Here is an 86,754-nt window from a genome sequence, read left to right on the forward strand (position 1 = left end):
GAGACCAATCTGGCTTAATTCCCCAGATTGCCTCTTTCACCTCGTAGCCTGGTTTTGATCTGAGGAGTATAGGTGCTTTGCCACTTGGGAAGTTTTCTGTGCCTTGTAAGGTCTTAAAGAGAGAATCCAATTTTTCCAATTCAAATTCGGGAAGTTCTTGAACCAAGCGGATCCATTTTTGGGTTCCATCTTTTAATGTAATCAAAGTATAACCAAATCTACCGCACATTTTGTACTTTTTCCTGATTTTTATGTTTGTTTGTTTCGAATATTCTTTGCAATATTTGCCTTTTTTCAATCTGATTTGTGATCTGTTTTTGATTGGTTTCATCTAAATTCATCCGCAAAAGTAGATCTCTGTCTGCATGGTAGATATACTTTATTTTACCTAGAACCAATGCTCTTTGCCGATTCGAATTCCAGGTACTTTGCTGCAATGTTAATTCAAATTCTTGTGAGGCGAAACTTTGAAGATTGTCACCGGATAGGTAGGCTTGTATCCAATTTGAAAACTCTAATGAGGTGCCAAGCTTCGGTGTCCAGGTTTGGTCTGTCCACGGAAAGTAGACTTGAAAAGGAACGTCTGTTTGGTGGTTATAGACTGAGTAATTATGCCCCCAATCCCCTTGTTCACCAAAGGATTCACCATGATCAGAGGTGAGGATAAATAGAATGTCTTCTCCCTTTTCTTTTAGGAGCCATTGGGCTATCCTATCGATTGTTTCTATCGACTCTCTAATGGCTGCCTTATAGCGCATTTTTGGGTCATGTATTGTTTCATTTTTACTAAAATAAGGATGGTGTGTTTGGCTAAGCCCAATGAATATAAAAAATGGTGGAGTAAACTGATAGCTATTGTCTTGTAAATACTCCAAAATTACCTCGTCATCCATACCCCAACTAAAACTTTCAAATTTTCCCTCATAGAGTGAACGAAGGTTGTTTGCATCCACGACATTTGAAAAGGACCTACTTAAAAAGAAATCAAGACCTTCCAAGTGAGAATTTTGGCTATAGAGAAAGCTTGTCTTATAACCAAGAGACCGCAATCGAAGAGGTAGAATTTTCGTTTGGTCAATCTCATTTGTTATAACATTCGCAGAATTCAATTGGGATTCCGATGTTAAAAAGGAAACTATACTCTTTGCACTATGTGGAATCGGAATCCAAAAATGGCATCCTTGTAAGTCTCTGGTTTGAAAGTACTTACTTTGAAAAGAGAGGATTTCATTTCTTGATACACCTTCTAACATGAATATTACGATATTAGGGGTCTTGGAAGAACTTCTTATTGGATCGGCAGCTGATTTTGGATTTTTCCTATGGTCACTTCGAAAGGAAGTATCCAAAGGATTGCCTTCTGAAATCATTTGGCCCCCATTTTGAAAGGATAGGATGATAGAAAAAGCGTACATGGAAAATACAAAAAAGAATCCTAACCTTGGTAAAGAAGATCCTTGCCGTAGCCAGACCAATAAGATCGGAAAAGAAAGAACACCAAGGAGTAGAGACCAAAAGTATTTTACATACTCAAAGAGATTTGGAAAAAGAATCTTGCTATTGTTGATAAAATAAAGATACAAATCCCAGGAAATATTTGTTTGGAATCTATTTTGGTAAAGAAGTAAAAAGAACCAATGTAAGAGCAGTATACTAAAGGTAAGTTTGTAGGAGAAACTCTGGTGTGAGATTTTCAATGCGGAGAAGAAAAAAATAACAAGAAAACATGTTTGTATGGAAAAAAATCCATTCCGAAAAAAAAGAAAGGCTGGGAAATAGCTCCCCCAATCTCGGAAAGGAAAATCCAAAAAAAAATGAAACAATAGGATTCCCAAAAGAATTGATTTCGTATTTTGATGACGGTATTTCATTTAACAGTGATCACAACACGATCTAAAATCTTTTCCCCTGTGCGGATGCTCAATTGGTGATCCCCTCTCTCAATGGGAATTCTAAATTCTCCCGAGCTAGGAATTTGCTTCACAACTTTCTCATTCCAATATACATCTGTATCCGGGATTTTGCTCCAGTTTCTGATTTTAACTGGAATCATCTGAGTCATCATTGCATCGTTGGGGTGGTAAAGAAATGTTTGCCCGTCTTGCGGATAAATAAAATTCATATGTGTAATTTTAAAATTTTCTTTCCGATGCAATTTACAAATGTCAGGCTTTTTTTTTCGTTTTGAATACAATAAAGACATTTTGGGACAATCTTCACTTGCTAAAGCACCACTCTCCTTACAGAAATTTATAAGATCTGTAAATTTAGAAGGAATATTTTGGCTGGGTTTAATTTGCACCAAATAACGAAACACATTCTGTACAATTCGTCCCGCACCAAAAGACCCTGAAACTTGCATGGTTTTATCGCCAGAAAAATTACCAACCCATACTCCTACGACAAAAGATTCATTCCAAGCGATGGTCCAGGAATTGCGATAGTCTTTAGATGTACCTGTCTTTAAAGCAACTGGGAATGGAAAATCTAAATAACTTCTCCTACCAAATGCACGTGTCCTTAATTTTGCATTCGAAAGAACAGATTCGATTTCTTCTGCAGTATCTTCACCAAACATTCGTTTTGTTTCACCAAAATAGATTGGCTGACCATCAGCCTTTCCCAAAAAAACTTTCGGCAATACTCCCCTCATAGGAAAACTCGCATAAGCACGAGTGAGCTGAAATAAACTGGCACCTCCCGTACCCAAAGCAATACCTGGACCATAAAAATCGGGAGATTGCCGTAAATGAGTGAAACCGAATTCGCGAAGTGTGTTGAGAAAATTTTCCATCCCATATTGGTTCACTACTGAAACTGCTGGAATATTACGAGAGTTCGAAAGTGATTCAGCTAGGCTTAGCTCACCCCAATACTTTAAGTCTGAATTTCTGGGAACATAACTGGCACCTCCGCCTAAAGAAAATGTCATCTTCTCATCGGGCACGATTGTATGGATTTGCACTAAATTTCTTTCTATTGCAGAGGCATAGAGCAATGGTTTGATTGTACTACCGGCATCTCGATAGGATAGACTTCCATTCACCATTCCTTCGTTTTCATCCCAAAAATTTTTGGATCCAATCATTGCTTTTAATTGAACTATATTTTTTTCCTCTGGGGAAAGAGATAAGACGATTAGCGAAGCATTGGATACATTCCATCTTTTTAAAGTTTGTAATTCTGAATTTAAAATGGAAAGAAGGTGGCTTTGCATCTCCTTGGAAAGGCTTGATTCAAATGTTTCTGTCTGGTTTGGATATTGGTGTTTTATCCACTGAAGATAGTGTCCCTCCTCTTCAGAGAGCGCGTATATATTTTCACCTTTGGCTTTAAAGATTGCATCATAGATTTCTCTTAGCAAGGAATGGTCATAGAATGTTTGTTTTGTAAATGACTCGTATAACTTTATGTATCTTTTCGAAAAGGTTTCGTAACTTGGATTTGGGTTTCGCATGAGAATAATAAAGGCGACACTCTCTTCCATTGACAAAAACCGAATATTTTTCTTAAAATAACGAAGTGAGGCAAGGGGGAAACCTTTTGCATTTGAGTGAATCGGTACTAAGTTGATGTACGACTCGAGTATTTCTTCCTTATTCAACCAGAACTCTATTTGGATTGCGTTTGATATCTCCAATCCTTTGCGAATCAGGACAGGATATTTTTTCCATTCTGGGTGAAGGATACGAGAAAGCTGCATCGTGATTGTAGATGCTCCACCACGCCTACCATCGCTAAATAAATGTGATACCAAGGAGGAATATACAGCAAGGGGATCAAAACCAATATGATAATAGAAATTCCTGTCTTCTGCTTCTATAATCAATCTTGGCAATGGATCTGGGAATTCTTTTATATCAATCCAAATTGCCACCTGATCTGAGTTTGTCGGCATACGGCCGATTAGAGACCTTTCCTCGCTTGTAACAATTGTTGAATGAATATTTTTAATATCAGCTCTTCGTACAGGAAAAACTACCAGAGTTAATGCCAATACAAAGAGTAGATATACAAAAGGCATGGAATCAATCCTTCAAATGTGATTACTCACTTTTTAAGTTAATTGTTGAAGTATTTCCAAAAATATTTGGTCGATACATCATGAATGCCTTTGATGCTGGCATGCTAACATTTCCTTTGGCAACTGGCCGCAATAGGTATCTAAATTTAGTTTCTCCTTTCCGAAGATAATCTCTGGAAAACAGCACTCTATCATCTCTATACTCTTGGTTTCCACCATACCAACTATCTTCCGTGACATCAACTGCCTCGGCAACTTCCGCGCTTTCTGTAAGAAAGGAAGAATTGATGACTTCTGTAGAACTCGGTATAGGATCTGTGATCATCACAAAAGAACGGACCTCATCCGAATTGACTACAAGTTCCACGAGGTACATATTCCCTCTTGTAAATCCTTTTGCTTCTTCTAAAACCGGATTTCCATCGTCGTCTCTTCCTTTAATTTTATAAATAGTCTTTTGAATTTTAAGACCCTGTTCTTTTTTTTGTGTCTTATCTTTCAATGGAGTATAGAATACTCTTGTTTGGAAGTAGATCCTACCCAAATCTGAAGTTCTTTTGATTTGCAGTGGTTTTTGGCTACTAGTACCTTGGTTTGTTATTTTTTCAAATGGCAGGTCAAGTTTAAACAAACGATCTGAATTCGAAGAAAAACTTTCTTGGATGATTTTGTCTCCAGCTAATACAACTAATGCGGATGTCTGTGAATCTGTAGCTTCAAAACGATTTCTGTATTCAGACAACGCAATGGCTAAATTTGCTACACTGTGACTATCCATCCAATAGGCCTCCTGTTTTGACAAAAGAATATCTTTCACCAAATCAGGAATTTTTGGATTATTTGTATCTATTTGGATCAAAAGACGAAGGTAATATGCCAAAGTTGAAGCAGTGTTGTAATATGAATAATCATACAAATTCCTATCTTCTAAATTTAATTTTATCATATCTTTATCCCAAGTAAATTTAGAAGCGTATTCCTTGAATTTCCCTGCAAAGATGGCATCTGTTTCTTTGTTTTGCAAATTGTGGTTCTTTGCATAGCGAAGTAAAAAAATACCTTTGGATTTAAGGTTCAGATCTGTAAAATTGTCCAATAGAGTTTTTTCAATCAAAGTTACATTTTGTCCATCTCGACTTAATACTTCATAAATCAATGCCATAGTTTGCCAAGATGCCTTTTTTGTTTCGGTTGGATTTTTGATGTATTCATTGAGATACTTTAAGCCTGCCTGATAGGCCTCTTGGTTGATGCGTTTCCCTTTTTCTTTTCCGAGTAACATTCCATATAAGACGTAAGCAGTTAAATAAGGGTATCCCCGAGAGCCATATCCATCCTTCCAAAGTCGGAAACTGCCATCAGAAACCTGAAACTTTGTCATCTCGTCTAAAAATATCTTTTCGATTTGTTTAAAATCATAGTATTCTCCTGGAGGCACTTTATAATCAAATTCTCTCAGCAATTCACCAGCACTAATAGAAAGAAGATAAGCAGAAGTCCTCTGTTCCATACAAAAGTAAGGATTTGTTTCAAAAAAATCAAAAGCGTTTTTCAAACCAGTCAAGGCCGTCGCAGAAAGTCGAAAGGATATATTTCCATTGTAAAAGGATGTTACCTTTTCTGAAGGAAGAGGTACGTTCGCATTGTATTCTTGGTCGGTGTAGGATGCAGTTTGGTAACTGGTAACTGGCTCAAAATCTTTAACTGGGATAGTGACCTGCAAGGCATCGCTAAGATCTGATTTTTTTAAGTTTGGGAACACATCCATTTGATTTGGTTCCACATACATTGTGAAGCTAACGTTTACTTCACCACCATTGGCCATTTTTTTCCGTTTGGTGAATTCTTGCTCTGTGATAACAAATTTTCTTAGAACTTCCTTTGTCTCTCCACCATTTAATTTTAAGATTTGCCATTCAGATTTCTCTTGGAGAAAAGGAGATTCTATTTTATATTTGAAGGATGCATTGATTTTAGTATTGTTTGTGATGCTTCCACCTAATTCTAGCTCGTCTCCCACTCGGATGAACCTCGCTACTGTTTTCTGAAGCACTAAACTCTTCTTTACAATAAACTCTTCATTGCCCGCATTAAACTTACCTTGGTTTGCACTTACGACCATTACCCGAAAGGTAGTCAAATTATCGGGTAAGGTAAAACTCAATTCTGCCTTCCCAGACGAATTGGCTACAGCTGAAGGATTCCAATAAGCAGTGTCGCGAAAATCTTTTCGAGCACCTGATTCCGAATCCACGGAAAAACCACCACCGGATTCTTCACCATAATCCCCACCTGGGCTATCCCCTTTATTTTCATATAAATATTGGCGTATGACCATCGTACGAGATTCAAACGATTTTACCCAAGAATTCCAATATTGATAAAAGATTTGGATAGGATTGGAATAGGAATAGCCAACTAAATCTAGAACTCCTCTGTCAGCAACAGATACCGTAAGCTCAGCGTTAGGTTCGGTCTGTATCGAAAGTTTCACAACCTCACCAGGTTTGTATTCCTCCTTATCTGTTTTAATGCTCAATTCAGAGATTTTGGTTTTTAAATTTACCTTAAGAGTGATGGAGCCAGTTTTTGCTTTTGGGGCTCCTAAATCCTCGGACAGAAAGGTTTTCAGATCTTCTGCTGAGGCGTCCTTGGGAGCTGCCATCCTTCCGGAGAGCAAAAGTACATGCACTTTAACATTGGGCAGGTGAGCGTCTTCAATTTTGAGTTCTAATGGAACACTATTTCCTTTCATGGTAAGCGTCCTAGTTTCGAATACCTTTTCTCTTTCGATCGTTACGATTGCCCGAGCATTTTGTAAAGGGGATTTGATGAGAATCTTTGCTTGGTCTCCGATATCATATTCATTTTTGTCTGAGCGCAATTCGATTGAATCATCACTACGAAAATCCCAAGTGTAATAAGACTCTTTTTCGTAGGCATAAAAATCCATTCGGGAGTACATTTTGTCACCATTCACGACAAGTAGAGTATAAGAACCTGAATCCTCTGCTCGGTATTCGAAAGGTTTTGGCTGAAGCTCGGATTTTAATTTTATCGTTTTTACTATTTTCTTTTCTAGCTGGTTGCTTCGAAAAAAGAATTTGCCAATCCCTTTTGAGAGAACAGATGTCCAGTCATTGTAAATAATGTAGGCAGTTAAATCCTTCCCTGCCTGCAATTTTTTATCGCTTCCCACTGAAATCACTTTGAACTGGAATGGTTTGTCCATGGCTTGGTATCTATCTTTTGCAGACAATCCCACAAAATGCGAAGAAGGAGAATATGGGATTGAGGCAGATTTACTGACTGATTTGCCATCGACATCTTGCACCGATGACTCAACTAACAGAGTCAAAGGATTTAGGATTTGGATGTCTTCATCTTTTGTTGAAAATTTTTCTTCCAATCCTGTCAGAGGAATTTCAATCTCAGCATATCCTTTCTCACCCAGTTTCCCTTCAGAACCTGAAACGTAATCGGATCGAGAACTTCCGTATTCATCCTCGTAATCATAGTAGGACTGTGAAAATCGGAAGTCTGGATATTCGTCAAAGTAAACAGAACGATTCCTTCGGAGCAATGAATACGTATATTTGGCTCCGACCATAGGGGCTCCAAAAAGATAACGCCCTTCTACGATGGCATTGAGTTTTTTATCCTTAATACCTTCCTTAGGTAACTTGACATTTACAAGAAAGTTGACTGGTCTAAATTCTTCAACTTGAAAGGAATCAGATGTGATATATCCATCTTTATCGTTTAAGTTTATACTAACATTATAATGGCCTAATGAAGCATCAGTATCAATTTTATGCGAGAGATAGACTCCGCCTTGCGCACTTGTATTCAATGTTTGAGATGTGATTTCTCGTCCCTCTGAATCCCGGATAGCGATGATGGCCTTTTTGCCAGCGAAGGGCACCAATCCGTTGATCTTTCTCTCTGCTAAGATAGCTTTAATTTCTACCTGATCTCCCGGACGATACAACTTTCTGTCAAAAAATATCTTTCCCTTAACATTTGTAGTTTCATAGTCACCGTCATCATAATAGTAATCATCTGATTCCGTTTCATAAAAATGTAAAAACGCCTTATCTTTAGATGGCTCATGTTCCGCGATGATCACTGATTTTTCCAAAGACGATTTTTCATTTAAAGCTGGAAGGACACAGTGTCCCTGGTTGTCTGTTAGGCAAGTGCCACGATTTAAGCCATTTTCGTATAGAGTCATTTGTGCATTCTGTACGGGCTCGGCTTTGGATAGAGTGTGAACCCAAACATGGATGGCTTCTTGGTCGGACTTACTCGTTATCCCCAAATTGGTTGATTGTAAAAAAATGCTCTCTGTCTTGTACTCTTCTTGGTTTTTATCGCCGATGACATTTGCGCCTAAACTGAGTGCTATCCATCCTTTTCCTTGGTTTGCCTTGGGAAAATAAGGCTCCAATGGCATACCTTGGTTCGAGTAGAGATTGTATTTGAGATCGGGCTTCCATTTTGATTTTTTCCAATTGAGTCCGCTATTGGATTCATAGTACAATCGACCTTTACTACTAAGTGCCTCAAGGAGTGCTTGCGTACTTAGTTCGGCCGTTTTCACATTGAGTTCGTTTATATTGTTCACATAGACGGGTAGTATTTTGTTTTGATCGGATTCAAAAATGTTTTGCCTAGAGAGGGAAAAATGAGGCTTCACCTTAAGTGCAGGAATTGAATATTCGGAATCACTCGCATCTGCAGAGTGAAGGCAATCATTCTCCGAGAAAAACTTCCCCACCTTGATTTTGTATTCTACTCCCGGTGAAAGGTTCCAATAGGATAGGGAAAAACGAGTGGAGCTCCAATCCCGATTGGCTCCGCTTACTTGGGTGTTTGGCGTGAGCTGGACGGCATCGGCAAATTCAGTAAAGTTTGTCTCTTCAGAAATTTGGAACTCGTAGTCCCACAAATCTTCCATATACTCCAAACCACTCGTATCCAATTTGATATCTACCTGGCAGGAAGCAGGGAGTATGGAACGTTTGATGGTGCGTATAAAACCCTTAAAGTAGACCCCTGCATTACATGAAACCAAAAAGCTCGTGAGAAAAAGAACGGTGAAAAGACGAAACATAAACGCACTCCCTAAGAATTCGTTCCTGTTTACGTGAAAGAAACGAATGAGCAAGATACTTTTTTTTTGTGCTCAGAAAAAAGGACTTTGCAGTCTGATTTTTGTTCCGTGTCCTTTTTCTGTGAGCTCCTTTGTAGAAATCAAACCCTCTATTTTCAAGTCCAAGGAAATCTTCCTCTCGCTTCCCAGTCCTACTTCCATTCCTACTGGAACCTATCGTGTAGTTTGGATAGGTCCGAATTGGTTTGTTTCCCTAGCACGTTTTTCCTTAGCACTTGTATCTTTCCAAAATTGGTGGGGCAAAGATTTCTCTGGAAGTACACGGTCCATCAATTTGTTTTCCCAAAAAAATTCAGAGGCACTCCTCCAAAAATATCCTATGAATACCGCCATCACAAAATCTAAGCTAGATGGTCGTGATGCAATCCAACTTACTTACGGAAAAGATTCTCCTTTTCCTTGGTTTTGGTTTGTGGATGAGTTTAGAGAATTTTCACCAAGCATATTGTTAGGTGTAAGTTATCTCAAATGGCTGCCTGGCCTTGCCCTTCCATTTGCTGTCGAAAAAGGCACTTCGAGCTAAAAGAAATTTGATTTTTTTCTGGATGAAATGTTTCCCTCTTGTAAGATAGGGCTGTGAGTCGCAGTCTCCAAGCAAAAAAGCCAATCCGAAAGAGAGCCGTACTGGAACGGGATAAACTTTCGAAACGCTTAAGCATTATCCAGACAGCAGCAAATCTCCTTCTGACAAAAGACTACAATGAGTTGTCAATGGATGAGGTGGCCTTCACATCCAAAGTAGCAAAAGGCACTCTTTATCTGTATTTTCCCACAAAAGAAGATTTATATTTGCGAGTTCACATTCTAGATTACCAACATTGGTTTGATGACCTGAAGGTCTATTTGGAAGAGGCCAAAACAGTACAGGTTTCTTTCCCAGATTGGTTTGTAGGTTCCTTTGATCGCCATACCAGATTCTTAAATTCACTTCCGATTGTTTCAGCGATCTTGGAAAAAAATGCGAGTGTAGAAACCATTCGTGAGTTCAAATCTGCTCTCTTAACAGAAATCCATGAAATCTTACCTGAATTCACAAAAGCCTTAGGATTTCACTCTCAAGACGATGCCTTTACTTTCTTAATGCAGGCACATGCCTTTGCCATCGGCGCTTGGTCACATTGTTCTCCCTCAGAAAATGTCAAAGAGGTTTTGAAAGACAATCGTTTCCAAGCCTTCCAGATCGACTATAAAGCCTTTGTTAAAAAGTCGGTAGAGATTTTGCTGTCTGGTTATAGATAAATCCATAATCAGGAAGGGACCCGAACCAAACATAGTGGTATCCTGAGTAGACAGCCACAAGCATTCCAGAAAGGATCAAAAAGATCATTGTCTTTCGGAATCCTAAAAAATTTCCCATCTCCACAGTTACCTTCAGGACAAATTTTGTGAGTCGATCGATGATGCTGAAGAGAAATAAGACGAGTAGTAGTACAACCAACATTCCTGCCGCGGTTACAAGTGTTTTGTGGTAATTGGAATGCATAGAAAGTATCTTTGCATTGATAAGGCTAATGATCAAATCAACAGCCAAAATACAAATGATTCGAAAGTAAATGTTTAACAATCGGTGTAGCCAACTTGGTTTGGATGAACTCATGGGCTCAGAGTCAGATCTTTCTGTTTGGTTTGCAAGAAAAGAATGAAAAAACATTTCGTTTCTTGGCGATCCATCAAAGGATAGCCAAGAAACGTTTTTTGACTAAGCGGCATGGAGTAAGTGTTCGAAGGCGCTGATTGCGGCCTTTGCACCCTCACCCATAGCTATTACGATCTGTTTGTAAGGAGTCTGAGTGACATCTCCGCAAGCAAAGATCCCGTCCACAGAGGTACGGCATTTTTCATCTACGAGGATTTCACCAAATCGATTTGTTTGGACAAGATCCTTCACAAATCCACTATTGGGAACCAAACCGATCTGTACAAAGACCGCATCAGTCTCTAAAGAGATTTGTCTTCCATCTTTCCTATCTTGGTAAATTAGACCTGTAACTTTATCTCCCGAAGAAAGTATTTCCTTTGTCTCAGCCGAAACTACACTACGTATATTTTTGGTTTGCTCCATCTTTTCTACGAGGACCTTGTCCGCTTTGAGTTGGTCACCAAACTCTATCAAGGTGACAGATTTTACAATTCCACTCAAATCCAGTGCCGCTTCTACACCTGAATTGCCGCCTCCTACTACAACCACATCTTTGTTTTTGAAGAAAGGTCCATCACAATGTGGACAATAGGCCACACCTTTGCCGATATTTTCTCTTTCGCCAGGAACATTCAACTCTCGCCACTTTGCACCCGTCGAGATGATAATTGTTTTTGTTGAAATGACTTCAGTTGTATTGAGGTGTATTTTTTTGATCACACCAGGCTCGATCATAGTGACTCTTACGTTCTCTCGCTTTGCAACTTGGTTTGACTCCAATTGTTTAGCCAAGGTGCTGGAAAGCTCTTGCCCTGTTGTATACGGGACAGAGATGATATTTTCAATGCCTACCGTATCTTTCACCTGACCACCCATTCTTTCGGCTATGAGTAATACCTTCAGTCCTTTTCTTGCCGTATATACAGCAGAGGCAACGCCAGAAGGCCCTCCTCCAATGACTGTAACATCATATACTGTACTGTCCTCTTTTGTTTCTTTTGGAGCTAAATTTAGTTTTACAGATTCCAATAGTTTATCAAAAATTTTAGCGGTATCGGCCTGCCCAGAAAGAAATCTTTCTCCGTTCAAATAGACCGTGGGAACTCCTTGGATCTTTTTTTCGTTCACTCTGTCCGGAAACAGTGCACCATCAATCATAACATTTTTAATCTTAGGATTTACAAGGGAAAATGCATTTAAGGTTTGCACGACCTCTGGACAATTGTGACAATCCAAGGCCACATAGGTTTCAAATTGTAGATCATCTTGGATTTGTTGAATCGCCTCAACCAGGGAGGCATCCAATCGCAAAGGAGAACCTCCAGCTTGAAGTATCGCCAATACTAAAGAAGAAAATTCATGTCCTCCTGGAATCCCATCAAAGGCTACCGCTGTTTTACCGTTGTAAACATCAAAGTAGACACCTGATTTCTCAACATTTGGTTGAGTTAAAGATAGCCGATCGGAGAGAGAAACTAAATCGGTCAGAAATGAAACCAACTCTTCTCTCGATTCATGTTTCCCTGGATACAAACGAACCACGACATCACTTTTTAAATTTTTAAAGTACTCTTTTACTTGTTGCTTCAAATCTTCATCTAACATAGCTTTTCTCCTAATATCCGGGTGGTTCGCACCCGGATTTTTTCTGTTTTAGATTTTTCCTACTAAGTCAAGACCTGGTTTTAAGGTCTTCACACCTGGCTTCCATTTAGCAGGGCAAACTTCACCGTCGTTTTGGGCAACATACTGCGCAGCTTGTACCTTTCTTACTAACTCTTCAGCTGACCTTCCGATACCTAAGTCATGTATCTCTGCTGTTTTGATCAAACCTTCTGGATTCACCACGAAAGTTCCTCTAAGTGCCTGTCCCGCCTCTTCGATCATGACATCGAATCCTCGCGATAGTACACCAGCTGGGTCACCTAACATTGGAAAATTGATTTTTTTGATGGTGTCACTTGCCTCGTGCCAAGCTTTGTGAACAAAATGTGTGTCTGTTGATACAGAGTATACTTCGACACCCATTTTTTGAAGTTCATCGTAATGGTCAGCGACATCGCCAAGTTCTGTTGGGCATACAAAGGTAAAGTCTGCTGGGTAAAAAACAAAGACAGACCATTTGCCAAGTACGTCTTTTTTACTTACTTTTTTGAAAGCTCCCTGATGGAAGGCCTCCACTGTAAATTCTGGGATTTGTTGGTTGATTTTGGACATTCTAGATCTCCTTTCCTGTTGATTAGAATATAGCCCAGCTCACCTCATTTGTAAAATAAATAGTATAAATGACATGATTTATATTTTAAATGATCAACTTTCCAAAGAGATCCCAACCACCCGGAACTTATCTTTCTTTTGTAAATCCTTCGGGATTTCCTTACGAATGATTTCAGTGATTTTTTTCAAAATTTTGGATTTAAAAAATCCTGTTTTGTAAACAAAACTTACCTCCCGAGCAGGCTCCGGGCTTTCGAAGGGTACAATACGTTCAGAATGTTCGGAAATGGATAACTTAGGTAAAAGTGTGACACCTATGCCCATATCCACCATTCGTTTGAGCGTTTCCACACTTCCACTTTCAATCTTTGCAATGGCATTATGATTGCAAATTTTAAGAGATTGGTGACGGAAACAATGTTCTTCACCTAACACAAGTAATGGGTATTTCTCTATGTTTTTCATTGTCACAGTTTTACTTTTGTCCCGAGCACCTTCGGGATAATAAGCTAAAAATGGCTCATAATAAATAGGAATCTCCACTAAATTGGAAATCTTTAAAGGTGTAGCTAAGATGCCCAAATCCAATTGATCGGATTCTAGTTTTTCTATGATAGACGAGGTGGGAAGTTCAGAAATTTGGATTCTGACCTTTCCCAATTCTGTTTGGAGTTTTTGGTATACAAGTGGAATGAGATAATTCCCAACCGTTGGTATGATGCCAATGCTGATACTACCAGTGGGCTCGTCTTTAAATTGGCCTGCTATCTCGTACAGTTTGTCCGTTTCAGTTAACGTTAGTTTGGCTTGTTTGATTATCTCTGCCCCGATCTTTGTCGTAACCACTGGATTCTTTTTACGATCAAACAATTCAAAGCCCAGCTCTTGCTCCAACTTTTGGATTTGCAAACTCAGAGTAGGCTGAGCTACCAAACACTGTTCAGCTGCACGCGCAAAGCTCTTGTGCTGTTCGACAGCTACGATGTATTTCAATTGCGTGAGGGTCATACTCTTTAGATAGAGTCAGGGATGCGGAGCGGAAATCCATTACTTCTTTCCCATTTTGTTGGATTCCCTGAGTATCTGTGAAAATTTAGGTCAAAATGAAGGCAATTCGGATCAAAATCACTACAACATTGCCTCTGGTTCTTTGGCTTCTCAGCCTTATACCCATGGATCGGCTCACCGCTGAAACCGTTGTCGTCAATCCCTTCGATAAAATGCCTTTGTCAGAAGATTGGACCTTCTCCTTAGAAGGAAGCCACCACACAAAACCTGTGCAGATCGCCAAAGGTTTGGTGGAACAAGGCTATCCTCCACCAACAAATGGGCGCTACCGGATTCATTTTTTCTATCCAGAAGGAACTGTGTTTCCTGCCCAAGGCATTTATCTCAATCGCATACAAGAAGCAGACAAAATTTATTTGAATGGTGTACAAATTGGTGGGACTGGAAATTTTCCGCCCTACGGAGAATATTCACCTAATTGGTATTATAAGAGATTATATTATCTACCAGATGGATTGATCAAACGAGGTGCACAAAATACAATAGAGATCCATGTATTCTACCAAAATAAAACATTGCCAGGCGGTATCTTTCGCTCCGTCCCTGAAATCGGAAACCTAGAATTACTCAGGGGGAACATCCTCGTTGAAGATTTGAGAGACCTTTGTATTCTAATGTTATTCTTTGGTATTGGAGCATACCAAATCTTTGCAATCATACTTCGCAAGAAAGCATTTGCTCAAACCTATCTACTACTTTCCAGTATCTGCTTTGTTTTTTGGAGACTTCCACTTTTAAATATCACACACACATATAGTGGTCTGAGTTTTTTTACTCTTCTAAAAATCTTTTTTGTATCTCAAACTTTATTTCCAGCGGCACTACTTTTATTCAGCTACTCAATTTTCCGAGATCCCATCCGATTGAAGGAGTTTTTATTGTTAGCTTTGGTGTTTTGCATTGCAGCTATCAATCTTCTCCCCATCGGAATTGCTGACCGGATCATACTCTTACGGATCTGGGAAGTACTCTTACTTCCCTTGGTCTTTTTTGTCATCAGAGGAGTTTACCGTGCCTCAAGGATCTTCAAACGAGAGGCTCTGCTCTTAGGCCTGGGATTTCTCATTGTTTGTATTGCTGGGCTTATTGATATCCTCATTGATGTGACCAGCGGAAAAAACATATATCTCACCCAATACGGATTTCTTTTCCTTATGCTATTGTCTGCTGTTACTGTCAGTGCTAGGAATGCGATTAATGAACAAGAACTCTCAGAACTGACGAGAGATTTAGAAAAGCGCGTACAAATTCGTACGGAAGAAATTAACCAAAAGAATTATAAATTGCAAGAAGACTTGTTTTTTGCATCACAACTCCAAGGTCATCTATTGCCTAAGGATCCGCCCGACTTACATGGATTAAGACTTCACCCTACCTATTTGCCAATGGAACAAGTAGGCGGAGACTTTTATGATTGGGTTGTCATTGACCAAGATAGATTGCTTTTGTTTGTTGCTGACGTTGCTGGCCATGGTGTTCCTGCCGCACTTGTCTCTTCCATGGTCAAAGTTCAATTTCGGGAAATTGCAAAAGATACATTTCGCCCAGGTGCAGTGCTGTCTCGAATGAATGACTCTTTGATACACCTAGTGAGCAAATACTACATTACTGCATCCTGTGCGCTCATAGATTTGAAAACCCAGACAATCACTCTGAGCAGTGCAGGCCATCCAAATCCTTTTGTTTATAACGTAAATGTGCCGCAGTTTCAATTTTTTAAAGTAAGAGGTTCGATCCTTGGTTGGAGAGAGTCTTTCGTCTATCCAGAAGTCGAGGAATCACTGCATCCAGGCGATCGTATCATCTTTTATACCGATGGTGTCACGGAAGCAAGAACAGATGGTAAAATGTTTGGTGAATCTAGCTTGATTCGGATCGTACAATCAAGTCGCAATAAATCCATCCAAGAGTTGGCAGAAGCCATCCAAATTGAAATTTTGGACTTTTCCGATAGTGAACTGAAGGATGATATAACCTACGTTATACTAGAGATTGTTTAATTTTTTAATTTCTTTTTCTTCTAAGGATGCTTCCATTCTATCTTTAAGTTGAACACCTGAAATCTTTTTCAAAAGCATCTCTTCCACAAGATACGCGATCTTTTTTACAGCCATCGGCAATGCCATTCCCTCTGGTCTTATGTTTGAGATACAATTTCGGCTTTCGTCCGTATAACCAGGTTTTGGCTGAAAAGTGAGGTAAGCACCAAGACTATCGACTGAACTCAAACCCGGTCGTTCCCCAATGAGCATAATGAGAACAGATTTTTGCAATCTGGATGCAACCTCATCTCCTATGGCAACCCTTCCTCTTTCCACAAGCACTACAGGAGGAAGGAATTGGAAACGAGACTTCAGCTCTTGGCAAAGGAGCAACAGTAGAGGGATTAAATTTTGGTTGAGAGCAGTTGCAGAAAGTCCGTCTGATGCACAGATCAGAATCTTTGAAGGGTCCTCTATCAATGGACTCTGTTCTAAAAATCGTTCAGAGTCTTGGTCCAATTTTCTACCAAGATCTGGTCTGAGTAAATATTCCTGCTTAGTCTGGACTCGGCTCTTTACTTGAACAAGTTTGGTTATGTTTTTAATTTCTTCTAAGAGGAATGGCCAATCGCATTCCCCCCAAACTGCATCTCTTGCCTTTGCATGGTCTAAACGAAATCGCAACAAATCCTTTGTTCCTATGGAGCCACCTGATCTCCGTAGGCCAACTCTTGCGGCTGTAAACTGCCTCCAGGGTTCCCATGAAGATTCAAATTCTGATTCAGTCATAAAAAGCCTCAGAAAAACCAGCTAACAATTGTTTTTGTGAATTTGATACTGGTAAAAGATTTTCATTTATGATACCCCGAGATTCTAACCAATGTTCAAATTCTGGAGAAGGCCTTAGTCCTAGTGATTGACGTAGATAGAGAGTGTCATGGAATGAAGTGCTTTGGTAGGATAACATAACATCGTCTGAGCCAGGTATTCCCATGATGAAGTTAACTCCCGCAACAGCAAGTAAAGTCATCAACATATCCATGTCATCAGAGTCTGCATCAGCATGATTCGTATAACAGATATCTACACCCATAGGTAAGCCCATCAATTTACCACAGAAATGGTCTTCCAAACCTGCACGGATGATTTGTTTTCCATTGAATAGATATTCTGGACCAATGAATCCCACAACTGTATTGACTAACAATGGTGAGAATTCTCTAGCCACTGCATAGGCTCTTACTTCCATTGTCTGTTGGTCAATGCCATGGTGAGCATTTGCAGAGAGAGCACTTCCTTGTCCCGTTTCAAAGTACATAACATTTGGTTTAACCGTAAAACGTTTTAGCGATAAAGCTTGTTCGTAGGCTTCTTTTAAGATACCCAAATTAAATCCAAAACTTTCGTTTAGCTTTTGGCTTCCACCTATCGATTGAAATACGAGATCCACCGGTGCACCTGAGTTCATGAGCTCAATGGAATTTGTCACGTGGCATAGAACGCATGTCTGTGTAGGGATTTCATATTTTCTACGAATCGAATCGGTAAAATCGAGCAATTGCCTAGTGATCGCCAAACTGTCAGTCGCTGGATTGATACCGATTACCGCATCTCCAGATCCCAAAAGCAATCCATCCAAAATGCTAGCCGCGATTCCCTTTAGATCGTCTGTAGGATGGTTTGGTTGTAAACGGACAGATAAACGGCCCTTTTCACCAATGGTATTTCGAAAACCTGTCACCACTCTGCACTTTTGGGCACCTAAGATGAGATCTTGGATAGACATGAGTTTGGATACTGCGGCAACCATCTCGGGACGAAGCGCAAAACGGACTCGCTGCAAAGTTTCTGGGTCTGTTTTTTCTGACAAAATCCACTCTCGGAAGCCTCCCACCGTTAAATGGCTGATTTCAGAGAAGGCATTCGCATCAAATTGTTTTGCGATCAATCGTGATACTTCATCCACTTCAGATGGAATCAATTCCTCTTGTAAAAAATGGGAAAGGGGAAGGTCGGCCAAACAATATTGGGCAGCCACTCTCTCTTCCATAGTTTCCGCTGCCAATCCAGCCAAAACATCTCCCGAACGAAGAGGGCTTGCCTTGGCCAGGAGAGATTTCAAAGATTCAAAATGGTACGTTCGATTCCCGATAGACCAACGATGCATAGACAGTGTATGACTGATTTTTCAAAAAGAACAATAAAAAATTATGGTTTGATTGACTGGCTCAGTAGAAAGAATTCCTAAGTAGCATGCCAGAAGAAAGACAAATCCAAACTTTGGTTGTGGAGGATGAATACCCAGCACGGATGCTGATGATCGATTATATCCTAAACTGTCCCGAACTCAAACTGGCCGGGATCGCAGAAGATGGGAACAAGGCCATTGATCTTTTAAAAGAGAAACAGTTTGATTTGGTTTTTATTGACATCAATTTACCTGCCATAACTGGCATAGACATCATCAAACTGGCAAAGCAAGATGGAACTTCTTTTATCTTCACAACCGCCTATAGTGAATACGCAGTTGAAGCCTTCAATCTAGAAGCCGTGGATTACCTTTTGAAACCCTTTTCCTTTGATCGGTTTAGAAAGTCGGTAGAAAAGTTCCTGAAAATGATCAAAGAGAAAGGAAACGCCAGTCCAGAAAATCCACAAAGTGGTCGCCTGCACATCCAAAGCGAATCCGCTACACATATCCTCAATTTGTCCGAAATTCACTATGTATCTTCTCATAACAAAAGTTCCGTGATTCACACCGAAAACAAAGATTATGAAACACCCAAATTACTAAAGGAAATCGAAGAAAAACTTCCAAGTGAAACCTTTGTTCGAATTCACAAAGGTTATTTAGTCAACAAACTATTCATAGCTAACCTTCGTTATGATAAGGGCGGAGCCTATCTTCTACAGCTAAAAAACCTAGATGAAACTGTACTCCCAGTTGGAAGATCCTATGCCTTAGCCTTGAAAGAAATGTTAGGTTTGCGTTAAATTTTAAATAAACTCCTAAATACGTAGCGTTGACTCCCAATTCCGTAGAATGACCTAAGTTGGGAGATGGATTTCTTGACTAATTCTAGAATGGTTTACATTCGAGTTGTCGGAGAAATCTATGAAACATTTCAAACTCTTTACCGTATCTGCTTTGCTTCTATTCATATTCGGAAATTGTGCCTCTTCAACAGTGGGACTTGCGACAAGCAACAGACCGATTCCTAACACTACCTATGAAACGATTAAAACTGTAGATAAGGTTTTTACATGGTACTCGATCGACATCATCTTAATTGGGGCAAGTACAGACACTCCTCCGATTGATAAAATCTATTCTGATTTAGTGGGCACAGAGGAAGCAGATGCCATTGTGAATATTCGCTATTACAATGAAAAAGCAGTCTTCGGTCCTTTTCTCCGCCATAGATTTGGAATCAAGGGAGATTTGGTTCGTTTTACCAACGCAAACGCGAACACTACGACTACAAAGGGAAAGACAAGATAATGAAATTCCGAGCTCTGAATTTCAGCATACTGTCAATTGGGCTTTCCTTATGTTTCCTCAATTGCATTGGTATGAAGGTCAGAAATGAGATCCATTTGTATGATGCAGCCACTAATTTCTATTCCACCAATTATGTTGTCTTGGGCAAAGGAAAGGGTGAAGACACCGCATTTTTTTTGTTAGGTATGATTCCAGTAACAAAGGCTCCTAGCATTGATTTAGCGATGAGCCAAGTATTGGAAAAATTTCCGGAGGGGAGATCTCTTGTTAACATCCAAATCATTCGCGAGGATAGGCCTTATTTTCCTCTCGGCCTTGTGACAGCTGTCGTCGTAGTGGCTGATGTGATCGGTGAAAAGAAAATAGAAGAAGATACAATACAAACAAAGGAGAAAAAGAAATGAAATCAAAATTAATTTTTTTGCTCCTACCATTCTTCATTGCATGTGGCCAAGAAGCAGAAGTTGTAGATGTGAACGACGCTCAAAGTCAAATCTATGCCGCTGCAAAATTTGCCGCTGACCGATGTGGTTCTCAAATTCCGAACCCACCTCTAATTGTGGTAACAAAACCCATTAAGCGAAACTTAGATCTTTGTACAATTTCGATCACAAGAACAGGATGTCCTTTTGTAGGTTATCCTTTACCTTGTCTCCTCATTTACAGTCAAAACGAAACAGGCGATCTTCCTTGGTATGTGAACTTCAATGGCATCAGTAAAATTCAAATTAAATAATTATCTAATCGTTCTCTTCTTGCTGTTTTTCAGCCAACCCATGTTTGCCGTAACTCTGAAGTTACGTTTTTACAATGCTAAAACAGAGACAGGCGAGAAGAATCTAACCGTCATGGTCTTTGAGACAAAAAAGTTTTTCCAAACAGATGGTGAAGGAAATGTAAATATTGAATTTCCAAATGCCGGCGAATATACTTTGCGTCTACTCCGAGAAACAGGACCAACTGATATAAAAATCAGCGTCAGCGGGGATGAAACTAGAACTGTTTACACTGAGCGTAAAGCACCTCCCAAAGGTGGCATCACTGTGGAAGGTGAACGTGAGAAAACTGTCGCAGCAAGGACAAAGGTTCGCTATGAAGAAATCAAAAGGATGCCAGGAACTTTTGGGGAGGCATTGCGGGCTCTCGAGACTTTACCAGGTGTGATTCCCAACATCGGTTTTGGTGGTGGTGCGAATGGAATCATTGTCCGAGGTGCAGACCCTCAATCAAATACCTTTCTCTATGATGACCTCCCAATTCTTTATGCCTTTCACTTAGATGGACTCACTTCGGTCATCCACAACGACTTGATCAAAACGATTGATCTATACAGTGGAGCATACCCAGCAAACTTCAACAATGCGACCGGTGGTGTGATCGAGATAGAAACAGTAGATGCCGTACAAAAAACGAAAGGGGCATTCCAAGTTTCTCTTTGGAATACGACAGCCTATGCGGCAACCCCGTTTGCGAACGGCAAGGGATATGTAGCTGTCGGCGGAAAATATGGCTATTTGGATAGAACTCTCGGGCAATCTGGTTTATTGCCAGATGGCATTCGATTGCCAAGATATAACGACTCTCAGGTGAAGTTTGTATACAATTTTTCACAAGAACACCAAATCGCATTCTACAACCTGACCGCACAGGACAACTTTGCGATTGCAGCACCCAACAATGGTGCAAATGACCCAACAAAAGATGAGCTTTCAACTTTTGCAGGAGGTCGTTTCTCGGTAGGATTGAGTTTCCGTACAACTGCCCTCAGGCACACTTGGACACCAAGTGAAAAATTTCAAAATCGACTTACATTAATTAACTACGACCCTATCACGGAAAATAACATTTCTTTGGGTTCCATCCAAGGGAAACAATTTACACGTGCTCTCTATGTAGGGCTTAGGCAAGATGCCACATGGACGGCTACTAGCCAAATCAAGGTGGATTTTGGTACGGAATACCGTAAACTTTCGTTCAATGATTACGGAACCGAGATCCAGTTGCGCGATCCAACCAATCCATCACCAAACCCATACAATACGACCAATCCCGACTTCGTATCCAGACCTTTATCAGTTCGAGGAACTTCAGGATATTACAACGGATATACAACGATCAAAGCGAAGTTCGGAAATTTTGCTTTCGAACCAGGCGTGCGTTATGACCATTTAGAGATCACTCGGAATGGGGCACTTGGGCCTAGGGCCACCATTTCTTATACCTTCCCCGAAGTTTTAAATGGACTCACTATCTTTGGAAATGGTGGGGATATGGCGCGGTTTCCGCAGACTACTGTCTTCAACCGAGAAACAGGAAATCCAAATTTGGAATTTGAAAAGGTGAGAAAGACTGGTGGTGGTTTTAGCTTAAAGTTTGGCCAAGTCTACGAAGTCAAAATCGAAGCCTTCAAAAACCAATTCCGTGACACAATTGTGAATGATCCTTTTGCTTCTGTGCCCATCGGTTTGAACCCTGACAAAAGCCAATGGCTGAGTAACCCACTCGTCTCTAACCGTTCCTTAAACTATTCCAATAAGGGAACAGGATGGTCACATGGATACGAAGTTCTATTGCGAAAAAATTCCAAACAAGGATCTCGCGACTGGTTTGGTTGGGTTTCGTATACTTGGTCCCAAACTTTCTACAATTCCAATATCTACCGAGTGTATGATGGTGATACCTTCCAATACAGTGCTGTAGAAAGGCAAGTCATAGCCGAGTATTACAACAATTCGAAAGAACAGCTCGCAACATGGGACAGAACGCACGTTGCGAACGTAATTTACGGATGGAGAATCAACGAAGACTATCAGTTAGGTGGTAGATGGAGCTATCTTACCTCAGTTCCCTACCAAAGGGTGATTGGTGATGACGGTGGTCAGTTTTCAAACCCTGCCAACGGACAAACCTTTTGGAATGCACGATACTCCAATAACCCATACACAGCAGAGTTTGGAAATACAAAGAGAGGCGCCGATTATCATAGATTGGACATTCGCTTGGATAAATTTGAAAATTATTCATGGGGTTATATCAATTGGTACTTAGAGATCGTGAACGTTTACTTACGAAAGAATACAAACGGAGAAAGTTTTGATAACTCAAGGCCATTCTCAGGAACAAACCCAGTTCCTTCCCAAACGTTCGGTACTTTAGAACTGCCCAATCGAACAGTCATCCCGTTCTTCAACATTGGTATGGAGGCACATTTCTAATGAAAGTTTCTCTTCCACTTCTTTTGGCTTTTTTAGTCACGTCTTCACTCCTCTTTTGCAGGCCTCCAGAGGACAACCAGTTCGAAGAGCGTTTTCAAACCACTCTTTGGATTGCACTTGTCAATGCACCCAACGACCCAACGGGAGCTTGCGTAAATGCATCTAAAAAACGAAACGAATGTCTGTTTGCACCGCTTACCGCTTTGGGAGAGGCGGCACCCTCGGTCTCTGATGAGACATACACGAGCCAATGCAATACAATCCTTACAAGCTCTGCCTTTAACCAAATGTCACAGAGAGGCCAAACTTGTGTATTGAATTGCCAAAATACGGACTGGACTACCAAACTGGCTTCTGGAGAGTGTAGAGTTGCAACCACAACTGCTCTTTTCAATTCCAATGCTTCAAATCCAACTGTTAATTCCTGTATACGAGGTTGTTTCCAGGCGACAAACAGCAACATTACAAACGCCGATATTTCGCGATTATTGATCTATAACTATATTCAAAACGGAGAGTAAAATGCAAGATTTTGTAGAAATAGGGGAAAATTTAGTCTTTTTAGCCATGACCATTGCTAGTGTCATTGCTTTGGGTGTTTTTTTGGAAAGAATTTTATACTATCGAAAGTCGATGGGCAAATTGAATGACCAATTTCTAACAGAAGTTAGACATGCTTTGCATGAAAAACCAGAAGTTACATGGGAAGCACCGTTAACACATACTTCTTCTTATTGGAGATTCGTACACTTTGCACTTCGTCAAATTGGTATGAACAGAAAAGGATTAGATGAAAGCTTAGAAGGCCAAATCATTTCTGAAAAAATAGAATTTGAAAAGCGCCTGCCTATCCTCAACACTTTAGGAAATAACGCACCTTTCATTGGTCTTTTAGGGACTGTTTTAGGTGTGATCAAGGCTTTTTATGGTCTAGGTACACTCGGTGCTTCGGGAGCGGACGTAGTTATGCGATCCATTTCAACTGCGCTATTGGCTACCGCGGCAGGTCTTGGTGTTGCGATACCAGTTGTAATGGCAAATAACTATTTTTCAAGAAAGTCGAAGGTAATCCTTCAAAATCTTGAAATACTCAAAAAAGAATTCATCGCTTTCCAAATGAATAAAAACAAGGTGTAACAGATGGCACAGTCGAGCTCACAAGAGGAAGAAATCGGAAGTATAAATATCACTCCTATGGTGGATGTGATTCTGGTGTTGCTTGTGATTTTTATGGTCACTGCAAACTTTCTAAAAAAAGAAAGTATCAACATCAATTTACCAAAGGTGCAAGCTGCCGATCCAAACATTGCAGAATCCATTCAAGTGGCGATCACCAAAAATGGAGCTGTCCTTTTAGAAGGCAAAGATATTCAAATCCCAGCATTGATGCGAGATTTGGAACGTAAGGCAAAGTTAAAACCAAATATGCGCCTTACACTCTCTGCCGATGAATCCTTGCCTTATGGAAAAATCACTGAGCTAATGGGATTGATCCGCAAAGCAGGCGTTACAAAGATCGCATTAAGTGTAAAAAAATGAAAAAGTACCTCAAATATATTGCAAAGTTCTCACACTCAGTTCGCCAAAATCGGGAACGACTTTTCCATTTGTGTTTGGCACTTAGCTTTATATTACATACAGCTTCCTATGCTGCTTATCGAATCAGCCAAATGCAGGTCGATGAAGAAGTGAGCGAAAACACTGAGTTTGAAGATGTGGATATGAACTTCGATGATATTCCTCCAGAGCTCATTGGAGGCACATCTTCACCTGCACCTGTAGAAAAAAGCGAATGGATTGAAGGGAGCAACAAAAACAAAGAAGATGAGCCAGATAACTCAGACTTAAACCCAAACCAACTTTCTGGAAATGGTACTGACAAAGATGGTTATCTTTTCTCATTCAATGGAGATAAACCACCAACTCCTATCGTTGATTTTGATTTAAAAGATTATTTTCCAGCTCAGGCAAGGGCTGCCAATATCTCAGAAAAAACTGTGATTTTAATGGTGCAAGTCAACGAAGATGGGACTTTGGAATCTGCCAAAATTGTAAGTGGAAAAGCAGGTTATGGGTTTGACGAAGCTGCATTAAAAATTGCGAGTAGACTTCGCTTTAGCCCTGGTTACGTGCAAGGCCAACCCAGGAAAATGGCCCATAGGATGCCGATCAATTTCAATCTAGAGGACTAAGTCCAAAGGCTATGTGGGCAAAGATCCAAAAATCTCTCACATCGCCTTTTTTGGTTCTTAGTATTTTTACGGTTGTATTGATTCTTCTCCTTCATTATTTCGTAGTCTTACCTGTATTCTTCGGTGATTCGTTAAGGCGTCATTCCCATGTAAAGATTTTGGATTTGACGGAAGTTCACTACATCCTTGGCGATATTGAAAGATTTCCTGATGGTAGGTACAATTTTCCTTCTACGGATAGTTTCGATTGGCCTAAATCGACCACTTATTTAGATACCGATGCTTTGCTTAGGATCGCGGCAAGCGAAATCATTTGGTTTCGTACAGAAGAGATCAATACTAAAATCAATCCTGAAGATTATACTCTGATCACACACAATGGGACAAACTTTGAGATCTATGCAGAGGATGGAAATCTCCTCTATCAATACAAAAAAAATCCTCTGAGCGATGAGGTGCCCGAATATCATGAGTTAGACTATTCCTGGGTGCCCATTGGAAAATTTCCTTCAAAAAGATATTATATTAAATACTTTCATGGGAAAAATCTACTCTTTAATATTGATTTGGTTCAAAACATGGTTGGGCCAAAGGATGAAGTATTGGTCCATTTCGCGAAGTCAAATCTCACTTCTCTGTATACTCATTCTTTTTTTGTTGTGATTGGAATTTTTACCGCCCTTGTCTATTTAATCCAATTCAAACGAGGCTATCATGCCCTATTGGACTTTGCTTGTTTCACATTTTTAATTGGAATCATTGGTCTAACGAGCAATCAATTCATAGAGTTTATCTCATATGATAGAAATGCGATCTTCATTGTTTCAACCATTTGTGCCAATTTTGTATTTATTCCAATGCACTCAGGACTACGTCGCTTATTCCCAGATGATCGATATCACTTGCTCTCGATACTTATATTTACAAATCTTATCATTGGTCTCATCAATATATATGTACGATTACACTTCAACCAATCTCCTATCTTATTGGAATGGATCTTACGTTTGAGGATTTTTTATCTTATTTTTGCGATTCTAAATTTTCTCTGCCCGATTTACGTTGCATACAATGCATGGAAACGCGGAAGTGAGATCGGCCTAGGCCATGTAATCGGTTTTTCAATCACACTTGTTTTAGTCGCTATCGAGATTTACTTATCTTTCCAAGACCAGTCTCAACTTAGGAGTCTTGCGTATTGGGGAGTTCTATTTGGTGTGTTCGCGCAAGGATTAGCTCTGGAAAAACAAATTTTCTCTCATAGAACCAAGATGATTGAGTTTGAAGAATCTCTCCTGAGGGCAGAAAAAGCACTCAAAGAAGGACAATTAAAGGCACTTCAGACAAAACTCAGCCCGCACTATCTATTTAACTCATTAAATACAATACACGCTCTGCACCTAACAAAGCCGAATCTAGTAGGTGAGGCCATAATCAAACTTGCAAATAACTATCGATTTTTGTCTGACAAGGCAGAGATGGATTTAATATCTTTTGAAGAAGAATGGTCTTTTGTAGAAGACTTTTTGCATATGCAAAAAATCAGATTCTTTGACACAGTGAAAATTCACCTAACAAAGGAAGGTGATTTTTCGCAAGTATTGATCCCCCCGCTCACCTTACAACCGATCGTTGAAAATGCCTTTAAACATGGGTTTCGAAATTCTAGCTCACAAAATTGGCTAGTAGAAGTTTCGGCAAAATCGGATACAAAAGGAAATGTGCTCATTCGCATAGCCGACAGTGGCAATGGTCTAGACGCAAACTTGGAAGAAAACCAAGAAAAAATTTGGAGCAGATCTCTAGGCAACATCAAAGCAAGGCTAAATCATTTTTATCGTTTTGCTAAAATCAAAATTAGCGCAAACCAACCATCTGGTCTTGTGATCACTATCCATTTAGAAAACTTACAAGAGAACGCGCTAAGAACATAGATCTCATTACCAACTTCCGGAACTCCCTCCACCGCCAAAGCTTCCCCCTCCCCCACTGAAACCTCCGCTACTACGTCCTCCGAAACTAGACGAAGAACTTCTACTGGAACCAGATCCACTTGAGCCACTACCAATGCGGTCAAATGATTTCATTTTCTTTCTCCCCCAAGGAGTGAGAAGTAACACGAGTTTGATTAAGACAACACCAATGCTATAGCATAGAAACGTGATAACTCCTATATCAAATCCATGTATGACAATAGGAAAGATACTCCAAAAGGGGAAAAGAAAAAAATAGATAAACCAACCCATGTAAGGTGTTATGATCGCGGCATGAGTAAACACTCCCAATACAAATAATACAAACACGGTCACAAAAATTTTTATGGGTAAAGGCAATGCTTCATGCGAGCCAGCCAAGTCAGCCTCCCTTAGCGATTGAATGAAAGGATGATCATGTAAAGGACCTAAATAGGGATCAACAATACTTTTGGGAAGAGTATATGTACCGCCTATGCCACCAATGATCGAATTGATTCCAGTATCTATCCCCTTTTCAAAATCATCTTTCTTAAAGTAGGGTGTGATTTCACTTCTGATGATACGATTACAGAGAACATCCGTTAACTGACCTTCTAAGCCATACCCAACTTCAATCCTAAGTTTTCGATCAGATTTCGCAATTGTAAGCAATACCCCATTGTCATAATTTTTTTGTCCAATCTGATTCTTTTCAGCCATGCGAATAGAGAAGTCTTCAATGCTGTCGCCTTCCAGACTCTCAATCACCAAGACCACTATTTGATTTGTGGTTTGGCTCTCATACTTTGCTAATTTCTCTTCTAAATAGGAATGAAACTCTTTCGAAAGAGTGCCAGTTTCATCAGTCACTCTTTCCCTGAGTATGTATGCATCTTTCGCTTGTAAGGAAAGACAAAAGAGAAACAAAATGACCAAAACAAATCGATTCATACCAAAGAAAGCATAAACATTTTTAAAGAAATGCAAATCTTTCTTTCAGGAAATGTCTTTTGATTTGGAATTCACATTCATTTTTTTAAAGGCATTGGGATGAGAACCAGTTTGTTTTTTGAATTCCGAATAAAAAGCGGATCTGGATCCAAAGCCAGAATTTTTCCCAACTTCAGTAACATTCATATCGGGTTCAGAGATTAAAAGAGACTTTGCATGGGAAATTCTGTATTTGTTCAATAATGAAGGAAAATTTGATTTATAATGTGTATTAACCAAGTCACTCATCTGGTGGTATGTTATTCCCAAAAGTTGGGCCGCTTTTTCCTCTGAAAAATTTGGGTCTAAATAAACTCTTTCTTTTTCCAAAAGTTCGTTTAAGCGACTTGTGATTTGGACAAGATCCACATTTTGAAATAAATTTCGATTTTTCAAGGCCTGTAGGCCTTTTTCTTTTCCTCCCTTGTGCGCTAATAAAAGGCTATAAGCGATTTGAAAGGGAAGCCATACTACCGAAGAATATATTACGTAAACTTGGTACGGATAAAAATCTAAATGATACAAGACTCTAAAAAATATCAGCAATAAAAAGACCATCCAAGTGATCAGGTAAAGTCTTGGCCTTGTATTTTGTGTTTGGCCAACATGTGTTACATAAAGCCAATAAAATGCTAAGATAAAATTGATCAATGCAACAAAGATTCTGTATTCTCTGAATAGATCTGAATACGGAATGATAAGATACAGCAGACCAGAAATAGCAAACAGCCAAAAGATTCCCTTTTTGTACAACCGCTTCTGATTTGAAAAATCAAAACTAGCTAAATATAAGAAGAAGGCAAATTGTAAAAGTGCAAACCAGATGTAAAAAGAATGTGTTACTAAAAGATTTGATTCTCCAAAGATAGAAGCAGGCACTTTACCGTGCATACAGTACACAAGCAAATAAAACGATGCATAAAAAAATACGAGGGCAAGAAAGACCGGATTTCTATTTTTGAAAAACATTTGCAGACCCCAAGCCAAAAAGATGAGTCCCATGAAACTAAGACTTACAAATGCTAAAAACCTCACCATCAGTATGCCTCTGTATTGGTCCTCACTCAATAAGCGAATCGGATAGTTCAAATCATCGGTTGTCCTTACGCGCAAATAAAAAACCTTCCTCTCTTTTGGAGAGAGGGAAATTTGAAAATGAGGGAAAGGAGAAAGAACTCCAAGCCAAGACTCCCAATGGTATCCTGCGTATTGGTCTAGGATTTGGCCATCTGTTGACTCGGAGCACAACTCGAGATCAGGGATGTGGATCCACTGCAATAGGATAGAACCTTTCCAGGGGATCTCGTTTTCGTTTTCGAGGGCAAATCTGAGCCAAATCCTGGGCTCAATCACTGATATGCGCAGTGCCTCTTTGCTCCCATTTTTAGCCCATTCCTTTGCCTTCAGTGAGGCGAGTGAGGCATGGTTGCAGATAAACTGATTTTCCGTAGCATCCGACCTGCGGTATTCCACCCGACCACTCAAATTGACCCCACCAATTTCCTTGGGCCCAGGCTGGCAGGAGATGAATACGAGGAGAATGGCGAGGAAGAGAAAGATTCGGCGCATCTAATGGAAATCCTCCTACTCTGCTTTCGGAACGCAAGCCCGCTTTTCCTTGGATTTTGGAAAAATCCAGCCTTTTAATTTGTCCAATTTTATATTTCTGGACACTTTTTGGGCACAAACATTTCCTCGACTTAGGAGCATAAATCCCATGGACTACCAAGCAATGGCCAACAACCTTTTGAACCCACCGGTACTTTTTTTCTTTTTAGGTATGGGTGTGATTCTATTCAAATCAGATCTGAGATTGACGGACGGAGTGTCCAAATTTTTATCCTTATATCTTTTGTTTGCAATTGGCTTCAAAGGTGGACATGAACTATTTCACTCCCCCTTCCAAGAAGAGCATCTACTTACATTGATCTCCTGCATGTTTATGGCATTTTTCATTCCGATCTATTCCTTCTTTATCTTTAGATTGAAGCTGGATTACCATAACTCGGCAGCTCTTGCCGGAAGTTTTGGTTCGATTAGTGCGGTCACTTTTGTGACTGCCGGTGCTTTTTTGCACAACCTAGGTTACGAATACCAAGGATTTATCGTAGCTGGAATGGCTCTTATGGAATCTCCCGCTATTGTCATCGCTGTTATTTTGGATCGCTTGGCAGGACAGAAAGACAAAGGCGGTGAGTCAATCCAATGGAAAAAACTCCTTCACGAAGCTTTCTTTAGCTCTTCGGTTTACATTCTGATCGGCTCACTTATCGTAGGCTATCTTTCCGGTGAAAGTGGATGGAATACAACAAAACCATTTACTGAGGATATATTCAAAGGATTGCTGAGCTTCTTTCTTTTGGACAAAGGAATTGATGCGGCTAAGCAAATGAAGGATCTAAAAAATACAGGAGTCTTTCTCATTCTTTCTTCACTCGTGATAATGGTAATCAATGCTTTAATTGGCATCGCATTGGTGAAGATCATAAAGATGCCTCTAGGAGATTCCTTAATGTTCGTAGTCTTGTGTGCATCGGCTTCTTACATTGCTGTGCCTGCGGCAATGAAAGATTCCATACCAGAAGCAAACCCGAGTATGTACCTCACGGTTGCCTTATCCATTGTGTTTCCTATCAATATCATTTTCGGAATTCCACTTTATTTTCAAATTCTGAAAGAACTTGCTGGGGTGTAGCCTTGTTTGCAAAAGGCAGGCAAACCATTCAGTCGTATTTCTTTTCTGGGCTTCTTTTGTTTCTCCTTTGTATTTCTATTTCGATATTGGGAGAAACAAAAACGGAAGAAACGCAAAGCCCTGAAAAGTACAAATCTCCGATGGCCACAAAGGGGATAGAACCAGAATACGCAAGGCATATGTTTGTGGAGCCTGAGCTTGCCGCAAAGGTAAACAAACAAACTTCCTTCTGGGTTAACGATGTTCTTCGTATTGGATTCTACTTACGGCCTAGACAGGAATCTCGTTATAATTTGGATTTCAATCGCTCCAATGCTGCCTATGTGGACAGAACAATGCAGACTTCTTCCTTATTCTTACTATTTGAGCCAAATGAGTACGTAACGGGAAAGATCACCATTCAAGATGCAAGAGTATGGGGAGGAGACTCGCCGGCAAATGTTGGTGATATTCGAGCTGTTTTTTTTAACAATACACCTAGCATAAGTAGTTCAACACAGACAAATTCCGCAGCCCTAAACACTACTGGCATTCGGGAAGCATTTGTGATGGTAAAGAAACTACCTTTGCAAATGAAAATGCAAGTGGGACGACAAATCTGGGCCTATGGCGATCAACGTATGCTAGGTGGTGCCAATTGGACAATCAATGGATTGTCCTTTGATGGGATCAGATTGATGTATGATGAATCAAATCTAAGACTACATATATTTGCAGCAAGACCATACTGGACTCAAAGTGGCGTGAACGGAGTCGTATCTGCAAATGATCCTAAAGTAAATTCGAACGCCAAAGGATCCGATACGACAATCTTCGGAACCTACAATACCATTAAACTTTTTGATGCGGTTGCATTAGATCTGTATTCAATCAACGTCGTTAGAAAATGGATACCCAATACATTCAATACCGCAACAGGATTGCCAAATCCTTCTCCCCATGACCCATTGGCTCTCAACCGGGCAAAACAAAACCAAGAATTGTATACTGTAGGATTTCGGCTTACCAACCGAACAAATGGTAATTTCCTCCCAAAAGACAAGGCATGGGATTGGACTTGGGAGAGTGCCTGGCAAGGTGGCTATACTGGAAGAAGAGTCCAAGAAAGATTTTTGGGTTCTTATTTGACTGGAAGTTTTCAGAACGTACTCACAGAAAGGGAAAAGTATTCAGGACAGATGCATGTTTTTCAAACGGGCTATACTTTTTTCGAAAAACTGAGATTAGGTGCGCAATGGATTTACGCCTCAGGAGATAAGAATCGAACCGATGGAAGTTCTTCGTCCTTCCAAACACTTGCAAATCCAAGGTTTTCTACCATACCCTATTTTAATAATTTTGCAGGTATATCAGAGAACATAGATACAAAAAATATCATTTCAAGAAGTATATCTGTTTCCTACCAAACGGAATCTTACGGAACATTCCAAATTTCTTATTTTCAAAATGACAAAGCAGAAAAGCAAGATGCTTGGTATGCAATCAATGGAGCTGGCAATTCTACTGCTAATATTGGGCTAATGAATAGTTCTCCCGTTTCGCCTGACAAAGGAAGTACGGAGAACTTTGCGGACAATCCATATGCACAGCCTTATCGTCTTGGCAAAAGATTATATACAGAAGTTGACCTTACCTGGATGGGCTTGATCAATGACAATGTCTCCATTTGGATTGGAGTTGGGTATCTACGAGCAGGTGATGCGATCGCAAATTACCGCAATTCGCCCATAGTCTTCAATCCCATTACAGGTAATTTTGATTGGAATGCAGATGCTTTCCTAGGAAGGAATACCCTTGCAAGGAATGGCTCTATGGCCTATTTCCAAGTAAATGCTGCATTTTAAAAAAAGTTCGATTTTTTTTCCCTAAGGAATTTGATAGTTTCAGATTCCCCAAGGAAAGATGATTGAGCAAAGAAACGAAACAAAGACGAGTTCGCAATAGCCTTTCTCGCGAAGAGATTCGCAATGTTTCTCTCTTGATTCTCAAAGAAGAAGGCATTGATGCTCTTTCCATGCGTCGGATAGCTCACCGTTTGGGATGCAGTGTTGCCAGTCCTTATTCATATTACGAAAGTCAGATTGATTTGGTCAAAGACCTCATTAAACACGGCGAAGACGAACTTCTGGCTATGTTAAAAGATGCTGTGCCACCTGGAGAGAATGTTTCCACCTTTGATAAGTTAGCGGGCATCGCCCGTGCTTATTTTCGATTTGCAAGTATCAACAGAGAACTTCATAAAATCATGTTTGTAACAGATTATGGAGCCTTACACAGAAAAGCCTTTCCGCAACTTCCAAAAAGTTATCGATTCTTTTTGGAAACTTTACGGGAAGGTTTTGAGACAGGCGAAATCAAATACCCGATACAAGAATACACTGCCATTGCACGGCTTATGTGGAGTTGGATGTATGGCTTGCTTGTTTTGGATATGACTGGCATGCTGCGAAAACGCAAATCAAGCGAAAATCCAATTGAAGAGGGAATTTCTTATTTCCAGAAACTCCTCTCTTCAAATCCATAAAGCATCAAACGGATGTATGTTGGTTTTCTTCCTCAATTGATGTAAAGTCTCCTACATCAACTTGCTTCCGTTCTTTAAGTCGGATCATTTCATTTCTAACAATTTCAATGACTTGGTTTGCTTCCATAGGCTCCCAGATTGGATTGCCAACAGATATTCTAGATTTTTTGTTCATATTGTACGAATCAATATAGAATGTCACGATAGGCAAATTGTATCGTTTGCTTAGAACTGCCATTCCTCCATGCAACTTTCGATTCTTTCTGAACCCACGAAAATAAGTCCCCTCAGGAAAGATACCTAGTGCAAGATTGCCTTTGGCAATCCGCCTACGAATCTCTTGGATGGTACTCGGATCATTTTCGTTTCGATTCAAAGGGATTAAATCCATTGACTTAACGATCCCTTTGATCAACTGCTCTTTCCGAACCTGCCCTGGACGCAATTTTTTAGCACCTTTTACACGTTTACCGGCATCATAACTTGTCATCGCAGTCGCATATATACCATGCTGCTTCATAAAATGCCTTATCATAAAGGCATCGTAAGGCATCGAGATCAGTCTTAAAAATTTATTTCTAGGTTTGATGTGATTAGAAACAGCTATGAATGTCTTTCCCTTTAACTCTGTTAGAATATGCTGATTTTCATACTCACAGGGACGTAATCCATACACCAAACGCATTGGTTTTATGATCATCCACATTAAAATAAATCCGATTGTTCTACCTAAAATGTACACGTATCACCTACTCTCTTTCTGTATGAATCCAATAGTCCAAAGAGGTTGCAAAAAAAAACGTTACAAATTTGTTTCGATTCTCAGCTTGGAAATGGATGCCTCGCTTCGTTCGGATCATTTGTCTATTTTGTGTTTTTTTGTTTCCATTATTCTGCCAAAATACAGAAAAAAACCAGGAAACAGAGCGCGATTTCGTATTCATTAGCCTTGCGACGGCTGGCTACGATATTCTAGATGAAGCCAGAGCTAAGATCGGGATTTTCCCTCGTATTCCAAAGGGAGCCGAAAACGATACCCCCTCCCAAATCCAACTGGGGTCTCGTATCTTCCAAGATAAAACTTTATCACTGAACTCAGCACAGTCCTGTTCCACATGTCACTTGTTAAGCGGAAGAAACATAGGCACCGACGGACAATCCGTATCTAGAGGGACCTTTGGTCAATTGGGAAGGCGAAATGTGCTTAGTATCTTAAATGTAGGCCATTTGGAAACCTTATTCTGGGACGGTCGAATGGACAGTTTGGAATCGCAAGCCCTTCTACCATTTACAGATGCCAATGAAATGGCTTTACCTTCCCAAACAGAGCTTCTGAATCGATTCAATCAAGGGAGTGCATATAGTTCAGAATTTACAATAGCATTCCCTGAAAATCCAAACATTAACATTTCCAACATAGGGCGTGCAATCGCTGCTTTCGAAAGATCTTTGAATTCTAGAAGTCGTTTTGATGATTTTATGGATGGCAATGTCTTTGCCCTTTCTTCCGAAGAGAAAATAGGACTCAAATTGTTTTTAAATCTGAACTGTATCTCCTGCCATTCAGGACCTATGTTAGGTGGAAAAAAATTTGCTAAATTGGATTCTGTTTATAGCTACAATGCGACAGATTTGGGTAGATTTGAAGTGACTGGGAACTCAAATGATAGATTTTTCTTTCGAACCCCTTCCTTACGCAATGTTGCCTCTACGCAACCATACTTCCATGATGGTAGTGTATCCTCTCTTTCCGAAGCAGTTCGTAGAATGAATCACTACGAAGCACCGCGTCCGATTTCGGAACAAGAGGTACAAACGCTTGTTATATTTTTAAGATCTCTTTCTGATTCTACAAGACCGAGTCCTTAATTTTTTTACTTGACTCTCTGCTTACAATTTAAAGATTGGTGTTAACCTTCAGGGAGGAAACAGGTGAAATTCCTGTGCTGACCCGCAACTGTATGCTGAATGATAGCCAACAAGCAATCGTTTGGTGAGCCAGATCTTCCCCGCAAAGATGACCTCGTGGATTGGGGTCTTTGCACTATACGCCTAGTCGCGTAGGGGCCCCGAAGGAAACGGGGCAACCTTATGGACATTACTAGGTGAAACAGTATCCTTTCGTTCTGAAACAACATACATGCTCATCCTCGGAATTCCAGAAATGTTCCCCTAAATTCAATCAAATTTAGGAGATTCTGAATGAAAAAACCAATTCAACTCGTTTTAGCAATGTTGCTTTTAACATTTGCTATTCAATGTAGCCAAGATGACAACAAAGTCTCAAAGTCAACAAGCGATGGAAACTTACTTCTTGCTCTTGTTCAAGCGCAAGAAGTAAATCGTCTTCTTAACCGAGAATCCTCACAAATTGAAATTAGAGGAGCTTGGAATCAGTCAAGTTGCAGCTCTGGAACATGCGGCACGACTGTTTCAGCTAAAGTTTATATAGACACTGATCTCGGCAGCCAAACCGGATTCTTCTACCAGGAAAATCCACCGACTTGTTTTACAGGTGGTGGCTGTACGACGGCGAACGGGGCACAGTTCTCCAGCTTTTTCCCAGCGAATTATTCTATTGTCGAGTATGATAATACAGCGAGAGAATTATTTTATCAAAATAGATCCTCGAAAAAGTTCGCTGCATTTGTTTGGGTCATTCAAGATGGAGAAACATTAATTTGTGATGTTTTCAATGCTAAGGACACTTTAGCGGAAGCAAAAACTGATCTAAGGTCAAGACAATCAGCCAATACTGTTTCCACTTCCTCTCCGAAGTCAAGAGGTTGTAATGGAAACTTTGCTTTTAACATAATTCGAAAACAAGAGTAAATTCAGTTTGGATAGAAGTTGGTTTTTTAAACCAACTTCTATTCTAGTTATTTACGTTATAAATACTTCAATCGACGTAGTTTTTTTTCGATCGATAAAAATCATTTCCAAGTATTTTAGAAACGATTTTCCATCCATCATTAGGTAAGATTTATATGCTCTAGGAGAATAGATACAAAGGATTATGAACTTATTTTTTTGCTGATATCTCTGCTAATAGAACAGTTATATTGTCCTTCCCTCCGTTTGCATTGGCAGCATCTACCAGAGCTTCTACACAATCGAAACCATTGTATTGCAAGAGAATATTCTGAATTTCCTTATTGCCGATTAAACCGTGCAATCCGTCCGAACAGAGCAATATTTTATCCTTTGCTTGGATTTTGAACTTAAAATCAACCGGTTTTATCTGTCCTGATGGACTTAAAGCTTGGGAAACAACATTACGTTTGGGATGTGATTCTGCTTCTTTGGGAGTGATCTTCCCCAAGCGAACCAAGTTGGAAACAAATGTTTGGTCCTCGCTCATCTGGACAAGCTCTTGGTCTCGAAGTAAATACAGCCGACTATCTCCTACTTGGGCACAGTGTGCTGATCCACCGGAAAGATAACAACAGGTAACCACTGCTCCCATTTTTGCTAAATCATGATTGCCTTCGGCCAATCGTTTGAGATTTTGATTGGCACCTAGGAGAGCAGTTACAGGAATTTGGCTGGTTTTGCCTTCTTTGATTTCATGCCAATGTTCGGCGATGTGAGTTGCTATACTTTGGCTTGCAACTTGTCCACCTTGTAAACCGCCCATTCCATCAATGGCAGCTAAAAATATTCCTTCTGTTCTAAAGACTTGGTCTATCCAAGATAATTTTTTTTCTGCTTGGGCGTATTCAAATAACTTACCCTTCAGAATTAAGTAGTTATCCTCATTTATGAGTCTCACCTTTCCTACATCACATTTCGAATAGATAGATACTTTCATCTTTAACTTATTAGGCGAACTAATCCATCCTGGAATACTGATTTACATTTGCAAGGAATTAAACAGCAGTCCAACCACCATCAACGGGTAAGGCGACTCCAGTGATAAATGATGCTTCATCTGTAAGCAGAAAAATGCAAGACTTTGCTACTTCCAAAGGATTGGCCATTCGACCAATCGGATGCATCCCCTCAATTGCTTTTTTAGTTTCTTCTGGTTTTCCAAAAGCATTTAAAATAATATCGCTCATATCGGTTTCGATAACTCCAGGACAGATTGCATTGACCCTGATTTTTTTATTAGCGTATTCTAATGCAACACTCTTTGTCAATCCGATGAGTGCATGTTTTGTGGCGGAGTAAACTGCATTTCCTTTGTAACCGACCAAACTAGTAGCAGAGCCTATGTTTACAATTGCACCACCATTTGTCTTCATCAACTGTATCTCTTCTTTAAGGCAATACCAAGTGCCCTTAACATTCGTGTCGATGACTGCCATTGCCATATCTTCAGGATATTTATCAATCAATGCTATGGTTCCCAATAAACCGGCGTTATTTACCGCGATGTCCAATGATCCGAAGGATTCTTTGATCTTTTGAAACATCTGTTTGATTTGCTCAGGAGAAGAGAGATCACATTGCAAAAAACATGACTTAGGAGATACTTTTTGGATTTGTTGGACTGCTTCTTTGCCCTTCTCTTCCCTTCTCCCAGATACGATTACAGTGGCACCTTTTTCTGCGAGTTGTTTTGCGATTTCCAAACCCAAGCCAGATGTGCTACCGGTGACCAGTGCTATTTTGTTTTGAAATTGGCTCATTCAAGTCCTCTTGCTGCGATTTAGGTTTTGCGGTGCTTCTTTCACTTTTTTATAGTATACTTTCCATAACTCTTCGGCTCTCGTAAACAAAACATTCAAGTCAGTGTACTTTCCGTAGTTCAATTCTTCGGCCAAACTTAAGAAATAGCGGATTTCATTTAGGCAAGCTTTCACGATATCCAATGATTTAAGTTTTTCTTTTCTAAATGGAGACTTTCTCGCCTTTGCAGAAGCATTTACCGCTTTGACTGCATACTTTCGCAATCCATTTGCGATAAATTCTTGTTCTTTATCTGGCAAATCATTCGCTATTGAGTACACATTTTTTAGGATCTTGAGAGTAGAAATCCAAAGTGGAAACTTTTTATAAACATCGCCAAACTTCCTCATCTCCTCGGAAGTATTTTGTATGTCCAAATCTTTGGCTTGGATCAATTGCAAAAATTCCTGTGGAATAGGTACTACGCGCCTAGCTTCATAATCAAAAAACAAAACTGAAATACGAACTCGACTAACAGAGATGTTACCATGATCTTTCGTCAAATGAAAGAAGAGCTCAAATGACTTTTCTCTTAAATTTTCGATAGTGACTCTTGCTTCTACCAAGTCACCAAAAAGCAGTTCTGACTCATAGGTAACGGTTGCGTTACTAAAAATAATACTTCGTCCATAGATATCCAAAACGGAAAAACCAAGGTATTGGAAGAATTGTAAGTGAGCCTCCAAAACCAAATCCAAAACGGTTGCAAAGGAAACATGCAACTCCCCCCACAAGTCTGTCTTCCGAATGGGAATTTCCGTCTTAAAATGATAACGATTGGGAAGAGGGAGTTCTACTTTTGCCATGGATTATTTTTGGTATCGATTGCGAAATGCCTCTGGAACTGGCATTGTTTTCTTCTCTTTGTAGTCAAAAAAGATGAGAACAGTTTTTGAAAGCGCAGCTAATTCTCCATTTTCTTTTATAACGGCTGTAATAAGATCGAAGGATTTATTTCCAAAATTTGTAGGTTGGATTCTGAAGGTTAAGACTTCACCTGCCTTTACTTCACTTTTAAACTCCACTTCCATTTTGGGTACGATGATATTGGATCCTGCAAAATTCCATTTGGAATCTCCATTGGAGGCGAGGAAAAGATCAAATGCTTCGTTGATCAAAAGCACCATGTTCTCATATGTCACATGACTAACGTATGCACCTGTTGCCGTTATGGCGCTTCGTGCATCCGCGTGTCGAACAGGGAATTTTGTCTCATAAGCAAAGTCAGTTGGTAAATTAAATCCAGTTTCTCCCATATTCCCTCACATACACAATAAAACCTTGATCAGCTTAAATATCGACCTTTGCAATTACGATCTTTAAAAAAGCAAAAACTGAGTGGACAAGCAAATCAGTAGCACATAGATAGAATCTACCTTTTTGTATAGGAGAGTGCATGACCGAGAGAAGAAACCAAAGAGTTGTGATCACTGGCATCGGCGTAATCTTACCAAATGCACTTTCCGTCCAAGACTTTTGGGATCACATGAAAAAGGGAGAGTCGCAAGTTGATTTTTTAACTCGCTTCTCCACAGAAGATATTCGCGTTAAAACAGGCGCCGAATTACGCGAATTTGACTATAGCACCCATTTACCTGACCTTAGCCCCGCTCACGCTCGTTATTACAACCGCGAAACACTCGCCATTATGTCTGCATTAGGCGACGCACAAAAAGATGCTGGTTTAAACCGCAATTCTGTTGCCCCATCTAGGGTGGGATTCATCGACTCATCTTCTCGTGCCTCATTGGCCTGGTGGGAGCATGCTTGGCAAATTTATAATGATTCTAAAGATGACAAAATTTTTGATAAATATGCCGTTCTTACGTCCATGGCATCAAATCCAACAAACCTAACTGCGATTTATGCGAATATCCAGGGCTTTGTCACTACAGTGACTGCCGCTTGTGTAGGTGGTCACCATGCAGTTGCCCTTTGTTATCAGGCGATCCGAAAAAATCGAGCGGACGTAATGTACGCAGGTGGGCATGAGTTTCCTTTACTAAAACCATTGATCAAAATGTACTCTGATCCGAGTAGTTCGGTCATGTCCACAGAATCCAAAGATCCAAAAAAAGCAATGAGGCCCTATGATCGATCTCGAGAAGGTTTTGTCTTAGGAGAAGGTGCAATTTGCCTTTGCCTAGAATCCTATGACCATGCAGTCAAAAGAGGAGCTAGGATCTATGCAGAAATCAATGGTACACTTAGTTACAATGAAGCGAGCCATGCCATGAGAATGGATATGACAGGCAGTAAAGCGGCAAAAGGACTTTCCGATCTTCTGAGAATTGCCAGGCACCCACTGAAAGATATTGATTACTTTTGTGGTCACGGAACAGCGACGCACAACAACGACTTAGCAGAAAGCCGAGCGATCAAATTGCTCTATGATGGCGCCCCTGTAAGCACCTGGGCTCCCGTTGGTTCCATAAAACCCATCTATGGTCACACCTTCGGCGCCGCAGGCATCATCAACCTGGCAGCTTCCGCTTTAATGATCCACAACCAAACGCTAGTTCCAACAATCAATTTAAAAGATCCGGATGATGAGTGCGACCATGACCATATCGCCGAAGGTTATCGAGAACAAAAGGTCAAAAATATCATTTCTTTGGCATTTGCCATTGGTAGCCAATCCTCGTTTGTGAGTTTAGCAAAGGTCGAATAAACATTCATGCCTAGAAAGCCTCAAATTTTTAGCGATCCGGACACGATGATCCGAGAGCTGATCCCTCTGGGGGCCTACCTCCATTTGGCTGCCACCATGTCTCGTCCAAACGCTTTAATCTACGCTCTCGCCAGGCAATTTTTTGATAAAGATCCAAAATTCACCGTGAGTGTTGCCGGCTTACATTCAAGTGCACATGCTCTCACTATGAGTGGAGTCCTCTCCAAAATCATCACTGGATTTGCCGGAGACAATTACCCTCGGCCACAACCGAACGCTTTGTATTCTAACATTTTAAAGGGAGAACCTTTTGAAGCAGAACTTTGGTCTCTCTTGACCCTTGTCCAACGACTGCAAGCAGGTGCTATGCGTTTGCCAGGATTTGTGACAAATTCTTTGGTTCGAACAGACATGATCACCGACAAACTCGGAAAAACGGTCCATCTCTATCAGGCTCCCGACTCAACAGAAAAGGATCCAAATCGATTTGCTGTGATCCAACCCTTACATCCCGATTACACTTTAATCCATGCAGTTTTGGGAGATGAAGATGGCAATCTTGTTCTCACTCATCCTTCTGGGGAAGGAGTATGGGGAGCGATGGCCGCGACAAAAGGTGTTGTTGCCAGTTGCGAACGGATTGTTCCCAGTGGAAGTATACCAGCAGAACTAATCTCCATTCCTGGGACCAAGGTGATCGGCCTTTGTGAGGCAAATTTTGGTGCCCATCCACAATCCTTACGAGTGTTTCCTTTGCCTCACCTTTCCATTTTCAAAGACCTTTCCACCTATATGGATGACTATGAATTTCAGATTGAGGCAAACCAAGCTGCTGCAGGAGAGGAAAAGTTTCGCAAACGATGGATGGAGGAATGGGTCTACGCTCGAAAGACCCATGAAGAATACCTAGGGCATTTAGGAAGCCAAAGGCTAAGAAAACTCAAACAACTTCCGCAGCCACAAGATCTCATGCCTGCCCAGGACCCAGAGTCAGTCAATGACTCAGAACAGATGATCATTCTTGCGGCAAGAGCTATCATGGAACATGTGAAACGAAGAGGTTACACCACCCTCTTAGCAGGTATAGGAGCAGCACATATCGCCTGTTGGACGGCAGCTCGACTCCTTGAAAAGGAAGGGATACGAGTCCATGTGATGACGGAACTGGGATTTTATTCCATGACTCCCTCTATGGGAGATGTATTTTTATTTAGCCAATTGCATGCAAATGGCTCTCAAGGACTTTCAGACATCACTCAAATTTTAGGTATGCTTGTACCCGATAAGTGTTTGGGAGTCATGGGTGCTGCAGAAATTGATTGGTTTGGGAATGTGAATTCCATCGCAACTTCGAAAGGTAAATTTATTGTAGGTTCTGGTGGGGCCAATGATATCGCCTCCACCGCAGATTGTATCATTGTTGCTAAGGCAATCCGCCAGAGATATGTCAGAAAGGTAAACTTTATCACTACCAATGGAGATCGCGTCAAAGAGGCAGTCTGTCAATTTGGCCGTTTCCGTCGGGACAAGATGGAACATATCTTTGAATTCACCAATTGGATAGCTCCTCCTTCCGATCCTGAGATGGACAGTGAAGAAGCAGTACTCAAATTTACCAATTGGTTTGCGCCCGATGAAGTTCCACCCAAAGAAGAACCAAAACCAACTTCTGAGGAGCTTACGATCTTACGGTCGCTTGATCCAGAGCGCATTTATATAGAACAGTTTATGGTTTACAGAAGCCTTCCAGGAGAATGAAATGAGTCGCATGGGCAGCAAAGATTTGAAGTATTTGGGAGTGGAGTTCCGAGGTGTAGGTCACTACTTGCCGGAAAGGGTGATTTATAATGATGAGATCAAAAGTCGACTCAAATACCCAGAAATGCACCCTGCAGAAAAGGCGGTCATAGGAAATATTGGGGTCACAGAAAGACATAGAGTGAACGAAACAGAAACCGTTCCCTACATGGCAATGAAGGCCGCACAAGACGCGTTAGCCGACGCAAAGATGAAACCGGAAGAAATTGACCTTTTCATCTTAGCAAACTGGACAGATAGGTATTATCTTCCCGACTTGGCACCTCAAGCTAGCAAACTTACTGGCACAAAAAATGCTCTCGCCTTTGACATTTCCACCGCTTGCACAGGCTTTGTGCATGGTGTTCAAATGGCGGCCTGCTACTTACAATCGGGTCGTTGGAAAAATGCTCTGGTTGTTGGTTCTGAACGATTTTCAGTACGGACTCGTATGGGTGGCTATGGTGAGTTCACTGCTGGGGATGCAGCAGCTGGTGTAGTACTCTCCGCAAATCCCCAAACCGATACAGGCCTCATTGACTCGTTTCTAGTCGATGTAGCCGACCTTGCGGATATTATCGTGACGGGTCCTCCTCCTCAAAGTTATGTCAAGAGTTATCCAGAGTTAGTAACAAATGCTGCGGATTTGACTTTAAAAGCCTTTGATTTACTCATGGAGAAATACGGTCTCACAGAGAAAGATGTAGACTGGGTCATTCCACACCCGGGGACTGATGTAGTTGTTCAGGATGTTTTGAATCGTATCAAGTTTCCGAGAGAGAGAGTATTGGGCAATTTTGATCGAGTGGGAAATGCTTCTGCTGCTTCCATCCCAATCGTGATTTCTGAATATTATAAAAAGGGAATCATCAAAAAAGGACAACTCCTTCTCACGCCGGCAGTCGGTGGTGGGTTTTACTGGGGTGGTTTGTTGTTTCGTTTTTAGTTTTGAAGAGAGTTAGATTATGATTTCACTTTCCGGATACCAAATCCGCAAACGGATGAATGCAGAAGGTTCTCCTTCACAGGTGTATTTAGCCGTATCCAATGAAGAAAATAAAGAGGTTGTCGTAAAGTATGTTGGCATCTCTGACCCTTTACATGCAGCGATTGTAAACTTAAGAAATGAATTCGAAATCTTAACCTACCTGCACAAAGAAGGACTAGGCATAAAGCCTTTCGAGTTTCGAAGGTTGCCAGATGGGCACGCACTAGTCATGGACTACTTAAAAGGGCTCTTTTTGCCCGACATGGTAGAAAACAAAGATGCCCACATCATGCCACTTAACATGTTCTATGACGTTGCAATTACCTTGGCTGAAGACCTTGCAGAGTTGCACCGCCATAAAGTAATGCATAAGGACATCAAACCAGACAACGTCATTTACTTTCCAGATAGAAACAAAGCAAAATTGATCGACTTTGGAATTTCAACCAGACTCTCCAAAGAAGAAAGCGGCTTCTATGCACCCAACCAATTAGAAGGTTCCGTTCAGTACATTTCCCCTGAACAAACAGGTCGTATGAACCGATCGGTTGACTATCGCACGGACTTTTACTCTTTAGGTATCTTATACTATGAGCTTAGCACAGGACAATTGCCATTCAAAGGTTCAGACCTTATGGAGATTATCCACTCTCACATTGCGAAGCCACCTCGTCCACCCATAGAAGTCAACACCAACCTCCCTGCCTCTCTAAATGCGATCATTTTACGCCTGTTAGAAAAGAATGCAGAAAATCGATACCAAACTGCATACGGTCTTAAGGTAGATTTAGAAAAATCCCACAAACTATTTAAAGAGGGAAAACTAAATGAAACGTTTGCATTAGGCGCAAGAGACTTCTCAGAAGAATTCCGTATTCCCCAAAAACTTTATGGAAGAGAGGACGAACTCAAACAACTTCTTCAAACGTTCAATCGAGTTGGCTTAGAAGGAACGACCGAAGTAGTTCTCATCGGAGGTTATTCCGGAGTCGGTAAGTCTTCCCTAGTAAAAGAAGTCCAAAAACCGATCACTGCTCTCAGAGGATATTTTCTGAGTGGAAAATACGACCAGTACAACCGTAGCGAACCTTTCAGTGCCATTTTACAAGTATTCTCCTCTCTGGTTCGTATGATCTTAACAGAACCACCTGAATCCATTGCACGTTGGAAGGAAAGGATTATCTCTGCCCTAGGTAGCAATGGAAAGGTAATCACAGATATCTTACCTGATTTAGTTCATATCATCGGCGAACAAAAGTCAGTTGCAGAAATGGGTGCCAGCGAGAACGCAAACCGATTCTATGCGGTATTTTTGGATTTTATCCGAGTCTTCGCGGACCGAGAGCATCCTCTTGCCATCTTTTTAGATGACATGCAATGGGCAGATTCTGCTTCGCTACAATTGCTCCGTACACTTTTGGATGACCGTACGACTGGTTCTCTTTTTATCATGCTCGCATACAGAGACAATGAAACAGATGCAAACCATCCTTTTACAATTTTAATTGAAGATATCAAAAAAGAAAGTGGTAGCCTTCCCAACATCAATTTAAAACCGCTTAACATCGATCATATTGCCGAACTCTTAAGTGATTCTTTATACACAAGTAGAGAAAATGTTCGCGAGTTAGCTGAACTATTAGCTTCCAAAACAGGCGGAAACCCATTTTTTATCACGGAACTATTGAAACAATTGATCCGCCAAGATTTGATACGCTTTGACTCGACTGCTGGCGAGGAAGGACAAGGTGCTTGGGTTTGGGAACTCAGTAAAATTAAAGATGCCGCTATCTCTGATAATGTTGTCGAGTTGCTATTGGAGAGGATGCGTTCTCTTCCCAAAGAAAACCAAGATCTCCTTAGGACTGCTTCGAGCATCGGCAACCAATTTGACTTGTATACCCTTTCTCAAATCACCCATTACCATTATGATGAGATTATCAAATTGGTTTCTGGCACCGTGCGTGAAGAGCTTTTCATTCCCCTAGGTGAAGACTACCGCAAACTTGATTCCCTAGGTAAGGAAGATAACGAAGAGAACAAACAGACAGCTATGTCAATTCGACTTCGGTTTCAACACGACCGAGTCCAACAAGCTGGTTACGAACTTCTTTCCGAAAAAGAGAGACCAGAGCTGCATTATGCAATCGCTAAGGTCATACTGTCAAATACTTCAAAAGAACTTCTAGAAGAGAAGATCTTTGATATTGTCGGACATTGTAACAAAGCAATACCAGCCACGAACAATGCAGATGATTACAAAAAGTTTCTAGAGCTTAACCTCATCGCCGCCAAACGAGCTAGAAGTGCGGCAGCATATTCTCCTTGCCTTGACTATTTAAAACAAGCCGAGAGCCTACTCCATAATATTCACAAAAACGAAGACCAAATTTGGAATAGCGATTACCAACAAGCGTACGATTTGTACAGAGGACTTGCCGAAGCAGAATATTTGAATGGAAATTTCGAAGCTTCAGAGTCACTCATATTCCGAATTCTGAAACATGTAAAAACACCACTCGAAAAAGCAGAAACCTACAAGATCTTAATTGTCCAATACTCTTTAAAGGCTGCCTACAAAGAATCAGTAGATGCCGGATTGGACGCGCTTAGGCTTTTGGGTATTGATATTTCAAAAGAAAATGTGGACGAGGCTATTGGAAAAGAAGTAGCACGCATCAAAGAATTGTCGGAAGGCAAAGCAACTGAGACCCTTATCGATGCACCATTGATGGATAAACCAGAGATGAGAGTTGCTGTCACTCTACTTACTGATTTGATGAGCCCTTGCTGGAACTCTTATCCAAACATGTTTCCGCTCTTAGTATTCCGCACCGTAAATCTTTACCTAGAACACGGGATGAACCCAGTATCATACGGCTATTCTTGTTACGGAATTATTTTAGGAAGTGGATTTGGTCAATTTAAGGATGGAGATGATTATGCTACACTCGCCTATCGAATAGCAGAAAAATTCCAATCAAAAGCAGACTTAACCAAAGCTGCAAACGTACTTGCAAACTTTACAAGTCCGTGGGTGCGCCACGTCAAACATTCGGAAGAAGTCAATCGACAAGGTCTAGAAGCATCCTTAGAATCAGGCGAGTTCCAACATGGTTCCTTAGGTGCCATGAATACTCCAGTCTGTTTATTTTTCCAAGGGAAACAACTTTCTGAGTTTGCGCATGATATCAACAGACTTTTGTTATTCGGAAAAAAGGTAAAAAGTATCCTTGCAACAGAAACTGTCCTCGCATTTGACCTAATTGTAAACAACCTAAGAGGCTTAACTCCTTCTGCCATGGATTTTAGAAATGCTTCCATGTCGGAGGCAGAATACCTCAAAACATGTGAAGAACACAAAGGTTTGTATTCCATTACTCTTTACAATATTTTGAAAGCACAAGCTCTCTTTATCTATGAAGAGCCCGAGGAAGCGCTAAAACTTTTAGAAGAAGCAAACAAAAACATCGTTTTTCTTTTTGGTTTGGTGAGCAATGCAGAGCTTAATTTCTTTATCTCCTTATGTTTGGCAAGCTTGTACAAAATCCGCTCCACAAGTGAACGGAAAGAGATTGTACAAAAGATAAAAGTGAACCAAAAACAAATGAAAATCTGGGCACAATACAGCCCTGAAAATTTTTATCATAAATACCTTCTGATCGAAGCAGAACTCGCCAGATTAGAATACAAAAACTGGAAAGCTGCAAAGCTCTATGACCAAGCAGTCTCCGAAGCAAGGGCTGGAGAGTTTGTCCAAATGGAAGCAATCATTTCTGAAGTAGCTGCCCGTTTTTGGTTATCCAAGAAGAACGATAGAAATGTAGCCGAGTATTACACTGATGCGTACAAATTGTACGAGCAATGGGGAGCTCAAAGAAAGTGTCTTGAACTAAAAGAAAGATACTCGGATTACATCATTGAAAATCGTCAGTTCACTGCAGCAAAGAACTTTGCCCTTACGATTTCTGCAACTACGACCGACATGTTCTCTGGACAGTCCTTGGACCTTCAATCAGTCGTAAAAAGTTCTGTTGCAATCTCCGGAGAAATCCAATTCGAAAGTTTGATCTCAAAATTAATGTCCATCATGATGGAAAACGCGGGTGCTGAAAAAGGTGTTTTACTCCTTCGAGATGGAGAAGGTCTTTTTGTGGAAGCAGAGTATAGCGTTGGAAAGGGTGAGATGAAAACTTTGATGCATAGCCCGCTTGAGGCGTACCAAAACCTCCCAAGGTCTATCATTTACTTTACTGAGAGAACAAGGGAAATATTGGTACTCAATGCCGCTGTCCGCGATAATCGGTTTGCGATGGATAAATACATCCAAGAAAACCAAACCAAATCTGTTTTCTGCGTTCCCATTCTCAAGCAGGGAGCTCTTTCTGGAATCCTCTATTTGGAGAACAATTTGTCTGAGGGTACGTTTACTCCGGATAGATTGCAAACCATTAATTTATTGAGTTCTCAGGCTGCGATCTCACTCGACAATGCTTTGTTATACCAAAGTTTGGAAGAAAAGGTCAAAGACCGCACACAAGAATTAGCACATGCCAATGAAGAACTAGCTGATAAAAACAAACACATTACAGAATCGATCACCTACTCACTCAATATCCAAAGGGCGATGCTTCCTGCAACCGATGCTTTGAGCCAATCTTTCCGTGACTACTTTGTCTTATATTTACCCAAAGACATCGTATCAGGGGATTTTTTCTGGCACACAATTAAGGATGGCTCTGTTCTCTTCGCTGTTGCAGATTGTACGGGCCATGGGGTTCCTGGAGCTCTCATGTCGATGATTGGAATCAACTCCCTCAATGCAATTGTGAATGAAAAAGGAATTACTGACCCTGGAAAGATCCTAGAAGAATTGAACATCCGAGTGCGTACTGTGCTCCGCCAGGATGATATGGATGCCAATTCGATGGATGGTATGGACATCTGTCTTGTCCGTTACACGGGAAATTCCCTCCAATTTGCGGGCGCAAAACGACCGCTCTATCTCTTTGGTCCAGAGGGTTACCGAGAGATCAAAGGGGACAAGGCGTCCATTGGCGGAAGGCAGAAAGAACAGTTTAGAACATATACTTGCCACGAGGTTTCGTATACTCCTGGTAAAACGGTTGCTTATCTATCGACAGATGGATATACTGATCAATCGAACACAGAAAGGGTTAGGGTTTCTACGAAGAATTTCCTTAAAATTGCCGAGGAAAATTTGCAGCAACCTGGAGAAACCCAGAAGGATGCCTTCCTTTCCTTCCTCAGAGGCCACATGGGTACCGAGCAACAGAGGGATGACATTACCATAGCTGGGATTATGATTTAGCCTGAGAAATGCAGAGGAGTTAATTGGAAAACGTATGCAAAAACTAGATATTTTAAGTTACGAACAGTACAAAACCGTTTCAGACCACCGCCTTTTGATTCACTTTAAAGGTGCCCTTTACCAAGATATTTTAACAGAGTTAGGTAGCATCATCCAAACTTCAATGAAAGGCGAAACCAAATTGAAGAAAATTTTCGCCGTATTTGTAGAACTTGCCCAGAACATTCTTCATTATTCTCTTGAAAGGATAGTGAACCCTGACGAATCTACCTCAGGAGTAGGTATGATTGTCGTGACAGAGAGACCGGAAGGTTATTATGTCAGCTCAGGGAATTACATTTCTTCTTCAAAGATCGAATCTATGAAGGAAAAAATAGAGTTTATAAACGGATTATCCCCCGAAGATAAAAAAGCCTACTATACAAAACAATTGCGAGCCGATCGTCCCGACGACAGTAAAGGTGCTGGCGTGGGTCTAATAGATATCTCCAGAAAGTCCGACGGACCTTTGGTGTATTCGATCGAAGATGTTCCAGAAGGGAAATCCTTCTTTACATTGACCGCATTTTTTAAGAAGGAAGACTAAGAAATGGAAACAATCCGTATAACGAGCACAAAAAATTCTCCTGAAGTTGTCTTGGACTTTGACAACGGAATTGCGGAAGTTGTGGGAGAATCTTATCCGGAAAATGCCGTAAGCTTCTACAAACCTGTTTTCGATTGGCTCAACCAAACCATCTCGCAAAAAAAACCTTTCAAATTTGTCTTTAAATTGGATTACTTTAATACCTCTTCCTCTAAATGCATCATTGATATTCTAGACCTTTTGCAGATTTATCACTCCAATGGAGGAAAGATCAATGTAGAATGGTACTACCGCCAAGATGATGAAGATATGAAAGACACTGGAGAAGAATTTTTGGAGGATGTAGACCTCCCGCATGAATTGATTGCTTACAAATGAGTGGTGTTTTCGAAGAAGAACATGAAGCTTGGACCCAATTCCAAGTAGCCCTACAAAAGCAGGATTTAAACGCCGAAGAACTCAGGTCACTTGCAGATGCGATGACCTCACGTTTTGGCAATTTACTCAAACAAACAGAAAAGCTCACAAAGGTTGGAGATTCCGCTCAAAATAGATTGATGCGGATCCAAAACGAACTCCAAACCTCCAACTCAAAACTGGAAAAATCGATTCGAAACCTTCAGCTTCTCTCGGAGCTAGGAAAGGTAGTTACCTCTTCTCTTGATGCAAAAAAGATTCTTTCCGAACTATATGAACAATTAAAAGACGAATTAGATTTGGACATCATCTCAGTAGGTAGCTACGATAAAGAATCAGATAACGTTAAATATAAATTTTCCCTAAACCAAGGAAGTTACGTTCCGTCCATATTTTTGGAAAATCTCAACGAAGACAATTATTCCTCGATGTGCATACGAGGAAACCATGAGGTAATCGTAGAAGATATCTTACTTGAGTCAGAAGAGCGAAGAGCAGGTTTGAAGAAACAATGGGGCGAGGAAATTCGTTCCGTGGTGTTCATTCCATTGATGGTTGAAGACCGGGTTGTGGGTGTATTTACCATCCAAAGTCGTAAGCCAAATGCGTATAACAACCAACAATTGAATATGATTCGTTCCTTGGCCAGCTACCTTGGGATTGGATTGGATAATGCTGATGCTTATAGAAGTCTTTCCAAAAGAAACAAAGACTTGAAGTCTACATTAGAAAAAGTTAGATCCTTAAATGAAAACCTTGCCTTAGAAAGACAAAAGTCTGAAAATTTACTCCTAAACATTCTCCCTGGTCCTATCGCTGAGAGACTGAAAGGTGGAGAAGAGATCATCGCGGACTTTTTTCCTGACTCTTCCGTCTTATTTGCAGATATTGCTGGATTTACAGTCCTTAGCTCTAAGATGAATGATGCGGAAAAGTTAGTTTCTATCCTAAATGATATCTTTAGAGATTTTGATAATATCACACAAGAATTTGGCTTAGAAAAAATCAAAACGATCGGTGATTGTTATATGTTAGCGGGTGGAATTCCCAATTCTGTTCCGGACCATTTAGAAAGAATGGCCGAGGCTGCACTCAGATTTTGCACAGTATTCAATAAAATCAAAAGTGATTGGGGATATGATATCAATGTAAGGATAGGCATCCATGTGGGTGAAGTCGTTGCAGGTGTCATTGGTAAATATAAATTCGTTTATGATCTCTGGGGTGACACCGTTAATATTGCCTCCAGAATGGAATCACATGGGCAAGTTGGTCGCATACATGTATCCAAGGCAGTGTTCGAACGATTAAGAGATAAATATGCTTTTGAATCTAGAGGTGAAATCGAAGTCAAAGGAAAAGGAAAAATGGAGACCTGGTTCTTAACAGGACAAAAGGATTAAAGAGTTCTAATTCCATCAATCACCAATGTAAGTAAGAGCGACATCTGCATTTCAACTCTTTCTCGGACTGCCGGATCTTCGGACTTTATGTATCTCTCATTTAACACAGCAAATCCATGTACGGAACTCCAGACTGTCATAGCCATTGCATCAGTATTAATTTCTTTTTGAAAGACACCCTTCTCTTGTCCATACTGAACAACTCTGAACAATTCGTAGTATGCTTCCTCTCCATATTTTGCCAAATCAATGGGTATAGGACCTTCAGGAATTACTTCTCCACTAAACATAAGTTCGGTGCGTCTTGGATTTCTCCAGGCAAGGCGTATATAATTTTCACCAGATTTCTTTAATTTTTCACTGGGCTCCTCCGAAATCTCCCAGGCCTCTCGCAAAGTATCTCTCAATTCTTTAAAACCTAGAGCCGTGATCGCGAGAAGAAGGTCCATTTTTTTGGGAAAATGGCGATATGGTGCCGTATGGCTCACGCCAATTTCTGCCGCAATGTCTCTTAAACTCAGATTGTGGACTCCAAAAGACTCCAAAAACTCGCAAGATTTCTGCAAAACCAGATTTCGTAGGTCACCGTGGTGGTACTTTGCGGTCTCCTTCTTTAGTTTTCCAATGGGTTTTTTGGTACTTTTTTTTTGGTTTTGGCTCATAAATGTTTACAATGTCAATTTTTTATGTTGACAGTGTATACAAGTATGTTTACACTGTATATATGATTTAGACGTTTAAGTCTAAACAGTCAATCCAATTAAATCGGGGGATTTATGAATTTTAGAAAATCAGATCTCATGGCAGAGATCAAAACACCACTTTTAAGCTTAAGCATACTGATGCTAGTCGCAACACTTGTATTTTTTATCCTTCACCTCATTGATCCTATGTTGGTATCGGAATCACCAAGATGGATAAAACCAATCAAATTCACTTTGTCGATCGGAATCTATTCCATAACATTATATTGGATTCTAAGACAATTTCCCTTACAAAATAGGAAAGTGACTCTGATCGTTTGGGGAATCACTCTCTGTCTCTTCTTTGAAATCATTGCAATCGGAGGACAAGCCGCACGCGGAGTGAGTAGCCATTTCAATGTAAGCACTCCATTCAATGCGACAGTATTTTCATTAATGGGTCTTGGGATTGGAACCATGTGGTTTTTACACCTGATGATTACTTTATTTATATTCAAAGAGAATGTTTCGAATCGATTACTTAAAGAAACGATTCTTTGGGGAATGGGAATCTCTGCAATCGGAATGATTACAGGTTTTTTAATGACGATGCCAAAACCAGAACAGATAGAACTATTTGCAAAAGGAATCGTGCTTACCAGTGGAAGCCATAGCTTTGGAACACCCATTCCTGGACAAGAGATTCCCCTTTTAGGCTGGAGCAAATCAGCAGGAGATATGCGCGTCCCTCACTTCTTTGGAATCCATGCCTTTCAATTCTTTATCTTAGTTTATTTGATTCGATCAAACATTGCAAAAGAGAAACAAATTAGCAAATATACTCTGTTAGGCCTTAGGCTAATCGGTTTATCGTATCTATCGGTTACCATTCTTTTGGTATTGCAAACGTATATAGGTTTCAGCATATTCCAAACCAATATTTTCTTTTTAAGCATGTATCTGATCTTTGGGGTTTTAGCGATTCTCGGAATGATTCTTATGTGTAACAAAATAAAACAGCAACAACTAGTTTGGACGTAAGCAATGGATACAGAAGCAATTTTTCAAACAGCAAACTCGGTCGCGATGCTTTCTTGGATCGCTCTGGTATTCGTTCCTCGTTGGAAGTATACGAAAATCATATTCGGATTCTTAATTCCAGGTATATTACTAACGTTTCTTTACCTTGTAGTCATTTCTCTTTCTTTTGGGCAGGCGAGTGGTGGGTTCGGTAGTTTAATTTCGGTGAGAAAATTATTCCAAAATGATTTTGCCCTTTTAGCAGGTTGGGTTCACTACTTAGCCTTTGATTTATGGATCGGTGCTTGGATCGTTAACAATTCTGAAAGAACAAATATCCCTCATTGGATGGTCATACCTAGCCTAGTTTTGACATTTCTGTTTGGGCCTATTGGACTTTTACTTTATTTGGTGATACGAATGGTGAAATTGAAAGGTGGATCATCCTCCGTATACATCTAACAAAGATAATATGCGTTGGAAACGATTTTGGTTTTCGTCGTCGGCTTGTAATTTTGCGGTCTCAAGTTCTTCAAATGCGAGATCGCGACCTGTTTTACCATCTTCATTTAAAAGATTTGCTTTTGCACCAAATTCCAGCAATAAAGCAAGAACAGAAGAGTGTCCAAACTTACATGCTTCATGCAGAGCGGTATTGCCACGGAAATCTGGAATATTGACTTCCGCACCTGATTTTAAAAGTCGTTTTGCTAAAGATGGTTCTCCAAAAAGTGCACACCAATGTAGAGCCGTCATCCGCTGCTCAGAGCAGTGATTTACATTGATATCACGTTTGATTAAGTCATCTAACAGATCTAATTTATTTTGTAAGTGCATACTGTTATTTTGACAGAGCTTAAAGATTGGTGTTTCACCCAATGAATTGATAGAATTTGGGTTGGCTCCAGCATTTAACAGAAGTTTGGCACAGTGATAACTATTTCCGATCATAGACTCTTCCAATAATGAAAAACCCAATGGATTTGTATCTTCATCTTCTTTAACAAAATTTGGATCGAAACCAGACTCAATCAAATTCTGCAAACTTTCTGCATCGTCTCTAATGATCATCGCAATTGGATCTTTTGGTAAAACAATTTTATGAGAGAGATCTTTTTCAATGTTCTCCATTTGTTCGGAGAATTTCTTTCTAAGAATTTGGATCAAGGTCTGCTCTTTCCATTTGTGAGATCGCATCATCTTTCTCAATTGGATCCAAAACGACTCATTGGGCGAAACATCGTTTGTAAACAAATAAATAAATGCTTCGTTTAGCTTCCGGGTGTTTGTTGGAATTTCAAAAGAAACCGATTCTTCTATGAAATTTAAGATTTTTTCATCTAATTCTAAATCTGCGATTGTTAATATTTCATTTAATAATTTTGACTTCTGCTCATCATTCAACCTGGAAAAATTTTCGGGTACATTAAAGACATTGCCCGTAAGCAGATGAACCTTAGCAGTTAAGTAATGAGATAGATTTTGAGGCAAGTTGAGTTCACTTGAACCATCTTCAAGAAATTTTATTTGTTTGATTTTAAGCGCATGAAATGTACCAGCTAACCATGTATTATGTGAATCAGGTATTGCTAGATATAATCGACCGATGACTTGTTCAGGTAAATCATCTATTACTTGGAGAGAGAGTCGATAGGCTGTATGGATAGAAAAACCTTGGGAAGTACTGACCTCTCTCTGTACTTGTCCATGATCAGACGGAAAGATATCAAAAGAAAAACCTTTCCATTTTTTAGGATCGGAGACACCAGAAATTTGAATGAAGGAATGAGGAAGGAGAACATTACTCTCTAATTTTGGCAAAACCAGAAAACGATTCTCAAACCAGATAGTTTTTAACTCCTCTTCTTCTCGTCCCAAAAAATTGCCTTTTAATTCATGGTTTGGGATATGTCCCTTAAAGTGTAGGTCATATCCGATTTCTTGACTGTTGTCTTCTGCACTTGTTTCTTTAGGAAAGGAAAAAGGGTTGAGTGATCCGCACTTCATGCAACGAAACTTGCCAGCCTTACCGTATACTTTTTCATTCGAAATTGTATGTTTGGCGAAGCAATTTTGGCAGATAAGTTCTCGTTTCATCTTTGTGCTCTACTATACATGGGACAATGAATAAGACCCATAGAATCCCAATTTTGATAGCAATTCCACTGAATTTTTCTCGTTGGGATAAAAAGATATGTTTTTTAAAGGTAGGTCCTTGGACATTTGTCGGCCAATGCCCAAGGATCATTTGAATTTAACCTAGTTCAGATTTTGAGCGAAATAATGGGGCATAATGTGATCTGTGAGCATAGGCTATGAATGCATTGCTAAGAACCAACGCAATCGCGACGGGAAGAGTTTTGCGGTCCAAAAAGAGATGGATAAAAAAGATATTCACAATGATCGGCGAAATAATAACAGCCGCTAAAGGAACAAATCTACCTGACAAAAAAGCAATCCCTACGAGCAATTCAACTACCTTTGCTACTGTGATTAAATAACCAGAAGCTGCTAAACCTTCCATAAAGATTTTCATGTTGCCCGTGAGTTCGGGCTGGGGTACAAAATTCCCAAAATACGCTACAGCGCCAAACGCAAACAAAGCACCAACCAAAGTCCTAACGACGATTACGGCTATTTTCATAAATACTCCTATTCAGAAGGATGAGACTCCTACTTATAATTTGTTTGGAAATCCATATTTAGCCGTTTCACATTTTTTTTGGAGAGTCCAATCCCTGATCGTTAAGTCTTGCGATTCAAACAAAAGCACGCCAATCAAAAAGGTACATTCAATTACCATTATTTAACTAACTGGTTAAATAATACTTGCTTTAGAAATTACCTAAGCATATACTTACAAAAAGGATAAAATATGCTACAAGAGTTTGGAATCAAAATTAACCCAGAATTGGATCTATTTTTTGAGCGAAATGTTGAGGTTCCTCCCCAAAGAGTATGGGATGCTTGGACTCGCCCCGAGTTACTGGTCCAATGGTTTACGCCAGATCCTTGGAAAACAACACATTGTGAAATCGACCTTAAGCCAGGTGGAATCTTTCGAACTGTGATGAAATCTCCGGAAGGTATGGAGATGGACAACATCGGTAGCTTTCTCGAGGTAGTGCCTCAAAAGAAACTTGTATTTACAGATACACTTTTACCAGAATTTGTACCGAGTGAAAATCCGTTTTTTACAGCGATGGTTTTTCTAGAACCAACAGCAACTGGCACTCGTTATATTGCCTTGGCTAGGCACGGTAAAAAAGAAAATTGCAACCAACATAAGGAGATGGGGTTTTTTGCTGGATGGAACAAAGCCCTTGACCAAATGATTGCTATGATTCAAAATCAAAGATAAACTATTTTGATTCCAAAGGAAGCCATCTCAAAATGATCTTTTTGAAATCTTCCTTTACCACTGGTTTGCTGATGTAATCATTCATTCCTGCGGCGAAACATCGCTCTTTTTCTCCTACAACGATGCCCGCAGTCACGGCAACTATGGGTATATTGGTAAACTCTGAACCTAAATTGCGAATCTCTCTAGTTGCTTCATAACCATTCTTTTCTGGCATTTGGATATCCATAAAAACTATATCCGGCTTTTTTTCTTTACAGCGGGATACCGCCTCCACTCCGTTAAATGCTTCCATGATGTTACTATTTGGCAACAAACGCGATAAAATCCCTTTTGCCAATGCCATATTTACAGAATTGTCTTCAGCAACAAGAATGAGGTAGGATGGGGAATTGTCTATTTGCTCCCAAGGAATCTCATTCCTCTGCTTGAAATCTCGTCCATAGGATATAGTATTTGATGTCTCAATTGTAGGTAAAAGTAGATCAAAATAAAATGTACTTCCTTGCCTTACTTCACTCACCAATTCTAATTTACTATTCATCATTCCCAAAAGACGATTTGAAATTGTTAAGCCGAGACCTGTTCCGCCAAACTTTTTTGTAGTTGAAAAGTCAGCTTGTGAAAAGGCCTCGAAAATCTTTATTTTATTTTTTTCTTCAATACCGATGCCTGTGTCTTTTACAGAGAATCTTAACTTGGCTGGATTTTGTTTAGGACCAGATAACAACTCAATTTGAAAGTGAATGCTTCCTTCGAGAGTAAACTTGACAGCATTGCTAAAAAGGTTCATCAATACTTGTCGAATTCTGAGTGCGTCGCCTACTACGAGAGCTGGTAATCTTTCGTCAATATTCGAAACCAAACTGATATTTTTCAATTCAGCTTGGTAACGAAAGACTTCCATTGTCTTTTCGGAAAGCTCACGAAGGGCAAATGCCTCTTCATAGAGCTCAAATTTACCTGCCTCAATTTTTGAAAAATCCAGGATATCATTTACAATTTCCAAAAGGGATTTTGCAGAGAAGTTAACGTTCTTTAAATATTCAATCTGTGTTTCATTCAAATGCGACTTCAAAAGTAAATCTGAAAATCCAATGATACCATTCAAGGGAGTTCTGATTTCATGGCTCATGTTTGCTAAAAAATCGGATTTTGCATTGTTTGCTTTCTCAGCAATGTCCTTGGCTATTTCCAATTCTTCTCTCTGCATACAAAGTTCTGTTATATCTTGGGTATACATTAAGATACCACCGATCCTGGACTCGTCGATATACCACGGACGAAGCTCCCATCGAAGAAATTGATCATGGTTCCAACCTGGTGGTCGCCATCTATCTTCCTCTTTTCTTAAAACCATGCCCGATAAAGACAGTCGATGGTGCTCTTTCCATTCATCTGAAATATTGGTAAAGATATCATAATGATTTTTACCAATGATTGATTCGATTGTTTCTGTTAAACGGTATTCTTCTAACCATCGGCGACTAGCAGCGATATAGTTTAGATTTGAATCTAACATAGCCACTGCTGCTGGTGCGTATTCAACAAATGCTTTTAGCTTCGCTGTTTGTTTGCTCAAATTGAGCTCAACTTTTTTCTTTTCATCAATGTCTTGGATCACACCGAAAATTTTTGTCAATTCGCCAGCAGTATACTCAGGTCTCCCGATGAGACGAACCCATTTGGGGACGGATTTTGCTGTAAGAATATTGAGTTCGAGATCAAAGGAAATACCTTTCTCTAGGAGATCATGTAAGGCTTGTAAAAATCGAATCCTACTGTCTGGATCTACAATAAAAGAAATCGCATTGTCAGGATCTGGAATGAAGTCCTCATCGACTTCGAAAATGGTTCTGGTTATGTAAGTCCAATTGGCTAATTTTGACCGCAGATCGTAATCCCAACCACCAATCCTTGCGATCATACTTGTCTGTTCAAGGAAATGAGCCATATTGCGAAGTTTCTCTTCTTTGCTATATGAATCTGTAATATCAACGATTTGTGAGATATAATAGATCGGCTTATTCTGATTGTCTTTGACGGCTGAAACAGTTAACAAGACCCAAACGATATCTCCATTTTTATGAAGGTATCTTTTTTTCATACTATAGGATGGAATCTTTCCACTATTCAAATTCTCTAATAAATTCAAATCAGCTTGTAAATCTTCAGGATATGTAATATCTCGAAAAGTCATTTTATAGAGCTCCGAATTCGAATAGCCTAGCATAACACCGAGAGTCTCATTGACTAAGATCCATTTACCATCTAAACCGACGATTGCCATTCCGATCGCAGAAGCTTCGAATGCAGACTTGAAGGCATTTCTTGCCTCATTTTCATTTGAAATATCTCGGATTAAAACCGTGGCTCCAATTACTTGGTCATTTTTTTTGATAGGCGATGCAGTTAGACTAACATCTATAATTCGATTTTTTTTATTTTTCCGAATGCTAGTGAGTGGACCTACAGTCTCTCCTTTTTTAATCCGATCCAAGATTCCGCGCTCTTCTGCTTTTTTGGATTCTGGAATCAGTTCGAATATAGACTTACCTAATATTTCCTCCCTTTTATATAAGAAGAGTTCTTCTGCTCTGACATTCCAAGATGTGATGATTCCATTCAGGTCCTTACTAATCAGTGCTTCAGAACTTGAATTTACAATAGATTCATAATATCTTAAATTATCTGATATATTTTTTTTGTCAGTGATGTCACTTGTAAAGAGGACAACCTTGCTTTGGTCAGGTTCCAAAGGCAATGCAGTTACACTCACCCAAATCAGAGATTTATCCTCTAATTCTATCCCTATGATCTCATCGAAAACTGGTTTTCCTGAATTGATAACCCGAGCAGAAGGCAATTCATCCGTGTGGTACGTAGAAAAATCCTCTTTAATATATCTTCTTGCAAGTACAGCTGCAGCTCCCATTCTCTCTCTAGGCATTTGAATGACTTCTAGAAGTTTATCATTGTGCTTGAGTAAATTTCTTTTACTGTCAAGAATAGTGACACCGATTGGAAGTTTCAAAAGGGTATCCAATAGATAATTATTGAGATAATCGGTTGTCAATGACTGAGAATCAAAAGAGGTACAGGCAAAAAAAACCAAACCTTCCTCTTGAATATGCATTGTCAAAAAATGATAGTGTTCAAGCACAGATTTGGTTTGGAAAACCAAAGAGATGGTATTGGATTGGCGGGAGAGAGCTTGGAAGAAATCTCCTTGGGATTCGATAGTGAGATATTCCGCTATTCTAGTTTGGTTTTGTACAGCAGGTAATCCTAGAGCAGCACTCAGCCTAGAGTCTAAGGTAATACTCTCTCTAAAATTTGAATCCCAAATTAGATACCCTACCCTTGCATTTTCAAGGAGGAAAAGGCAAAGGTCTGGATTGGATTTAAGTGATTCAATATATTTCATAGATCACAAACGATTTATAATTTTGCTGTCATTTGAGAGACTATTTATACACGAGATTCTCTGTGCAAAAAAAAGCAAGAATTCGTTGGATATTTTTTGATTTATTGAATCTTTTAATTCCTAACAATCATTAAAGACGTTTGCTATGCCTCTCTTTAAGTAGGCTGGTATTTTAAGGTTGAATTTTTTTATTTCTTCTCGAAAATTCTCTAGTATGAAGAATATCTTTTTTTGTTTCTCATTCCTATTTCTAATCCAACCAGCCTTTGCAGACAACTGTGATAAGGTAAAGGAAGGCTTTGATGGTCTTTACTGCCTGCAGAAGGTCTTTTTTGCAGCCGACAAAGATCTCAATGATGCCTACAAAAAATTAAATACACTTCTTGATAAAAATGCAAAAAGTAAGCTTAAGGAAGGACAGCTCAAATGGATCAATGAAAGAAATACAGAATGTAGCTGGAAAGATGAAAGAGGTTCCTTCGTTAATATGGAATGTGCCACTACCAAAACTATTTCTCGAACCAACTTTTTGAATGATAGGATCCGCGAGTGTAAGAGTACTGGGTGTCAACCATCCGAATTAAAATAAATTATGTTTTGGTCGGGAAAACGGAATAGATATAGGTAGATGTTTTCCCGATTCCTTTTAAATCAACAGATGCAACTCTTTTCCAACCATCTTTGTGTTTGAGAAGATCATAGGTGCTTGTGGAAATTTGGATAGAACCGTTGGGTGCGTGAGCTTCCATCCTTTGGGCCATGTTTACTGTTTTCCCCCAGAGGTCATAACTATGTTTTTTCTTTCCAATCACACCCGCTATCACTGGTCCTGAATTGACCCCGACCCTTAAATTCAAATCATATTGATAGATCGCATTGATGTTTGAGATAACCTGAAACATTTGTTTTGCCATTTCGCAAACCGCATCTGCATGATCAGATAAAGTTTCAGGTACGCCAGCAACTGCCATGTATGCATCTCCAATTGTTTTTATTTTCTCGATGCCATATCGGTTTGCTAGAGTATCAAATTCGGAAAATAGATCATTGAGAAGAGAAACTAATGTCTCAGCTTTCAGTTTTGAAGAAAGTGACGTAAATCCAACCAAGTCTGCAAAGAGTACGCTTACCTGATTGGCCGAATCAGCAATAGTAACTTCACCAGAGATCAAGCGTTTTGCGATTGATTCAGGCAACGTATTAAATAACAACTCTTCCCTTGCTTTTTTTTCCTTTTCTAGATCAGAAGCAGTAATGCGCAAAAAATGAGATAAGATCCGCTTTTCTCTTTGGAGTTGCTCCCATTCTTTTCGTAAATCAAAATCAGGCTGTAAATCTGCTTCGGCATTGACGAGAGAAATGAGTTCTTCCTGAGAGAGATGATGGCTCATTTTTGTCTGGTTCGATTTCTGTTTAAATGTCAATGTTACTGCAGAAATGACCGTATTGTGAAAATTACAACCTTCACCTTGCGTATTTCCAATTTCACCCCAGGAGTTAAATCCGACCAATGGCGAGTTCCAAATTTTTTGCAAAATAGCAATCTCTTTATTTAAGTTTGGACCAAAAGCTCGAGAACGAACTGCACAATTAAAGAGTAAAATCCCATCAGGGCAATCAGAAATTCTTGCCTCTTTGAATTCAATCATTTGATTCAAAGTATTCATCATCGTATCTGTTAAATTAGGTGAGCAAAATCGAATATTTGCATATTGAGGAATATCTCCTCCATAATGAACTGTCTTTTCCTCCATATCAAATTTGATTGCAGCACGCACCACTCTACTCCCATCCGCTTTTGTTATCAAAATGGGATATTCACTAGCTGCAAGTAGATCTGGATTCAAATTATTGAATGCTTGCTTTTCTTTAGGAGGTGCAATGTTGAAATAGGAATAATAATATTCTGTAGCAGGTATCCCATCGATTTCATAAACAACATTTGCTGATGACTTTGTTATTTTTTTTTCGGTTCCTAATTCCGTCCATCCGCCAATCGTTATACCCTGTACATTTAAAAAAGTTTGGTCTATGATGAGGCATGCGATTCCTAAGGCGTACAAATTGTTTTGGTCAAAGATGGGTGGATTTCTGAGTACACCTAGAGAACTTGCTAAACCGCCGAATACTGGGATGGAATTGTCTTCTGAAAAAATACCTTCCAAGAGCTTTTCGGTTTTAATTTGCAGGTCACCAGGAGCAACCAAGAGAAGAAGTGCTGGCTCATCAAAAGTAACCTGTGCTAGCTTACGAAGTTCATTGCCATATATAAAAGAATCAATATCAATCTCATCCAAATTGGGATCTATGATGTGTATCTTAAAAAACTCTTTTGGAATCTCGATGAGTAAAGTAACTATATTTTTTTTGTAGACTCTATCTGTTTCTATCCCTTCTGAGCAACAGGCTCCCATTACCTGGATATTGTGTTTTTTAAATAGTTCACTGATCTTTGGTTCTATCATTCGATCGTTCACAAAACAGATACCAAGTGTAGGTTCGAAACCTACACTTTTTAAATCCAAGATCTGTTGGTTGAGTTGGTCGAGATTTTCGGAACACAAACTTTTGATGGACATACCAAAAGTAGAGTGTTTGTTTGATTTACTATTTTGACAATTTCATTCTACGTTTTTTTGGATGATGCCAGATTCTTTTTAAGGAAAGAACTTAGAATTTGATTAAATTCATCGGGCGACTCTGCAAATGGTATATGCCCAACTGGTAACTCAACGTATTCCGATTGTTTGACTCTTCCGTGTAACTCCTGGCCGAACTTTCTCTCAATGACAGGGTCATCTTTACCCCATATGATGAGAACTGGGACTTGGATTTTTGCGACATCCTCTCTTAGGTTATAGTCCTTCTCCAGAAAACTTGCCCAGATAGCAGAGTTGTTTTGGATGGAACCTTCTTTGTCCTTTGATCTTTCAATGCGTTTAAGAATATGATGAGTGTATTCATTCTCTTGTTTGATATAAAATCTAGGAAATTGATTCCAAACAAGCGAAGTAAACCACTCTTTGGATTTCAATTTTATGAAAGATGTAGAAAAAATATCCAATTCATTCATCCCTCCCGTATCTACAAGTATAAGAGCTTTTGTGAGATCGGGATTTTCGATGCTCAACTTCATGGCAGCATAACCACCCACTGAATTCCCCAAGATGATGGGATTTTGAATCTTTAACCTGCCACAAATCTCTTTCAGTATTTCTGGATATCCTATCGAAGAAATCTTTGCGTTTTCTTTCCACTCTGACTTTCCATGTCCAGGCCAATCGATTGATGTTACCGTATAACTCTTGCTTAGTTCATTACTGATCGAATCAAAATCATGGTGGTCATGACCTGCAGCATGCAATAGAATCATATGGGGCCCCTTGCCTTTTTGGTAGTAGGCAATTCGGGAGTTGGGTAGATCTAAAACAGAAGTTGGCGTATCATCTGTGAGTGGTATATCTTTTTCCGAAATGCTAACACAAGATACAAAAAGGAAAACCAATAGAGATCGAATCAGGTTTTGAATGTTCATGAAAAAAGCCTAATCCGATTTCGATTGGAAAGTCAAGGTGACAAACTTTTTCGTAAGGGAAACTCTCTTAACATAGGATAATTCATTTTTTAAAAAAGAGAAAAAAAGGAATCACTCCAAACCCATTGGATTTGGATAGGAGCGGTTTAGCTACTCTTTCATGCTCGGGAAAAATGCAATATATTCATTTTCGTTCGATGTAAACTTTCGATGTTTTCTACAATTCGATGGAAATATCTTCCGTCGGAAATGCAACACAGGAATGGATGTAGCCAAACTTTTTATCTGACTTTCTGATCTTCGCTTCAGAGGGAGAAAAAACAGTCCCCGAAACCAAGCGCACCCGGCAAAGGCTACACTCACCTGATCGACAAGCATTCTCAGTGGAAAATCCATTCCGTTCCAAACTATTGAGGAGAGGCTCACCTACCTCTGTTTGGAAGGAGTGACCTTTTCCAACTTTAACAGTGACTTTATTTCCTTTTGTTGCATGGCTAGGCCAACCAGGCATAGTCTCCGGATTTTTTGGCGGTCCATTTCCATCGATTAGGATACGCCCTGTCCGCACTCCTAAAGAAGTAAGAAGTTCTATAGCATTTTCGTTGAAGGGAGTAGGCCCACAAATATAATACATCTTTGACTCTGGTTTATCTAACAAAGCAGATAACTTATCTTTTGTTAGTCGTCCACGATTTCCCTGGTAAGTAGGGCCTGCTTCTCTTGACAAAAATTCAGTAAGGGTAAACCGTTTCTCCGACAGGGCAATCTTTCGAAGCTCTTCCATGAAAATGACATCATTTTCGTAACTATTGGAATAGATGATATGAAAGTGAAAGTCCTTTTGGCTTGCTCGAAATGTATTTAGCATACTCATCGCAGGTGCAATCCCCGATCCTCCCGCGAGGAAAACCAAATCATCCCCATGAAACAAGGGATTGTGATGAAATGAGCCCATAGGCCCACTGCTTTCGAATTCATCTCCTACTTTTACTTCATCTAGAAGATAGGGACTTACAAATCCACCTTCTGCGCGTTTGATGGTCAGCTCATAACGATCACGTAAAATAGGAGAAGAAGAAATCGAATATGGCCTAGCGGTGAAAACACCTTTTATATTTACAAATAAATTTATATACTGTCCTGCTTGGAAAGGTGGTAGATTTTGATTGTTTTTTTGGGAAAAAATCAAAGTACTTGTGGAAGGTGTTTCATAGCGGATTTCTTTTAAAACAAGTTGTAATCTCTTTGGATGCAATTTTTCAACTGTCTTTTTGACATTCCCTTTTTGAGAAGAAAAGTCTTGGCCTGTTTTTTCCAATGATTCTTTTTCAAGTAATGCATCTTTATATCCTATAACTTCATTTAATACTCGATCTTGTTTTTCTAATTCAATGGACATATTGTACCTCGTTTACTTTTGGTCAGAGCAATTATTTTTCTATTTTGCTTTTGAAATCAGAATTCTTCTGTTTTGAAGATTTTAGGATCTTCCTAGCAGTATAGTAGCCATTCAGGTATGTTGGTTGGAAACCACCCATGCTTGTCCAACTACTTGCAGAGTAGAGACCCTCGATGGCATCTAAAGACTCTCGCATTAAACTTCCATCTTGGACAGATTGACGAAATCCATAAATAGCTCCACCTGGAGTGTTCAAATATCGCATCATTGTTAAAGGAGTGGCAACCTCAGCTTTTTCAATGTGTTTGCGAATTTTTGGATAAGCATGTTCTATTAAGGAAATCAATTTGTCGCCAAATTCATATTTTGTGGCAATATAATCTTCTGCAGGAATATGTTTCCAAGCTTCGCCATACTGTAGAGCAACTAAAGTGACAACCGTTTTGCCTTTTGGAGCTAACTCTTCATCGATAAAATTATAGCAAGTTACCATTCCCCAATCGGGAGCATCTAAGGTATACATGCGGTCTTCTGTTACGTTTAGATCGGAGACAGACATGACAAAGGTCGATGCCGTTGTAAAACCTATTTCTTCTGGGGAAGCATCCAGACCTAAATATAGACAAACAGCCGATACACCCATTCTCCGAGACTTAAAGTCTTTTAAGACTGATTCCGGCACTTTCTCTTGGAGTAATTCATGGTAAGTGATCAATGGACTTGCGTTAGACACCACAAAATCGCATTCTACCACTTCGCCTGTTTCTAGTTGAACCGAGTGGACCCTTTGGTCTTTGGTAAATATTTTCTCTGCAGCGCAATTGAATTTCACTTCTCCACCTGCTTCCAAAAAGGAGTTGAGCAATGCATTGGACAGCATTTGAGACCCACCTTTTATATGCCAAGGTTTGTATTTGCAATAGAAGTATAACATACCTATAAATTCAGAGAAAACCAATTGAGATGTAGGGATTCCCACATAACTCCAGTATGGCGTAATAACATTGATCAATTTTTCATCTTTAAAATATTCAGCCAAAACCTCTCTCGTTGGCCTAAGTCCGTATTTTTTGAAATTTGGACATTTTGACTCAAGTTTGGAAGGGTCATTCGACAGTCGAACTCTTGGTAAAACATAATAGTACTCTTGTATCAAAGCCTCACTCATTGATAAAAAAGCTTCGATAGAATGCGCTTCTTCAGGATAGAGTTTGATCAGATGAGTTCTTAATTCATCCCAATCAGCGGGCAGGGTTTCATCTACATAACCGGGAATAATCACTCGGTATAAAGACTCATCTTGGACAAGTTCGATCTTATCCAATACTCCAAGCTCCTTAAAAATGCTACGCATGATAAAAGGTTCTGATTCTGTGCCAACTCCACTCAATTGGTGTAAAGCAACCTCAAATTCAAAATCTCCTCTTACAAAGGAGGTAGCACATCCACCGGGTATGTTATGGCGCTCTAAAAGTAAGGTTTTTTTGCCTTCTTTTTGAAGCCGAGTAGCCGCCATCAAACCTGCATTCCCTGCCCCAATCACTACACTGTCATACTTTTCCATGGGAACCTCTTTCTCACTTAGACACAATCAATCTTTACAATGTAAAGATAGCAAGACCAATTTTAATCTCTTTTCGTAAAAAATATCGATTTTAGATTTCCATAGAATCGGGGGGAAATATTCTGAATTTGAAATTGAGGAGTTTTAGGGGCAAAATCCCAATTCATCTATCTGCTTCATGACACAAAAGCGAACCAAAATCACAAAGGAAGACTCGAGCTATCACCACGGAGAGTTAAAAAAAGCCCTCGTGATTGCAGCAAGAAAGATCCTTAAAAAGCAAGGATTGGATGCACTCTCTTTGCGAAGTCTTGCACGAGAACTAGGTGTCAGCCAAATGGCACCCTATGCACACTTCAAAGATAAACAAGCATTGGTCCAAGCCATAGCTTCCTCTGGTTATGAAGAACTCGCCATCCGAATGATAGAAGCTCAGAAACAAAATGCAAATGCGAAAGGTCGTGGGCTCGCCTATATCTACGGAGTTGAGTACATATTGTACGCAATTGAAAATCCAGATTTATACCGATTGATGTTGAGTCAGATCAATCCAATCAAACAAAGCACACAAAAACAAAAAAATCGAGAAGTGTGGAATATTTCGCAAAGGCCTTTTTTACTCTTATTTTCTGCATTTGCAAATGATAAAATGAACAAAGAGACCGCTTATGCGAAAGCTCTTGGTTCCTGGTCGATCGTCCATGGAATCGCAACTCTTGCCATTGACGGACATCTAGACCTTCCAGAGGGAATGGATATCATACAATTGTTTCAAATGACTATAGAATCATAGCTAAGAATCCCGCAGGGCAAAATAAAGGTCGGTGACTATAGCATCTCTGGGTTCACGTTTCAAATAAACTTCGAAGGGGGCAAGGTTCGCCAAACGTCTGTGAAACTTCGGAAAAAATTCGTTGATGATAACTTCGTAAACTTTGGGCAAAGAATCATAAGGCAATCGAACACGTATCTGCACTCTGTCTCCTCCCTCTACTCTTTGTAAGCCCAATCCGTGCGGAACTTGGATTTTCGGTGAAACGGGAATGCCAATATCAAATCTGATTTTATCTGGCTCTGTGATGTCGGGATCGTCCTGGGAGATACCAATCCACTTCTGGTCATGAGCGGAGTGTTTTTGTTTAGAAAGCCATTCGTAAATGGCTGAGAGAAAAGTAGGATCCTCTGGAAATCCTGGCATCTCATGGTAGGGCCCGATACGGCGCCTGTAAAGCAAATGGAAGGAAGAAATCTTTTTTATACATATATCTGCACTAGAGATTCCGAATGGTTCTAGAGCTAGTAATCCACCGAAGTTCTTCGGATTGGTTTGGAATTTCTTTCGGTATGCGGCAGGAGTAATACCCAAAGTCTTCCGAAAGGCTTTGGTAAAGGCTTCTTGGCTCGTATAACCTGCTTCTAAGGCTATTTCTAAAATCGGAAAGGAAGTGGTTTTGATTTCAAAGGCGGCTTTTTCGAGACGCAAGCGCCTAACGTAGTCCTTGACATTCTCTGACTGGAATTGCGAAAACAATCTATGAAAATGCCAAGGAGAATAGGTAGAGAAAAAGGCTAGTTCGTTTAACGCGAATTCTTCGGAAAGATTAGATTCTAATTTTTCCCAAATCGGATATAAGAATGAGTCTTTCTTTGACCGCAAACATTAGTAAACTATTCTCTTTTCTGCACAAAGTCAAGACCGATTCCATTGGGATCTAACATCGTAAAGTGAACATCCCCCCACTCTTCTTTTGTCATCGGAAGGTCAATAGGCGCACCGGCTTCAGACATTCGTTTATAGAGAGCCTCGATGTCATCTGATTCGATGATGAGCCAGATTCCCTGGCCAGTGTAAGACTTTTGGAAATAGGATTTTCTGACGGCTACTTGGTTTGGCAACATAAAGGCAAGCTCTCTGTCCTTTACTTCCGGATGAGACAAAAGCAGGAACCATTCTGACTCAAACTTGACTTGCCATCCGAGCCATTTTTGGTAGAAGTCTTTGGTTTCTTTCAGCCTATCGGTGATAATTCCGGTTTGGATGATCCCTGCTGCTTTTGTCTTTGGGTTCCCATCGATCTCTTTCTCTTTTTGGCATTGGGTAAAGCTTAGGCAAAGCATGAGGATACTCATCGAGGTTCTTACATTTTGTACGATTGGATTCATGGTAATCTCCTTACAAATCCAATCGTATAAGATTTCTCAGCTTAGGTTTGGATCAATTTTGCGATTTTGATAGAAATACGTAAAGGCGGAAAGATAGAATGCTTATGTGTTTGCCAAAACGTTTTGTGAAGGAAGTGCAAAACGAACCATCTCTAAGGTAAAGGGCAAACGTTCCAGAGTCGATTCCAATTTAGAAATCACCCCGATGCCATTGTAGAGAGTGTACAAGTACTCGGCAATCTCACGGGCCTTCAAATCGGAACGTAACTCTCCGACTTGGATGCCCTCTTGGATTTTATCTGTAAATATTTGGATGATTTTGATTTTGTGTTCTTTCAAAAAGGATTGGATCTCAGCATCTGCAGGGGCCATTTCTGTGGAGGTATTAACCAAAAAACAACCTCGTCTCTTCGCATCTTGGTTGAGAGCACAAAAGGTATTTTCAAATAACTTTGCAAAGGCGACTCGCACGGAAGAAATCTCCGAAAATAGAGTCTGCAAAAGCTGAAAGTTCATATTTTGGTACTGGACCAATCCCTTTAAGAAGATATCTTTTTTACCACCAAAGGAATTGTAAATGCTCGAACGATTTAAAGAGAGGGTATTGGCCAGGTCATCCATAGACGTTGCATGGTAGCCCTTTTCCCAGAATAGATCCATTGCCTGGTGTAAACTTTCTTCGTACGAAAATGACTTTTCTCTACTCATACAGGTTCTGGCATTTCCCTGGCTCAATGCTCTCTCACTCGCCACAGAAAATCAATCAATTCCCAGAATTGATATGCCATCCCCCATCGATGGTGATATTGGCTCCATTGATATAAGCAGATTCATCGGATGCTAGAAACGTCACAAGTTTTGCAATCTCCTCTGGTTTTCCAAATCGTTTGAGTGGGTTTTTATTCGCAAGATGATCAGCCGTGCCTTGGATCTGTTCTTCGCTCATCCCTGTTTTGCCAAAGATGGGAGTCGAAACTGGTCCAGGGCTAACCACATTCACTCGGATTTTTTTGGGGGCAAATTCTGTCATGGCCACCCGGCTGTAGGCATTGAGGGCCGCCTTGGAAGCTGCATAGATCGCCGAATTGGCTACCCCGACTTCTTCTGCCATCGCTGTGGAAATGTTGATCACGCTGCCACCTTCCCGCAGAAGGGGCACAGTCTTCTCAATCGTGAACACAGCACCTTTGAAATTGGCACCTACCACTTGGTCAAAGAGTTGTTCTGAATTGTTACCAATTGGCGCGCCGAAGAAAACGCCAGCATTCACAGTCAAAACATCAATGCCCTTTTCTTGGGATTGGAGAGTGGCCACCATTCGGTCCAAAGAGGCAAGATCGGTTACATCAGCCGTAATCCCTTGTACTCCCAAATCCTCTGCAGCCTTCTTTACCTTTGCCTCATCTCTTCCAGTGATATAGACTTTGGCACCTGCTTCTTTCAGGGCCTTGGCAGTTGCGTACCCTATCCCGCTATTGCCTCCTGTCACGACCGCTACCTTACCGTTCAATTGTCCCATTGTGTTTCTCCTCATATTCTGAAACGATCATTTCAGAATTCTATGGCCTATTTTGAAACGATCGTTTCAAATGCAAGGAGAAATAAGAAAAATGCACCATCAAGGGCAGGAACTCACCTCTCGGATGAGCAGATCATCATTGTAGATAGTGCCTTGGGATAGGTTTGGCGAGGCATATAGCCCAAAATGGGCTTGTTCCAAAACGCCACAACCACCGGAAACCTTAGCCGTCGAAATGAGAACCTCATCTTGCCAAACCTTTGCCTCTCCTTGGTTCGGATCAAAATTGAGACAAGTTTTTAACTTCACCCATCTATTTTGTGGGAAGTTCACATTGGGATTCTGAAAGCTGAGATTACTCTGGTTGTGCAGAGGTACGTGCATCAGATAGGCTTTGTTCTTTGCGTCAGTATTGACGAGCACAACGCGACGCCAGCTATCAGAGGCATCTGCAGAAAATGTAGCGAAGCTAAACCAATCAGAATTTGTTAGGTTCATATCTAAATAAACAGATAGTTCAATCTGTACGGGAGTTTTAAATCCACCAGATGTAAGTTTATGGAGTTGTATGGTTGGATAGGCTCTGTGGTTGCAGTTTGTGGGAAAGGAACAACTGGGACCCTTAGCAGTAATCCTTGCCTTATGAGACAAATTACCCGTCACTTTCTGCTCGGAGGATAGTTCATGAGTGGCCGCAGATTGGTAATTGTTTGGTACGGAGTAAAAAAGAGAGAACTCAGATAACGATTCAAAACTCGTTTGGAAACTTTTGCCTGTTTGGACCTTTTGCAATTGGTCTTGGGTACAAACAATGGACGTTGCATTTTGATACGCTAGTGCAGTTAGACCTAGAAATCGTATCGCGTCTCCTTCACCACCGTCCTCTTTTTTGCAGGAAATGGCAAAGAGACAAGCAGAGAGAAGAAGGGTAACTTTGTAAGTTCTGATTTTTCCCTTCATCCAAGAAAGTATAAACGGATAGAAAGGCTCTGTCTTCTATTTTTCAGCTGGCTCTTGATTTTTGGTCGTAGCACATGAGAGGAGAGAAGTACCTTGCAGAGAAGATGCAGGTATCTCTTGAATTGATTTGGAGTACGATTGCTATCCTCCTCACAGTATGGGGGTATGCACCTTATTTGATTGGGATCTATAAAGGAACGATCCAACCCCATTACTTTTCTTGGCTCATTTGGGGACTCACAACCTGTATTGTTTTTTTTGCCCAATTTTTCGAAAACGGAGGTCTGGGTTCTTATCCCACGGGAGTCTCCGGCATCCTCACTTTAATGGCTGCCTATCTGTCCTGGCAAAAACGATCAGAGATACAGGTGTTGCTATTTGATTGGTATATCCTGGTCGCCACCCTCACCAGCCTTCCTATTTGGTATCTTTTTTCTGATCCTATGCTTTCAGTGATTCTTCTGACTGTGATGGATCTCTTGGGATTTCTCCCTAGTTTTCGTAAGGCAATGGTAAGTCCGTTCCAAGAAAGTACATCTTTTTATTTTCTCTTCTTTGTCAGAAATATCATCTCTATCTTTGCCCTTACCGTACAGAATGTCACAACAGTTTTTTTTCCTTTGCTTGTGGGTATTTTTTGTTTTATCTTTGTTGTATGGGTCTACTTCTTCCGCTGGAGATCAAAGAGAGCATTGAATGAGGGATGATTGGCGATGTGCCCTATGAATTGAGTGGACGATTCTCTAAGCAAACATAGATTTTGTAATTGTGAAAGTCTTCCTTATCCTTCTATTTTTATTCCTCATTCTTTTCCAACAAAGCTTGTTTCCCTGTGATGTGTATGAGCCCGTAACTTTAAAGCCAAGCGATGCGTCTAGAGAGGACAAAGATTTTTTTTCCTTTCGGCAAAAGTTAGATGAGGCAATTCGAAACAGGGATGTAAAATTTCTGGAAACGGCAGTGGATAGACATATATCTTTTGCCTTTGAACAAAATGGAACGGGCAAAAAGAACTTTTGGAAACATTGGGGCCTAGACAAAAAGCCAAAAGAATCGCCCATCTGGAAACAACTCAAAGAAACGACAGAGCTGGGATTCTCGTATCGGGACAATATCTGGGCCGCTCCCTTTTTATTCCAGCTAACGCCCGACTCGATCGATGTGTACACCTATTCCCTCGTAATAGGCACTTCCGTAAATGTACGATCAGAACCCTCCAAAAAAGGTAAGGTCTTAGCTCAACTGTCATGGGAGTTTGTCAAACTCAGCTATGAAGAGGGAAAAGCTCTGGGCAATGGCAATGCCGAGGGCAAAGATTCTTGTGAATGGCAACAAGTCTGCCTATCGGATGGCCGTATGGGTTATATCTGCAAGCAATACTTGAGAAGTCCCTTGGACCAACGTTTGGGAATCGAAAAGAAGGGCACTGATTGGAAGATCATCTTTTTTGTGGAAGGTGGAGATTGACAGATGCTTGGAGACATAGAGAGTTTTTGAGAAATTTGTTTCCTAAAACGACTGCTATTAATAAAAGGAACAATGGTCTCTAAGCATTCCCAAGAAAGCCGAAGTCTAGATTGGTCCCAACTCGGCCCCGTGTATGTAAATCGGGTGCGATTTGCATTGGCCTTTTTCTATATCCTCGCCACTTTAGGCTCCTACCAAACCTCCACCCGCTTACAAACCAGTGCCTACTTGGTTGGGATCAGTTGTATGTTTCTCTATGGGTTCATTCAAAGATCACTCCTACATCGTGGCAAACTGAACCAAATCCTAGCGAAAGGATTCATACTCCTAGACATCTGTGTTTTATTTGGAGTCACAGCTGCTGGCTTACTAGGCACAAAGGAAACGGCGGCAGATTTAGTGAAATCGCCGATCCTCTATGTACTTTACTATTTTTATATTACCTACTCTGCTTTTTTGTTTTCGGAAGGGTTTTTACTCATCTCTACCTACACATCTGCATTTTTTTTGGTATGCATTTTGCTCATCGCCAAGATGCAAGGGGTACAATTTTTAGAAGTACAAGGTGTACAGAGTATGCCTGGTAGTTTGGCAATTTCCAATGAAATCTTTAAAATATTTTTTCTTATTTGTTTTGGGTATTTGACTGCAAGAGTTCTGAAGCTAATGAACTCCATACGAGCAGAAGCAGAAAAAAAAGGAGAACTTGCCCTACAGGAAAAAGAAAATTCCGAACAACTCAATTCTGAATTGATCCACATAGGTTCGGAACTTTCCCAAACCTTACGTAAACTAAAAGAGATTCTAAATAAATTCCGAGGCGAGCTCCAAGACGAATCCAAAGCGATCGAAGATCTTAATGACTTTACGCAATCCTTCTCACAAAGTATCCAATCTTCGGTCGAAGATATTCTATTGCAACACCAAGAAGTGACTGGATTGGATGAAAAGTCTGGAAGTCTCAAAGAGAGTCTTGAGGATTTAGAAGCTGTGGTTGTCGCCTTACATGGGAAAATGGATGGATTTCAAATACAAAGTGAAGAATTGGTTAGCACCATCAAGAATCTGGATGATCGTTTATCTATGGTGAATGACTCCCAAAGAGAAGTCACCGAAGTCAATGAAATTATGGCAGAGATTGCAGATAGAACCAACTTACTCGCATTAAATGCTTCAATCGAAGCAGCCCGTGCAGGCGAACATGGTAGGGGTTTTGCCGTCGTTGCTTTTGAAGTCGCCAAACTTGCCGAAAATTCTAATGAGAATGCTTCCAAGATCAAAAAGATTATCCAAAAAGCTAACTCTGTCATTGCCGAAGGTACCAAACTTGCATTAGAATCTACCAAAAAATCAGAAGCCTTACAATCTGGTTATCAAGATTTACAATCCGCGATCCAAGAAGCGACAAACAAGATCAGATCTCAAAGAGAACTCAATACCTTTATGCTACACTCTATCATCAAAATCGGAAAGTTGTCAGTGGATCTCGAAAATGAATCCAAACTCCTCTCTGGAAACAAAGATAGGATGTTGGAAGTAGTCAAAAAAATGTACCAAGTCAATTTAGAGGTCACTGCACTTTCCGAGATGATCACTTTAGAGACAAACAATCTGGAACAACATTCGGTAAATCTAACGACAGCTAACTAGAGCGCTATTCATTTAGCCTTCTTTCAATGAACCGTTTGGCCGCAGCAAACAAAAGCGTTTTCCCTGGCTCTTCATAGGGAAAATGCCCTGCGCCAGTCAATTCGACAAATTCCTTTTTCCCGGGGAGTCGGTCATAGAAATCTTGGCTCAAGGGAAGGGGTGTCCATGGGTCTATGCCAGGGTGAGCCAAGAGGACAGGGCAAATGTGGAACTCTTCCGGTTCTAGCTCGGGTTGGTAAGTCAAAAAGCTCTTTAGAAAACCTAAACTCACTCGGGAACCGCCAGCATAGGGATCCCCAGCAAAGACATCAGAAAAGTCGGGGTCATTCGTAATCGATTCCATTTTGCTCAACCAACGTATGGGAAGGTAGATTCCGTTGGTAAAGAAAGCAAACCCTGAATTCAGAGGCATTCCCAAACGACTCAAAAAGAGATTAGAGGAGATGGCATCCCTGACCTTTGTTTGGCGAGGGTCTACTAGTGTGGTTGCTATCAGTCCATCTACCTTTAGATTGGAGGCGGCGGTATGGTAGGCTAACATTCCTCCGATGCTCAGACCAAAGAGAAATATCTTTTGATTAGGATTCCTTTCTCTTTCGATTAGTTCACTGAGTACCTTCACCCATTCTTCATACTTTACGTAGGATTTGGATTTAGGAATTTTACTTAGACCAAACCCTGGTAAGTCGGGAGAGATGATTTCGCAATTTATAGACCTAAGTCCCAAGGCCACGGCTCCCAAAAGTCTGCCATTCCCTCCTCCGCCATGGATCAATAGGATCTTACAAGGGGCCGCTGGCTTAGGATATCGATCTAGGTGAATCTGATACCCTTGGATGGAAATCATTTCTTCTTGGGGAAGGGACTCATGTTGGAACCTAAGGTCTTCGGGTAAAAATCTTTGGTAACGGTGCCAATATGTCGTTTGTAGATAGGTATCTGGACGATCTTGGATGGACTGACAAGAAAAAACCAAACCAAGGGTATAGAGAAATATTTTTTTACTCTTCATAGAAGTATTTGGTATTGTATCGTTGGAAAACTTTGCAAATCTTTCCTAATCTTCAGACGGAAACTGATTTTACACATGTACAATAAAAACGATCGAATTTCAGAAAATTATAACAAAATCATCGCAATCTTCCACCAACTCTTCTTAGTAAATCCATATGAATCCATTAGCATACAAAAGATTGCCGAAGAAGCCGGAATGACAAGGGTTAACTTTTACAATTATTTTGTAGATAAAGAAGACCTACTTTACAAAACATATATATACTTATATAGAGAGATGGAGTCCAATACCCCTCCTGTGGATCCAGTAACTTTATTGGCCGATGGTAAATCTCTCACTTACTATGCATTGGAAAATGTGAAACAAAACAAAATCTTCTATAAACAGATGTTTCAAGATACGATTCCTTCTTCCCTTACCTACCGAATCCTTGACTTTATCACCGATGAATCCTTTCGTACTCATGAAATGTTACGCAAGTTGTATATAGGTACAGAAGTACCGTACAAAATGATCAATCGCTACTTGGCAGGTGCACTATGGAATCTCATCCGAGAATTGGTTAACGAAAGCAATGATTGGGACTCAGAAACAATCTCTCATTTTTTCAAAAGACTTTCGACAGAGGGTTTACAAAGCTATTTGCAAAACAAAAAGGAATCATAAAAATACGATTTAGAAAACATCGCCTGACAGCCCACATTTTGCGAATCTCAGTCCAAATTAGTCTTTACATATTCATAAAAGACCAATATTTTTTAAACTATGAAACAGATTTCAATACGATTTTTATTCCTTTGTTTACTTGTTACTTTGGCTGTTTGCAATCGCCCACCTTTCACAAAATTGGATAATGATAAAGTTAGTGGAAAGGACGTGAAAACTGCCTTGGAAGCTTATCTTGTTCCCGGAAATCTTAATACAGCTTTCACCAACCGCATCATCTTACAAATTATCACGGGTGTCGAGGATTCTAAATACTATACAAGAGAAAGCCTTGATTCCTGCCGACAAAACTTAAATCTCTTGCGCATCCTTGGGAACGATCTGTTCGTACTTGCAACCTGCAATATCAAAGAAGCACCTGCTTTATAGAAAATGTTCCCAATATTGAATCCATTGCTGGCCGACCAATGAATTGCTCTCTGCAAGGAATGGAGTTCCAATCAAAATAAAAGGGTGTCAAGGATTCTAAATACTATACCAGAAACCGCCATAGGCATACCTAACAAAATCCATTGATTGCCTTCATTCCAAAAAGTACTTCAGAGCTTCCTGGAAATCATATCGACAACGAAAAAATCTCCTCTTACTGGCATTTGTGTTTATCCAGAAAATCATCTGTATATAAAGCTTTCACTTAGATGATCGATAAAAATTTTAATTGAAAATAATAATCTCACTGGCTTTTTGAATCTGTAAACTGGTTACTTCCGAAAAGCCTTAGGGACCTACCCTTAAATACATTGAGCACGATGCTAATAAACCATGATAGCGAAACATACTACATCAGCTGCTATGATAAGTAAGAACCCTAAGCTTACGCTTTTCTTAGCCTACTCACTTTCCATTGCACTTTCCTTTTTTGCACAAATAAAAAATGAAAATACATTTGTACAGGATGAACAGTACAAGTTTCTACAAATCGAAGAATTCATAGATCAAAATTTTACGAGATTTGATCGACCTGTGGATACCGATCGATATCCGAACACGGATGAATATTCCCAATTCCACCCACCTTTTGAGTATAAAATTGGTGATAGAAAATTTTTTACATTCCCTTTGTACTTTTCAGCCTTAGTTGCAATACCCTATAAGTTCATGGGCTTTTGGGGCATTTTTATTATTCCTGTTGCATTCGGATTATTATCCTTACTTATTTTTTATGAACTTGTTCTATTGATCTCAAAAGATAAAAAGATTAGTTTCTTATCTAGTCTGTTTTACCTCTTTGGGTCTTCCTTGTTGATATATTCAACTTGGCTGTACGAGGCAACTCTTACAAATTTTTTGTTCTTCTTGTCGCTTTATCTATATTTTAAATATGATCATTGGCTCTCAATTTTCCTAAATGGATTTGCTATTGGAATGCTTGCTTTTATAAGATTAGAAGTAGTTCTTTTCTTAGCCATTGTGTTATTTTACTTTTTTATATTCACGAGAACAAAGGTAAAGATAACACTTACATTTCTGGTATTTGCAATTTTTCTGGCAATCCAATTGTATTTAAATTATGTAATGACAGGTTTTGCCTTACCAATTCGTTTTTTCACAACAGTACTAAACCAATTTACAATATCTTTTAGATTGTTTCGAATTGTTGAATATTTCTTTATAAGCCAGTATTCCTTCTTATTTTATATTCCTGTTAGTTTTTTAACACTGAGCGTTTTATTCCAAAAAAAGTATTCGACTATTCAATATTTATTACTGGGTGTATTTTCGATTTGGATCATCTTTCCATTTTTTGGACCGAACCAGCAAGGCATGGACTTAAGTCCCAGATTTTTATTTCCTATTGTTCCAATCTTTGGATTCTTAACAATTCAGATTGTGTATCAGAATTTTAGAAAAAAGAAAACTCTCTTAATCATTTTGTTTTTTTTGATTCCTGTATTTCGAATGCTGATCATGCTCTTTATCTTAAGAGAAACGCAAAAAATTTATGATTACACCCATCATTTTTTCAAGCAAAATGTCAACAAACAAGTGCTCATATCATCTGAGCATGTGAATAATTTCATTTACAATTTAAAAAACATTCGTGTATATGACCCCAAAACGCAAGAGAATGCAGAGACTTTTATTACAATGCACAAAGGGAAAAATTTTTCTATCATTTGTTTAGAAGGCTCAGAGATCAACTGCCAACAATTATTGCAAAACATTGATCCCAAAGAAAGCTTTCGCCCGGTAGAAAAAGTTAAAAGTCTTTCTTTTTATAACTCAAAATAGATACTCTCCAATAAAGATCTCCCCGAAAACAAACAAAAGATACAGTTTACAAATCAGGAATTTCAGATAAAGGATCGTTAATTCCGAAGCGATGGGATTTAACTGATCAGAGAAATAATTTATTGATCATTTTTGTGAACACTGTTTACAAAAAATAAAGTAAACTCCGTTAACGGAAATAAAGAAAAATGGGATAGTATGCAATGAGGTTCATCCTCTCACTTTTTTGAAATACTTGACTATATCTAGTTTTAGTTCAGTTTTTGGCTGAAGAATGTTTTCAAATCTAGGCTAACTAGAGGAATTGAGACTCATGGCATATACCGTAAAATCATTCATTCACTCGAAAGCATTTTTATTGATTTTTCTATTCAGCACCAGCATTCCACTCGTGGGCTTCGCTATCCTCTACTCTCAGGGTTTTACTTGGCCCGATGAAATTTTCCAATCGATCGAATACGCTCATTATTTGGTAACAGGTAGAGGATTTGTAGCTTGGGAATTTGAGGAACAGGCTAGATCGACGCTTTATCCTCAATTACTTTCTGTTTGGTTGAGAATTGTTTATCAATTCACCCTTGACCCAAAGATACTCTTTTACTCTACCAGAATCCTTCTATCTTTATTTTTCATATATAGCATGATCTCAGTATCATTTTACTACTTTGCCGAAAGTAACAAACTTTCTACACAAGATCTTATTACACGGTATCTTTTATTTCTTTTTATTTATGTGTTATTTCCATTGCACTATTATTTTGGATTTAGAACTCTATCAGAGAGCCTCTCCACTTCCTTAGCACTGACTTCTATTTTCATTCTGCAATTAAAAATTGAAAGAAAAAATTTCAACCTATTCCCGGAAGCATTTATATTAGGATTATGCTATGGCATACGATTCCAAATGCTATTGTTTATCTCAATCTATGCTATCTGTGTATTTATTTTACTATCTAAAGATGGAGGTAAACAGGCCATTCTACAAATGTTACTTGGTTTACTTCTTGGATTTTGGGTCTATTTGCTCTCAGATCTGATTTCTTATGGCATGCCCTTTATCTCTTCTATCAATTATTACAAAGCCAATATGATAGACAATATAGGAACAAATTGGGGGAGTAGTCCATTTTCCTTTTACTTTTTGCAATACTCCAAGTATTTGAGTTTTCTATTGGTGTTTTTGTTTCCTGGTTTGGTTGCAAAGTGGAAGTCTCAGTATCCTATCATTATAGGGACGATCTTTTTTGTTGTACTTCACTCAATCATTGAGCACAAAGAATTGCGATTCATATATTTCACATTTCCTGTACTTCTTTATTATATTATTGAAGGTATTTTTGTTTTTTATATTTTTTTAAAAAAATATAAAAATATTTTTGCATTGAGTTTTGTCTGCTTACTGACAATCACAAGCTTATCAGTCAACTACAACAATGTTACAAAAAAAATCCCTTGGAACTTTTTAAATGAAATATTACAACTTTTTCTAAATGCAGAAGAGAATGGATTGAGTGGAAGCTCTCTCGTGACAATTAACGAGAACTATGCTTGTGGTGCTGGGTATGTTTATTTAGGTAGAAAGTATACTGATCAATTGTATTTTTTTAAAATGAGCAAGTATTCATTTGATTTTCAGAAACGCTTGATTGAAAAGAAAAAAATCAAAAATGTTTTGATTTGGAATACCGAAAGTGAGTATTATTGCAAAAATTTTAAATTTTGTGAGACCATATGGAGTATAGGAAATGTCTCTTGGAAAAAAAGAAGCCTCTAATTTGTCGAAAGTAGCATAATCCTAAATATCTTTGCGTAGAATCGTAATGATTAGCAATTAGTGAGAGTTTAGGTTCCATTTTTGGAGCCTTCTGTACAAAGTGTTACGACCGATACCCAATTTTTCTGCGGCTCGAGTCACATTTCCTTCCGTATCTTCCAAAGTTCTCAGAGTTAACTCCCTTTCCAAAGATTCAAAATCCTTGGGTAGAGGCAGAGAAACATTGATTTCCTTTCCTTTTGGACCATCACTTACGGTATCTGGTCCCTCTTGAAATTCTTCTAAGTGAAGCGAGTCTGGGAGGATTTCTCCTCCTTGAGAGAAGAAAGCGGCTTGCAACATTGTATTTTGCAACTCACGGATGTTACCTGGCCATGTATGCGCAAGGATTCTTTTCTGAGCATCCAAAGAAATAGTTAAATCGCCGAATCCTCCTTGTTTAAGAATATCTTTGGCAAGCCCAATCAAATCGGATCTCTCCCTAAGCGGAATCAACCTCACAACGATTCCTTTCAAGCGAAAGTATAGATCTTGGCGAAACCTTCCTTCCTGTACTTCTTTCCACAAATCTCTATGTGTAGCTGCGACGATGCGCGTGTTTGCAGGTAAGGTCTCTTTGCTTCCCAAAGGCAAAACTCTCTTTTCTTGAATGACCCGTAACAAGGCAGCCTGGGCCCGCAAAGGCATATCGCCAATCTCATCCAGAAATAAGGTTCCTTGGTGTGCCTGCGAAAACTTGCCAGGACTTCCTTCTTTATTTGCCCCAGTAAACGAACCTTTTGCATAGCCAAACAATTCACTTTCGATGAGTGACTCAGGAATCGCGCTACAGTTAATGGCGATAAACTTATGCTCCGCACGTTGAGAAGAACGATGGATACTTTGCGCAACTAGTTCCTTCCCAGTTCCACTTTCACCTAATAATAAGACTGGCATGTCAGTTGAGGCTGCTTTTTGTGCAAGCTGTATCACTTCCGTAACTTTGGGGCAGTTGGAATACAAATCTTGGAAAGAAAATTTTAAATCTTGAGAGATTTGTTTGGCATTGGGAAGATCTGATAAAGAAACCCACGTTCTACGTTCACTGCGGAAAATGGTTTTATGCTCCAAATTACTTGGGGTGAAAGAATTCCATTGTTTGCCAACAGAAAGATCTCCGCAAATCAGCTTTGCTTGTGAATTAAGAAAGATAATCTCACCGTCTCGGTTCAATGATACCAAACCCTTTTGTGATTGTGAACTAACTGCACGTATCTCTTCAATGATACCTGCTTGTTGTTTTTGGCTCTCTTGCCAAAGCAAACGATTTTCAATCGACTCGGCTGCCAATATTGCTAAAGCCAATGCTTGCTGAGTTTCTCGTTTGGCGGGAGCGGAAATATCCACCACACCTATAAACTCTCCTGAAGGAGAAAAAATAGGACATGCAGAACAAGTAAGAAACCCATGCAGTTGGAGATAATGCTCATCCCCATGAATACGAACTGGTTTTGCTAGTGCGAGAGCGGTTCCAATCGCATTCGTTCCACGTTTGTCCTCTCTCCAATTGGCTCCTGGTTGTAAACAGACACGATCGGTCTTTTTCATGAAATCAAGACTACCTGTCGTGTAGAGAATTGTGCCTTCTTTGTCAGCAAGAATGGCTATGGTTCCAGATGCATGTAGTGGAGATAAAATCTTTTCTAAGATAGGTCGAGCTGTATGGTAGAGTTCGTAGTTCTCATCTAATGTGTGTTTGAGTTCATAGGATAAAAGTTTCTCGCGAAACAAGGGAGTTTCTGGTGTTAGGCCAAATGATTTTGATCTTTGGTGGGCTTCTTGTACAACCAGTGAATTCACGACCATTCATCTTGCCAGAAAATACAAAGCAATCCACAACTTTTTTCCAAATCGGAACATTCCATTGTTCCATTTTGGAACATTGTCTCAGTAGTTTTATTCTGATTCTAAAATAAATGGCAAAAAAACAGCATGTATACCTTATTTTGCCTTGGTACACTTTTTGCTTTTAAGTTCTCGAATCAAAAGGAGAACCAAAATGACTGGAGTCAAAATATACGCAGCACCTAACACAGAAAAGAGCAAAGTCCAATTCAAAACACGCTATGAAAATTTCATAGGTGGCCAATGGGTAGCGCCTGTACGCGGACAGTACTTTGCTAATGTAAGTCCTGTGACTGGGAAAACATTCACACATGTTGCAAGATCAAGTGCCGAAGATATCGAATTGGCTTTGAATGCAGCTCATAGAGCGAAATCAACATGGGGAAAAACATCTGCTGCTGAAAGAGCTAAACTCTTAAACCAAATAGCAGATGTTATGGAAGCAAATTTAGAAACTTTGGCCTTAGTGGAAACTTGGGACAATGGAAAACCGATCCGTGAAACTTTGGCTGCAGATATTCCACTGGCAATCGACCACTTTCGTTACTTTGCCGGATGTATCAGATCCCAAGAAGGTAGTATAGCAGAAATTGACCACCAAACGATGGCATACCATTTTCATGAACCTCTTGGAGTGGTTGGGCAAATCATTCCTTGGAACTTCCCGATACTGATGGCGGCTTGGAAACTCGCTCCTGCCATTGCGGCGGGAAACTGTGTTGTGATCAAACCCGCAGAGCAAACTCCTACCAGTATCCTTTATTGGATGGAACTGATTGCCGGGATACTCCCCGAGGGAGTCATCAATGTGGTAAATGGATTTGGTTTGGAAGCGGGAAAGCCATTAGCGCAAAGCAAACGAATAGCAAAGATCGCCTTTACAGGAGAAACTTCGACTGGGCGATTGATTATGCAATATGCTTCCGAGAATTTGATTCCTGTCACTTTGGAGTTAGGTGGTAAATCACCGAACATTTTCTTTGAAGATATCTTTAACCATGGTGAAGAATATTTAGACAAATGTTTGGAAGGATTTGCAATGTTTGCACTCAACCAGGGTGAAGTTTGCACATGCCCTTCACGTGCACTGATCCAAGAATCAATTTATGATCGATTTATGGAACTAGCTGTGAAAAGAGTTCAGAACATTAAACAAGGAAGTCCTTTGGAACTCAGTACAATGATTGGAGCTCAATGTTCGACAGAACAAGTGGAAAAGATCATGTTCTACATTGAGATCGGTAAAAGTGAGGGGGCTAAACTACTAACAGGTGGTAAGAAAGCTCATTTACCAGAAGATCTTAGAGACGGTTATTACATTGAGCCAACTGTTTTTTCGGGTAACAATGATATGAGAATTTTCCAAGAGGAAATTTTTGGGCCTGTTGTGTCTGTGACTACTTTTAAAGACGAAGAAGAGGCTCTTGCGATCGCCAACGATAGCAAATACGGACTAGGAGCGGGTCTTTGGACTATGGATATGAACCGTTCTTATCGTATGGGCCGGGCCATCGAGGCAGGTCGTGTGTGGACAAATTGTTACCATGCCTATCCAGCACATGCCGCATTCGGAGGCTACAAACAATCCGGTATCGGTAGAGAAACACATAAAATGATGCTCGACCATTACCAACAAACAAAGAATATGCTAGTTAGCTACTCTCCAAATGCACTAGGGTTTTTCTGAGTTTACGAAACTCCTTCTTTGCTACTTCGCAGAGAAGGAGTTTTTGTTTGTACCCAAATCAATTCAATCGATCCCTGCCAAACTTGTTTTGCCATTTAGATTACAATTCTTTAGATACTTAAGAAGGAATCGAGAGCTTTTTTATCGCAAATTTTCCCAAGTCTAGATTTCAAAAGAGTTTATGAAATCTGCTAAAGTGTAATTGATGTAAGGGTGCAATAACCTGGTGAGCTGGTGATGAGTTGCCAGAGTTGGGATTTAAAAAATAGTTTAAAAAATCCTTCTCCTAAACCATTTTATAGACGCATTTCTCCGTTTTTATGGTTTACTATGGAAAACGGCAAAGGAAAGAGAAAACGAAACCATGAGTAGAATTGTTAAGTTGTTGTTTATATTTCTCTTTGCGCTGATGAGTTGCCGGAGTTGGTCTCCTTATTACATGGTAAGGGTCAATTACCACTACTTTGGATTAGGTGATAGATTCTATGATATGGCAAGGGACGCTGATGATGAATTAAGAAATAAATTGATTGCTAATCCTGACTTTCCTTTCGAATCCGCAACTTATGACCAAATTATAGATACATTTGGTCATACCTATAGTTCTAAATATACATTACGGATTCCAAAAGTTATCCGTTACAAAGGTGATAAATTTTACGTAGACCAATGGATTTATTACTTTTCTGTAGCTCCTGATCTTACGATAAAAAAGGTCGCGAATGCAAGAGATAGATCTCTCCTTGCTTTAGCTTTTTATTTGTACCAAGGGAAGGTTGTAAAGGTATTCCTGATAGACGAGACAAGACGAGAGGTAACGCCTAGAAATTCTATTTTTGACCATACTCTTTTCCATGGGCATTTCCACAGATTCCCAGAAAATCTAACTAAAGAAGAAAAGAGAACAAATTCATGTCTTGAATATTTCTATCACGTATTCTCTTTATGTACAACACGAGGTTCGGATAAAGTAGCGGGTTATGAAGTTGGCTGTGATTTTGATTATGATCCTGAGTATTGGAAGGATCCCATCTACCAACCTATCTGGAACCCAAAAATAATGGGCACCTTAGAGCAGTTAGGTATAAAAGAGGATCATTATCCTTAGGAAGGGATAGTCCTAGGACAAGACATAGCTAGAAAAACATAGGAAGATAAGAAAGAGATGGCCAACCTTGCAGTCCTTTAGTTTAACATTGAAATGACAGTGAAGAAAATGATGACCTATTTAACTCTAATCGCTTTATTCATTCCTGTAAGTGTAAAAACATACCAGTACTATATCATTCAGGAGGCAAACAAAAGATATTTTATTGAAAAAAGCAAGGCATACAACCGGAAAATAGAGTATGACTTTAGTAAGCTAGAGATTCCTGAATTTGAACAGTTGAAAGAATTATATGTAAATGGGGTTAAATGTGAAGAAATCGACAAAGGGTACAATGCAATTAGCGTAAGGCGAAAATTTCAATGTTCAGATGATCACAGTGATGTAAGGATTTTTGTCTATGAAGATCAAAGTAATTTATGCGAAGATTTTTATTCAAGTAATGATGAATCCTGTTATATTAAGGCAAATAAATCATTGAATACCTCTTTGGATGATTTATCTATAAGCGATTCACTACCTGAAACAATCAATAAAATTAATTTAATGAAAACGGATATTATTGGAAGATTTGATTACTTAATACTTACACACAGTACTGTAGGAAAAAATTTTTTGATCGCTTGCTTTTACCAACCACAGAATGAAATATATGGAGACTTTCCGAAAGATTGTCAGATTTATTTTAATAAAAGGTATCAATTGCGGATAATACCAGCGGATAAACGGATTTTTTCATTTAAAGAAAAACAAAAGTTCATCAATCTTTATGAAGTGATTCGTGATTTGAAGATCGATTATGAGTAGGAGTGAATGTCCCGCACCAGCGATAGCAGCGGAAATCCCTCCCATCAAATAGCCGATTGGTGGTGGGAGGATTGTAGCGTATAGCGCGGTCGAGCTGCGGAATGATTTGTTGACAACCAAATACATGCGAGGTGCCGAGACTCTTCCTGACTTACGATTATTGGCCTAGGTGGAGATACAACGAATGTAAGCGTATCCTTTTCTGAAGAAGGCAATACAACAGTACATGCATAGATAGATATGCAGAGAAATGGAAATGATAGGAAACGAACTGAGCAGGGGACACAACTTACTTTTTTATCGACAATAAACCAATCAACAAATGTTGGCCTTGCCTATAACCCAGACAATCAAGGACCAAGGCGTGGTTACAATTTTTCCGTAGACTACGATACGACATGCGGCGTACACGATTAAAGAGTCCAATTTCGGAAAGATGACCGATTCCCAGCGAAATGATTATTTAAGCGATATCACGAAAAGATATAAAAAGGAAGCTGAACTCGGAGATTTACAAAGTAAATATGGTAAAATAAATAAAAAGTTACCAAAAGCAGTCGAATTAAAAACTGAGATTGACGAGTTAAAATCTGAAATCACGAAAATCAATGAAACATGGAAGATAAAATGAGATGAAAACACCAAGTAAATATATAGTCGTCTTATTACTGATATACTATTGGAGTTTCCAATTGTTTCTCAAGCGCCGGAACAGGCAAATAGTTTTGAACTGAAAAGCAATGAATCCCTTCGGGATATTTTGAAAGAAAAATTAGGAGACTCAATTCCAGGAAGATTTATCTCATCCTATTCTAGTATTCCGTCAGGCGGTGTTGCCTGGTCATCCTCCTTTTTAGCAGAATATCCTGGACGACCAGTACCAAAGTTGAAACCAAAAGATCCATCAAAAGTTGTTGAATTGTATGAGGCTACGTGCAGGTGGACAGCCTATAACGTGCAGGATGGCCAACCTTTTACTCTTTGGTGTGAGGGAGTTGCTGGATCTGGTATTGGAGAGGTTGTGTTAGCTCCCATCTATTTAGAAATAGATCATTTTTATATCGTACCTGGGTTTTATTCGCCAAGAGTGTATGAAGAATATTCAAGAACCAAGAAGATAGTAGTACATTACCTTCAGCCAGCTAGAATCTTACCTATGGATTTCGGTGGTTTTGTCATGGAGGGAGTAATTTATAGCGATAAACAAGAAATTGAATTATCCGATGTTAGTGGCTCACAGAAAATTTCCATTTCCAATCACAAGAGGTTAGTAGAATTGGCAAAAGAAATCCGAGGAAAAGTAGATCGTCCTCTTTTTGGTTTGGTCGCTATCGAAATAGTCTCTGTAACGGAAGGTACAAAATATAAAGAACATACCTGTATTAGTGAAATAGGAAATCAATATGAAAATTCATATTATGTACGCGGCCCATTAAAGTAGGCGAGATTGAAAATTTCCTTAACAAAACTTTGCTTCCATCGGAAGGGTTGTTGAACCTCGCACTTCCAGGCCTGCGGTCGTTCTCGCTTAACGGAAATTAGGCATTTATTTTGCAAAACTTCCTACTCGAACTCTCTTGGAAAATCGTTCGAATCCCTCATCCCACATTCTTAGGTTACATTTAGATTTTACCCAATTTCCCAAACGAAATCGATTCTAGCCTAAAAAGAATACGGGCGACGAACAGCATACAGGACGTATGTCTGTGCGAGATCTGGACATGGA

At 39.8% G+C, this 86,754-nt stretch carries 74 protein-coding genes (1 of these 74 only partly in view); 41 read left to right on the forward strand and 33 right to left on the reverse strand.

Going from position 1 to position 86,754, the window contains the following annotated elements:
* The 4 genes in view from DI060_RS12180 to DI060_RS12195 are tightly spaced (at most 22 nt apart) and all read right to left on the reverse strand, a layout consistent with a single transcriptional unit that may run on beyond the window.
* On the reverse strand, positions 1–229 hold the start of the coding sequence (locus DI060_RS12180) for an SOS response-associated peptidase (protein ID WP_108976970.1). 440 nt of this gene lie to the left of the window's left edge; 229 of the gene's 669 nt are visible here — the first part of the coding sequence; its start codon is at positions 227–229; its stop codon lies beyond the left edge, outside the window.
* Complete coding sequence (locus DI060_RS12185) at positions 219–1,871, reverse strand: sulfatase-like hydrolase/transferase (protein ID WP_108976972.1); 1,653 nt, start codon at positions 1,869–1,871, stop codon at positions 219–221. Before DI060_RS12185 ends, DI060_RS12180 begins: the two co-directional genes overlap by 11 nt.
* On the reverse strand, positions 1,868–4,024 hold the full coding sequence (locus DI060_RS12190) for a transglycosylase domain-containing protein (RefSeq protein ID WP_108976974.1): 2,157 nt from the start codon (positions 4,022–4,024) through the stop codon (positions 1,868–1,870). Before DI060_RS12190 ends, DI060_RS12185 begins: the two co-directional genes overlap by 4 nt.
* Positions 4,025–4,046: 22 nt before the next feature.
* Positions 4,047–9,140, reverse strand: a complete 5,094-nt coding sequence (locus tag DI060_RS12195; protein ID WP_108976976.1) for an alpha-2-macroglobulin family protein — start codon at positions 9,138–9,140, stop codon at positions 4,047–4,049.
* 46 nt (positions 9,141–9,186) lie between these two features.
* Here DI060_RS12195 and DI060_RS12200 point away from each other — a divergent pair, with 46 nt between their 5' ends.
* Together DI060_RS12200 and DI060_RS12205 are read left to right on the forward strand one after the other, a co-directional pair.
* Complete coding sequence (locus DI060_RS12200) at positions 9,187–9,723, forward strand: hypothetical protein (protein ID WP_108976978.1); 537 nt, start codon at positions 9,187–9,189, stop codon at positions 9,721–9,723.
* A 53-nt stretch (positions 9,724–9,776) separates the two neighbouring features.
* On the forward strand, positions 9,777–10,439 hold the full coding sequence (locus DI060_RS12205; RefSeq protein ID WP_108976980.1) for a TetR/AcrR family transcriptional regulator: 663 nt from the start codon (positions 9,777–9,779) through the stop codon (positions 10,437–10,439).
* Here the strand turns inward: DI060_RS12205 and DI060_RS12210 are convergent.
* The 4 genes from DI060_RS12210 to DI060_RS12225 all read right to left on the reverse strand — a co-directional run bounded on the left by DI060_RS12210 (position 10,399) and on the right by DI060_RS12225 (position 14,064).
* Positions 10,399–10,851, reverse strand: coding sequence for a hypothetical protein (locus DI060_RS12210; protein WP_244594384.1), 453 nt, complete (start codon positions 10,849–10,851; stop codon positions 10,399–10,401). The genes DI060_RS12205 and DI060_RS12210 overlap by 41 nt on opposite strands.
* A 48-nt stretch (positions 10,852–10,899) precedes the next feature.
* Complete coding sequence (gene ahpF / locus DI060_RS12215) at positions 10,900–12,444, reverse strand: alkyl hydroperoxide reductase subunit F (protein WP_108976982.1); 1,545 nt, start codon at positions 12,442–12,444, stop codon at positions 10,900–10,902.
* A 48-nt stretch (positions 12,445–12,492) separates the two neighbouring features.
* A complete protein-coding gene (gene ahpC / locus DI060_RS12220; RefSeq protein ID WP_108976984.1) occupies positions 12,493–13,056 on the reverse strand; it encodes an alkyl hydroperoxide reductase subunit C in 564 nt (187 codons plus the stop codon).
* Positions 13,057–13,149: 93 nt separating this feature from the next.
* A complete protein-coding gene (locus DI060_RS12225) occupies positions 13,150–14,064 on the reverse strand; it encodes a hydrogen peroxide-inducible genes activator (protein ID WP_108976986.1) in 915 nt (304 codons plus the stop codon).
* A 95-nt stretch (positions 14,065–14,159) separates the two neighbouring features.
* Here DI060_RS12225 and DI060_RS12230 point away from each other — a divergent pair, with 95 nt between their 5' ends.
* Complete coding sequence (locus DI060_RS12230) at positions 14,160–16,124, forward strand: PP2C family protein-serine/threonine phosphatase (protein WP_108976988.1); 1,965 nt, start codon at positions 14,160–14,162, stop codon at positions 16,122–16,124.
* Here DI060_RS12230 and eutC read toward each other — a convergent pair.
* Together eutC and DI060_RS12240 are read right to left on the reverse strand one after the other, a co-directional pair.
* Entirely contained in the window at positions 16,110–16,895 is a 786-nt protein-coding gene (gene eutC / locus DI060_RS12235; RefSeq protein WP_108976990.1) for an ethanolamine ammonia-lyase subunit EutC, read from the reverse strand. The two genes, DI060_RS12230 and eutC, sit on opposite strands and share 15 nt — an antisense overlap.
* Positions 16,888–18,273, reverse strand: coding sequence for an ethanolamine ammonia-lyase subunit EutB (locus DI060_RS12240; RefSeq protein WP_108976992.1), 1,386 nt, complete (start codon positions 18,271–18,273; stop codon positions 16,888–16,890). The genes eutC and DI060_RS12240 overlap by 8 nt, the downstream gene beginning before the upstream one ends.
* An 86-nt stretch (positions 18,274–18,359) precedes the next feature.
* On the opposite strand from DI060_RS12240, the gene DI060_RS12245 reads away from it, so the two are divergent.
* From DI060_RS12245 to DI060_RS12265, 5 genes are all read left to right on the forward strand, one after another.
* On the forward strand, positions 18,360–19,100 hold the full coding sequence (locus DI060_RS12245; RefSeq protein ID WP_108976994.1) for a LytR/AlgR family response regulator transcription factor: 741 nt from the start codon (positions 18,360–18,362) through the stop codon (positions 19,098–19,100).
* 121 nt (positions 19,101–19,221) lie between these two features.
* Entirely contained in the window at positions 19,222–19,608 is a 387-nt protein-coding gene (locus DI060_RS12250) for an LIC20211 family lipoprotein (RefSeq protein WP_108976995.1), read from the forward strand.
* The gene (locus tag DI060_RS12255) at positions 19,608–20,012 is read left to right on the forward strand and encodes a hypothetical protein (protein WP_108976998.1); all 405 of its coding nucleotides are present in this window, start codon (positions 19,608–19,610) and stop codon (positions 20,010–20,012) included. Before DI060_RS12250 ends, DI060_RS12255 begins: the two co-directional genes overlap by 1 nt.
* Positions 20,009–20,344: a hypothetical protein gene (locus DI060_RS12260; RefSeq protein ID WP_108977161.1), complete on the forward strand. Its 336-nt coding sequence runs from the start codon at positions 20,009–20,011 to the stop codon at positions 20,342–20,344. Before DI060_RS12255 ends, DI060_RS12260 begins: the two co-directional genes overlap by 4 nt.
* Positions 20,316–22,823, forward strand: a complete 2,508-nt coding sequence (locus DI060_RS12265; protein WP_108977000.1) for a TonB-dependent receptor plug domain-containing protein — start codon at positions 20,316–20,318, stop codon at positions 22,821–22,823. The genes DI060_RS12260 and DI060_RS12265 overlap by 29 nt, the downstream gene beginning before the upstream one ends.
* Positions 22,824–22,917: 94 nt before the next feature.
* On the opposite strand, the gene DI060_RS18855 is transcribed toward DI060_RS12265, so the two are convergent.
* The gene (locus DI060_RS18855; RefSeq protein WP_135355049.1) at positions 22,918–23,286 is read right to left on the reverse strand and encodes a hypothetical protein; all 369 of its coding nucleotides are present in this window, start codon (positions 23,284–23,286) and stop codon (positions 22,918–22,920) included.
* Between the two features lie 59 nt (positions 23,287–23,345).
* On the opposite strand from DI060_RS18855, the gene DI060_RS12275 reads away from it, so the two are divergent.
* From DI060_RS12275 to DI060_RS12290, 4 genes are read left to right on the forward strand one after another with little or no spacing between them, the layout of a single operon-like run.
* The gene (locus tag DI060_RS12275; protein WP_108977005.1) at positions 23,346–23,960 is read left to right on the forward strand and encodes a MotA/TolQ/ExbB proton channel family protein; all 615 of its coding nucleotides are present in this window, start codon (positions 23,346–23,348) and stop codon (positions 23,958–23,960) included.
* 3 nt (positions 23,961–23,963) lie between these two features.
* Positions 23,964–24,362, forward strand: coding sequence for an ExbD/TolR family protein (locus tag DI060_RS12280; protein ID WP_108977007.1), 399 nt, complete (start codon positions 23,964–23,966; stop codon positions 24,360–24,362).
* Positions 24,359–25,015, forward strand: coding sequence for an energy transducer TonB (locus DI060_RS12285; RefSeq protein ID WP_108977009.1), 657 nt, complete (start codon positions 24,359–24,361; stop codon positions 25,013–25,015). The genes DI060_RS12280 and DI060_RS12285 overlap by 4 nt, the downstream gene beginning before the upstream one ends.
* Before the next feature lie 11 nt (positions 25,016–25,026).
* Positions 25,027–26,949 (forward strand): sensor histidine kinase, encoded by a 1,923-nt coding sequence (locus tag DI060_RS12290; RefSeq protein ID WP_108977011.1) that lies wholly within the window; start codon positions 25,027–25,029, stop codon positions 26,947–26,949.
* 6 nt (positions 26,950–26,955) lie between these two features.
* Here DI060_RS12290 and DI060_RS12295 read toward each other — a convergent pair whose 3' ends face one another.
* Together DI060_RS12295 and DI060_RS12300 are read right to left on the reverse strand one after the other, a co-directional pair.
* Positions 26,956–27,957, reverse strand: a complete 1,002-nt coding sequence (locus DI060_RS12295) for a TPM domain-containing protein (protein ID WP_244594385.1) — start codon at positions 27,955–27,957, stop codon at positions 26,956–26,958.
* A 9-nt stretch (positions 27,958–27,966) separates the two neighbouring features.
* A complete protein-coding gene (locus tag DI060_RS12300) occupies positions 27,967–29,529 on the reverse strand; it encodes a helix-turn-helix domain-containing protein (protein ID WP_108977013.1) in 1,563 nt (520 codons plus the stop codon).
* A gap of 148 nt (positions 29,530–29,677) precedes the next feature.
* Between DI060_RS12300 and DI060_RS12305 the strand changes: the two genes are divergently transcribed.
* The 3 genes from DI060_RS12305 (at position 29,678) to DI060_RS12315 (ending at position 33,179) form a co-directional block, all read left to right on the forward strand.
* Complete coding sequence (locus DI060_RS12305) at positions 29,678–30,655, forward strand: sodium-dependent bicarbonate transport family permease (RefSeq protein WP_108977015.1); 978 nt, start codon at positions 29,678–29,680, stop codon at positions 30,653–30,655.
* 2 nt (positions 30,656–30,657) lie between these two features.
* Entirely contained in the window at positions 30,658–32,499 is a 1,842-nt protein-coding gene (locus DI060_RS12310) for an alginate export family protein (protein WP_108977017.1), read from the forward strand.
* A 62-nt stretch (positions 32,500–32,561) separates the two neighbouring features.
* Complete coding sequence (locus DI060_RS12315; RefSeq protein WP_108977019.1) at positions 32,562–33,179, forward strand: TetR/AcrR family transcriptional regulator; 618 nt, start codon at positions 32,562–32,564, stop codon at positions 33,177–33,179.
* Positions 33,180–33,183: 4 nt separating this feature from the next.
* On the opposite strand, the gene DI060_RS12320 is transcribed toward DI060_RS12315, so the two are convergent.
* Positions 33,184–33,885 (reverse strand): lysophospholipid acyltransferase family protein, encoded by a 702-nt coding sequence (locus DI060_RS12320; protein ID WP_244594386.1) that lies wholly within the window; start codon positions 33,883–33,885, stop codon positions 33,184–33,186.
* Between the two features lie 104 nt (positions 33,886–33,989).
* Here DI060_RS12320 and DI060_RS12325 point away from each other — a divergent pair, with 104 nt between their 5' ends.
* The gene (locus DI060_RS12325) at positions 33,990–35,048 is read left to right on the forward strand and encodes a cytochrome-c peroxidase (protein ID WP_135355050.1); all 1,059 of its coding nucleotides are present in this window, start codon (positions 33,990–33,992) and stop codon (positions 35,046–35,048) included.
* Between the two features lie 333 nt (positions 35,049–35,381).
* Positions 35,382–36,011 carry a hypothetical protein gene (locus tag DI060_RS12330; RefSeq protein WP_108977023.1) on the forward strand — a complete coding sequence of 210 codons (630 nt, stop codon included), beginning with the start codon at positions 35,382–35,384 and terminating at the stop codon, positions 36,009–36,011.
* A 190-nt stretch (positions 36,012–36,201) separates the two neighbouring features.
* On the opposite strand, the gene DI060_RS12335 is transcribed toward DI060_RS12330, so the two are convergent.
* Genes DI060_RS12335 through DI060_RS12350 form a run of 4 tightly spaced genes read right to left on the reverse strand, consistent with a single transcriptional unit; the run spans position 36,202 to position 39,109 of the window.
* The gene (locus tag DI060_RS12335) at positions 36,202–36,990 is read right to left on the reverse strand and encodes a PP2C family protein-serine/threonine phosphatase (protein WP_108977025.1); all 789 of its coding nucleotides are present in this window, start codon (positions 36,988–36,990) and stop codon (positions 36,202–36,204) included.
* A 58-nt stretch (positions 36,991–37,048) separates the two neighbouring features.
* Positions 37,049–37,813: an SDR family NAD(P)-dependent oxidoreductase gene (locus DI060_RS12340; protein WP_108977027.1), complete on the reverse strand. Its 765-nt coding sequence runs from the start codon at positions 37,811–37,813 to the stop codon at positions 37,049–37,051.
* Positions 37,814–38,659, reverse strand: a complete 846-nt coding sequence (locus DI060_RS12345) for a four helix bundle protein (RefSeq protein WP_108977029.1) — start codon at positions 38,657–38,659, stop codon at positions 37,814–37,816.
* A 3-nt stretch (positions 38,660–38,662) separates the two neighbouring features.
* Positions 38,663–39,109 carry an acyl-CoA thioesterase gene (locus DI060_RS12350; RefSeq protein WP_108977031.1) on the reverse strand — a complete coding sequence of 149 codons (447 nt, stop codon included), beginning with the start codon at positions 39,107–39,109 and terminating at the stop codon, positions 38,663–38,665.
* A 140-nt stretch (positions 39,110–39,249) separates the two neighbouring features.
* On the opposite strand from DI060_RS12350, the gene DI060_RS12355 reads away from it, so the two are divergent.
* Genes DI060_RS12355 through DI060_RS12385 form a run of 7 tightly spaced genes read left to right on the forward strand, consistent with a single transcriptional unit; the run spans position 39,250 to position 51,047 of the window.
* Complete coding sequence (locus DI060_RS12355; protein WP_108977033.1) at positions 39,250–40,524, forward strand: beta-ketoacyl-[acyl-carrier-protein] synthase family protein; 1,275 nt, start codon at positions 39,250–39,252, stop codon at positions 40,522–40,524.
* 6 nt (positions 40,525–40,530) lie between these two features.
* Positions 40,531–42,282, forward strand: coding sequence for a CoA-transferase (locus DI060_RS12360; protein ID WP_108977035.1), 1,752 nt, complete (start codon positions 40,531–40,533; stop codon positions 42,280–42,282).
* A gap of 10 nt (positions 42,283–42,292) precedes the next feature.
* Positions 42,293–43,267 carry a ketoacyl-ACP synthase III gene (locus DI060_RS12365; protein WP_108977167.1) on the forward strand — a complete coding sequence of 325 codons (975 nt, stop codon included), beginning with the start codon at positions 42,293–42,295 and terminating at the stop codon, positions 43,265–43,267.
* Positions 43,268–43,286: 19 nt separating this feature from the next.
* Positions 43,287–48,641, forward strand: coding sequence for an AAA family ATPase (locus DI060_RS12370; RefSeq protein ID WP_108977037.1), 5,355 nt, complete (start codon positions 43,287–43,289; stop codon positions 48,639–48,641).
* 34 nt (positions 48,642–48,675) lie between these two features.
* Positions 48,676–49,227 carry a SiaB family protein kinase gene (locus tag DI060_RS12375; RefSeq protein ID WP_108977039.1) on the forward strand — a complete coding sequence of 184 codons (552 nt, stop codon included), beginning with the start codon at positions 48,676–48,678 and terminating at the stop codon, positions 49,225–49,227.
* Positions 49,228–49,230: 3 nt separating this feature from the next.
* A complete protein-coding gene (locus DI060_RS12380; RefSeq protein WP_108977041.1) occupies positions 49,231–49,605 on the forward strand; it encodes a DUF1987 domain-containing protein in 375 nt (124 codons plus the stop codon).
* Positions 49,602–51,047 (forward strand): adenylate/guanylate cyclase domain-containing protein, encoded by a 1,446-nt coding sequence (locus tag DI060_RS12385; RefSeq protein WP_108977043.1) that lies wholly within the window; start codon positions 49,602–49,604, stop codon positions 51,045–51,047. Before DI060_RS12380 ends, DI060_RS12385 begins: the two co-directional genes overlap by 4 nt.
* On the opposite strand, the gene DI060_RS12390 is transcribed toward DI060_RS12385, so the two are convergent.
* Positions 51,044–51,709 carry a TetR/AcrR family transcriptional regulator gene (locus DI060_RS12390; protein ID WP_108977045.1) on the reverse strand — a complete coding sequence of 222 codons (666 nt, stop codon included), beginning with the start codon at positions 51,707–51,709 and terminating at the stop codon, positions 51,044–51,046. The two genes, DI060_RS12385 and DI060_RS12390, sit on opposite strands and share 4 nt — an antisense overlap.
* Before the next feature lie 114 nt (positions 51,710–51,823).
* On the opposite strand from DI060_RS12390, the gene DI060_RS12395 reads away from it, so the two are divergent.
* Both DI060_RS12395 and DI060_RS12400 read left to right on the forward strand, forming a co-directional pair.
* On the forward strand, positions 51,824–52,771 hold the full coding sequence (locus DI060_RS12395; protein ID WP_108977047.1) for a hypothetical protein: 948 nt from the start codon (positions 51,824–51,826) through the stop codon (positions 52,769–52,771).
* 3 nt (positions 52,772–52,774) lie between these two features.
* A complete protein-coding gene (locus DI060_RS12400; RefSeq protein ID WP_108977049.1) occupies positions 52,775–53,212 on the forward strand; it encodes an ABA4-like family protein in 438 nt (145 codons plus the stop codon).
* Here DI060_RS12400 and DI060_RS12405 read toward each other — a convergent pair.
* Together DI060_RS12405 and DI060_RS12410 are read right to left on the reverse strand one after the other, a co-directional pair.
* Positions 53,192–54,847 (reverse strand): ankyrin repeat domain-containing protein, encoded by a 1,656-nt coding sequence (locus tag DI060_RS12405; protein ID WP_108977050.1) that lies wholly within the window; start codon positions 54,845–54,847, stop codon positions 53,192–53,194. The two genes, DI060_RS12400 and DI060_RS12405, sit on opposite strands and share 21 nt — an antisense overlap.
* Before the next feature lie 157 nt (positions 54,848–55,004).
* Entirely contained in the window at positions 55,005–55,394 is a 390-nt protein-coding gene (locus tag DI060_RS12410; protein ID WP_108977052.1) for a DoxX family protein, read from the reverse strand.
* A gap of 231 nt (positions 55,395–55,625) precedes the next feature.
* Between DI060_RS12410 and DI060_RS12415 the strand changes: the two genes are divergently transcribed.
* Positions 55,626–56,111 (forward strand): SRPBCC family protein, encoded by a 486-nt coding sequence (locus DI060_RS12415; protein WP_108977054.1) that lies wholly within the window; start codon positions 55,626–55,628, stop codon positions 56,109–56,111.
* A gap of 1 nt (position 56,112) precedes the next feature.
* Here the strand turns inward: DI060_RS12415 and DI060_RS12420 are convergent, their stop codons facing one another.
* On the reverse strand, positions 56,113–59,538 hold the full coding sequence (locus tag DI060_RS12420) for a PAS domain S-box protein (RefSeq protein WP_108977056.1): 3,426 nt from the start codon (positions 59,536–59,538) through the stop codon (positions 56,113–56,115).
* A gap of 214 nt (positions 59,539–59,752) precedes the next feature.
* On the opposite strand from DI060_RS12420, the gene DI060_RS12425 reads away from it, so the two are divergent.
* Complete coding sequence (locus DI060_RS12425; protein WP_108977058.1) at positions 59,753–60,127, forward strand: lysozyme inhibitor LprI family protein; 375 nt, start codon at positions 59,753–59,755, stop codon at positions 60,125–60,127.
* A 1-nt stretch (position 60,128) separates the two neighbouring features.
* On the opposite strand, the gene DI060_RS12430 is transcribed toward DI060_RS12425, so the two are convergent.
* The 4 genes from DI060_RS12430 to DI060_RS12445 all read right to left on the reverse strand — a co-directional run bounded on the left by DI060_RS12430 (position 60,129) and on the right by DI060_RS12445 (position 66,036).
* On the reverse strand, positions 60,129–62,117 hold the full coding sequence (locus DI060_RS12430) for an adenylate/guanylate cyclase domain-containing protein (protein ID WP_108977060.1): 1,989 nt from the start codon (positions 62,115–62,117) through the stop codon (positions 60,129–60,131).
* Positions 62,118–62,164: 47 nt separating this feature from the next.
* The gene (locus tag DI060_RS12435; protein WP_108977062.1) at positions 62,165–63,073 is read right to left on the reverse strand and encodes an alpha/beta fold hydrolase; all 909 of its coding nucleotides are present in this window, start codon (positions 63,071–63,073) and stop codon (positions 62,165–62,167) included.
* 217 nt (positions 63,074–63,290) lie between these two features.
* The gene (locus tag DI060_RS12440) at positions 63,291–64,472 is read right to left on the reverse strand and encodes an FAD-binding oxidoreductase (RefSeq protein WP_108977064.1); all 1,182 of its coding nucleotides are present in this window, start codon (positions 64,470–64,472) and stop codon (positions 63,291–63,293) included.
* A gap of 31 nt (positions 64,473–64,503) precedes the next feature.
* On the reverse strand, positions 64,504–66,036 hold the full coding sequence (locus DI060_RS12445; RefSeq protein WP_108977067.1) for a phytoene desaturase family protein: 1,533 nt from the start codon (positions 66,034–66,036) through the stop codon (positions 64,504–64,506).
* Positions 66,037–66,214: 178 nt separating this feature from the next.
* Here DI060_RS12445 and DI060_RS12450 point away from each other — a divergent pair, with 178 nt between their 5' ends.
* Entirely contained in the window at positions 66,215–66,829 is a 615-nt protein-coding gene (locus DI060_RS12450) for a TetR/AcrR family transcriptional regulator (protein WP_108977069.1), read from the forward strand.
* On the opposite strand, the gene DI060_RS12455 is transcribed toward DI060_RS12450, so the two are convergent.
* The 5 genes from DI060_RS12455 to DI060_RS12475 all read right to left on the reverse strand — a co-directional run bounded on the left by DI060_RS12455 (position 66,830) and on the right by DI060_RS12475 (position 70,678).
* Positions 66,830–67,693, reverse strand: coding sequence for an AraC family transcriptional regulator (locus DI060_RS12455; protein WP_108977071.1), 864 nt, complete (start codon positions 67,691–67,693; stop codon positions 66,830–66,832). It abuts the gene before it with no gap.
* A gap of 11 nt (positions 67,694–67,704) precedes the next feature.
* Positions 67,705–68,199, reverse strand: coding sequence for a VOC family protein (locus tag DI060_RS12460; RefSeq protein WP_244594387.1), 495 nt, complete (start codon positions 68,197–68,199; stop codon positions 67,705–67,707).
* Positions 68,200–68,301: 102 nt separating this feature from the next.
* Positions 68,302–68,907, reverse strand: coding sequence for a TetR/AcrR family transcriptional regulator (locus DI060_RS12465; RefSeq protein ID WP_108977073.1), 606 nt, complete (start codon positions 68,905–68,907; stop codon positions 68,302–68,304).
* Positions 68,908–68,962: 55 nt separating this feature from the next.
* Entirely contained in the window at positions 68,963–69,718 is a 756-nt protein-coding gene (locus tag DI060_RS12470) for an SDR family NAD(P)-dependent oxidoreductase (RefSeq protein ID WP_108977075.1), read from the reverse strand.
* 99 nt (positions 69,719–69,817) lie between these two features.
* A complete protein-coding gene (locus DI060_RS12475) occupies positions 69,818–70,678 on the reverse strand; it encodes a polysaccharide lyase (RefSeq protein WP_244594388.1) in 861 nt (286 codons plus the stop codon).
* A 104-nt stretch (positions 70,679–70,782) separates the two neighbouring features.
* On the opposite strand from DI060_RS12475, the gene DI060_RS12480 reads away from it, so the two are divergent.
* The 3 genes from DI060_RS12480 (at position 70,783) to DI060_RS12490 (ending at position 73,795) form a co-directional block, all read left to right on the forward strand.
* Complete coding sequence (locus DI060_RS12480) at positions 70,783–71,385, forward strand: hypothetical protein (protein ID WP_108977077.1); 603 nt, start codon at positions 70,783–70,785, stop codon at positions 71,383–71,385.
* A gap of 61 nt (positions 71,386–71,446) precedes the next feature.
* Complete coding sequence (locus DI060_RS12485; protein WP_108977079.1) at positions 71,447–72,145, forward strand: SH3 domain-containing protein; 699 nt, start codon at positions 71,447–71,449, stop codon at positions 72,143–72,145.
* A 72-nt stretch (positions 72,146–72,217) separates the two neighbouring features.
* Positions 72,218–73,795: a methyl-accepting chemotaxis protein gene (locus DI060_RS12490; protein ID WP_108977080.1), complete on the forward strand. Its 1,578-nt coding sequence runs from the start codon at positions 72,218–72,220 to the stop codon at positions 73,793–73,795.
* A gap of 4 nt (positions 73,796–73,799) precedes the next feature.
* Here the strand turns inward: DI060_RS12490 and DI060_RS12495 are convergent, their stop codons facing one another.
* A complete protein-coding gene (locus tag DI060_RS12495) occupies positions 73,800–74,807 on the reverse strand; it encodes an alpha/beta hydrolase (RefSeq protein WP_108977082.1) in 1,008 nt (335 codons plus the stop codon).
* Between the two features lie 75 nt (positions 74,808–74,882).
* On the opposite strand from DI060_RS12495, the gene DI060_RS12500 reads away from it, so the two are divergent.
* The 4 genes from DI060_RS12500 (at position 74,883) to DI060_RS12515 (ending at position 79,542) form a co-directional block, all read left to right on the forward strand.
* Entirely contained in the window at positions 74,883–75,476 is a 594-nt protein-coding gene (locus DI060_RS12500) for a TetR/AcrR family transcriptional regulator (RefSeq protein WP_108977084.1), read from the forward strand.
* A 99-nt stretch (positions 75,477–75,575) separates the two neighbouring features.
* Positions 75,576–75,905, forward strand: coding sequence for a TIGR04452 family lipoprotein (locus DI060_RS12505; RefSeq protein ID WP_108977086.1), 330 nt, complete (start codon positions 75,576–75,578; stop codon positions 75,903–75,905).
* Between the two features lie 393 nt (positions 75,906–76,298).
* Positions 76,299–77,768: an LA_3751/LA_3752 family putative glycosyltransferase gene (locus DI060_RS12510; protein WP_135355051.1), complete on the forward strand. Its 1,470-nt coding sequence runs from the start codon at positions 76,299–76,301 to the stop codon at positions 77,766–77,768.
* A gap of 313 nt (positions 77,769–78,081) precedes the next feature.
* Complete coding sequence (locus DI060_RS12515; RefSeq protein ID WP_108977090.1) at positions 78,082–79,542, forward strand: glycosyltransferase family protein; 1,461 nt, start codon at positions 78,082–78,084, stop codon at positions 79,540–79,542.
* Between the two features lie 57 nt (positions 79,543–79,599).
* On the opposite strand, the gene DI060_RS12520 is transcribed toward DI060_RS12515, so the two are convergent.
* Entirely contained in the window at positions 79,600–81,381 is a 1,782-nt protein-coding gene (locus tag DI060_RS12520) for a sigma-54-dependent Fis family transcriptional regulator (protein WP_167836998.1), read from the reverse strand.
* A gap of 199 nt (positions 81,382–81,580) precedes the next feature.
* Between DI060_RS12520 and adh the strand changes: the two genes are divergently transcribed.
* From adh to DI060_RS12545, 5 genes are all read left to right on the forward strand, one after another.
* Positions 81,581–83,113, forward strand: coding sequence for an aldehyde dehydrogenase (gene adh, locus DI060_RS12525; protein ID WP_108977094.1), 1,533 nt, complete (start codon positions 81,581–81,583; stop codon positions 83,111–83,113).
* A 364-nt stretch (positions 83,114–83,477) separates the two neighbouring features.
* Positions 83,478–84,221: a hypothetical protein gene (locus DI060_RS12530; protein WP_108977096.1), complete on the forward strand. Its 744-nt coding sequence runs from the start codon at positions 83,478–83,480 to the stop codon at positions 84,219–84,221.
* 108 nt (positions 84,222–84,329) lie between these two features.
* Positions 84,330–85,028 carry a hypothetical protein gene (locus tag DI060_RS12535; RefSeq protein WP_135355052.1) on the forward strand — a complete coding sequence of 233 codons (699 nt, stop codon included), beginning with the start codon at positions 84,330–84,332 and terminating at the stop codon, positions 85,026–85,028.
* Positions 85,029–85,464: 436 nt separating this feature from the next.
* Positions 85,465–85,659: a hypothetical protein gene (locus tag DI060_RS12540; RefSeq protein WP_108977100.1), complete on the forward strand. Its 195-nt coding sequence runs from the start codon at positions 85,465–85,467 to the stop codon at positions 85,657–85,659.
* Between the two features lie 48 nt (positions 85,660–85,707).
* Positions 85,708–86,469 carry an NADase-type glycan-binding domain-containing protein gene (locus DI060_RS12545; protein ID WP_108977102.1) on the forward strand — a complete coding sequence of 254 codons (762 nt, stop codon included), beginning with the start codon at positions 85,708–85,710 and terminating at the stop codon, positions 86,467–86,469.
* Positions 86,470–86,754 lie beyond the last annotated feature (285 nt).

Origin of the sequence: Leptospira ryugenii (genome assembly GCF_003114855.1) — a bacterium.
Taxonomy (GTDB): Bacteria; Spirochaetota; Leptospiria; order Leptospirales; family Leptospiraceae; genus Leptospira_A; species Leptospira_A ryugenii.

What these genes read in the sequence shown, in the direction of transcription:
- DI060_RS12345 (WP_108977029.1), bottom strand. Translation starts at nt 38,659, where the DNA reads ATGGCAAAAGTAGAACTCCCTCTTCCCAATCGTTATCATTTTAAGACG.
- DI060_RS12475 (WP_244594388.1), bottom strand. Translation starts at nt 70,678, where the DNA reads ATGAAGGGAAAAATCAGAACTTACAAAGTTACCCTTCTTCTCTCTGCT.
- ahpC (WP_108976984.1), bottom strand. Translation starts at nt 13,056, where the DNA reads ATGTCCAAAATCAACCAACAAATCCCAGAATTTACAGTGGAGGCCTTC.
- DI060_RS12350 (WP_108977031.1), bottom strand. Translation starts at nt 39,109, where the DNA reads ATGGGAGAAACTGGATTTAATTTACCAACTGACTTTGCTTATGAGACA.
- DI060_RS12495 (WP_108977082.1), bottom strand. Translation starts at nt 74,807, where the DNA reads ATGAAGAGTAAAAAAATATTTCTCTATACCCTTGGTTTGGTTTTTTCT.
- DI060_RS12410 (WP_108977052.1), bottom strand. Translation starts at nt 55,394, where the DNA reads ATGAAAATAGCCGTAATCGTCGTTAGGACTTTGGTTGGTGCTTTGTTT.
- DI060_RS12335 (WP_108977025.1), bottom strand. Translation starts at nt 36,990, where the DNA reads ATGAAAGTATCTATCTATTCGAAATGTGATGTAGGAAAGGTGAGACTC.
- eutC (WP_108976990.1), bottom strand. Translation starts at nt 16,895, where the DNA reads ATGACTGAATCAGAATTTGAATCTTCATGGGAACCCTGGAGGCAGTTT.
- DI060_RS12365 (WP_108977167.1), top strand. Translation starts at nt 42,293, where the DNA reads ATGGGCAGCAAAGATTTGAAGTATTTGGGAGTGGAGTTCCGAGGTGTA.
- DI060_RS12195 (WP_108976976.1), bottom strand. Translation starts at nt 9,140, where the DNA reads ATGTTTCGTCTTTTCACCGTTCTTTTTCTCACGAGCTTTTTGGTTTCA.
- DI060_RS12190 (WP_108976974.1), bottom strand. Translation starts at nt 4,024, where the DNA reads ATGCCTTTTGTATATCTACTCTTTGTATTGGCATTAACTCTGGTAGTT.
- DI060_RS12540 (WP_108977100.1), top strand. Translation starts at nt 85,465, where the DNA reads ATGACCGATTCCCAGCGAAATGATTATTTAAGCGATATCACGAAAAGA.
- DI060_RS12210 (WP_244594384.1), bottom strand. Translation starts at nt 10,851, where the DNA reads ATGTTTTTTCATTCTTTTCTTGCAAACCAAACAGAAAGATCTGACTCT.
- DI060_RS12500 (WP_108977084.1), top strand. Translation starts at nt 74,883, where the DNA reads ATGTACAATAAAAACGATCGAATTTCAGAAAATTATAACAAAATCATC.
- DI060_RS12360 (WP_108977035.1), top strand. Translation starts at nt 40,531, where the DNA reads ATGCCTAGAAAGCCTCAAATTTTTAGCGATCCGGACACGATGATCCGA.
- DI060_RS12260 (WP_108977161.1), top strand. Translation starts at nt 20,009, where the DNA reads ATGAAATCAAAATTAATTTTTTTGCTCCTACCATTCTTCATTGCATGT.
- DI060_RS12370 (WP_108977037.1), top strand. Translation starts at nt 43,287, where the DNA reads ATGATTTCACTTTCCGGATACCAAATCCGCAAACGGATGAATGCAGAA.
- DI060_RS12255 (WP_108976998.1), top strand. Translation starts at nt 19,608, where the DNA reads ATGAAATTCCGAGCTCTGAATTTCAGCATACTGTCAATTGGGCTTTCC.
- DI060_RS12185 (WP_108976972.1), bottom strand. Translation starts at nt 1,871, where the DNA reads ATGAAATACCGTCATCAAAATACGAAATCAATTCTTTTGGGAATCCTA.
- DI060_RS12510 (WP_135355051.1), top strand. Translation starts at nt 76,299, where the DNA reads ATGATAGCGAAACATACTACATCAGCTGCTATGATAAGTAAGAACCCT.
- DI060_RS12515 (WP_108977090.1), top strand. Translation starts at nt 78,082, where the DNA reads ATGGCATATACCGTAAAATCATTCATTCACTCGAAAGCATTTTTATTG.
- DI060_RS12535 (WP_135355052.1), top strand. Translation starts at nt 84,330, where the DNA reads ATGATGACCTATTTAACTCTAATCGCTTTATTCATTCCTGTAAGTGTA.
- DI060_RS12265 (WP_108977000.1), top strand. Translation starts at nt 20,316, where the DNA reads ATGGCATCAGTAAAATTCAAATTAAATAATTATCTAATCGTTCTCTTC.
- DI060_RS12245 (WP_108976994.1), top strand. Translation starts at nt 18,360, where the DNA reads ATGCCAGAAGAAAGACAAATCCAAACTTTGGTTGTGGAGGATGAATAC.
- DI060_RS12340 (WP_108977027.1), bottom strand. Translation starts at nt 37,813, where the DNA reads ATGAGCCAATTTCAAAACAAAATAGCACTGGTCACCGGTAGCACATCT.
- DI060_RS12225 (WP_108976986.1), bottom strand. Translation starts at nt 14,064, where the DNA reads ATGACCCTCACGCAATTGAAATACATCGTAGCTGTCGAACAGCACAAG.
- DI060_RS12470 (WP_108977075.1), bottom strand. Translation starts at nt 69,718, where the DNA reads ATGGGACAATTGAACGGTAAGGTAGCGGTCGTGACAGGAGGCAATAGC.
- DI060_RS12320 (WP_244594386.1), bottom strand. Translation starts at nt 33,885, where the DNA reads ATGTGGATGATCATAAAACCAATGCGTTTGGTGTATGGATTACGTCCC.
- DI060_RS12380 (WP_108977041.1), top strand. Translation starts at nt 49,231, where the DNA reads ATGGAAACAATCCGTATAACGAGCACAAAAAATTCTCCTGAAGTTGTC.
- DI060_RS12405 (WP_108977050.1), bottom strand. Translation starts at nt 54,847, where the DNA reads ATGAAACGAGAACTTATCTGCCAAAATTGCTTCGCCAAACATACAATT.
- DI060_RS12490 (WP_108977080.1), top strand. Translation starts at nt 72,218, where the DNA reads ATGGTCTCTAAGCATTCCCAAGAAAGCCGAAGTCTAGATTGGTCCCAA.
- DI060_RS12305 (WP_108977015.1), top strand. Translation starts at nt 29,678, where the DNA reads ATGGACTACCAAGCAATGGCCAACAACCTTTTGAACCCACCGGTACTT.
- DI060_RS12425 (WP_108977058.1), top strand. Translation starts at nt 59,753, where the DNA reads ATGAAGAATATCTTTTTTTGTTTCTCATTCCTATTTCTAATCCAACCA.
- adh (WP_108977094.1), top strand. Translation starts at nt 81,581, where the DNA reads ATGACTGGAGTCAAAATATACGCAGCACCTAACACAGAAAAGAGCAAA.
- DI060_RS12355 (WP_108977033.1), top strand. Translation starts at nt 39,250, where the DNA reads ATGACCGAGAGAAGAAACCAAAGAGTTGTGATCACTGGCATCGGCGTA.
- DI060_RS12285 (WP_108977009.1), top strand. Translation starts at nt 24,359, where the DNA reads ATGAAAAAGTACCTCAAATATATTGCAAAGTTCTCACACTCAGTTCGC.
- DI060_RS12400 (WP_108977049.1), top strand. Translation starts at nt 52,775, where the DNA reads ATGGATACAGAAGCAATTTTTCAAACAGCAAACTCGGTCGCGATGCTT.
- DI060_RS12240 (WP_108976992.1), bottom strand. Translation starts at nt 18,273, where the DNA reads ATGCATCGTTGGTCTATCGGGAATCGAACGTACCATTTTGAATCTTTG.
- DI060_RS12275 (WP_108977005.1), top strand. Translation starts at nt 23,346, where the DNA reads ATGCAAGATTTTGTAGAAATAGGGGAAAATTTAGTCTTTTTAGCCATG.
- DI060_RS12375 (WP_108977039.1), top strand. Translation starts at nt 48,676, where the DNA reads ATGCAAAAACTAGATATTTTAAGTTACGAACAGTACAAAACCGTTTCA.
- DI060_RS12530 (WP_108977096.1), top strand. Translation starts at nt 83,478, where the DNA reads ATGAGTAGAATTGTTAAGTTGTTGTTTATATTTCTCTTTGCGCTGATG.
- DI060_RS12200 (WP_108976978.1), top strand. Translation starts at nt 9,187, where the DNA reads ATGAGCAAGATACTTTTTTTTTGTGCTCAGAAAAAAGGACTTTGCAGT.
- DI060_RS12505 (WP_108977086.1), top strand. Translation starts at nt 75,576, where the DNA reads ATGAAACAGATTTCAATACGATTTTTATTCCTTTGTTTACTTGTTACT.
- DI060_RS12435 (WP_108977062.1), bottom strand. Translation starts at nt 63,073, where the DNA reads ATGAACATTCAAAACCTGATTCGATCTCTATTGGTTTTCCTTTTTGTA.
- DI060_RS12440 (WP_108977064.1), bottom strand. Translation starts at nt 64,472, where the DNA reads ATGTCCATTGAATTAGAAAAACAAGATCGAGTATTAAATGAAGTTATA.
- DI060_RS12385 (WP_108977043.1), top strand. Translation starts at nt 49,602, where the DNA reads ATGAGTGGTGTTTTCGAAGAAGAACATGAAGCTTGGACCCAATTCCAA.
- DI060_RS12415 (WP_108977054.1), top strand. Translation starts at nt 55,626, where the DNA reads ATGCTACAAGAGTTTGGAATCAAAATTAACCCAGAATTGGATCTATTT.
- DI060_RS12480 (WP_108977077.1), top strand. Translation starts at nt 70,783, where the DNA reads ATGCAGGTATCTCTTGAATTGATTTGGAGTACGATTGCTATCCTCCTC.
- DI060_RS12420 (WP_108977056.1), bottom strand. Translation starts at nt 59,538, where the DNA reads ATGAAATATATTGAATCACTTAAATCCAATCCAGACCTTTGCCTTTTC.
- DI060_RS12450 (WP_108977069.1), top strand. Translation starts at nt 66,215, where the DNA reads ATGACACAAAAGCGAACCAAAATCACAAAGGAAGACTCGAGCTATCAC.
- DI060_RS12445 (WP_108977067.1), bottom strand. Translation starts at nt 66,036, where the DNA reads ATGGAAAAGTATGACAGTGTAGTGATTGGGGCAGGGAATGCAGGTTTG.
- DI060_RS12290 (WP_108977011.1), top strand. Translation starts at nt 25,027, where the DNA reads ATGTGGGCAAAGATCCAAAAATCTCTCACATCGCCTTTTTTGGTTCTT.
- DI060_RS12460 (WP_244594387.1), bottom strand. Translation starts at nt 68,199, where the DNA reads ATGAATCCAATCGTACAAAATGTAAGAACCTCGATGAGTATCCTCATG.
- DI060_RS12430 (WP_108977060.1), bottom strand. Translation starts at nt 62,117, where the DNA reads ATGTCCATCAAAAGTTTGTGTTCCGAAAATCTCGACCAACTCAACCAA.
- DI060_RS12230 (WP_108976988.1), top strand. Translation starts at nt 14,160, where the DNA reads ATGAAGGCAATTCGGATCAAAATCACTACAACATTGCCTCTGGTTCTT.
- DI060_RS18855 (WP_135355049.1), bottom strand. Translation starts at nt 23,286, where the DNA reads ATGTTGCTGTTTGTCGCCTGGAAACAACCTCGTATACAGGAATTAACA.
- ahpF (WP_108976982.1), bottom strand. Translation starts at nt 12,444, where the DNA reads ATGTTAGATGAAGATTTGAAGCAACAAGTAAAAGAGTACTTTAAAAAT.
- DI060_RS12465 (WP_108977073.1), bottom strand. Translation starts at nt 68,907, where the DNA reads ATGAGTAGAGAAAAGTCATTTTCGTACGAAGAAAGTTTACACCAGGCA.
- DI060_RS12300 (WP_108977013.1), bottom strand. Translation starts at nt 29,529, where the DNA reads ATGCGCCGAATCTTTCTCTTCCTCGCCATTCTCCTCGTATTCATCTCC.
- DI060_RS12390 (WP_108977045.1), bottom strand. Translation starts at nt 51,709, where the DNA reads ATGAGCCAAAACCAAAAAAAAAGTACCAAAAAACCCATTGGAAAACTA.
- DI060_RS12280 (WP_108977007.1), top strand. Translation starts at nt 23,964, where the DNA reads ATGGCACAGTCGAGCTCACAAGAGGAAGAAATCGGAAGTATAAATATC.
- DI060_RS12395 (WP_108977047.1), top strand. Translation starts at nt 51,824, where the DNA reads ATGAATTTTAGAAAATCAGATCTCATGGCAGAGATCAAAACACCACTT.
- DI060_RS12330 (WP_108977023.1), top strand. Translation starts at nt 35,382, where the DNA reads ATGAAAAAACCAATTCAACTCGTTTTAGCAATGTTGCTTTTAACATTT.
- DI060_RS12250 (WP_108976995.1), top strand. Translation starts at nt 19,222, where the DNA reads ATGAAACATTTCAAACTCTTTACCGTATCTGCTTTGCTTCTATTCATA.